The organism is Nocardia colli (genome assembly GCF_008704205.1).
In the GTDB taxonomy this organism is placed as follows: Bacteria; Actinomycetota; Actinomycetes; order Mycobacteriales; family Mycobacteriaceae; genus Nocardia; species Nocardia colli.
Genome location: NZ_VXLC01000003.1, coordinates 1 through 113,685 on the forward strand (window position 1 = coordinate 1; position 113,685 = coordinate 113,685).

General features: G+C 66.4%; 112 protein-coding genes and 2 pseudogenes (1 of these 114 only partly in view). 53 read left to right on the forward strand and 61 right to left on the reverse strand.

The genetic code is table 11. From position 1 onward, the window contains the following. Window positions 1–259: ABC transporter permease (locus F3087_RS07015; protein ID WP_150401038.1), on the forward strand; the 259-nt coding region annotated here is incomplete at its 5' end. A 4-nt stretch (window positions 260–263) separates the two neighbouring features. On the opposite strand, the gene F3087_RS07020 is transcribed toward F3087_RS07015, so the two are convergent. The 4 genes from F3087_RS07020 to F3087_RS07035 form a co-directional block, all read right to left on the reverse strand. After that, window positions 264–854 (reverse strand): hypothetical protein, encoded by a 591-nt coding sequence (locus F3087_RS07020; RefSeq protein WP_191093825.1) that lies wholly within the window; start codon window positions 852–854, stop codon window positions 264–266. A 304-nt stretch (window positions 855–1,158) separates the two neighbouring features. Beyond that, window positions 1,159–2,118: a glycoside hydrolase family 43 protein gene (locus F3087_RS07025; protein WP_150401040.1), complete on the reverse strand. Its 960-nt coding sequence runs from the start codon at window positions 2,116–2,118 to the stop codon at window positions 1,159–1,161. A gap of 107 nt (window positions 2,119–2,225) precedes the next feature. Continuing rightward, a complete protein-coding gene (locus F3087_RS07030) occupies window positions 2,226–3,098 on the reverse strand; it encodes a GNAT family N-acetyltransferase (RefSeq protein ID WP_223884892.1) in 873 nt (290 codons plus the stop codon). A gap of 42 nt (window positions 3,099–3,140) precedes the next feature. Further along, window positions 3,141–4,367 carry an NAD(P)/FAD-dependent oxidoreductase gene (locus F3087_RS07035; protein ID WP_150401041.1) on the reverse strand — a complete coding sequence of 409 codons (1,227 nt, stop codon included), beginning with the start codon at window positions 4,365–4,367 and terminating at the stop codon, window positions 3,141–3,143. A gap of 219 nt (window positions 4,368–4,586) precedes the next feature. Here F3087_RS07035 and F3087_RS07040 point away from each other — a divergent pair, with 219 nt between their 5' ends. The 4 genes and pseudogenes from F3087_RS07040 to F3087_RS07055 all read left to right on the forward strand — a co-directional run bounded on the left by F3087_RS07040 (window position 4,587) and on the right by F3087_RS07055 (window position 8,669). Continuing rightward, window positions 4,587–6,341, forward strand: coding sequence for a protein-arginine deiminase domain-containing protein (locus tag F3087_RS07040; RefSeq protein WP_150401042.1), 1,755 nt, complete (start codon window positions 4,587–4,589; stop codon window positions 6,339–6,341). A gap of 95 nt (window positions 6,342–6,436) precedes the next feature. Continuing rightward, window positions 6,437–6,739: pseudogene (locus F3087_RS07045) on the forward strand (MerR family transcriptional regulator); the annotation flags it as partial. Window positions 6,740–6,921: 182 nt separating this feature from the next. Next, complete coding sequence (locus tag F3087_RS07050) at window positions 6,922–7,572, forward strand: response regulator (RefSeq protein ID WP_150401044.1); 651 nt, start codon at window positions 6,922–6,924, stop codon at window positions 7,570–7,572. Next, window positions 7,569–8,669: a sensor histidine kinase gene (locus tag F3087_RS07055; RefSeq protein ID WP_150401045.1), complete on the forward strand. Its 1,101-nt coding sequence runs from the start codon at window positions 7,569–7,571 to the stop codon at window positions 8,667–8,669. Before F3087_RS07050 ends, F3087_RS07055 begins: the two co-directional genes overlap by 4 nt. Window positions 8,670–9,252: 583 nt before the next feature. Here F3087_RS07055 and F3087_RS07065 read toward each other — a convergent pair. Further along, entirely contained in the window at window positions 9,253–10,374 is a 1,122-nt protein-coding gene (locus F3087_RS07065; RefSeq protein ID WP_150401046.1) for a glycoside hydrolase family 3 N-terminal domain-containing protein, read from the reverse strand. Window positions 10,375–10,587: 213 nt separating this feature from the next. Between F3087_RS07065 and F3087_RS07070 the strand changes: the two genes are divergently transcribed. Continuing rightward, complete coding sequence (locus F3087_RS07070) at window positions 10,588–11,610, forward strand: RNA polymerase subunit sigma-70 (protein WP_223884893.1); 1,023 nt, start codon at window positions 10,588–10,590, stop codon at window positions 11,608–11,610. A 42-nt stretch (window positions 11,611–11,652) separates the two neighbouring features. Here F3087_RS07070 and F3087_RS07075 read toward each other — a convergent pair whose 3' ends face one another. The 4 genes from F3087_RS07075 to F3087_RS07095 form a co-directional block, all read right to left on the reverse strand. Further along, the gene (locus F3087_RS07075; RefSeq protein WP_223884894.1) at window positions 11,653–12,639 is read right to left on the reverse strand and encodes an NADPH:quinone oxidoreductase family protein; all 987 of its coding nucleotides are present in this window, start codon (window positions 12,637–12,639) and stop codon (window positions 11,653–11,655) included. Between the two features lie 348 nt (window positions 12,640–12,987). Next, the gene (locus F3087_RS07085; protein WP_150401049.1) at window positions 12,988–14,220 is read right to left on the reverse strand and encodes a dipeptidase; all 1,233 of its coding nucleotides are present in this window, start codon (window positions 14,218–14,220) and stop codon (window positions 12,988–12,990) included. A 41-nt stretch (window positions 14,221–14,261) separates the two neighbouring features. Then, window positions 14,262–15,608, reverse strand: coding sequence for an FAD-binding oxidoreductase (locus tag F3087_RS07090; protein ID WP_150401050.1), 1,347 nt, complete (start codon window positions 15,606–15,608; stop codon window positions 14,262–14,264). 95 nt (window positions 15,609–15,703) lie between these two features. Then, a complete protein-coding gene (locus tag F3087_RS07095) occupies window positions 15,704–16,087 on the reverse strand; it encodes a hypothetical protein (protein ID WP_150401051.1) in 384 nt (127 codons plus the stop codon). A 193-nt stretch (window positions 16,088–16,280) separates the two neighbouring features. Here F3087_RS07095 and F3087_RS07100 point away from each other — a divergent pair, with 193 nt between their 5' ends. After that, the gene (locus F3087_RS07100) at window positions 16,281–16,724 is read left to right on the forward strand and encodes a pyridoxamine 5'-phosphate oxidase family protein (RefSeq protein WP_150401052.1); all 444 of its coding nucleotides are present in this window, start codon (window positions 16,281–16,283) and stop codon (window positions 16,722–16,724) included. Between the two features lie 363 nt (window positions 16,725–17,087). Next, on the forward strand, window positions 17,088–18,191 hold the full coding sequence (locus tag F3087_RS07105) for an MCE family protein (RefSeq protein WP_223884895.1): 1,104 nt from the start codon (window positions 17,088–17,090) through the stop codon (window positions 18,189–18,191). Window positions 18,192–18,254: 63 nt separating this feature from the next. Here F3087_RS07105 and F3087_RS07110 read toward each other — a convergent pair whose 3' ends face one another. Both F3087_RS07110 and F3087_RS07115 read right to left on the reverse strand, forming a co-directional pair. Then, a complete protein-coding gene (locus F3087_RS07110; RefSeq protein ID WP_150401054.1) occupies window positions 18,255–18,854 on the reverse strand; it encodes an ABC transporter permease in 600 nt (199 codons plus the stop codon). Window positions 18,855–18,918: 64 nt separating this feature from the next. After that, complete coding sequence (locus tag F3087_RS07115; protein ID WP_150401055.1) at window positions 18,919–19,950, reverse strand: medium chain dehydrogenase/reductase family protein; 1,032 nt, start codon at window positions 19,948–19,950, stop codon at window positions 18,919–18,921. A 105-nt stretch (window positions 19,951–20,055) separates the two neighbouring features. On the opposite strand from F3087_RS07115, the gene F3087_RS07120 reads away from it, so the two are divergent. Both F3087_RS07120 and F3087_RS07125 read left to right on the forward strand, forming a co-directional pair. Further along, a complete protein-coding gene (locus F3087_RS07120) occupies window positions 20,056–20,700 on the forward strand; it encodes a TetR/AcrR family transcriptional regulator (protein WP_150401056.1) in 645 nt (214 codons plus the stop codon). Window positions 20,701–20,838: 138 nt separating this feature from the next. Then, window positions 20,839–21,075: a hypothetical protein gene (locus tag F3087_RS07125; RefSeq protein ID WP_150401057.1), complete on the forward strand. Its 237-nt coding sequence runs from the start codon at window positions 20,839–20,841 to the stop codon at window positions 21,073–21,075. A gap of 68 nt (window positions 21,076–21,143) precedes the next feature. Here F3087_RS07125 and F3087_RS07130 read toward each other — a convergent pair whose 3' ends face one another. The 5 genes from F3087_RS07130 to F3087_RS07150 form a co-directional block, all read right to left on the reverse strand. Next, window positions 21,144–22,157, reverse strand: a complete 1,014-nt coding sequence (locus tag F3087_RS07130) for an alpha/beta hydrolase (RefSeq protein WP_396897536.1) — start codon at window positions 22,155–22,157, stop codon at window positions 21,144–21,146. Then, window positions 22,157–23,095 carry a glucosyl-3-phosphoglycerate synthase gene (locus F3087_RS07135; RefSeq protein ID WP_150401058.1) on the reverse strand — a complete coding sequence of 313 codons (939 nt, stop codon included), beginning with the start codon at window positions 23,093–23,095 and terminating at the stop codon, window positions 22,157–22,159. Before F3087_RS07135 ends, F3087_RS07130 begins: the two co-directional genes overlap by 1 nt. Window positions 23,096–23,118: 23 nt before the next feature. Continuing rightward, window positions 23,119–24,579, reverse strand: coding sequence for a glycosyltransferase family 39 protein (locus F3087_RS07140; protein WP_191093826.1), 1,461 nt, complete (start codon window positions 24,577–24,579; stop codon window positions 23,119–23,121). A gap of 206 nt (window positions 24,580–24,785) precedes the next feature. Beyond that, a complete protein-coding gene (locus F3087_RS07145; RefSeq protein WP_150401060.1) occupies window positions 24,786–26,447 on the reverse strand; it encodes an MFS transporter in 1,662 nt (553 codons plus the stop codon). Further along, window positions 26,444–27,856: a condensation domain-containing protein gene (locus F3087_RS07150; RefSeq protein ID WP_150401061.1), complete on the reverse strand. Its 1,413-nt coding sequence runs from the start codon at window positions 27,854–27,856 to the stop codon at window positions 26,444–26,446. Before F3087_RS07150 ends, F3087_RS07145 begins: the two co-directional genes overlap by 4 nt. A gap of 273 nt (window positions 27,857–28,129) precedes the next feature. Here F3087_RS07150 and F3087_RS07155 point away from each other — a divergent pair, with 273 nt between their 5' ends. Then, complete coding sequence (locus F3087_RS07155; RefSeq protein WP_150401869.1) at window positions 28,130–29,149, forward strand: alpha/beta hydrolase; 1,020 nt, start codon at window positions 28,130–28,132, stop codon at window positions 29,147–29,149. 175 nt (window positions 29,150–29,324) lie between these two features. Then, complete coding sequence (locus F3087_RS07160) at window positions 29,325–30,731, forward strand: M14 family zinc carboxypeptidase (RefSeq protein WP_150401062.1); 1,407 nt, start codon at window positions 29,325–29,327, stop codon at window positions 30,729–30,731. Window positions 30,732–30,815: 84 nt separating this feature from the next. On the opposite strand, the gene F3087_RS07165 is transcribed toward F3087_RS07160, so the two are convergent. The 5 genes from F3087_RS07165 to F3087_RS07185 all read right to left on the reverse strand — a co-directional run bounded on the left by F3087_RS07165 (window position 30,816) and on the right by F3087_RS07185 (window position 34,953). Next, a complete protein-coding gene (locus tag F3087_RS07165; RefSeq protein ID WP_150401063.1) occupies window positions 30,816–31,517 on the reverse strand; it encodes a hypothetical protein in 702 nt (233 codons plus the stop codon). A gap of 144 nt (window positions 31,518–31,661) precedes the next feature. Further along, entirely contained in the window at window positions 31,662–32,225 is a 564-nt protein-coding gene (locus tag F3087_RS07170; protein ID WP_150401064.1) for a hypothetical protein, read from the reverse strand. A gap of 267 nt (window positions 32,226–32,492) precedes the next feature. Next, entirely contained in the window at window positions 32,493–33,236 is a 744-nt protein-coding gene (locus F3087_RS07175) for a hypothetical protein (RefSeq protein ID WP_150401065.1), read from the reverse strand. Window positions 33,237–33,247: 11 nt separating this feature from the next. Beyond that, window positions 33,248–34,006 carry a hypothetical protein gene (locus tag F3087_RS07180; protein WP_150401066.1) on the reverse strand — a complete coding sequence of 253 codons (759 nt, stop codon included), beginning with the start codon at window positions 34,004–34,006 and terminating at the stop codon, window positions 33,248–33,250. A gap of 14 nt (window positions 34,007–34,020) precedes the next feature. Beyond that, window positions 34,021–34,953, reverse strand: coding sequence for a hypothetical protein (locus F3087_RS07185; RefSeq protein WP_150401067.1), 933 nt, complete (start codon window positions 34,951–34,953; stop codon window positions 34,021–34,023). A gap of 132 nt (window positions 34,954–35,085) precedes the next feature. Between F3087_RS07185 and F3087_RS07190 the strand changes: the two genes are divergently transcribed. The 7 genes from F3087_RS07190 to F3087_RS07220 all read left to right on the forward strand — a co-directional run bounded on the left by F3087_RS07190 (window position 35,086) and on the right by F3087_RS07220 (window position 43,160). Further along, window positions 35,086–36,579 (forward strand): sensor histidine kinase, encoded by a 1,494-nt coding sequence (locus F3087_RS07190; RefSeq protein ID WP_150401068.1) that lies wholly within the window; start codon window positions 35,086–35,088, stop codon window positions 36,577–36,579. A 103-nt stretch (window positions 36,580–36,682) separates the two neighbouring features. Further along, a complete protein-coding gene (locus F3087_RS07195; protein ID WP_223884897.1) occupies window positions 36,683–38,020 on the forward strand; it encodes a hypothetical protein in 1,338 nt (445 codons plus the stop codon). Between the two features lie 53 nt (window positions 38,021–38,073). Then, window positions 38,074–39,315 carry an AAA family ATPase gene (locus F3087_RS07200; RefSeq protein WP_150401069.1) on the forward strand — a complete coding sequence of 414 codons (1,242 nt, stop codon included), beginning with the start codon at window positions 38,074–38,076 and terminating at the stop codon, window positions 39,313–39,315. Further along, window positions 39,312–40,541, forward strand: a complete 1,230-nt coding sequence (locus F3087_RS07205) for a vWA domain-containing protein (RefSeq protein ID WP_150401070.1) — start codon at window positions 39,312–39,314, stop codon at window positions 40,539–40,541. Before F3087_RS07200 ends, F3087_RS07205 begins: the two co-directional genes overlap by 4 nt. 118 nt (window positions 40,542–40,659) lie before the next feature. Beyond that, the gene (locus tag F3087_RS07210) at window positions 40,660–41,880 is read left to right on the forward strand and encodes a Tm-1-like ATP-binding domain-containing protein (protein WP_150401870.1); all 1,221 of its coding nucleotides are present in this window, start codon (window positions 40,660–40,662) and stop codon (window positions 41,878–41,880) included. Further along, window positions 41,877–42,707: a phosphoenolpyruvate hydrolase family protein gene (locus F3087_RS07215; RefSeq protein ID WP_150401071.1), complete on the forward strand. Its 831-nt coding sequence runs from the start codon at window positions 41,877–41,879 to the stop codon at window positions 42,705–42,707. Before F3087_RS07210 ends, F3087_RS07215 begins: the two co-directional genes overlap by 4 nt. Before the next feature lie 42 nt (window positions 42,708–42,749). Next, on the forward strand, window positions 42,750–43,160 hold the full coding sequence (locus tag F3087_RS07220) for a cupin domain-containing protein (RefSeq protein ID WP_150401072.1): 411 nt from the start codon (window positions 42,750–42,752) through the stop codon (window positions 43,158–43,160). 38 nt (window positions 43,161–43,198) lie between these two features. Here the strand turns inward: F3087_RS07220 and F3087_RS07225 are convergent, their stop codons facing one another. After that, window positions 43,199–44,344 carry an acyl-CoA dehydrogenase family protein gene (locus F3087_RS07225; protein ID WP_150401073.1) on the reverse strand — a complete coding sequence of 382 codons (1,146 nt, stop codon included), beginning with the start codon at window positions 44,342–44,344 and terminating at the stop codon, window positions 43,199–43,201. Window positions 44,345–44,500: 156 nt separating this feature from the next. Here F3087_RS07225 and F3087_RS07230 point away from each other — a divergent pair, with 156 nt between their 5' ends. Then, window positions 44,501–45,175, forward strand: coding sequence for a TetR/AcrR family transcriptional regulator (locus F3087_RS07230; RefSeq protein ID WP_150401074.1), 675 nt, complete (start codon window positions 44,501–44,503; stop codon window positions 45,173–45,175). Between the two features lie 11 nt (window positions 45,176–45,186). Here the strand turns inward: F3087_RS07230 and F3087_RS45845 are convergent, their stop codons facing one another. The 4 genes from F3087_RS45845 to F3087_RS07245 all read right to left on the reverse strand — a co-directional run bounded on the left by F3087_RS45845 (window position 45,187) and on the right by F3087_RS07245 (window position 48,540). Next, a complete protein-coding gene (locus F3087_RS45845) occupies window positions 45,187–45,333 on the reverse strand; it encodes a hypothetical protein (protein WP_191093827.1) in 147 nt (48 codons plus the stop codon). After that, window positions 45,330–46,157 (reverse strand): hypothetical protein, encoded by an 828-nt coding sequence (locus tag F3087_RS07235; protein WP_150401075.1) that lies wholly within the window; start codon window positions 46,155–46,157, stop codon window positions 45,330–45,332. Before F3087_RS07235 ends, F3087_RS45845 begins: the two co-directional genes overlap by 4 nt. 242 nt (window positions 46,158–46,399) lie before the next feature. Then, the gene (locus tag F3087_RS07240; protein WP_150401076.1) at window positions 46,400–47,734 is read right to left on the reverse strand and encodes a matrixin family metalloprotease; all 1,335 of its coding nucleotides are present in this window, start codon (window positions 47,732–47,734) and stop codon (window positions 46,400–46,402) included. 161 nt (window positions 47,735–47,895) lie between these two features. Continuing rightward, entirely contained in the window at window positions 47,896–48,540 is a 645-nt protein-coding gene (locus F3087_RS07245; RefSeq protein ID WP_191093828.1) for a MerR family transcriptional regulator, read from the reverse strand. A 114-nt stretch (window positions 48,541–48,654) separates the two neighbouring features. Between F3087_RS07245 and F3087_RS07250 the strand changes: the two genes are divergently transcribed. After that, window positions 48,655–50,454 carry an ABC transporter ATP-binding protein gene (locus F3087_RS07250; protein ID WP_223884898.1) on the forward strand — a complete coding sequence of 600 codons (1,800 nt, stop codon included), beginning with the start codon at window positions 48,655–48,657 and terminating at the stop codon, window positions 50,452–50,454. Continuing rightward, window positions 50,451–52,193, forward strand: a complete 1,743-nt coding sequence (locus tag F3087_RS07255) for an ABC transporter ATP-binding protein (protein ID WP_150401078.1) — start codon at window positions 50,451–50,453, stop codon at window positions 52,191–52,193. The genes F3087_RS07250 and F3087_RS07255 overlap by 4 nt, the downstream gene beginning before the upstream one ends. Here the strand turns inward: F3087_RS07255 and F3087_RS07260 are convergent. Next, window positions 52,188–53,159, reverse strand: coding sequence for an ABC transporter substrate-binding protein (locus tag F3087_RS07260; protein ID WP_150401079.1), 972 nt, complete (start codon window positions 53,157–53,159; stop codon window positions 52,188–52,190). The genes F3087_RS07255 and F3087_RS07260 overlap by 6 nt on opposite strands. Before the next feature lie 293 nt (window positions 53,160–53,452). On the opposite strand from F3087_RS07260, the gene F3087_RS07265 reads away from it, so the two are divergent. Then, the gene (locus F3087_RS07265) at window positions 53,453–53,821 is read left to right on the forward strand and encodes a hypothetical protein (RefSeq protein WP_150401080.1); all 369 of its coding nucleotides are present in this window, start codon (window positions 53,453–53,455) and stop codon (window positions 53,819–53,821) included. 214 nt (window positions 53,822–54,035) lie between these two features. Here the strand turns inward: F3087_RS07265 and F3087_RS07270 are convergent, their stop codons facing one another. Further along, window positions 54,036–54,473: a MarR family winged helix-turn-helix transcriptional regulator gene (locus F3087_RS07270; protein ID WP_150401081.1), complete on the reverse strand. Its 438-nt coding sequence runs from the start codon at window positions 54,471–54,473 to the stop codon at window positions 54,036–54,038. A 75-nt stretch (window positions 54,474–54,548) separates the two neighbouring features. On the opposite strand from F3087_RS07270, the gene F3087_RS07275 reads away from it, so the two are divergent. The 5 genes from F3087_RS07275 to F3087_RS07295 all read left to right on the forward strand — a co-directional run bounded on the left by F3087_RS07275 (window position 54,549) and on the right by F3087_RS07295 (window position 58,996). Further along, complete coding sequence (locus F3087_RS07275; protein WP_150401082.1) at window positions 54,549–55,355, forward strand: alpha/beta fold hydrolase; 807 nt, start codon at window positions 54,549–54,551, stop codon at window positions 55,353–55,355. 417 nt (window positions 55,356–55,772) lie between these two features. After that, window positions 55,773–56,450 carry an alpha/beta hydrolase gene (locus F3087_RS07280; RefSeq protein ID WP_191093829.1) on the forward strand — a complete coding sequence of 226 codons (678 nt, stop codon included), beginning with the start codon at window positions 55,773–55,775 and terminating at the stop codon, window positions 56,448–56,450. 118 nt (window positions 56,451–56,568) lie between these two features. After that, a complete protein-coding gene (locus F3087_RS07285; protein WP_150401084.1) occupies window positions 56,569–56,796 on the forward strand; it encodes a hypothetical protein in 228 nt (75 codons plus the stop codon). Window positions 56,797–56,880: 84 nt separating this feature from the next. Further along, window positions 56,881–58,323, forward strand: coding sequence for an FAD-dependent monooxygenase (locus F3087_RS07290; RefSeq protein WP_150401085.1), 1,443 nt, complete (start codon window positions 56,881–56,883; stop codon window positions 58,321–58,323). A 16-nt stretch (window positions 58,324–58,339) separates the two neighbouring features. Further along, window positions 58,340–58,996 (forward strand): TetR/AcrR family transcriptional regulator C-terminal domain-containing protein, encoded by a 657-nt coding sequence (locus tag F3087_RS07295; protein WP_223884899.1) that lies wholly within the window; start codon window positions 58,340–58,342, stop codon window positions 58,994–58,996. Between the two features lie 9 nt (window positions 58,997–59,005). On the opposite strand, the gene F3087_RS07300 is transcribed toward F3087_RS07295, so the two are convergent. Next, window positions 59,006–59,542: a hypothetical protein gene (locus F3087_RS07300; protein ID WP_150401086.1), complete on the reverse strand. Its 537-nt coding sequence runs from the start codon at window positions 59,540–59,542 to the stop codon at window positions 59,006–59,008. A gap of 67 nt (window positions 59,543–59,609) precedes the next feature. Between F3087_RS07300 and F3087_RS07305 the strand changes: the two genes are divergently transcribed. Next, entirely contained in the window at window positions 59,610–60,050 is a 441-nt protein-coding gene (locus F3087_RS07305) for a nuclear transport factor 2 family protein (RefSeq protein WP_191093830.1), read from the forward strand. Window positions 60,051–60,059: 9 nt separating this feature from the next. Here the strand turns inward: F3087_RS07305 and paaK are convergent, their stop codons facing one another. From paaK to F3087_RS07345, 8 genes are read right to left on the reverse strand one after another with little or no spacing between them, the layout of a single operon-like run. Further along, window positions 60,060–61,367, reverse strand: coding sequence for a phenylacetate--CoA ligase PaaK (paaK, locus tag F3087_RS07310; RefSeq protein ID WP_150401088.1), 1,308 nt, complete (start codon window positions 61,365–61,367; stop codon window positions 60,060–60,062). Window positions 61,368–61,382: 15 nt separating this feature from the next. Next, window positions 61,383–62,453, reverse strand: coding sequence for a 1,2-phenylacetyl-CoA epoxidase subunit PaaE (gene paaE / locus F3087_RS07315; RefSeq protein WP_150401089.1), 1,071 nt, complete (start codon window positions 62,451–62,453; stop codon window positions 61,383–61,385). A 2-nt stretch (window positions 62,454–62,455) separates the two neighbouring features. Then, window positions 62,456–62,962, reverse strand: a complete 507-nt coding sequence (paaD, locus tag F3087_RS07320) for a 1,2-phenylacetyl-CoA epoxidase subunit PaaD (RefSeq protein WP_223884900.1) — start codon at window positions 62,960–62,962, stop codon at window positions 62,456–62,458. Beyond that, window positions 62,959–63,882 carry a 1,2-phenylacetyl-CoA epoxidase subunit PaaC gene (gene paaC / locus F3087_RS07325; RefSeq protein WP_150401090.1) on the reverse strand — a complete coding sequence of 308 codons (924 nt, stop codon included), beginning with the start codon at window positions 63,880–63,882 and terminating at the stop codon, window positions 62,959–62,961. The genes paaD and paaC overlap by 4 nt, the downstream gene beginning before the upstream one ends. A gap of 11 nt (window positions 63,883–63,893) precedes the next feature. Continuing rightward, entirely contained in the window at window positions 63,894–64,196 is a 303-nt protein-coding gene (gene paaB, locus F3087_RS07330) for a 1,2-phenylacetyl-CoA epoxidase subunit PaaB (RefSeq protein ID WP_396897537.1), read from the reverse strand. Continuing rightward, the gene (gene paaA / locus F3087_RS07335) at window positions 64,193–65,143 is read right to left on the reverse strand and encodes a 1,2-phenylacetyl-CoA epoxidase subunit PaaA (protein WP_150401091.1); all 951 of its coding nucleotides are present in this window, start codon (window positions 65,141–65,143) and stop codon (window positions 64,193–64,195) included. The genes paaB and paaA overlap by 4 nt, the downstream gene beginning before the upstream one ends. Before the next feature lie 22 nt (window positions 65,144–65,165). Beyond that, window positions 65,166–65,945: an enoyl-CoA hydratase/isomerase family protein gene (locus F3087_RS07340; protein WP_150401092.1), complete on the reverse strand. Its 780-nt coding sequence runs from the start codon at window positions 65,943–65,945 to the stop codon at window positions 65,166–65,168. After that, entirely contained in the window at window positions 65,942–66,661 is a 720-nt protein-coding gene (locus tag F3087_RS07345) for an enoyl-CoA hydratase/isomerase family protein (RefSeq protein WP_150401093.1), read from the reverse strand. Before F3087_RS07345 ends, F3087_RS07340 begins: the two co-directional genes overlap by 4 nt. A 111-nt stretch (window positions 66,662–66,772) precedes the next feature. On the opposite strand from F3087_RS07345, the gene F3087_RS07350 reads away from it, so the two are divergent. From F3087_RS07350 to F3087_RS07365, 4 genes and pseudogenes are all read left to right on the forward strand, one after another. After that, window positions 66,773–67,384: a TetR/AcrR family transcriptional regulator gene (locus F3087_RS07350; protein WP_150401094.1), complete on the forward strand. Its 612-nt coding sequence runs from the start codon at window positions 66,773–66,775 to the stop codon at window positions 67,382–67,384. A 104-nt stretch (window positions 67,385–67,488) separates the two neighbouring features. Beyond that, complete coding sequence (gene paaZ / locus F3087_RS07355; protein WP_150401095.1) at window positions 67,489–69,528, forward strand: phenylacetic acid degradation bifunctional protein PaaZ; 2,040 nt, start codon at window positions 67,489–67,491, stop codon at window positions 69,526–69,528. Continuing rightward, window positions 69,525–69,836: an EthD family reductase gene (locus F3087_RS07360; protein ID WP_150401096.1), complete on the forward strand. Its 312-nt coding sequence runs from the start codon at window positions 69,525–69,527 to the stop codon at window positions 69,834–69,836. The genes paaZ and F3087_RS07360 overlap by 4 nt, the downstream gene beginning before the upstream one ends. 41 nt (window positions 69,837–69,877) lie before the next feature. After that, window positions 69,878–70,129 (forward strand): annotated as a pseudogene (locus tag F3087_RS07365) (hotdog fold thioesterase); the annotation flags it as partial. Between the two features lie 20 nt (window positions 70,130–70,149). On the opposite strand, the gene F3087_RS07370 reads toward F3087_RS07365, so the two are convergent. The 6 genes from F3087_RS07370 to F3087_RS07395 all read right to left on the reverse strand — a co-directional run bounded on the left by F3087_RS07370 (window position 70,150) and on the right by F3087_RS07395 (window position 74,107). Further along, window positions 70,150–70,680 (reverse strand): hypothetical protein, encoded by a 531-nt coding sequence (locus tag F3087_RS07370; protein ID WP_150401097.1) that lies wholly within the window; start codon window positions 70,678–70,680, stop codon window positions 70,150–70,152. A 56-nt stretch (window positions 70,681–70,736) separates the two neighbouring features. Then, entirely contained in the window at window positions 70,737–71,111 is a 375-nt protein-coding gene (locus F3087_RS07375) for a hypothetical protein (protein WP_150401098.1), read from the reverse strand. 4 nt (window positions 71,112–71,115) lie between these two features. Further along, window positions 71,116–71,364 (reverse strand): hypothetical protein, encoded by a 249-nt coding sequence (locus tag F3087_RS07380; RefSeq protein WP_150401099.1) that lies wholly within the window; start codon window positions 71,362–71,364, stop codon window positions 71,116–71,118. 18 nt (window positions 71,365–71,382) lie between these two features. After that, window positions 71,383–72,675 (reverse strand): hypothetical protein, encoded by a 1,293-nt coding sequence (locus F3087_RS07385; protein WP_191093831.1) that lies wholly within the window; start codon window positions 72,673–72,675, stop codon window positions 71,383–71,385. Window positions 72,676–73,157: 482 nt separating this feature from the next. Continuing rightward, on the reverse strand, window positions 73,158–73,415 hold the full coding sequence (locus F3087_RS07390; RefSeq protein WP_150401101.1) for a hypothetical protein: 258 nt from the start codon (window positions 73,413–73,415) through the stop codon (window positions 73,158–73,160). Window positions 73,416–73,486: 71 nt separating this feature from the next. After that, window positions 73,487–74,107, reverse strand: coding sequence for an MspA family porin (locus F3087_RS07395; RefSeq protein ID WP_263407199.1), 621 nt, complete (start codon window positions 74,105–74,107; stop codon window positions 73,487–73,489). Between the two features lie 353 nt (window positions 74,108–74,460). On the opposite strand from F3087_RS07395, the gene F3087_RS07400 reads away from it, so the two are divergent. Further along, entirely contained in the window at window positions 74,461–75,408 is a 948-nt protein-coding gene (locus F3087_RS07400) for a GNAT family N-acetyltransferase (protein WP_150401102.1), read from the forward strand. A gap of 33 nt (window positions 75,409–75,441) precedes the next feature. Here the strand turns inward: F3087_RS07400 and F3087_RS07405 are convergent, their stop codons facing one another. Genes F3087_RS07405 through F3087_RS07415 form a run of 3 tightly spaced genes read right to left on the reverse strand, consistent with a single transcriptional unit; the run spans window position 75,442 to window position 80,202 of the window. Further along, the gene (locus F3087_RS07405) at window positions 75,442–76,839 is read right to left on the reverse strand and encodes a pyridoxal phosphate-dependent decarboxylase family protein (RefSeq protein WP_150401103.1); all 1,398 of its coding nucleotides are present in this window, start codon (window positions 76,837–76,839) and stop codon (window positions 75,442–75,444) included. Window positions 76,840–76,866: 27 nt separating this feature from the next. Beyond that, on the reverse strand, window positions 76,867–78,852 hold the full coding sequence (gene asnB / locus F3087_RS07410) for an asparagine synthase (glutamine-hydrolyzing) (protein WP_191093832.1): 1,986 nt from the start codon (window positions 78,850–78,852) through the stop codon (window positions 76,867–76,869). 42 nt (window positions 78,853–78,894) lie between these two features. Continuing rightward, window positions 78,895–80,202 carry a glutamine synthetase family protein gene (locus F3087_RS07415; protein WP_150401105.1) on the reverse strand — a complete coding sequence of 436 codons (1,308 nt, stop codon included), beginning with the start codon at window positions 80,200–80,202 and terminating at the stop codon, window positions 78,895–78,897. 429 nt (window positions 80,203–80,631) lie between these two features. Here F3087_RS07415 and F3087_RS07420 point away from each other — a divergent pair, with 429 nt between their 5' ends. Continuing rightward, window positions 80,632–81,987, forward strand: a complete 1,356-nt coding sequence (locus F3087_RS07420) for a cytochrome P450 (protein ID WP_191093833.1) — start codon at window positions 80,632–80,634, stop codon at window positions 81,985–81,987. 21 nt (window positions 81,988–82,008) lie between these two features. Here the strand turns inward: F3087_RS07420 and F3087_RS07425 are convergent, their stop codons facing one another. Continuing rightward, window positions 82,009–83,742, reverse strand: coding sequence for a BCCT family transporter (locus F3087_RS07425; protein ID WP_150401107.1), 1,734 nt, complete (start codon window positions 83,740–83,742; stop codon window positions 82,009–82,011). A gap of 120 nt (window positions 83,743–83,862) precedes the next feature. Between F3087_RS07425 and F3087_RS07430 the strand changes: the two genes are divergently transcribed. The 3 genes from F3087_RS07430 (at window position 83,863) to F3087_RS07440 (ending at window position 86,535) form a co-directional block, all read left to right on the forward strand. Next, window positions 83,863–85,125, forward strand: a complete 1,263-nt coding sequence (locus tag F3087_RS07430; protein ID WP_223884901.1) for a family 1 glycosylhydrolase — start codon at window positions 83,863–83,865, stop codon at window positions 85,123–85,125. Window positions 85,126–85,233: 108 nt separating this feature from the next. After that, window positions 85,234–86,184, forward strand: a complete 951-nt coding sequence (locus tag F3087_RS46465; protein ID WP_223884902.1) for a hypothetical protein — start codon at window positions 85,234–85,236, stop codon at window positions 86,182–86,184. A 15-nt stretch (window positions 86,185–86,199) separates the two neighbouring features. Next, the gene (locus F3087_RS07440; protein ID WP_150401109.1) at window positions 86,200–86,535 is read left to right on the forward strand and encodes a hypothetical protein; all 336 of its coding nucleotides are present in this window, start codon (window positions 86,200–86,202) and stop codon (window positions 86,533–86,535) included. A 3-nt stretch (window positions 86,536–86,538) separates the two neighbouring features. Here F3087_RS07440 and F3087_RS07445 read toward each other — a convergent pair whose 3' ends face one another. Continuing rightward, entirely contained in the window at window positions 86,539–87,093 is a 555-nt protein-coding gene (locus tag F3087_RS07445; RefSeq protein ID WP_191093834.1) for a TetR/AcrR family transcriptional regulator, read from the reverse strand. A 112-nt stretch (window positions 87,094–87,205) separates the two neighbouring features. Here F3087_RS07445 and F3087_RS07450 point away from each other — a divergent pair, with 112 nt between their 5' ends. Continuing rightward, window positions 87,206–88,087, forward strand: a complete 882-nt coding sequence (locus tag F3087_RS07450; protein ID WP_150401111.1) for an oxidoreductase — start codon at window positions 87,206–87,208, stop codon at window positions 88,085–88,087. Window positions 88,088–88,098: 11 nt separating this feature from the next. Here F3087_RS07450 and F3087_RS07455 read toward each other — a convergent pair whose 3' ends face one another. From F3087_RS07455 to F3087_RS07485, 7 genes are all read right to left on the reverse strand, one after another. Beyond that, window positions 88,099–88,695, reverse strand: coding sequence for a TetR/AcrR family transcriptional regulator (locus F3087_RS07455; protein ID WP_150401112.1), 597 nt, complete (start codon window positions 88,693–88,695; stop codon window positions 88,099–88,101). A gap of 75 nt (window positions 88,696–88,770) precedes the next feature. Continuing rightward, window positions 88,771–89,928, reverse strand: a complete 1,158-nt coding sequence (locus F3087_RS07460; protein ID WP_150401113.1) for an alanine racemase — start codon at window positions 89,926–89,928, stop codon at window positions 88,771–88,773. Between the two features lie 60 nt (window positions 89,929–89,988). Next, window positions 89,989–90,912: an SMP-30/gluconolactonase/LRE family protein gene (locus F3087_RS07465; RefSeq protein ID WP_150401114.1), complete on the reverse strand. Its 924-nt coding sequence runs from the start codon at window positions 90,910–90,912 to the stop codon at window positions 89,989–89,991. Next, window positions 90,801–91,292, reverse strand: a complete 492-nt coding sequence (locus F3087_RS07470; RefSeq protein ID WP_223884903.1) for a cupin domain-containing protein — start codon at window positions 91,290–91,292, stop codon at window positions 90,801–90,803. Before F3087_RS07470 ends, F3087_RS07465 begins: the two co-directional genes overlap by 112 nt. Window positions 91,293–91,347: 55 nt before the next feature. Then, window positions 91,348–92,280, reverse strand: a complete 933-nt coding sequence (locus tag F3087_RS07475; RefSeq protein ID WP_150401116.1) for a ketopantoate reductase family protein — start codon at window positions 92,278–92,280, stop codon at window positions 91,348–91,350. 12 nt (window positions 92,281–92,292) lie between these two features. Next, window positions 92,293–93,543 (reverse strand): glutamate synthase-related protein, encoded by a 1,251-nt coding sequence (locus tag F3087_RS07480; protein WP_150401117.1) that lies wholly within the window; start codon window positions 93,541–93,543, stop codon window positions 92,293–92,295. Beyond that, window positions 93,540–94,526 (reverse strand): asparagine synthetase A, encoded by a 987-nt coding sequence (locus F3087_RS07485; protein WP_223884904.1) that lies wholly within the window; start codon window positions 94,524–94,526, stop codon window positions 93,540–93,542. Before F3087_RS07485 ends, F3087_RS07480 begins: the two co-directional genes overlap by 4 nt. Before the next feature lie 657 nt (window positions 94,527–95,183). Here F3087_RS07485 and F3087_RS07490 point away from each other — a divergent pair. Genes F3087_RS07490 through F3087_RS47395 form a run of 9 tightly spaced genes read left to right on the forward strand, consistent with a single transcriptional unit; the run spans window position 95,184 to window position 104,762 of the window. Next, window positions 95,184–96,296 (forward strand): LLM class flavin-dependent oxidoreductase, encoded by a 1,113-nt coding sequence (locus F3087_RS07490; protein ID WP_150401118.1) that lies wholly within the window; start codon window positions 95,184–95,186, stop codon window positions 96,294–96,296. A gap of 11 nt (window positions 96,297–96,307) precedes the next feature. Next, window positions 96,308–97,540 carry an MFS transporter gene (locus F3087_RS07495; protein WP_223884905.1) on the forward strand — a complete coding sequence of 411 codons (1,233 nt, stop codon included), beginning with the start codon at window positions 96,308–96,310 and terminating at the stop codon, window positions 97,538–97,540. Beyond that, a complete protein-coding gene (locus F3087_RS07500; RefSeq protein WP_150401120.1) occupies window positions 97,537–98,022 on the forward strand; it encodes a cobalamin B12-binding domain-containing protein in 486 nt (161 codons plus the stop codon). Before F3087_RS07495 ends, F3087_RS07500 begins: the two co-directional genes overlap by 4 nt. Beyond that, window positions 98,022–99,260 carry an ATP-grasp domain-containing protein gene (locus F3087_RS07505; protein ID WP_150401121.1) on the forward strand — a complete coding sequence of 413 codons (1,239 nt, stop codon included), beginning with the start codon at window positions 98,022–98,024 and terminating at the stop codon, window positions 99,258–99,260. Before F3087_RS07500 ends, F3087_RS07505 begins: the two co-directional genes overlap by 1 nt. Continuing rightward, a complete protein-coding gene (locus F3087_RS07510; RefSeq protein ID WP_150401122.1) occupies window positions 99,257–100,738 on the forward strand; it encodes a hypothetical protein in 1,482 nt (493 codons plus the stop codon). The genes F3087_RS07505 and F3087_RS07510 overlap by 4 nt, the downstream gene beginning before the upstream one ends. A gap of 1 nt (window position 100,739) precedes the next feature. Beyond that, on the forward strand, window positions 100,740–102,005 hold the full coding sequence (locus tag F3087_RS07515) for a methylaspartate mutase (RefSeq protein ID WP_150401123.1): 1,266 nt from the start codon (window positions 100,740–100,742) through the stop codon (window positions 102,003–102,005). Continuing rightward, window positions 101,992–103,233, forward strand: coding sequence for an ATP-grasp domain-containing protein (locus tag F3087_RS07520; RefSeq protein WP_191093836.1), 1,242 nt, complete (start codon window positions 101,992–101,994; stop codon window positions 103,231–103,233). Before F3087_RS07515 ends, F3087_RS07520 begins: the two co-directional genes overlap by 14 nt. Before the next feature lie 36 nt (window positions 103,234–103,269). Beyond that, complete coding sequence (locus tag F3087_RS07525; protein ID WP_150401125.1) at window positions 103,270–104,610, forward strand: cation:proton antiporter; 1,341 nt, start codon at window positions 103,270–103,272, stop codon at window positions 104,608–104,610. Further along, the gene (locus F3087_RS47395; RefSeq protein ID WP_223884906.1) at window positions 104,607–104,762 is read left to right on the forward strand and encodes a BBE domain-containing protein; all 156 of its coding nucleotides are present in this window, start codon (window positions 104,607–104,609) and stop codon (window positions 104,760–104,762) included. The genes F3087_RS07525 and F3087_RS47395 overlap by 4 nt, the downstream gene beginning before the upstream one ends. A gap of 4 nt (window positions 104,763–104,766) precedes the next feature. Here F3087_RS47395 and F3087_RS07535 read toward each other — a convergent pair whose 3' ends face one another. The 3 genes from F3087_RS07535 to F3087_RS07545 all read right to left on the reverse strand — a co-directional run bounded on the left by F3087_RS07535 (window position 104,767) and on the right by F3087_RS07545 (window position 107,622). Next, window positions 104,767–106,218 carry an alpha/beta hydrolase gene (locus F3087_RS07535; RefSeq protein ID WP_150401126.1) on the reverse strand — a complete coding sequence of 484 codons (1,452 nt, stop codon included), beginning with the start codon at window positions 106,216–106,218 and terminating at the stop codon, window positions 104,767–104,769. A gap of 32 nt (window positions 106,219–106,250) precedes the next feature. Continuing rightward, window positions 106,251–107,168, reverse strand: a complete 918-nt coding sequence (locus F3087_RS07540; protein WP_150401127.1) for a cyclase family protein — start codon at window positions 107,166–107,168, stop codon at window positions 106,251–106,253. A 265-nt stretch (window positions 107,169–107,433) separates the two neighbouring features. Continuing rightward, window positions 107,434–107,622, reverse strand: a complete 189-nt coding sequence (locus F3087_RS07545) for a hypothetical protein (RefSeq protein WP_150401128.1) — start codon at window positions 107,620–107,622, stop codon at window positions 107,434–107,436. Window positions 107,623–107,771: 149 nt separating this feature from the next. Here F3087_RS07545 and F3087_RS07550 point away from each other — a divergent pair, with 149 nt between their 5' ends. The 4 genes from F3087_RS07550 to F3087_RS07565 are packed head-to-tail and all read left to right on the forward strand — an operon-like array spanning window position 107,772 to window position 111,326. Then, window positions 107,772–108,758, forward strand: coding sequence for an ABC transporter ATP-binding protein (locus F3087_RS07550; RefSeq protein WP_191093837.1), 987 nt, complete (start codon window positions 107,772–107,774; stop codon window positions 108,756–108,758). After that, window positions 108,755–109,570, forward strand: a complete 816-nt coding sequence (locus F3087_RS07555; RefSeq protein WP_150401129.1) for an ABC transporter permease — start codon at window positions 108,755–108,757, stop codon at window positions 109,568–109,570. Before F3087_RS07550 ends, F3087_RS07555 begins: the two co-directional genes overlap by 4 nt. After that, window positions 109,567–110,709, forward strand: coding sequence for a sensor histidine kinase (locus F3087_RS07560; RefSeq protein WP_223884907.1), 1,143 nt, complete (start codon window positions 109,567–109,569; stop codon window positions 110,707–110,709). Before F3087_RS07555 ends, F3087_RS07560 begins: the two co-directional genes overlap by 4 nt. Beyond that, window positions 110,706–111,326, forward strand: coding sequence for a response regulator transcription factor (locus F3087_RS07565; RefSeq protein WP_150401130.1), 621 nt, complete (start codon window positions 110,706–110,708; stop codon window positions 111,324–111,326). Before F3087_RS07560 ends, F3087_RS07565 begins: the two co-directional genes overlap by 4 nt. 4 nt (window positions 111,327–111,330) lie before the next feature. Here the strand turns inward: F3087_RS07565 and F3087_RS07570 are convergent, their stop codons facing one another. Both F3087_RS07570 and F3087_RS07575 read right to left on the reverse strand, forming a co-directional pair. Then, a complete protein-coding gene (locus F3087_RS07570) occupies window positions 111,331–112,125 on the reverse strand; it encodes an alpha/beta fold hydrolase (protein WP_150401131.1) in 795 nt (264 codons plus the stop codon). Beyond that, window positions 112,122–112,499, reverse strand: a complete 378-nt coding sequence (locus tag F3087_RS07575) for a DUF1048 domain-containing protein (protein WP_223884908.1) — start codon at window positions 112,497–112,499, stop codon at window positions 112,122–112,124. The genes F3087_RS07570 and F3087_RS07575 overlap by 4 nt, the downstream gene beginning before the upstream one ends. Before the next feature lie 192 nt (window positions 112,500–112,691). On the opposite strand from F3087_RS07575, the gene F3087_RS07580 reads away from it, so the two are divergent. Next, on the forward strand, window positions 112,692–113,636 hold the full coding sequence (locus F3087_RS07580; RefSeq protein WP_191093839.1) for an NAD(P)-dependent oxidoreductase: 945 nt from the start codon (window positions 112,692–112,694) through the stop codon (window positions 113,634–113,636). Here the strand turns inward: F3087_RS07580 and F3087_RS07585 are convergent. Continuing rightward, window positions 113,619–113,685: the 3' end of a metallophosphoesterase gene (locus F3087_RS07585; RefSeq protein ID WP_150401133.1), read on the reverse strand. It continues 1,358 nt past the right edge of the window; the window shows 67 of its 1,425 coding nt (coding positions 1,359–1,425); its start codon lies beyond the right edge, outside the window; the stop codon is at window positions 113,619–113,621. The genes F3087_RS07580 and F3087_RS07585 overlap by 18 nt on opposite strands.

Here is a 113,685-nt window from a genome sequence, read left to right on the forward strand (position 1 = left end):
CGGCGCCAGCGCCTTCTCCTACCCCCTGATCTTCCTGCCATTCATCAGCTCGGCCTTCGTCCCCACCGGCTCCATGCCCGCCCCCGTACGCGCGTTCGCCGAAAACCAGCCGGTCACCTACATCGTCAACGCCGTCCGCAACCTCTTCTCCCAACAACCAGTAGGCGGCGACATCTGGATCGCCCTAGCCTGGTGCCTCGGTATCCTCGCCGTCGCCTACTTCTTCGCCATGCTCACCTACCGCCGCAAAATCTCCTGACACATCAGGCCTTCAGCGCACGGATCATGTTTACCAGTGCCTGCGCACCTGTCTGTACGAGACGATCATCCCGCGATGTTTGGTCTTCAGTTGCCCTGAAGTGGAGCTCGCCCTTCCAGCCGTCGATCGTGGCAACGAGTTCGACGTCAAGCCGTGTGCTGGCAGGATCGCCTCCCTTGGGGAGCGGCTCGGTAGCCGCTTTGACCGGCACACCGTCCGTGGTGAGAACCTTGGTCGGGTAATTCGTTGTAGGAGACGGCGGCCCGATCAAGGTACTACCCTCGAATGCGACCCCGAACAAGGACACATATCCGAGCGAAGAAGGCGATGTGGATCCGTCGTTCTTCTCGTAGGTACACCCGTTACCGCTACCGATCTTGTCGGTCAGCGCTTTTCCGCCGACGCCAACGCTGGTCTTCAGATCATCGGTACCGGATTGGATTGCGAAAAACTGTCTCGTAGAATCGCACAATGCCTGGATAGTGTGATTGTTGTCCGGATACTCATACTTCTCGGGTTGTGGACGCGGAAATAGTCCACAACCAGAAACCAGGACAATGATCGCCGAAATGCCCAGCAGGCTCCGCACATTCATGTCGCCTGCCACGCGGCGCCGGGGGATGTGATGTTGAAATCATTGGAATCGCAGCCTTCGTCGAGAGTCATTGCGAACAGGTCGATTCCGATCAAGTCAGTGGCCACTTTTCCCCCTGATCAGTCCCCACACGATCAGCCATGGTGCATCAGCAATCCGGCTGCTGCCGGACAGACCCTACCGTTCTGCTCATCGCGCCTGCAAGGCCGATGTAGGCATGTGGTCGAGTTGCCATCGCCTGCCGTCCTGTTGGGCGGCGCCACAATCTATTTACGTCGCATCGGCTTGGAGCCCGGTTCGCCGCTCATACCCGATCGTCGGCGGTATTCGACGTTGCGGGATCGCCGGAGGGGAGTGGGATGTCGGTGTCGAGGGAGAGGGGGAGGCCGAGGGCTGGGGTGTTGTCGGGGGTCCAGGTGAATTTTTGGGCTCGGGTGGTTCGGCGGTCGTAGGTGTATTCGCTGGTGTCTTTGGCGTGGTAGACGATCCAGTCCTCGGTGCCGTCGGGGCTTTGGAAGAAGCCGTTGGAGCCGGGGCCGAAGACGCCGGCCGGGTCGTTGCGGGTGAAGAGTGCGGTTGGGTGTTGGCGCCAGTTGGCGGGGACGAGGGGGTCGGCGCCGGGTGGGAGGGAATGCATCCATAGCTGGTAGTCCGGTTTGCCGGTGTCGCAGGTGGAGTAGACCAGATAGGTGGTGCCGTTGCGTTGGATTGTTGTCGGGGCTTCGCGGACCTCGTCGCATCCGCCCGCGGACGGCAGATACACGGCTCGGCCGGACACGGTGACGGGGTCGCTCATCGGGGCGATGTGCAGGAGGTTGTTCGGGCCGCTCCACAGCAGGTAGAGCTGATCGCCGAGCTGGAGCAGTTCCGGATCGATCGACCATACTTCCGGAGCGCCGAGCTGCCCCGCGAAGGTGTACGGGCCCAACGGATCTGAACCCTCGGACTGCAAGACGTAGAGGCGGTGACCGTCGCGGCTGCCGTCGCCGGCGCTGTAGTAGAAGTACCAATGTCGGTCGAGCAGACGGAAAGACGGCGCCCACATGTCCTGATTGCGGGTGGGATCCGGGTCGCACCAGACCGTATTCGGTTGTGCGGCAGCCAGATCGGCAAGCGAAGATGCCTTCCAGATCCGCAAGGCGGTGTTCTGGCTGGTCGAAAGGTAGTAGTTCCCTGCGTAATAGGTCAGGAACGGATCGGCCGCCGGATTCAACGCATTGCGAAACGTCCCGCCGGTTCCCGCACTGTGTGGATGCTCGACCATCGAACGTCACCCCATCGTCGCGGATCTCGTAACGTGCGCTCGCCCAGAACTCTAGGCCATCCCTCGGCGCCGACCACCCGGAAACCGCTGGATCATGGCGCTGTGATTCACAGGAATTGCCCGCTGGCCAGGTAGGGCGCTGGAGTCGGCATCCCACGCACAGCGATATAGCCTTCCTGGCCGATCCGGAGTCCGGCGGCCAATCCGACGTCGATCGCCCACTCGTTCGCGGTGGTGATGCAGTTGACGAGCGTGTCGGCGTCCGCGGCGGCGAGCGCCTCCCACAGCAGGTTTTCCGCGGTCCGCTGATCAGCGGCGGCAAGCAGAATCGGCCGTCCTCGGCCATCGAGGTAAACGTAGCCCGGCGCGGCCCGGGACACGACCAGGCGATGACCGGCCAGCAGATACTGGTGATCAGCCCCGTGACCGCCCCCGCGGAGCCGCTGGTCCAGCCGGTCCATCCACTCGAAATCGTCAGCCGACCCCTCGGACAGTCCGGTCACCGCCGCAAGTTCGGTGCGATCGACCGTGCCGATCATGCGCATCTGCGGATGCAGCGAGAACCCGGCCAGTCGGTAGCGTCGAGTGGCGCCGGGATGCACGGACGAGGAGAACATTCCTTGACGACCATCGGCGTGAGTCAAAACCGCGTCGAGTAACCGTTTCCCGATGCCCTGCCCTTGGCGGCTCGACAACACCCCGTAGGTTGCCAAGTACCACAGGCGATCTCGATTCTGCGCGACCGCGAATCCGACGATCTGCGCACCGTCGGCCGCAACCCAGCAACCTTGCGGGTCGACCCCGAGGAAGTAGCGCATGCGATCGATCCAGCGCTCGGCGGCGAGTTCCGATCGAGGCTCGGGTTCGGGTTCACCGACCCGCCGATCACGTCGATCACTGTCGAGAAAGACCGCAGCGGAGGTGCGTTCCGCACCGGGCAAGTCGCCCGCGTGCATCGGCCTGACCTCTACACAATCCATCCGCTCACGGTACGAACTACGCCGGTGGAGGGGAAATGATTTTCAGGATCGGTTGGGGAACTCCCGTTGGGCGGCTGGCGTGCCTGCGGCGTCGTAGAGAACTTGCAGGTTGTCGCGGCCGAAGAATTCGGTGGCGTCGAGTCCGCCGCCGATCAGCGTGAAGTATTGCGCCCGTCCGAGTTCGCTGCCGGCGGCGGCGCCGAACGCGGCTCGGTACAGCGGCGGAAGCGCCAGTTCGGCGAGGGTGTGGGTGAATTCGTAGTACGGGGCGGAACGCTTGTCGCGCAGCCGTTCGTAGTCGCGCACCGCCTCGTCGATGGGTTGCGCACCGGACAGGCCCGCGTGCAGGTGATCTGCGAGCAATTCGGCGTAGACCAGCGCGTCGGAGATGCCCGCCCCGGTGTACGGGTCCTTGTGGTAGCCGGCATCGCCGACCAGCGCCCAGCCGGGGCCCGCGGAACGGCGGTAATAGTTCTCCGAATAGCGCATGACCCGGAATCGTTCGGCGCGGCTGCCGCAATCACGGAGTCGGGCACCGAAATCCGGCGCGATCTGATCGAACACCTGGTGAAAGTTGCCCTCGACATCCGCACGGAAGTCCGCGAACCGATCCAGCCTGCGCATCACGGCGACCACATGCTGGTTGTCGTTGGTCGGCCAGGCGCCGAACCACTGCCGATCGCTGCTGGCCCGGATCTGCCAACCCCAGTCGAGCCCGTCGTAGTAGTTGTAGGCGAAGAACCCGGACGGCGGCACCACGTGGTGATACTCGGCATCCACCAGATTGCCGACAGTGGAATTGCGTCCGTCCGCCCCCACGACGAAATCGGCGCGGAATTCCTGCTCGCGCCCGCCCGCGGAACTACCCCGCACCCCGGCGACCCGCCCCTCCCGCCACACCAGATCGGTGACGGTGAACTTCTCCAGCACGTCGGCGCCGGCCGCCCGCGCGGCGTCGACCAGCAGCGCGTCGAGCACGGTCCGGCGCGGGGCGTAGGTCGCGATGACGCCATCGATCTCGGCGAATCCGGAGAGCGTGGACGAGAAATTCAGGCGGCGTATCGGAGTGGCGCCCGACGCAGCCAGCTTGTCCAGCAGCCCCCAATCGCGCAGCCGCGCGATGCCCAGCTGAAGGATGTAATGCGTGGAAACCGTATCGCTCGGAAAGCTGTTCCGGTCGACCACGAGCACCCGATGCCCCTGGCGGGCCAGCAGCATGGCCAATGGCGAGCCGGCGCAGCGCGCACCGACGACGATGACGTCGTACATGAGAAAATGACTCCTTTATCGCCCGTCAGCAATTCTGACCCGTTTCGAACCATAGAATGCGTTGCCGCGCAAGGGAACCGGCCATTCGGACGAATAATTCCGCCGAGCGGCCGGGCTGCGGCGGTAGCCGATCGGCGGTGCTCGAAAGGCTTGTCGGCCCCTCTGTTTCAGCCATTCGGCGGGGCGTAATGCGTCTCGCCCGTGGGTAGCGTCGACCTGGTGAATCAGGAAACGATATTTGACCTGGCATATCGTAAGATCTGGTTAGTCGTCGGCGCCGCCGCTTTGGTCCTGACCGCCTGTTCGGCAACGACCGAGGAGCGACTCGTCGCGGATATCCGGGCCGATACGAATCGAGACGGCATCGTCGACGGAAAGGATGTCGGCGACGGCATCGAAAAAGGCAAATGGACAGCCGAATACGGCGCGATCGTGCTGCCGAACATCGGGGATGTGGCGCGCCGCTGCCCGACGAGCCGAAGCCCGGTGTCCGACGCCGAACTCGCCGGATGTCACGACGCGGCCGATGACGTCGCGCGCGCACCGGACTACCTGGCGCCCATGATGACCATGCCGGTCGGGCGCGGCGTCGCCGGAATGACCGGGCGGGTGGAACCGATGGGCGTCGGCGCCGACAAGATCCGCATCTTCGTCAAGCGGCAAGATTCCTGGATCAGGTTGCGGCCCGATGAGAATCTGACCGACGCCGAATTACGTGACGGTGCCACCCTGGGCATCGACTCCCGAGATGTCGTGCGTGACCGGGCCGTGTGGGATGGCTCCGTCACCGTTCGTTTCACCGTCCGAACCGGCGGCCGAACGGTCACCGACGATATCGCCCTGCGAGTAGCTCCGCTCCTCCTGCACAGCCACAACCAGAACGCCGAGGCGCTGGTGATCCCGTCGAGCGCCGACGACCCGGCGTATGACCGATTCGTCGGTGATTTGACCGCCGCCGCGCAGGCCAGCGGCGTGACCGCACCGCTGATCACCATGAATACCACCGACACCTGGGCACAGGATTTCGTCGAATTCGGCTACGTCTCGATGCCCGGCGCGGGCGGAAAGACCATTTCGCTGCGCGTCGCGATCCGCTCGCCGCAACCGGAGCGGGAAGGCGGCCGGTCCGTCTTCGACCTCAGAGGACCCGGTATGGGCGCGATCCAGCTCGGCGGCGCCGGTGATCGCCACGTGGACTCGTTCGGCAATGTCGAGACGATCCCGCCGTACACGCACAACGGAAACGAGTTTCCGCAGGGCCGCGTGATCATCGGCACCGGCAACCGGAACGATGCCACCGTCGGCAGCCCGGAGCTACAGAAATTCTTTGCCGCCCAGCAGATTCAGCCGCCGCTGACCCTGGACACCACCTGGCTGGTGGTCGGCCACGTCGACGAGTTCATCCAGTTCCTGCCGACTCCGTCCGGTCGAGGGTGGCGGCCCGCGGTCTCCGATCCGCGGCGCGGGCTCGAATTACTGCGCGAACAGCAACGAGCCGGTCACGGCGCCGAACCGGCGTTCTCCAAACCGGGCGCACCCGACCGGACCATCGACAACGTCCTGGCGGACCAGCGCTTCGTCGCCGACAACGAATTCGCGGCCCGCAAAATCGACGAGAACGTCGAGCGCGTGTTCCAGGAGACCGGTACGAAACCCGAAGACTTCGTACGCATTCCAGGTCTCTACGAGCTGTCGGCCGGCATCGACGACGAACCGGACGCACTGGTCAGCTTCTACCCGGGTGCCATCAACGGAGTCCTGATCAACGCGTCGAACTACATCGCGCCGCGGCAATGGGGCCCGGTCGTCAACGGGCGCGACGTGTTCGAGGCCGCGGTCACCGACGCCTACCGGTCCGCCGGAGTCTCGGTGCACTATGTCGACGACTGGGAGACGCTGCACGTGGCGGGCGGCGAAATACATTGCGGCACAAATGTGCTCCGGCAGACCGGAATTCTGCCGATCGCCCGGTGAACACCGGGCGGGTATAGGCGAAAACTACCGATGCGACCGCTCAGCTCCATGGCGAGGCTGGTGGCAACGCATTCGAGGACCGAGGAGTGGATAACGTGGCTTGGAGCACTCGCCAGCTCGCCGAACTCGCCGGCACCAGCATCCGGACCGTGCGGCACTATCACGACGTCGGCCTGCTGGCCGAACCCGAACGAATGCCCAACGGCTACAAGAGTTACGACGAGACCCATCTGGCCCGCCTGCTGCGGGTCAAACACCTTGCCGATCTGGGCTTCTCGTTGGCCCAGATCGCCAGGATGGGCGAGACCGGACCGTCCGAGCAATCCGTGCGCGCCTTGGACGCCGACCTCGCCGCGGCCATCGAACGGCTGCAACGGATGCGCGCCGAACTGGCCCAGACCCTGCACCCGGTCGACATCCCCGCGAGACCGGCACCGGCCGGCCTCCAGCCGATCGGATGACGATCCCCGCCAACCGGCTGGAACATCCGCGCCGGACGGCCGCTATCGGTGATCCGCGCTATCCAGCCGGCTATTGCCGAGGCACCCTTGGCGGACATTTCGTTGATGAAAGTGTGTTCATGATTCGCGTGGCAATAGTGGACGACGAGGCGCTCGTGCGATCGGGTTTCACGCTGATCCTCGGCGCCGCCGACGATATCGAGGTCGTCGTCACCAGCGATGGAATGGGCGCGGTCGGCGCGATCCGGGCGGCGGATCCGCAGGTCGTGCTGCTCGATATCCGGATGCCGAACGTCGACGGCCTGCACATCCTGTCGAAGCTGCTCGAAGCGCCGCAGCCGCCGATCGTGGCCATGCTGACGACCTTCGCCGCGGACGAGTACATCGCCGACGCATTGCGCAGGGGCGCTTCCGGTTTCATCCTCAAGGACACTGAGCCGCAGCATCTCGGCGCGATGGTCCGGGCGTTGGCGGGCGGCGCGGTGGTGCTGTCGCCGAAGGTCACCAAGGCGGTGGTCGAAAGCTATCTCGACACGGTCGACACCGGGGCGCCCGAACTGGTGCGGCGGCTGACGAATCGGGAGCGGGACATCGTCGTGCTCATCGCGGACGGCTTGTCCAACGCGGACATCGGCGTGCGTCTGCATCTGAGCATGGGGACCGTAAAAGACTCCGTCAGTGCGATTTTCGCCAAGCTGAACATCAGCACCCGGGTGCAGGCCGCGCTGATCGCCGAGCGGGCCGGCATCCTCCGCGCCGACCTACCGTGAGCGGACGCAAACCGGGCTGGCCGGTCGCCGTCGACCTGGTTCTGGCCGCGATCGGGGCCTTCGACGTCTGGTGCAATCGCGATGTGCCCCTTGCCATGTGGGAGATCGGCGTCGCGCTGCTCGCCGCGGCGGGGTTGCTCCTGCGCCGGTGCGCGCCGATCGTCGCGTTCGCATGCACGTTGCCGGCGACGATGCTGGTCGGGGCGCTGCTGGCGCCGATGGCGGCGATGTATTCGGTGGCGCGTAGTTCGACGCCGCGGTGGATCGTCGCGGTGTTCGCCGTCCTGCTCGGGGCGTCCTGCCTGTATACCTCGCCCGATGGCGATTTCCGGTTGACCGATCTCGAATTCCTGCTCCACCAAATAGTTTTCGCCACGCTGGTCGGCGCGGGACCGGCCGCGCTGGGGTGGCTGGTGGCGACGCGACAGCGGCTGGCCCGGCAGATGGACGAGATCGACCGCGTCTACGCCCACGAACGCGAGCTGCAAGTGGCGGCCGCGCGGGATCGCGAACGCGCCGAATTGGCCAGGGAGATGCACGATGTGGTCTCCCACCAGGTCAGTCTCATCGCGGTGCAGGCCGGAGCCCTGCAGATGGTGAGCACTGATCGCGATGCTCGCTCGGCCGCGGATGTCATTCGCAAACTCAGCGTCAAAACCCTCGACGAGCTGCGGCACATGGTGAAGGTCCTGCGCGCCCCGGCCGCGGCGGGCGAGATCGGCCCGCAACCGTCCATCGACCATCTTCCGGCGCTCCTGGCCAATAGCGCCCTACCGGTCGAACTGATCGGCCAGTGGCCGGAGAACCTGACGCCGGCCGGCGAACGCGCCATCTATCGGACGGTTCAGGAGGCGCTGACCAATGTGCACAAGCACGCGCCCGGCGCGGCGGTGACCATCGCCTCCGCGTACACCGATCGTGCTGTGACAGTGTCGATTACGAACACCAGGTCCGAGGAGCCGCCGGTGGAACTGCCCAGTGCGGGTTCCGGCATCGCCGGTCTACGTCAACGCGCGCAGCTGCTGGGCGGAACGGTTACGGCACAGGCACTTCCGGACGGCGGTTGGACCGTGCGTCTCCAATTGCCCCGAACCTGAGCACAAATGGCCTGCCGGTCCTGAACCAGGGAACAGGGGAGAGCCCCGGTGCGGACCGGCAGGCCGCCTGGTGATCGAACCGGCGGCGCGCGACCGAGCGAAGACGACGGACTCTCGGATCCCGTGGCCGGTGGCTCAAACGATCACCCCTTCGACGCTAGTCGTGCAGCCGCGCAGGCGGATCCCCCCGATCAGCTGAATCCACCCGCCACTCGGCTGGCGCGGATACCGTCAGCGAGGTGGTCCGAGGACAGCAACCCGTGGCGTGAAGTTCGTGGGGAATCCGGCCCCGTCGAGTACAACCGACCGGGCGGCCGTCGCGCATCTCCCACAGCGGATGCAGGATCCGGGATCTCGGACGGCCGTCGCCGCTCACCGAAGTGATTGTGCACCAGACGATCTCCTGGGTGAATCGAAAGAAGTCGGCTTGGATCGCTTCGAATGTCGCCGCCATGCGGCACCTCCTGAACTTGTTTCACGATGTCCGGCACGGACTGCTATCGCGTTTGCCGCCGCGCGCACAGCGGTCGACGTCAGCCGCGGTGGACCGCGCCCCGAATACACCAACCGGTCTCGCGTTCCTTCACCGCAGCCCGGTGCGCAGGGCATCGACGCGGCCGACGGCCGCGCGGAACGCCGCGGGATCGAGCCCGCCGTTGGTGTAGGCATCGGCCAAAGCTGTTGTGGCGTCGCGTCCTTGGTCGAGGTCGCGGGCCGAGCACAGGATCAGATCCATCCCGGCGGCAGCGGCGGTTACCGCGCGTTGGCCGGTGTCGCCGAAGGCGCTCAGCGCGCCGGCCTCCAGCGCATCGGTGATGGTCACACCGCGAAAGCCGTTGTGGCCGCGCAGTTCCTGGTTGATGATGGTGGGGGAGAGTCCCGCCGGGCGGTCCGCGTCGAGGGCGGGATAGGTGGCCCAGGACATCATCACCAGTTTCACTCCCGCGACCACGGCCACGGAGTACGGGACCTCGTCGCGCGACCACAGCGTGGACCGGCTCACTGGAAGCGTCACGGGGCCGAGATCGGTGTTTTCTCCGGCCGGAGCGGAGCCGAGGCCCGGAAAGTGCTTGGCCGTCGCGGCAATACCCGTCGACTGTTGGGCCGCGATGAACGCCGAGCCGAGCGCGGCGACAACCAGCGGATTGTCACTGTAGGAGCGCTGATAACGGTCGATGAAGTTGCCGGGCGTGTCGTAGACATCCAGCACCGGCGCGAGATTCACGTTCATCCCCACGCCACGCAGATTGTTCCCCGCCCCGAACCCCGTGCTGACCGCGGCTCCCAGCGAATTCGCGGACTGACCGACCTGCTTCGCCGACAGCACCGGCTCACCAGGCAGCCGCCGCACCAGCCCGCCCTCCTGATCCGTCATCAACAACAACGGCGCCGAGATAGGACTCTGCGCTTGGGCCTGCCGCAACCGAGCAACCACCCCGGCGATCTGGTCGGTACTCGAAATGTTCTCCCCGAAGAAGATCACCCCGGCCGCCCGTCCGCCCCGAATGTCCTCGAACAGCGACTCCGGCGGAACCAGCCCCGGATACGAGTAGATCACCCGCTGCCCGGCCAGCTGCTGCGGAGTCAACCCGGGATCCGCCCCGGCCGTTGCCCCCACGAACCCCGCGGACACCAACAGCAACGCCAAGACGGCCGCGAAGAGCCCCCGAAAACGACTCCTGCCCCAGCTAATCGGTTGCGCCATAACGGAACTCCCTGTTCACCCGACTCCCCCAATGATCCCTCACCCGTCGGCCCGCCGTGCCGACTTCACGTCCTTTGCCGCCAAATATGTTCGTGTGCGTCGCACTGCCGTAGTCCTCCGATATAGGGTCTGAACTGGGGTTCGATTCCTTTCTCATCGCGTGCTGGTCGTAACGGATGACGGGTCCGACCAGCGGGGCCGGTGCAGAGGAGCGTGTATGGCGAGAACGCAGTTACTTCGGCTCAGGCTCGGCGCATGATGCCGGAGCGGGAGCAGTTCGCTGCCGAGACCGCGGGGTTTCGGCGGGAGTTGCTGGCGCACTGTTATCGGATGGTCGGGTCGGCGCAGGACGCCGAGGATCTGGTGCAGGAGACCTACCTTCGGGCGTGGCGGTCGTATGCCGGGTTCGAGGGGCGGGCGTCGGTTCGGGCCTGGCTTTATCGGATCGCCACCAACGTTTGTTTGACGGCGTTGCGGCGGCGGCAGGTTCGGGTGTTGCCGTCGGGTCTGTCGGGTGCGTATGAGGGCCCTGATCGAGCGCCGAGTCTGGTTGCGTCGGCGGATGTTTCGTGGTTTGAACCATTACCTGACGAGTGGGTCATTCCGGCCGGGGACGATCCGGCCGAGGTTGTGGTCGCTCGTGAGTCGCTGCGGTTGGCGCTGATCGCGAGCCTTCAGCATCTGCCTGCGCGGCAACGCGCGATCCTCCTCCTGCGGGAGGTGCTGGCGTTCTCGGCGGCCGAGACCGCGGCGATTCTCGGTACCACCACCGCGGCGGTCAAAAGCGGTTTGCAGCGGGCTCGGGCACGGCTCGATGAACTCGATCCGAAGCCGGCGGAATTGCTCGAACCGGCCGATCGGCGGGCACGTGCGCTGCTGGATGGGTACATCGCGGCGTTCGAGCAGTCCGATGCGAAGCTGTTGGAACAGGTGTTGCGCACGGATGCCACGCTCGAGGCGACACCGTTCCGCGATTGGTCGGCGGGGCGGACGATGTGTATCCGCATGCTCGGCAACTACGTGCTGGGGGCGCCCGGTGACTGGCGGATGTTCGCGACCACCGCGAACGGGCAGCCTGCCGCAGTGGTCTATCACCGGGATGTGGATGGCGTGCTGCGGGCATACGGTGCCGTTGTGCTGGAAGCGACCTCCGGCGGGGTGTCGCGGGTGGTCGCGTTTCACCATTCCGCTTTGGTCACAACGACGTTCGGCTTCCCGGACGTGCTCACGGACTGACCTGGGCTGGTGCCTGCCGTGTGTGGGCAGGCACCAGCACGCTCAGGGCAGCAAGGCGAGTTTGCCTACGGTCGCTCTGTTTTCGAGTTCCGCGAGCGCCTTCGGGCCGTCGGCCAGTGCGTATGTGGTGGGTTGTCCGGGGGTGAGCACGCCCGCGGCGATGAGCTCGAACAGCTCGCCCATGAGTTCACCGAAGAGCTGCGGTGTGCGCTGGACGAGTATGCCGACATTGAGGCCGATGAGGTGGATCTGGTGTCTGTACACCAGGTCCCAATTGGTGACCGAGGCCTCGCTTTCTGCCAACCCTGAGACGATGACCCGGCCGGTAACACGTTTGGCCACAGCAAGACTCGTATCGAAAGTCGCTCCGCCCACCGACTCCAGCACCACATCGACGCCCGCGCCGTCGGTCAACTCCAGTACCTCGGCAGCGAGGTCCGCACCGCGGGAGTTGAGCACATGGTCGGCGCCCAGTGCCCGCACTGTGTCGTGTTTGCCCGGCGAGGCGGCGGCGATGACCGTCGCGCCGTAGTGCTTGGCCAGCCGCACCGCGGCCTGCCCGGTCGCACCGGCCGCGGCATGGATCAGCACGGTCTGCCCGGCGGCGACGTCGCCGAGGGGTTTGAGCGCGGCCAATGCCGTCGGCCAGTTCACGATCAGGCCCAGCGATTGCTCGGCGGTCCGGCCGGCGGGCACCGGCGCCGCTGCGGGCAGCACCATGTATTCGGCGAAAGCGCCTGAGCCGACTCCGACTACGCACGTCCCGATGCTCAGATCGGTCACCGCCTCGCCCACGGCGACGATCTCACCCGCCGCCTCGAAACCGGGTACGTACGGCGGCTGCGGGTTGTCGGAAGTGGCGCCGTGCGTCTGCGAGATATCGCGGAAGTTCACGCCGGCCGCGGTGACCCGAATCAGGATGTCGTTCCGGCCGGGGACCGGTACCGGTGCGTCGGTGATCAGTCGCATGTCCTGCGGGCCGTTCAGTGACGTCTGCTGAAGTGCGCGCATGGTGACGGGGAGGCGCAAGGCAATCAGCCCTTCTACTCGGTGAGTGGGATCGAGCCCGGGCCGGGCCCCTCACCATGTAGACCTCCGTCGTCACCGAAAGGAATCGTCAAAGGCGTTGATCGAGATCCGCTTCGACGGCAAACCGGCGAGCCGCAAGCCGAGCCGCGTAGCGGTCCTTGCGGTTGCGAAGTGCCGTAACGATGACCATGGACGGGTCGGGGGTTGTGCTCCGCGAAGCGCACCCACAACGGCTTCGTCCGGTCTGTACGGGACATCTCGTTCCTCTCGGAACCCGCCGCCCGATCCCCGGACTCTCCGGGATGGGGCGGCTAGGTTTGCCATTTCATGGCGACACCTTCCTTTGGATTATGTATCCGCCTGGCCGGCAGACTCGGTACGACGCACCGCGGCGCCGTCGAGCTGGTCGATCGTGACGATGGACGGTTTACGCTCGCGTTGCAGGTCTTTCGCGACATCTTCCGCGTCGCGAAGGACGCGAACAGCGTTGTGCCAGGTCAATTTTCCGATGTCGGATTCGGACCAGCCGCGCCCGAGGAGTTCGGCGATCAGACCCGGGTACCCGGAGACGTCGCCCAGATCCGCAGGCAGGTAGTCGGTACCGTCGAAGTCGCCGCCGAGACCGATATGGTCGACGCCGACGATGTCGCGCACGTGCTCGAGATGATCGGCCACCGCCGCCGACGTCACCTGCGGGCGTGGGTGAGTGGCCTCGAACGTCCGGCGGCATTCCATCGCCTCCGGCGACCAGTCCATCCGGTGGAACCCTTGGGTCAGCACGTATTCGTCGGCCGCCGCCGCCCAGTCCTTGGCGGCGGGTGCCAGGAAATACGCGACGAACGCGGTCATCGCCACGCCGCCGTTGGCGGGCAGCGTCGCCAGGACATCGTCGGGGATATTGCGCGGGTGGTCGCAGATCGCGCGGGCGCAGGAGTGCGAGAAGATCACGGGCGCTTCGGAAACCGCGATCGCCGCCCGCATGGTGTCGGGCGCGACGTGGGAGAGGTCGACCAGCATGCCGACGCGGTTCATCTCCCGCACCACCTCTTCGCCGAAGGCGGTCAGCCCACCGGCCTTCGGCTCGTCGGTGGCCGAATCCGCCCACGGCACATTGTCGTTGTGCGTGAGGGTCATGTACCGCACGCCCAGTTGATGCAGCGTGCGCAGCGTCGCGAGCGAGCTGTTGATGCTGTGCCCGCCCTCGGCGCCGATCAACGACGCGATCCGGCCCGCGGCGCGGGCGGCCTCCATGTCGTCGGCGGTGGCGGCCGATTGCAGCCGATCGGGGAACCGGTCGATCAGCGCCCGGACGAAGTCGATCTGTTCGAGGGTGGCGCTGACGGCGGAGTCCCCGGTCAAGCTGCTGGGTACGTACACCGACCAGAACTGCGCGCCGACACCACCGGCGCGGAGCCGGTCGAGATCGGTATGCAGTCGTCCGGTCTGATCGGCCGCCAGGTCGATGGCGTCGAGATCGTAACCGGCCTCGGTGCGCATGGCCCAAGGAAGATCGTTGTGGCCGTCCACCACCGGGGTGTCGCGGAGGATGGCGTGTGCTCGATCGAGATGAGGAGAAGTCACGCCTCCGTTCTATACGCGCGACGCATGGGCGTCGACTGCGTTTACGCGTCGAGCACCTTCCCCGGATTGAACAGGCCGAGGGGGTCCAGGGTGCGCTTGATCGCGATCATGAGATCGACGGCCGCGCCGTGTTCCTCGCGCAGGTACTTCTTCTTGGCGAGGCCGATCCCGTGCTCGCCGGTCGCGGTTCCGCCGACGGCTAGTGCGTGGTGGACCAGGCGGGCGGAGAACTCTTGCACCGCAGCGTGATTGAGGTCGGTGTAGGGGACGATGGTGTGCACGTTGCCGTCGCCGATGTGCCCGGCGACGCTGACGTCCAAGCCGAGTTCTTCCCCGGTCCGAGTCGCGGTATCGACCGCGGTGGCGAGTTGTGCGTAGGGGACGGCGGTGTCGGTCACCATGAATTGGCTGCCTGGGTGGCGTGCCTTGAGCGCGAAGTAGAGGTTGTGCCGGTCTTCCCAGAGCGCGTGCCGCTCGGTGTGGGTGCGTGCGGCCGAGATATCGATGGCCTTGTGGGCCTGCACGATCCGCCGGATCTCCTGCTCCTCGGCGACGCCCGCCGGTTCCGACGACGATTCGATGTCGATGAACAAGGCCGGTGACTCGGCATAGCCCGCGCCACGAAACTCGTTGAGCGCGATCATGCCCGGGGCGTCCACCAGCTCCAGCCTGCTCACCGGCAGCGCCGCGCCGATCATGTCGAGCGCGGCATCGACTGCGGCGGACACGGTGGGGAACGAGATGCGCAGCGAGCGTATCCATTCCGGAATCGGATGCAGGCGGACGGTCAGTTCGGTGATGATGCCGAGTGTTCCGGCGGAGCCGATGAGCAGGTCCTTGAGGTCGTAGCCGCTCGACGATTTGCGGACTGCGCGGCCGAGCCGCACGACGGTCGCGTCCGGGAGAACAGCTTGCAGGGCAAGGACATTCGCGTGCATTCCACCGTAGCGGACGGTGGTGGTGCCGCTGGCATTGGTCGCGGCCATTCCGCCAAGCGAAGCGTCGGCGCCGGGGTCGACTGTGAATTGCAGACCGAATTCTGCTGTCGCGGCGTTGAGTTGGGTGCGGGTGACGCCCGGTTGCACCGTGGCGGTGAAATCTACGGGGGAGATATCCAGGATCGAATTCGCCTGAGACAGGTCGACGATCAGCTCGTTGCCCTGGGCGAGCAGATGCCCTTCCAAACTCGTTCCGGCGCCGCGGGAGATGAGCGGGGTTCGGGTCGCCTGCGCCCAGTGGACCAGCGCGGCAACCTCGTCCGCGTCGGCCGGGTAGGCGACTCCGGACGGTCGTTGCCCGGCCTGCCCGGTCTCATCGACCGTGAACTGGTCGAGAACCGCGGGGCGAGTGTCGATCTCGATGGGCGGACCGTCGAACGAGATGGTCATCGTGCTCCTCCATCCGGGCTGGGCTCGAAGCCGGTGCCCGCATGGTAGGTCTCGTGTGTCGGCCCTCGCCAGCGATCGAGGTCAGTCGATCGGGGTCAGGGGGTGTCCAGTGCGGTCGCGGGGACACCGTAGGGCAGGAAGCGGACGCGACGCCGTTCGTCGGTGTTGTCGCGATGCGCGCGCAGGGCCTCGAGCTCGCTCGGGAACACCTGCTCGATCCTGGCCTCGCCGTCGTCGACGATGCTGTAGATGACCCACACCCCGCTGCCGGTCTCGCCGGTGGTCTCGTCCTCCGGTTTCGTCGTCCGCGGCCGCTCCGGCTGCACGAACTGACCGAACAGCGACGCCAGCGTATTCACGCCGCTGCGATCGACATACTCGCCGGCCTTTCCGATGAGGTCGCGGATTTCGATCCCCGCCTCCCGCAACGCGCGTTCGAATTCTTCCGGACCGATCCCAAAAGGTCTATCGGATGCCATCACATTGCTCCTGGAGGTGAATTCAGCGCTTCCCCCCAGTGTCCTCGCGCCACCCCGATTCCGCCACGACCGGGCCAGGACGCCGGGTCAGAGCCCTATTCGATGCCCTCGTACCCCACCCCGCTAACGAGTCGGACATCTGAGTGCCGCTGTACCGGCAGGCCCGGACGACTCGGTCCGTAGACTTTCATCCGTGACCGATATCGCGGACTTTGCTCGGCTGATCGATGGTGATCATGGCCTTTGTGTGGTGTCTACCTCGAGGGCGGATGGGACCGTTCAGTCCTCGCTGGTGAATGCGGGGGTGCTGGCGCATCCGCAGACGGGGGAGCGGGTGGTGGGGATGGTGATTCGTGGGGGCACACGGAAATTGGAGAATCTGCGGGTTCGGGCGCGGATGACGGTGGTTGCTCGGGTCGGGTGGGCCTGGGCGGCGGTTGAGGGGGCGGTGTGGATCGTGGGGCCTGATGACGAGGTGCCGGGGATCGACGGCGAACGGCTGCGGGTGTTGTTGCGGGAGGTGTTCACCGCGGCGGGTGGGACGCACGACGACTGGGACGAGTACGACCGGGTGATGGCTGCGGATCGGCGCGCAGTCGTTCTCGTCGTCCCGGAGCGCGTGTACGGGAACGGCTGAGACGACGAGAAGTCGACTGCGGCAAGCGGTTTCGGTTATCCGCTGCCGCCGCGGTAGATGGTCGGCATGGAACCAGGGGGCTGCGGGGACCTGCCGTAACAGCTGAACGGCGGATTCTGCGATTGGACCGCGCAGAGACTCGCGCCCTGCGGTGTAGCTCAACCACATCGGCATGTTGTCGGACTGCATCGCGGGTCCGCCGATCGGCGCCTGCAGCCACTCGCGTCGATCCTGATAGTCCGTTGTTCGACGAGGCCGGCCACCTCTTGCCGTCTTGGGCATCGGTCCAGTTGCCTCGTCAATTTTGCCGCGTCGGCCGCCCTCCCGCTGGTAATGTCCGAGCGGTGGCGAGGGGAGTTGACGGTGATCGCAAAACCCGAAACACTCGACATACGAAGGGCTTTCATCGCCGTAGCGACAGCGGTCGTTGTCGCGATTGCGGCCGGATGTGGTCTCACGGTCGAACAGCTCCCGCTGCCCATGCCCGGCGTCAGCGGCGAGACTTACACGATCCACGCGGTGTTCGAGAACGTGCTGAACCTGCCGAACCGGGCGAAGGTCAAGATCGGTGGTTCCGACGTCGGCGTGGTCTCCAGTATCAAGACCAAGAACTTCCAGGCGGTCGTCGACCTGACCATCCGCAAGGACATCGAGCTGCCTGAGGGCAGCACGGCCGAGCTCCGGCAGGCCGCGCCGCTCGAAGATGTGTTCGTCGCGGTGTCGAGACCGCGGACCGAACCGGGCGCGAGAATGCTCAGCGACGGTGACACGATCGGCCTGAACCGGACCTCGGCCGGTGCGACGGTCGAACAACTGCTGATCACGGTCTCGCTGTTGTTCGACGGTGGTGGCCTCGTGCGCCTCGGCCAGCTGACCTCGGAGCTGGATTCGATCGTCGGCGGTCGCGGTGGCGAGCTGTCCCGCCTGATCGCCGAAATGACCGGTGTGGTCGGCAGTTTGAACGCGAACAGCGCGAAAGTCGATGGCGTCCTGAAAGAATTCAGCACACTGGCGAATACCATCGAGGCCCGCCGCGGCGAGATCGGCCAGGTGGCCGACACACTGCCGCAGATGATCGGCACCATCGCCGAAAGCAACCGGGCCATCGGCGATTTGCTGACCAAGGTATCCAACACGACCGCCGCACTCGGCGACTACGCAGACACGACCGGCCAGCAGCTCGGCACCCTCCTCGTCAACACCCGCCAGTTGATGAGCGCACTCGCCGCCACCGGCGACAATTTCGAAGTCCTCTTCGATCGGCTGCACACGATCACCCCCAAACTCGATGCGGCCGTGCGCGGCAAGAGCTACGCGTTCTTCTTCACCGCGACCAACCTCGACCTCAGCGCACTGACCGACCCGCACGGCGGATTGCCGGACCTGCGCGACCTCCAAAACTTCGCGGGCAGCCTGATCCAGGTGTTGCAGATCGTGCAGGGCCGAGTGCAGGGCGGACCCCGGTGACGGCGAAATGTCCGGAGCCGCTGGGACTCCGGACATTCGGGTTCGGTCGGGTGGCGCGATGTTTCAGCGCAGGGCGGCGAGCCGGCGACGTTCGAGGACGGTCGCGATGGCGTACCCGCCACCGCCGCCGAGGGTGAGCACCCAGAACAGGTTGGGGGTGCCGAGCAGGAGCGCGCCGGTCGAGACCAGGGCGAGCCACGTGCCGAGGCAGTAGTGCAGGACATTGCGGCGCGCGGCGCCTTCGCCGAGATAGAGCAGGCCGACGATGAGACCGGAGCCGACCGGCCAGAGCACGCCTTGGAGATCGGGCCGGTCCAGCAGCGAGGTGATGCCGGTGATGATGAGGAACAGGGCGGCGAACGCGCTGCCCCAGGAAACTCCGAGCAGCTTGCCGGACAACACATCCGGGCCGTCGGCAGCGCGCTGAGCGCGCAGCGCGGCCAGCGTCGCGAACACGGTGCCGGCGGCGAGCCCGGCGCCGAGCAGCGCCATCGGCAGCCAGCCGGGCAGGGTGAGCACCGGCTCGGAACCCTTGGAGAGGGCCGCGGCACCGTGTCCGAACACGTACGCGAGGGCGAAGCTGAGATAGGTGGCGCGGTTGTCGACGTTGCCCGAGTGATTGATGACGGACGTGGCAGGAGCGGAGAGGGTCATGGTGGCCATCGCTGAATTCCTTTGATTATGAACAGGGTTGAGCAGTCGGTGCGAGTGATGTGACGGTGATCGGTCAGGCGGTGATGACGACCTTGCCTGCGACGGTGCGCGATTCGGCGAGCGCGAGCGCCTGTGCGGCGTCGGCCAGCGGGAACTGCGCCGCGATCTGCGGCGTCAGCACGCCGTCGGCCAGCAGCCGCAGCACCTCGACGAGGTCCTCGTGCAGCCGATTGCGGAACGCGCCGAGCCGGCGCTTGCCCGCCCAGAAGTTGTAGAAGTAGGCGCTCTTGCCATTGGGCAGGTAGTTCCATGCGGCCAGCCGCGCGAACGACTTCAGCACCGGCAGTTGGGAATTGCCGTCCTCGTCCTTCGTCGCCGCGGTGCCGTAGGACACCAGCGTGCCGCCCTTGCGCAGCAGCGACCAGGACTCGGCCAAGCCGGCGCCGCCGACATGATCGAACACAGCGTCGACACCGTTGGGCGCGATCTGCCGAATGCGCTGGTACATCTCCGGGTCCCGGTAGTCGACCGGGATCGCGCCCAGCTCGCGGATCATCTCGTGATGCCGGGGCGAGGCGGTGCCGATCACCCGGATGCCGGCGTGCCTGGCCAGCTGCACGAGGGTGGAACCGACGCCGCCGTTGGCGCCGAGCACCACGATCGTCGCGCCGCTCGGCACCGCGGCCATCCGGTGCAGCATCTGCCAGGCGGTGATCCCGTTGACCACGACCGTCTCCGCGGCGGCCGAGGTGACGCTGTCCGGGACCGGCACCAGGTCGGCGGCGTCGATCAGCAGGTGACTGGCCCAGCCGCCGACCTTGACGACCGCGGCGTACCGGCGGCCGACCATCGCGGCATCGACCTCGGGGCCGACGGCGGTGACGGTGCCGACCACGTCGTAGCCGGGAACGAAGGGGAACGGGGGCTGGTCGTAGTACTTGCCGCGGCGCATCTGCTGCTCGGCGAAGGACACGCCGGTCGCGTCCATCCGCAGGACGACCTGGCCCGTGCGGGGCGCGGACAGATCGCGGGTGCGGAGCAGCAGGCCGGTCGCCTCGACCTTGCCTGGCAGCACTACCTCGGTGGTCACAGTGGTGGTGTTCATGTCGTTCTCCGCGCTCAGTGGGTGATTACGACTGTAAACATACACACGTTAGCTTTGCGGAATCAAGGGGTAACGCAGATAAGTTTTCGGGTGTAAGTTAACGGTATGGCAGACAACATGACCGAGTCTCCTGCTCGCGTACGCAACCGCCGAGGGGAAGGCGCCCGCCTGCGCGACGAGATCGTGGCCGCGGCCGTCGAGGTGCTCGATGAGACGGGCGATGAAAAGGCCGTCACGCTGCGTTCCGTCGCACGCCGCGTGGGCATCGCCGCGCCATCGATCTACCGGCACTTTCCCGATCAGCCCACCATCATGCTGGCGGTGGTGCAGCAGGCGTTCGCCGAACTCGAGGAACATCTGCGGGCTGCGCTGGCCGCGGCCGGTGACGATCCGCGCGCCCGGCTGTTCGCCCTCGGTCACGCGTACCTGGAGTTCTCCGACCAGTATCCGCAGCGCTATCGCACCATGTTCGGCGGCCTGTGGATGCCCGCACTGGACGACACGACGCTGACCGAGTCCGACGTCGTCTCACTCGGCGACGTGACCCTGCACCTGCTCACCGGACTGCTGCAAGACTGCGTCGACGCCGGTCAGGCGACCAGTGACGATCTGTCCGCCGACACCATCGGGCTGTGGCTCGGCCTGCATGGCCTCGCCCATCAGCGGGCGGCCACTGTCGCTTTCCCGTGGCCGCCGGATATCGCCGAGCGCATGATCACGGCACTGGCACATCTGAAGCCCACGCCCTAGTGCCTAGTGCGGACTGCCGTGGTGGCAGGGCACTGCCAAGATCGTTGCCGATGGTGGAATCGGTCGGCAACGTCGCGTTACGCTCGCCTGGCGGCCGTCGAAAATGAGTTTCCGACAAGGTATTCCGAGGTGGGGTAAATGAAAACGCTGTTTCGCGTGGGGGTTATGGCTGTCGTGGCCGGCGCAGGCTGTGCGGTGATCGCCGGACCGGCGCAGGCCGATGTGTGGCAGGACGCGGTGTGCGGCCACGGATATCACTACGGCAAGCACGTCAATATCGGCGGACAGGACTGGAAGATCACCGCCGAAAACAGCAACGGAAGCGAGTACATCCTGCGCGATAGCAACGATCGGCAGGTCAGCGTTCGCTGCTGAGAAGGCAGGTTCGAGCCGCGAATCGGTAGATGGGGCGGCACCTTCGGCACATCGCCGAAGGTGCCGCCCTATCGCTTGTTGAGGGCTGCTTCGAACTGAGGCCAGGAGTTGTGCAGGTCTTGTTCCCAGTAGCCCCAGGAGTGGGTGCCGATCGGGCGGAAGTCGAAGGTGGCTGGAATGCCCAACTGCTGGAAGCGGTCTCGTAGCTGGTGGGTGCACAGGTTCATGACGGCCTCGAGGGGGGAGCCGAACAGGAGCTGCCAGGTCGACTGGATCAGATCGCCGTGCAGGGCCGCCGGGGTGTCGAGTGGTCCGGGTTGTCCGGTGCCGGTGCTGATGTAGAGGGTGGTGTTGCGGAGTTGGTCTGCGTGGAGGTAGGGGTCGTTGGCGGCCCAGGTGGGGTCTTGGGGTCCTCCCCACATGTTGAGGGGGTTGCCTTTCCAGCGTCCGACGACTGCGGCGACCATGGCTTGGCCTTGAGGGTCGGAGGTACGCACGCAGCCGCTGTAGGAGCCCAGAGCCTGGTAGAGCCCGGGTGCGGCCAGGGCGAGCTGGAATACCGAGGTCGCGGCCATGGAGATACCGGCGATCGCGTTGGCCCCGCTGCCGTGGAAGGTGGTCTCGATCAGGGGCGGGAGTTCCCTGGTCAAGAAGGTGGTCCATTGCTGGCGTCCGAGGATGGGGTCGTCGGTGTGCCAGTCGGTGAAGTAGCTACCCGATCCGCCGATGGGGATGACAATGTTGACTTGCTTGTCGGCGAAAAACGTTGCCACATCAGTCTCGTCGAGCCAGCTGCCGTCGACGCCGCCGTTCGCGCCGTTCAGTAGATACAGCGTGGGGGCGGGGGAGTCCGGGTCGGCCGCCCGGAGGACTCGCACGCGGACAACAGAGTTCATCGCCGCCGAGTAGACCCCGGCATCGATGAGTCGCGGCTGTTCGAAGCGCAGATGGTCGATGTGTGACGCGGAGACTGGATCTGCCGAAGCTCCAACGGGATTCATCACAGCTAGCAGTAGGCCTACGATCAGCGTCACCATCCGAACGCTGCCGCGGCGAGTACGTGCTGAATTCGTCGGTGCCATCAGCGAACTCCGATCTCGGGCGCGACCAGGAGATCGGTATCGATCAGCTCGGCCATCGGTGGCCGATCGAGCAGCGAGAGCTCCGTCTCGGCGGTCCGCCAGCTCGACCCGTGCGGAAGGTATTGCCGCAGCGCGACTCCCGAATCCGGGATGCCGATGCGGGCGAGCAGGGTCGCGACGACCTGGCGGCTCATCACGGCGAGTTCGTGCGTCGGGCGATTGCGGTGCGCGCGGATGCCGAGATCGACCTGCCCGATCGCGCGGGCGCCATGCCGTTTCCAGGCGTCCAGCAGGATCCCGATTTCGACGCCGTAGCCGGGTGCGAACGGGATCGCGGTCAAGAACGCGCGGGTGGCGGCGTATTCGCCGCCGAGCGGTTGGATCAGCGCGGCGAGGTCGGGGACCAGCGCGGTCAGCAGCGGGCGAGCCAGCAGTTCGGTGACCCGTCCGCCGCCGAAATCGGCCGGGCCGATGCTGGACAGCGGACGTCGATAAAAGCCCTTCACCAGATGTAACTCATCGTCGAGCAGGAGCGGCGCGAGCAGGGACGGCACGAACAGCGGGCTCGGCGCGATCAGGTCGGAGTCGACGAACACGATCAGGTCGCCTTTCGCCACCGCCAGCGAGCGCCACAGGACTTCGCCCTTGCCCGGCCGCGGTTCGACCGCGGGGAGGGCCTGTTCGCGGGTGTAGACGGTGGCCCCGGCGGCGCGGGCGTCGGCGACGGTGTGATCGGTGGAGCCGGAGTCGATCACGATCAGCTCATCGACCAGGGTGCCGAGCAGGCCGTGCATCGAGGCGATGACGCCGGCGATGGTGTCCTGCTCGTTCAACGCGGGCAGCACGACCGAAATGGTGCGGCTGCCTTTGCGTTCGAGTAACTCTTCCTGGGACCAGGTGGGGTGGAACACGGTTGCGCCGAGAGGCGAGGCGGCCATGCGATGGTCCTTTCGGTGCTCGGTCAGAGGCCGGAGTCGAGGGTGCGTGTGCGGAGGTGGGGCCAGGTTTCGGACCAGGGGCGGGTCGGGCCGTCGCCGCGCCATACCGTGACGCCGCGTGAGATTCCGGGGAAGCCGAGCGGGTCGTCGGCTCGGGTCAGGGCATGCAGTTGCGAGAACAGTGGGCGCAGTGTGGGTTCCGCGTCGCCGACCGTGACGTAGAGGATCGTGGTCGCGGAGTCCGGTGGGGCGCCGAAGTAGGCGAAGCCTCGGTTCGGGCTGTAGGCCGGTGGGAGGCTGCCGAGTTGGTCGATCGCGGCTGCCTGCCAATAAGTCTGGGTGATGATCGCTGTCCGGCCGCGTTCCGCCGGATCGATCTGGGTGTAGGCGTCGGTGACGGCGGTGATCAGCTCTGGCCAGCCGGTTGTGCCGTAAAACCTTAGTCGCGTAGATAGTTCGCGCTGATCGGCGGTCGGTTCGGACAGTCGCGAAACCTGTTGCGGCAGTGCCAGGACCACGACCGCCGCGATCGTCACCGTCACCGCCGTCAATGCGATCGCACTGCCGCGCCACCATCGCGGTGGCACGGTGTCCTGTGTCGTCACCGCTCCCGCGGCGAACAGCACCGGCAACAGTGCCGCCAGATAGTACGGTCTCCCACCGCTGACCAGCACGAACCCGACTTGGATGAGTGCTACGACGGTGAGGAAGCGGTACTGAGCCAGCGCTGGACGGTGCGGTAGACCCCAGAACCCGTACAGCGCAAGCAAAGTCCCGAGCAGTCCCGCGAGGGTGGCGAATTGAACTGGCAGACCGAATGATCCACCGGTGGCGGCAAGCTGCTCGGCACGGATGACCGCGCCCATCTCCAGCTGCGGCCAGCTACGCGCAGACTGCCACAGCAGACCGGGCGTCAGGGCTACCGCGACAACAAATGCCGCAATCCACACCGCTGGTCGCCGCACCACTTCGCGCGGACCGAACATCGCGACGCCGAGCACTATGCCCACCAACAACACTGGCAGCAGCAACTTGACCTGAACATCGATCGCAGCGACCAAGGCGGCAGCGAGCACCAGGCGGTCGCGCTGAAGCCGGACCCACGCCACGACAAGCCAAAGCATCATCGCCGAGAGCGTCGCGTCGAAAGCAAAGGTGGACAACGTCGCCGACTGGGTGATCGCGAACGGGCATGCCGCGTAAGCAATGCACGCGAGCAGCTGAGCGCCGACTCGACCACCGAATTCGCGAGCCAGCGCCGCCGCCACGAAGATTCCGCCCACGGCCATCAATATCGAGGGAAGACGCAGCACAACAAGGGAATCCGGAGCAAGGACATCCGCGACCCTGGCCACGAGCGGAATCAACGGCCCCTGATCGACATACCCGACCGCGAGCCGACGCCCTGCCGCGAGGAAATACAGCTCGTCACCGAAATAGCCATATCGACTCGCCCTGGCGATCAGGATCGCCGCAGTCGCCACCGCCACCACAATGACCGGTACGGCCGCGAACCCCGGAACCTGCTCGCCAGGCGGTTGCACACCTCGGCGATCGAAACCGACAAGGACTGACGCTCTATCCATCGCGGCGGTCGCGCCTTCAGGGACTGGCTTCGATGACAGGACAGCCGGTTTCGCTGCCTGGCGACCGAGCCCGAGTGCCCTCGACGCACCACTCACGCCGGTATTCACCGGTCGATCCGAGCGGGGTGGCGGGGCATGGCGAGGGTGACCGCGGTCAGCGCGAGGGCGGTGGCGGCGACCACCCACAGCACCGTCGTGTAGGCGGTGAGATAGGCGTGGGCCGTGGCGATGTCGGTTGCGGAGTTCAGTGCTGGGCCGAAGAGGTCGCGACCGGTTGTGCAGGTGTGTCTGCCGAGGGCCGGGGTGGGGGAGGTCAGTACGCGTTCCGTGCAGTCGGCGAAGCCCGTGAGGATCGGCTGCTGGCGGTCGGCACGGACGCCGGCGGCCGTGAGTTGTTCCGCGAGAGCCGCTTCCGATTGGGCTGTCGCGGCCGACGCGGTGCCGCTGACCCGGTGCAGGAACAGTCCGCCCAGCGCGACCACACCGGCGGAGGTACCGAGTTGTTGCAGTGTGGGGACGGTCCCGGAGGCGGAACCGGTGATGCGGTCGGCGACGCCGGCCAGCATGAGGGCGGGCAGGGGAGCGGCGAAGCAGCCCATCCCGGCACCCGCGAGAAACACCGGTCCGCTCAGCAGCAGGGTGTCGACGCCGGTCCGGTTCGGGTCGATCACCACCGCGATACCGACGACGGCGATCGCGAACACCAGCATGCCGACCGTCAGTGCGCGCGCCCCGCAGCGGGCCACCAGCAGCGGTGATGCGAGAGCGCCGAGTGCACCGCCGAGCGCGAACGGCACCATCAGCCATGCGGTCTGCATCGCGGACATACCGAGCCCGGATTGGGCCGCGACCGACACGCTGAACAGGAATCCGCCGAACACCCCGAAGAACCCCACCGTCAGCACCGCGCCCAGGGCGAAACCGCGATCGGCGAACAGCTCACCGCGCACCAGCGGGCTGCCGCCGCGGCGGGTCAGCCGGTACTGGCGTAGTGCAAAGAGCGCCAGTGTCACGCACCCACTCAGGACGAGCACGAGCAGCCCAGGCGGCCAGCCGCGTTCACGCCCGATCGTCGCGGGACAGATCACCAGGAACAGCCCGAGCGTGGACAGCAACGCCCCCGGCAGATCCAGTCGTTCCTCGACTTCCGAAAAGTCCTGCCGCAGATACCGATACGCCAGCGCGAGTCCGACCAGGCCGAGCGGAACGTTGATCAGGAAGATGGCATGCCAGCCGGCCCCGAACGGATCGAGCGCCACCAGGACACCGCCCGCCAGCGGCCCGGCGATCGCGGCGAGACCCGCTGCGGCACCATAGATTCCGAACGCGAGCGCTCGCCGGGCCGGCGGGAAAGACGCCGTGATGATCGCGATCGTTTGCGCCGACATCGCCGCCGCCGCCAGCCCTTGCACACCCCGCGCCACGATCAATTCTTCGCTGTACTGCGACAACCCGCACCACAGCGACGCCGCCACGAACACGGTGAGCGCCGACAAGAACACCCGCCGCCGCCCGAAGATCGCACCGACCCTGGCGGCGGTGAGCAAGGTGCAGGCGAAGGTCAGGCTATAGATCGAGACCACGAGCACCTGGGCCGCGCCCGAGGCGGTGAGGTCGTCGGCGATCTCCGGCAGCGCGGTGTTCACGATTGTCAGATCCAGCATCTGCAGGAACACGGCGAGCAGGCACGCGCCCAGCGAGCCCCACGCGGCCGAGGTGATTGCGGTGCGCTCCGCCTCGACCGGCAGCGAAGTAGACGCCGTCACGACAACGCGTCGACGCGCGGCGCGTAGTCGCCGTCGGTGACGACGGCCGCGAAAACCGTTCTGGTCGCGGCGATGTAGCGATCGATCGCGGCGTGCGCCGCCGGCGTATCCGGGAAGAGCAGGCTGAGCTGCGTGACGTCGTTGAATCGGTTGATCCAGATGTAGACGTCACGCGACCGGCCGCGGCTGGCGTACATGCCGCCGTTGATCTGATCGAACATCTCGACACCGGGGATCTTGCGCACGTCGACGTAGGACAGCATCCGCGCGGTCCAGCCGAGTTTCGTGCGAATACCCAGCTCGGGCGGTGCCAGCTCGAGCGCACGATGCAGCGACACATCGGTCAGTTCCTTGCCGCGGTCGTACGCCTCCTGCGCCCGCGACACGATCGTCGCGAAGGTGCCGGCGCGATCGACCTCGAACTCCACCGGGATCAGGCTGGTGTACCAACCGATCGAACTAGTCTCGCCCGCGGTGCTGCGGGTGTTGACCGGGGTGAGCCCGAAATACCAGTCGCCGCCTGACATTTCGGCCTCTACCAAGGCAGCCGCGGCGAACAGTCCACCGGTGAAGCGGCCTCCGTTGGCCTGGCAGATCTCCTCGAAACGAAGCGCATCGGCCTCATCGATCAGGTGCACCGTGCGTTGCGCGCCGCGCTCGGTTCCGTCCGACAGTTCCGCCGGAAAATGCGGCACGTCACCGTCATTGCGCCGCAGCAGGTCCAGCCAGGTGCGGATGTGCGGTGACTGTGCGGTCAATTCGGCGCTGCCGAAGCGTTCGCGCTCACAATAGGTGAGGTGCCCGTCCACAGGTTGCGGTTCGAGTTTGCCGCCGGACAATTCATTGCCGTAGAGCAGCAACAGATCGACGCAGGTCAATGCCTGCGCAACCCCGTCGGTGTGCAAATGGTCCACGCCCGCGTACACGGTGAACGAATCGGCATGCTGGATTACGCCGAAGCTGAAGCAATCCCACCACAGCGCGCTCGGCGTCTGCATTTCCACGTGTGCGCGAATTGCCGCGCTGTCGGCGAGATCGCCGTGCTCGGTCGGCTTGAAGTCGATGTCGGACGGGGACATCACGTGGCGCTGAACGTTGCCGTCGTCCGCGACGGAGAACCAGCTGCGAAAGGTGTCGTGACGTCGCAGGAACGCGGTGAAGGCGCTGGTCCAGGCGGCGTGGTCGGGCGATCCCGGTATCGTGAACGAGATCATGCAGAGGCGGGATCCGCCGAATCCGGCCTCCGCGTCGCGGTGTAAGACGCGCAGATATTGCTCTTGCTGGTGCGAGGGCGGTATCGGATGGATCGGCGCGCGCCGCGCCGCGTCCAGCGATTGTGGCGTGGCGGTCCAACTGGTGAGCCGTCCCGGCGCTGGAACCCATTCCTCGATGAACCCGAAACCAACCACAGGTACCCTCAATTCGTGCCGATGGGGAAACCCCAGAAAAGGCGGTGCAACCGCCGTCACAGTTACCGAGTTAACGATATGAACCACAGCGTGGTCCATGAAGATCGGCCGATTCTGTGAAGTGCACCAGCCGCGAGGCCGTGCGACTGGTCCGCTGTCCAAACAACCCGCGGATGCCTTGTCGGTGCTCACCAGAGCGTCTTACGTTCGGTGCCACACCAGCACAACCATCGATCGGCCGGGAGGTACCAGGTGGCGACCTTCGCTGCGAATATGCCGGTGCGGCAACGCATTCGCTGTGTCACCTGCCGTCTGGTCGCCGCTCTCGTGTTGTCGATCGCCGGGGCGGCACCCGTCGCGGTCGCCGGTCCGGCGGCCATTGCGCCCGAATCGGACGGATCACATATCGTCTCGGTACGTCCGGGTGTGGGCCGGCAGTTGTTGGTGACGGTGTATTCCACCGCGATGGCGGCGCCGATCGATCTGGAAGTCTATACAGCGCAGGATGTTTCGCGTCCCGCTCCCGCCTTGTATCTGCTCAACGGAGCGAGCGGCGGCAGTGAAGGCAGCAACTGGACGAATCAGACTGATGTGGCAATGTTTTTCGCCGACAAGCAAGTCAACATTGTCATCCCCATCGGCGGATCGGGTAGCTACTTCACCGACTGGCACACCGACGACCCCATCCTCGGACGCCAGCAATGGACCACCTTCTTGACCAGGGAACTCCCGCCCCTGATCGAGACCACCTTCCACGGCAGCGGGGCCAACGCGATCGCCGGTATCTCCATGGCCGCGACCTCGGTATTCCAGCTCGCCCTGGCCGCACCCGGGCTCTACCAGGCTCTGGGCTCCTACAGCGGCTGCGTGCGCACCTCCGACCCTCGAGGCCAAGCCATGGTCGCCGCGGTCGTCGGACGCTGGAAAGGCAACCCCCTCAACATGTGGGGAGGACCCCAAGACCCCACCTGGGCCGCCAACGACCCCTACCTCCACGCAGACCGACTCCGCAACACCACCCTCTACATCAGCACCGGCACCGGACAACCCGGACCACTCGACACGCTCGACCAAACCCGCGGTGACGCAGGCAAACTCGTCGGTCAGCTCACCAGCGGCGCGCTCCTGGAAGCGATCACCAGCGCGTGCACGCTCGAGCTCCGCGACCGGCTCCGCGAGCTGAACATTCCGGCGACCTTCGACCTGCGCCCATCCGGCACCCACTCCTGGGGCTACTGGCAACAGGATCTACACAACTCCTGGCCGCTGTTCGAAGCGGCACTGAACAAGTAAACACGGACAACCCTTTCCCCACTTCGACTGGGGTTTCACCGGGCCGACATAGAGGCTTAATCTCCGCCCATAGGGAATTCACCCGTCCCTTTGGAGGAGCCGACATGGCCCGATCGAACAACGCCACGCCGCGAAATATGTTGCCGGACAGTGGCGCGAGAGACAAGGGAAGTCTATGAGCAGATCTCGGAAATTGCTCGCCTGTATCAGCGCAGTCGTTGTCGGTGGTTTCTCGACGGTTGCGCTGCAACCGATGCTGGCGCAGGCCGCCGATGACGCCCCCTACTACTGGGATGTCTCGGTGCCGTCGAAGGCGCAGCGCGACATCATCGAAAATGCCGGAATCGAGATGGTTCCCGCAGGTCCGGGCAAGGTGACCATCGCGGTCGACGAGGCGGGCGCGCAGGCGCTACGGGACAAGGGCCTGAAGCCGTCGAAGCGGGAGCCGGTATACAAGTCGACGCCGGGGGAGTTGCGCGCTCCGGAGGCGAACAAGTCGTACTACGGCGGATACCACACCTCGGCGGAATTGCTGAAACATACCCGCGACGTCGCCGCCAAGTATCCCGGAATCGCGCAGGTGCACGATATCGGCAAAACCTGGCTGGCCGGACGAGGTTCCGGCGGCAGCACCATGAACGTCATCTGCTTGACCGGAATCGCGAAGCAGGCGACCGATCAGGAAAAGGCCTCGGCGAAAACGACGCTCGCACCGAACGGCTGCGCCTTGTCGCCCACGTCGACCAAGCCGCGTTTCCTGCTGACCGCGCAGATTCACGCCCGCGAACTGGCGACCGGTGAAATCGCGTGGCGCTGGATCGACTATCTCGCCAACGGATACGGCACCGACAGCACGGCGACCTCGATCCTGGACAACACCGAGGTCTGGGTGGTCCCGGTGACCAACCCGGACGGTGTTGACGTGGTGTCCAGCGGCGGGAACCGGCCGAAGATGCAGCGTAAGAACGTCGACAACAGTCAGACGCCGTCGTCCTGCTCGGTCGTCGACGGGTCCGGCAACGGGCCGGGCGTCGATCTGAACCGCAACTTCACCGTCCGCTGGGGTGGCGACTCGCGCAACCCCTGCTCGCAGACCTTCCAGGGTCCGCGTGCCGCCTCGGAGCCGGAAACCCAAGCGATCCAGGGGCTTTACGCGAAGCTGTTCACCAATCAGCGCCCGGCCGGCAGTGCTGATGTCCCGGATACCGCGAAGGGTGTGGTGATCGATCTGCACTCCTACGGGAATTACGGGATCATCCCGACCGCGGCGACGCCGAAGAACCGGGAACAGTTGCGCGCCTTGATCAAGAAGGTCGTGCCCGCCGGATTCACGGTCGGCACCGATGAGGAGACCGTCGGCTACTCGACCTGGGGCACCACGGACGATCAGGCGCACGGAGCCCTCGGATTGGCCAGCTTCACCATTGAGATCGGCCCGAACGGCGGGACGTGCGGTGGCTTCATGCCGCGCTACACCTGCGTGGACAGCACCCTCTGGCCGCAGATGAAGAAGTCGTTCACCACCGCCGCCCAGTTGTCCGGCGCGCCCTACAAGCAGTCGCAGACCAGCCCGGTTCGCTGATTGCCCGCACGACACGTTCACCGGCCCGGTCCATTGTGACCGGGCCGGTGAACTCATGACTGAAGAGTTGCTCGGCGGTATCGCCTAGTGGCAGTTGATCGAATGGTTGATGCTGTCGCAGTCGTTCCACGGGTCGCGCTTGGGGAAGGGCTCCGGATCCGGTTTCCGGTCGTCGGGCTTCGGGTCCGGCACGTAGTCCCAGCGGTCCGGGATATCCGAATTGGGCACGGCCGCACCGAGTCCGGCGCCGATGGCGCCACCGAGCAAGGCGCCGCCGAGGAAGCCGACCGGGAGGGTGATGAGGGCGAGCACGCCCGCGCCCGCGATACCGATGGCGAGGCCGAGGATGCCGCCGGCCAGTGCGCCGGTGAACGCGCCGATGGCCATTCCGGTTTGGATGCTGCGTTCCCGGGGCGAGGTCTGGCGCCAGTAGCCGACGGGTTCGGCGGTGAGATGGGTGCCGGCCGCGTCGAGTCGCGGACGCAGTTCGACGGTGCCCTGGTCGAGTTCGACGGTCAGGGGCAGGCTGGCGATCACGGTGCCCGTCGCATCGGTGACCTGTACCGCGTCCTCGGTCATCGAGAATGTGCCGCCGAACAGGTCGGCGGACAGGCTCTTGCCGTCGGCCGACCTCGATACGGCGAAGGCGACGTCCTGTTCCGTGCCGGTCAGCGTGCTCGGATAGGCGCTGATCGCCGGTGCGGGCTCGGCCTGCGCGACGTTCCCGACGATTCCCGTGGCGGCGAGGGTGAACGTGGCCGCCACCGCGATCTTCTTGATCCCCATGATCTTCCTTTGGCTCTGCGGCGCGCAGCTGTACGCGAAGCGACCGATCTATCCCCAAGGGACAGAAGCAGTTCCGAGCCTACCGACACCCGTTACGTGTTCCACCGCCCCAATTCCACTGGCACCGGAACCACTGCCGGATGTTCAGCGGTCCTGCTTGTCCCAGGCGGTCTCCAGCACGCCAGGGTAGGTGCCGAGCAGCGCGACGAGCGCGAACACCAGCCGCGGATCCCGCCGCCCGTCAGCCACTTCCAGCAGATCGTCCTGATAGTCGAGCACTACTTCACCGGTGGCGTTGTCCCGCCACCGAATTCGACGCGGCGGACGAGCGAGATCGCCGTCGCCACCGCCGAGAACGACCGCGGCAATCATCACCAAGCCGAGAACCAGCTGAATCGGAAACAACAACCACCACACGATCCACCAGCCGAGCTGTCCCTTGTACCCGACCAGAGGTTGCGCACCGGCCGGCGTCACGGTCCATCGAGTCCGCATCCGCCCACCCCGAGGCCCCGGCTCCCGAACCACCGTCCCCACCAATTCCCCTGCCGCACCGCGTACTTCGTAAACCGCGGCACCCCGCCGCGCCGCACTCTGCGTCACCACCCGCGCAACCACCCGCCGCCGATCAGGATCACCCCACACGACAAACGCCCGCCCACCCTCCTTCCGCGCCGCCCGATACTCCGCGAACCCGTCCGGCGCCATCTCCCGCTCCACATAAACGGCACCGACACCAACTGCCGGCTTCTCGCTATGCCGTCCCCGCCGCCCGACATCAGCGATCCTCCAAACCTCCCCCCGCCGAGTCGACCGCACCCCAACCGCCCTGTTCAACGCAAGCCGCATCGCAATCCTCCCCGTAACAGTCGGTCCCACCGGCGGTGAAGACCCTACCGCCACGGTTCGTATGATCCACGGGGCATCGGAAACATCGGCGGACGGAGGGGACGGCACCCGCGCGGGGTAGCGCTCTTAATGCATGAGATGGCGGAGAGTGAGGGGTTCGCCGGGTGTGAGCGAGCGTAATCCGGGGGCGAGGGTGAGGTTGTTCTCGCGGAGGAAGTTTCGCAGGCTCGGACCGTTGGCCCGGCTGCGGGTTATCGACCAGGTGACGGTGTAGTCGGAATTGCTGCCGCAGCCGGCGCGCGAATCGTAGCCGGGGTAGCGGATGGTTTGACGGTAGGTGGTCCCGCCTGCGACGTCGATTGCTCGGTCCCAGGCCGTCTTGTTCTTCCCGACGGTTCCGGCGGCGACGAAGCCGTCGCAATTGGGAAACAGGAATTGACCTAGACGGTAGATGTCTTTGATCACGTTGAGCCAAGAGAAATCGAGGAAGCCGATTCCGCTGCCATCGAGCCCGCTGCCCGCGGGGTATTCGACTGCGCCATCGGGCTCGGCGGCGGATCGGCGCATGGCGTCGATTGCCGCGGTGATCGACTGATCGTTGGTGGCGGCCAGGTCTTTCGGCAGTTCGTCGAGTTCGCCGTTGTAGATCTGATAGCTGAACGCGACGGGTGTCGCCGGGTCGGCGATGACGGTGGTGAACGTCAGCCCGACGCCGTGGTCACCGTTGTTGACGTCGCCCGCGTCGAACGATCGCGATCCGAACGACCGATCCCCGGCCCGGAGGCCGAACTGCACCGTGTCAGTGTCTTCGTGGCGTGAGCGGGTGTTGTCGATATGGAACTGCTCCAGCGTGCATCGATAAACCCCCATTGCAGTCCCCCTTAAGTCATCAGTTGTCGGACGCTCATTCGCGCATCGGGACCCAGCGCGCGTAAGCCCGCGGGCGCGCCGAGGCCGTGCTCGCGCAGGAACCCGCGCAGGCTCGGCCCGTTCGCGCGTTGCCTGGTCACCGACCAGGTGACGGTGTAGTCGGAGTTGCTGCCGCAGCCGGCATTCGAATCCGAACCTGGGTAGCGGATCGTTTTCCGGAAGGTCGCGCCGCCCGCGGCGTCGATCGCACGGTCCCAGCCCAGTTTGTTCATGCCGACGGTGCCGACCGCGACAAAACCGTCGCAGTCGGGGAAGAAGAAGCTGCCGATGCGGATCAGCCGGACGAAGTCGAACCAGGACGCATCGTTGAAGTCCGCGGCGTCGAAGTTGTCCGGCGTGGTCTGGCCGACATCGAGATAGTTGAGTTCGGTGACTTGGTTTCCGGGCTGCGCCGCGTCGACGAAGAAGTCGAGCGCCTTGCCGGAGAGCCGATCACTGATCGCCGCCAGGCCGCCCTCGAAATGTCCGGTGTTGCCGTTGTATATCTGGTAGTTGATGACCGCGGGTGTGGCCGCGTCGGCCAGCACGACCGACGAAAAGCTCAGACCGACAACGTGATCGCCGTTGTCGACATCGCCCGCGTCATGGGACTGTGAGCCGAACGACCGCCGCCCGGCGGCGAAACCGAACTGCACGGTATCGGTGTCGTCGTTGCGCGAACGCGTGTTGTCGATATGGAACTGTTCCAGCGTGAACGTGTAGATACCCATGGCCGCAACGGGTTTCAGCGTGTACTGACGAGAACGCGGACAAAGCCGCGGCCGCCGGTGAGTGGCGTCAGCGCCTTGCCGATCACCGCACCGAAGGCGCGTTCCGGCTCGGTGACGCGACGGCAGTGGCCGGTGGTCGCCGAGGTCGTCAGTAGGTCGCCGGGGCGGATGGGCGCCGCGTCCGCATCGGCGGCGCACCACACCTTGCCCATCAGCGCGACATGCGCGCTGTTGTCGTGGCGGTCGAGCACGATGGCCGGCCGCACGCCACCCGCCCCGGACACAATGCCGGCCACCGCGGTGTCGTATTCACGGTCGCACGGGTGAATTTCGCCGTCCTCGCCGACGACGACGACCACTCCCGGTTCGACTGCGGGGTCGGTGGTGGTCAAGGCCTCGGCGTAGTCGGCGCCGGTGAGGAAGATGTCGCCGCGGACGGTGAGGTTTCCAGTGACGTTCACGTGTCCGTCGAAGTAGCCCGCGTCGCCGCCGCCGCTGTTCACGCCGACGACACCGCCATGATTCGGGTTCTTGGACCAGCCTCGAACACCTTCGCCCCCAGCGCTTTCGAACCAGCCGCCGTTGCCGCCGGGCGACGAATTGTTGAGCCCTACGACTCCGGCGCCCGCACCCTGACTTTCGCCGACGATGCTGTTCGCGTTGTCGCTGAGGCCGTAGACGGCGTTGCCGCCGCCGATATTGGTGCCGACGACCGCGCCGTGGTTGGGGTTCTTGGATATCCCTCGAACCGCTTCGCCGTCAGCGCTTTCGAAGTATCCGCCGTTGCCGCCGCCGGTGTTGACGCCCACCACGCCGCCGTGGTTCGGGTTCTTCGACCAGCCCCGGACCCCTTCGCCCTCGGCGCTTTCGAACCAGCCGCCGTTGCCGCCCGGGGCGGGTGAATTGTTCACTCCGACCACCGTGGTGTCGCCGTTGGGATTGCTCATGTCCGCCCCTCTGTCGCGTTGCTGTCGCCGAGCCTGACACGGGCAACGAGGCGGCGTCGATCGTCCGGTTCGCTGACCGAACTGCGGTGCGCTCTCAGTCGCCTCTCAGTCGGTGCGGTCAGATTTGTAGGCATGCGCATTCAGGTGGTTCGTGGGGGGAACGGGTCGGCGGGGTCGCGGCGGGCGGTGGTTGCGGGGGTTTCGCCGGGGGTGGGTGCGCGGGAACTGCGGCAGGTGGCGGGGACGAGTTCGGTGACGTTGCGGTGGCGGGTGACGTTGCTGGCGGCGTCGGTGGTGGCGGTCGCGGTCGCGTTGGCGGCGATCGCGGCGTACGCGATGGTGTCGCGGGCCTTGTATGCGGACGTGGACAAGCAGTTGCAGGCGCGGGCCACGGGGATGATCGATAGTGATCTGGATGCGTTGGACTTTCGGTTCGTGCTGACCTTGGGGAGCTTGTACTCGAGTGATGTGTCGATCGCGCTGCAATACCCGGGGACTGACGAATGGGTCGCGTTGCCGCGGGAGGTGCGGGTGCCGATCGGTGAGGTGGAGTCGGCGGTGGCGCACGGTGCGGCCGAGTTCTCGTTGCGCACCAGCGACAATCGGCGGGTTCTGGCCCAGCGCATGAAAACGGGTACGACGCTGGTGATCTGGCAGTCGTTGCGGCCGACTCAGGGCGTGCTCGATCGGCTGGCGCTGCTGATGTTCGTAATCGGCGGCAGCGGTGTGGTTTTGGCTGCCGCCGCCGGAGCTGCCGTCGGCCGGACCGGGCTGCGTCCGGTCGCGCGATTGACCTCCGCGACCGAGCGGATCGCGCGGACCGGCGAGCTGAAACCGATCCCGGTCACCGGTGACGACGAACTCGGCAGGCTGACCGAGAGTTTCAACACCATGCTGCTGGCGTTGGCGGAATCGCGTGCGCGCCAACGCCGTCTGGTCGCCGACGCCGGGCATGAACTACGTACACCGCTGACCTCGTTGCGCACGAACATGGAACTGCTGATCGCCTCGTATCATCCCGGCGCCCCCGCGATTCCGGAGGAGGACATGGTCGAGTTGCGCACGGACGTGCTGGCGCAGATCGAGGAAATGTCCACGCTGGTCAGCGATTTGGTGGATCTGGCGCGGGAGGACGTCGCCGCGGAGGCCTACGAGCAGGTCGATATCAGCGACGTCGCCGAGCGTGCCCTGGAACGCGCACGCCGACGCCGCACGGGCATCAAGTTCGTCGCGGAGCTCCGTCCGTGGTTCCTCTACGGGCACGAGGCAGACATGGAGCGGGCGATACTGAATGTGCTCGACAACGCCGCCAAGTGGAGTCCCGAAGGCGCGGAGGTGGCCGTATCGATGCGCGAAACCGGCACCGGCTTAATGGAACTCGCGGTGCACGACGCCGGGCCCGGAATCCCGCCCGCCGAGCGCGAGCTGGTGTTCGAGCGCTTCTATCGGAGCACTGCCGCACGGTCCATGCCCGGATCGGGGCTCGGACTGGCGATCGTCAAACAAGTCGTGGCCCGACACGGCGGCACCATCACGGTCGAAACCTCCGATCGCGGTGGCGCACTGATGCGCGTCATGCTGCCGGGCACGAATGTGCTGCCCCAGAGCGACTGTCAGCTGACCTGACCTGCCCCGGTTGGCCGCGATCCGGGAGTGCCTCTATGATCGAAACGATGACTACTCATTCTGTTCAAAGATTGGGGGTCCCATTCGTGCAAGGTGAGTGCTGATGCGCACTGACTGCACGAATGGAGATCACTCCCGCTTTTCCTTCTGGCCGCGCGTGCGCGAATTCGCCGTGCCGCCCGACATGATCCGGACCGCTACCGCCCGCCGTCGCGTGGGGGACTGGGCAGGCGCCTGCGCCGCAGCAGGTTTCGATGTGGATTTCGATCTGCGATCCGTGGCGCGCAAACACGGGTCCGAGCTCGCCTCCCGAATCCGGTCCGACCTTCGCTATCTAGCCCCTGACCTGCTGCGCTGGCATATGCCGCGGGTCGCGCCGGACGGACTGCTGCGGCCAGGGCTGACCATCACCCTGGCGAGATACGGCGGCCCGCGGCCGATGCATCTGGTGGTGCGTACCGCGCCGGCCTGGGCGGATGCCGGTCAACGGATCAGCCTCGCGCTGTGGGACGGATCCGCGAACGGCCTGCATCCACACCCTCGACCCGACCGGCGCTTCCGCCTGGATCTGCATCGCCACCTGTGGGATGCGCGCAGGACGGATGAACTGCGGGTACGGTCCGGGGCCGCGGATCATCGACCGCTACTTGACCCCGGGTTGCTCGCCGTGGCGCCGGCGGTCTGTGCCATCGAGCGCTGGGCGGATGAGGGCGAGATCCTCTGCCGCGCTGAGGGATTGCCGACCAGCACGTTCGTCGTGCGGTTCCGGGCCAGGCAACGGTTGGTTCTGGACCGTGACGGCCCCGGGCTGCGGATCGCTTCGGAATACCCGGCCGGTCGTGTCACCGCCCTACCGGTCCTGCCCGATGCGGCGACGTGGGTGCTGCCTGATCTGGAATTGCTCCGTTCCGGGGCGATGGCGGCCGACCAATTGCATCCGCTGGTCGCGTCGGCCTTGGTACCCGGCCACTCGCCGGGCGATGCACCCCGGATCCAGGACCCGCCAGGGCGGCCGCGCATCGTCGAGTGCAGAGGCGAACAACACCGAATCGCCCTCGTAGACGGTGTTTTGGCCGCGCTCGATCACGACCGGGACGAACTCCGCCGGGAGGAACTGCTGGTCGCGCTGACCGGCGCGCCGCTGCCCTGCTTACAGGCCATCGACGCCATACACCGTCGCCCGGACGATCTCACCGGCGTCCGGGAACGACTGGACCACGGTGATACCGCGGGCGCGCTGGCCGTCGTGACCGGGCTGCTCGGCTCTGACGCGTCCCTCCGTCATGGACCGTTGCTCGACGAACTAGAGGCCGCCGTGCACCGCCGCATCACGTACGGGCTGTTCAAAGCGGGTCTTTCGGTTGCAGGCGCGAAGTGCCCTTCCCAGCCGAGTCAGGTCCGTCCCGGCCACTACCGCGCACACCCGCGCACCGCGCACTGACCCGACGACTCTTCGTCTACTCGAACTCTGTCGACCCCCAAAGGTGATCACACATGCTTACTGCTGTCCGCGCGCCCGCTGACCCCGCTCCGCTCGCGCAACTCGATGTCGCCGGCCAACTGCTGACCATGCTGCGCGAGGTAACCACCGAACCACGCCCCAACAACCAACTGGAGGCCCTCGCGCTGGCCGTCGCCGCCGACCTACCCGTTCTCCTGTGGGGCGAGCCCGGCATCGGAAAGACCGCCGCCCTCACCCAACTCGCGGCCGACCTGGACCTCCCGCTGACCACTGTGATCGCGAGTGTCCATGAGCCATCAGACTTTTCCGGCCTGCCCATCATCGGCGACGATCCGGCGGTACAGGGCGTCCCGATGGCGCCGCCGGACTGGGCCGTGCAACTCGTCCGTGTCGGTCGCGGACTGCTGTTCCTGGACGAACTCTCCACCGCACCGCCCGCTGTGCAGGCCGCGCTGCTCCGTCTGGTCCTCGAACGCCGAATCGGCACCCTGCAACTGCCGCCCGACGTACGGATCGTCGCGGCGGCCAACCCGCGCTCCTCGGCGGCCGACGGCTGGGAACTGAGCCCGCCGCTGGCCAACCGGTTCGTGCACCTCCAGTGGACGCACGAGCACGATGTCGTCGTGCGCGGACTCGGCGGAACCTGGCCGCACGCGACGCTGCCTCGGCTGGCGCCGGAAAGGCTCACTGAGGCAGTGGCTTTCGCGCGGCGCGCGGTGTGCGTCCTGCTCGCCGCTCGACCCGTTCTCGTGCATCAGATCCCGACCAGCGAAGCGCGCCGGGGTGGTCCGTGGCCGTCGCCCCGAAGCTGGGAGATGACGTTGTGGCTCGTCGCTTTCGCCACGGCGGCTGGCTCTTCGCGCGACGTGCTTTCCCTGCTGATTCGGGGAACCGTGGGTGACGGGCCGGGCTTCGAACTGCTGGCGAGCCTGGACCGGATGGACCTGCCGGACCCGGAGGAACTGCTCGCCGACCCGGCCGGCGCCGTCCTGCCCGAACGCGGCGATCTGCGCCAGGCGGTGCTCGACGGAGTCGTGGCGGCAGTCCGGAAACGCCCGGAGCGGCCGCGCTGGGACGCGGCCTGGGCACTCCTCGTCAAAGCGCTCGAATCCGGCGCTCCGGATCTGATCGTCGTTCCCGCAACGACTCTCGCGACGCTGCGGCAAGGCGACTGGGATGTTCCCGCGGTCATTGAGGAACTCGCCGGGGTGGTATCGGTGTCCCGCGAGGCGGATCAGGCCGCCACCCGCGTCAGCGTGCAGGCGGGCCGATGACTACGCCGGGAACGCTGGACCGCGACAAGCTCTTCGCGGCCCGGCTGCTCGCCGCCCGCGCCCGGCCCTATCTGGCGACGGCCCTGTTCGCCCTGGCCGTCGTCGAGTCGCGCCGCGTGCCGACGATGGCCGTCGATCGCTACTGGCGGTGCTACGTCTCACCGGCCTTCGTGGACCGGATGCCAGTGGAGGACCTGGCCTCGGTGTGGGTGCACGAGGTGTCGCACCTGCTGCGCGACCATCACGGTCGCAGCGACCGATTCGCCAAACAGCACGAACTGACCGGCCCGGCGGAACGTCTGCGGATGAACATCGCCGCGGACTGCGAAATCAACGACGACGCGTTCGGACACGGACTGGTCCGGCCCGAAGGCGCTGTCCTGCCATCGACCTTGGGCTTGGACGCGGGCGAACTCATGGAGGACTACCTGCGCCAGTTCCGGCTCGGTCCGCGCACGGACGCCATGGCCTGGCTCGACTGTGGCAGCGGCGCAGACGGGTTGGACCGCGAGTGGGATCTGGGGCCGGACGGTGCGGACGGTCTCAGCGAGCAGGAACGCGACGCGGTCCGATTCCTGGTGGCGCAGGGCATCATCGGGCGTCCGGGGAACGCGTCGCAAGGCTGGAAGCGCTGGGCGAAGGAGACCTTCCATCCGCCACAGCCGTGGCGTGATCTGCTGGGCGCGGCCCTGCGGTCGGCGGTCGCCAGCCCCGGCGTCGGCGAGGACTACACCTATGGGCGTCCGGCTCGGCGCTCGGCCGGGGTGCCCGGTGTCGTGTTGCCGAGCCTGCGGCGCACGCCACCGCGGGTCACGGTGCTCATCGATACCTCCGGGTCGGTCAGTGACACCGAACTTGGCTCCGCGTTGCTCGAAGTGGCCGCGATCAGTCGTGCGGTCGGCGGGCGGCGCGACCTGGTCAGCGTGCTGTCGTGCGACGCGGCGGCCGGGGTGGTGTATCCGCTGTGCCGGGCCGAGGGGATATCGCTGATGGGCGGCGGCGGCACGGATCTGCGCGCCGGGTTCGCGAAGGCGCTGCGGACTCGGCCCGGCCCGGATGTGCTCGTCGTGCTCACCGATGGCCAGACACCATGGCCCGTCCGGCAGCCCGCCTGCCGGACGGTGGTGGGTCTGTTCCGTCGGTCGGACGACTCGTGGAGCGAAGACAATCCGGATTACGTGCCGGACTCGCCGCCGGAATGGGCCAGGGTGGTCGAGATCGGGTAGTGGGAACACCTTGTCGGCCAACGCTTATCCCGCAATCGGCCCGCGCGGACGGGTGATCTGGGACAGATTAGGAGGGGACGTCGGAAGCGGATCGATAGGAGGACGTCGCGTGGCCGTCATGTTGCTGGGAACCCTCGACACCAAAGCAGAGGAGTACGCGTACGTCCGTGACTTGATCATCGAGGGTGGCGTGGACGTCGTTCTCGTCGACGTCGGTGTGCTGGGCAGCCCGTCCCTCACCGCGGACGTCGACGCGTCGACTGTTGCTGCCGCGGCGGGTGCGGATCTCGCCGAGCTCAGACAGCGGCGTGACCGCGGCGCGGCCCTCGACGCGATGGCGGCCGGTGCGCGCGCCGTCGCGTTGGATCTGCACGCGCGGGGACGGCTCAGCGGGGTGCTCGCGCTCGGCGGGAGCGGGGGTTCCTCGATCGCCGCGAAGGTCATGCAGGCGTTGCCCGTCGGCCTGCCGAAGCTGCTGGTCTCGACCATGGCGGGCGGGGACGTCTCGCCTTACGTCGGGACTGCGGACGTGACGCTGATGTACAGCGTTGTCGATGTGGCGGGGATCAATTCGATCTCTCGTCAGGTTCTGGGTAACGCCGCCGCCGCGATAGCGGGGATGGCCGGCGGGTACGAGCGGAGACGGTCGAGTCATGATGCGGCCCAGGACAAGCCGCTTGTCGCCGCATCGATGTTCGGCGTGACCACACCCGCGGTGGACGCGGCTCGAAGCCGATTGACGGAACTGGGGTACGAGGTTCTGGTATTCCACGCCACCGGTTCCGGCGGCCGCAGCATGGAAAACCTGGTCGCCGACGGACATTTCGCCGGCGTCCTCGACCTCACCACCACCGAGCTCGCCGACGAGATCGTCGGTGGCGTGTTGTCCGCCGGGCCGGATCGACTGACCGCGGCCGCGAAGGCGGGCATCCCGCAGGTCGTCAGCCTCGGCGCGTTGGACATGGTGAACTTCGGGCCGCGCGATACCGTGCCGGAGCGGTTCGGCGAACGACAGTTGCTCGTGCACAACGAGACAGTCACGTTGATGCGGACGAATGCCGTGGAAGCGGCCAGGATCGGCGCGGTGCTCGGCCAAAAGCTCGCAGCGGCAACGGGACCCACCGCACTGTTCGTTCCGCGCGGCGGACTGTCCGCGGTGGACGTAGACGGCGGACCGTTCTGGGACCGTGCGGCGGACACGGCATGCATCGACGCGGTGCTCGCTGCGGTGGACAGAACCCACGTCGAGGTGATCGACAGCGATCAGGACATAAACAACACGGCGTTCGCGACGGCGGCCGCCGAGCATTTGCACCGACTCATCAGGAGCGCAACGTGAATCGTGTACAGGCTCTGGCCGGGTTTCGTGGTCAGCTCGAGGCCGGTCGTCCCATCATCGGCGCCGGCGCGGGGACCGGACTGTCGGCCAAGTCCGCGGAGGCGGGCGGGGCCGACCTCATCATCATCTACAACTCGGGGCGATTCCGGATGGCCGGGCGCGGCTCGCTCGCCGGCCTGCTGCCCTACGGCGACGCCAACGCGATCGTGGTCGAGATGGCCGCCGAGGTGCTGCCCGTCGTCAAGCAGACTCCGGTGCTCGCCGGTGTGTGCGGCACCGACCCGTTCCGGCAGATGCCGCGGTTTCTCGACGAGATCCGCGCGATCGGGTTCGCCGGCGTGCAGAACTTTCCCACCGTCGGGCTGATCGACGGTGTGTTCCGCGCGAATCTCGAAGAGACCGGGATGGGGTTCGATCTGGAGATCGAGATGATCCAGCTGGCTTCGGAGCGCGAATTGCTCACCGCGCCCTACGTGTTCGACACGGAGCAGGCGACCGCGATGGCGCAGGCCGGTGCGGACATCATCGTGCCGCACATGGGGCTGACGACGAAGGGGAGCATCGGCGCGACCACGGCGATCACCCTCGACCAGGCGGTGCAGCGGGTGCAGGAGATGCGGGACGCGGCCGCGGCGGTCGATCCCGGCATCATCGTGCTGTGTCACGGCGGACCGATCGCCGAACCCGCCGACGTGCGCTACGTGCTCGAGCGCACGCACGGTGTCGCGGGGTTCTTCGGCGCCTCGTCGATGGAGCGGCTGCCCACCGAACGGGCCATCTCCGACCAGCTCCGGGCGTTCAAGGAGGTCCCGCCCAACCAGTCCTGAGTGGAACATCCCGCGCAGCTTCATCTTTCGAAGGAGAGTCCTATGTACCGCGATCCGAACACCGTTGCCACCATGGTTTTCGACTGGGGATCGATCAAATGGCACGTCTCGCCCGACACCATCGACGGTGCGTCGTCGACGCTCGGTGAGGTGGTGATCAACCCGAACAAGGGGCACGATCGCCACGAGCATCCCGAGTCCGACGAGATTCTCTACGTTGTCGACGGTGAGGGGCGTCAAACTGTCGGTGACAGTGGCGAATTCGCCATCAAGGCCGGTGACGCGGTGTGGATTCCGCGCGGCACTCTGCATTCCACCTTCAACACCGGCTGGCGGCCGCTGCGCCTGGTGGCGACGTACACGCCCGGCGGCGCCGAGGCCGCGCTGCGTGGGCTGCCGGACTTCGTCGAGCTGGCGCCGGGGGAGTTCCCGACGTGGAAACAAGACGGCTAGGCCTGCGCGGATAAGACTGCCGCGCAGGCCGGTATCCGTCAGAGGGTGCGGGCGATGATTTCCTTCATGATCTCGTTGGTGCCCGCGTAGATCATCTGCACCCGGTTGTCCACCCACAGGCGCGAGATCGGGTACTCGGTCATGTAGCCGTATCCGCCGTGCAGCTGCAGGCATTCGCTGGCCACCGACATCGCGCGGTCGGTGGTCCACCACTTGGCCATCGCGACCGTGGCGATATCCAGTTCGCCGACAATGTGTTTGGCGATGCAGTCGTCGGTGAAGACGCGGGCGATCTTCGCCTCGGTGGCCACCTCGGCCAGCTTGAACTTGGTGTTCTGGAACTGGAAGATGGTGCGGCCGAACGCCTCTCGCGCCTTGGTGTAGCGCAGCGTGTGCTCCAGCGCGGTCTCCATGCCCGCCACCGCGCCGACCGCGATGATCAGGCGCTCCTGCGGGAGCTGCTGCATCAGCTGGACGAAGCCCTGGCCCTCCTCGGTGCCGAGCAGGTTCGCCACCGGGACGCGGACGTCCTCGAAGAACAGCTCGGAGGTGTCCTGACCCTTCTGCCCGATCTTGTCCAGCACCCGGCCGCGCCGGAATCCGGCCCGATCGGCCTCGACCAGCACCAGGCTGACGCCGGCGGCGCCCTGCGTGGTGTCGGTCTTGACCACCACGATGATGAGGTCGGCCTGCGCGCCGTTGGTGATGAACGTCTTGGATCCGTTGACCACGTACTCGTCGCCGTCGCGGACCGCCTTGGTCTTGATGTTCTGCAGGTCGGAGCCGGTGCCCGGCTCGGTCATCGCGATCGCGCCGACCACCTCGCCGCTGGCCATCTTCGGCAGCCACTGCTGCTTCTGCTCCTCGGTGCCGTAGGCGAGCAGGTAGTGCGCGACGATGCCGTTGTGCAGGCTCGCGCCCCACGCCGTGTCCAGCGCCCTGGCCTGCTCCTCGATCAGCACCGCCTCGTGCGCGAACGTGCCGCCACCGCCGCCGTACTCCTCCGGGATGGACAGGCACAGCAGGCCGAGCTCGCCCGCCTTGTTCCACAGGTCGCGGTCGACGTGATGCTGGTCGATGAACTTGTCGATGTTCGGGGTGACCTCCTTCTGGAAGAAGGCGCGGGCCAGGTCACGCAGCGCGTCCAGATCGTCGTTCATCCAACTCGACCGGTAGGCGGCCATCGAAGCTCCTTTGGTTCGGCGCACCACTGGCAAATATATGTAACCAGGGTTCGCGGGTACAGCATGTACCCGGCGGGAACAGTGTGTACCAACTCGGCCGCGCGGACAAGACACGATTTGGTATGGGCTGGCTGAACGTCCGATAGCGTGAGCCCCGTGGAGCAACGACGCTGGACCGATACCGCCGCCGCGCGGCGCTCGACCAGTCGCGCCCCGGGCCGGGACGAGCGTCGCCGAACCATCGTGGACGCGGCCATCGCGGCCATCGAAGAGCACGGGCCCGAGGCGTTGACCGGTCAGATCGCGGATCGAGCCGGGTTGGCGCGCAGCCACGTCTACCGGCATTTCGCTAGCAAGGAAGAACTCGATCTGGCCGTCGCCCGCAGGGCGCACGACGACCTCACCCGGCAGATCCGGGCCGCGCTCGAGATCGAGGGTTCCCCGCACGCCATCATCCGGGCCCCGATCGCCGAACACGTCGGATGGGCCAGCGAACATCCGAACCTGTACATCTTCCTGCTCGGACGAAACTACCGCCGCGGCAACGACGAACCCAGAATCGGCGGCAGCGCCTTCGCCTCCGAGATCTCTGCCGCCGCAACAAGATACATCCCCGAGTTCGGCGCCGATCCACTGGCCGCCGACCGCCTCGTCGTCGCCCTGCTCGGCCTCATCGACGCCTCGGTCCGCTGGTGGCTCGTCCACCGCGAAATGAGCCAACCCGACCTGGTAGACCAACTGACCACCGAAGCCTGGCTACTCCTCGACCACCGCCTCCGCAGCCTCGGCATCCAACTGGACGTCCACGCAACCCTTCCTGACAACGGGTGATTGCGGACGTTCTACTTGCTGGTCTTCGGCTGACTGGGAGTGACCTTCGGCCGCGCAGGCATCTGCTTGGTCTGCCCGCCGGATTGAAAGACCGATCCGCGTGACTCCGTCGAGGCAGCCTGCTGCTCACCAGTGCCGCGCTTGAGGTGGATCGTCATGACGGCTCTCCTTGATTGAGCTCAGCGGTGAAGTAGTGCTTTCGGGCGATCCATCGAAAGCCTTCGTGCAGGTTGATGGAAGCTACCTCGACCGGTCCTCCCACTGTATCGGGCCCGAGCTTGAATCGAGCGAAGCCGGCCGTGATTTCCACCATGAACCGGGCCAGCGCAATCGCATCGGGCAGTGGCATTCCCGCTGGTACCGGGTCTACCGCCTGGGTAGAGAGGATCTTGGCGATCTCAGGATGCGAAGACTCGTCGATCTTGCTCTTCAAGGCGGCTTCGAGGCGAGCGTCGTAGCCGTTGAACAATCGTTCGACCGCGGCTGGTTTGGCGTAGGCGCGGAAGCCGGTCTCGTTGGTGTCCAGCTCGATTGTCGGTGTTGGATGCAGTGTTGTGCCATGGAACTTCAACAGCCACGCTTCGGCCTGATCCGAGCCTGCGGAGTAGCCCGCCACGAGATAGCCCATCTCGCCGGGTAGTTCCGACAGAGCGGCCTCGCCGGCAGCAGTCGCGAACAGCTCGGCTGCTTTGAGGGCGATCTGTTCGACTGTGTAGTCGTTGATGTCGATTTTCCAGGTGACGTAGCCAGGGTCTCGTCCCATGAGCCGCAGGCGAAGGGTTTTGGACAACGTCGAGATGCTTGCCGGCCCGATGTGGCCCAGACCCCAGGTCATGGCCGCGACGGGTAGAGCTCTGTGCAGGTTGAAGATCTTGTCGGCGTTGTTGTAGACCTGCTCGCCCACTGGGTGTGCGAGCGTTGTCGCCGAGTCGGTGGAGAGGACGATGCCGTCGAACACTTTGACCCACACTGCCACTGTCACCGGGACAGTTTAGGGGTGTGATGGTGTCGATAAAACGTTGTTGTGCAGGGAGTTTGAGTGGATCTGGGACGGCTTCGCACTGTGGCTGATCTGCACAGCGTGTCGTCGGCGCGCCTTTGGAATGGCTTGGGCTGCAAGTGTGCAAGGGATGCAATGTTGCACGGTGTGCCAAAACGGAGGGGTTTTGGGAGCGAACTCCCCTGGGGTGCAGGGGAGTTCGGCGTCTCCTTGTTGGTGGTGGGTTAGAACAGGGTGCCGCTGTCGAATCCGCCGCCTACGCTGGTGAGGTTGTTGAATATGTCGTCGGTGTTGGATTGGTTGGTGCCGGATTTGCCGAACCAGTTGAAATCTTCGTTGCCGCCGCCGCTGGTGAACAAGTCGCCGGTGTTGAACAGGTCGCCGGTGTCGCCGCCGAATTGGTTGCTGTCGCCGAACATGTCGTCGCCGAAGGGGTTTGTGTCGCCGAATGGGTCGTTTCCGCTGTCGCCGAGCCAGTCGAAGCCGTCGCCGCTGCTGGATGGGTCGCTGACGTCGCCGCCGAATAGGTCGCCGGAGTCGTCGGTGCGGTTGTCGCCGGACCAGTCGAACCCGTCGCCGTCACCGAACGGGTTGCCGCCGTCCTCGCTGAACATGCCGTCGTCTTCGGACGAGTCGCCGCCGAGCCAATCGAATTCGTCATTGGGATCGCTTGGTGAACTGTCGCTGGAGTCGTCTCCCAGCTGACTCTGCCAGTCGTCTCCGGAGTCCTGCCCCGGCTGGCTTTGCTCATCGTCGCCGCTGTCTTGTCCTGGCCCGCTTTGCGAATCGTCTCCGGAGTCCTGGCCGGGCCGAGGCTTCTGTGGGTTCGGTCGCGTGCCCGGATCTTTCGGGCCACCTGGCTGCGTCGTGCTGTCGGGTTTTGTGCCCGTCGGCTTGTTCGGATCCGCCTTTCCGCGCTGATACATGCTGTTCAGCTGGCCGATTTCATTCTTGCTCAACGGAGTCGGACCGCTGTTGCAGCGATTGACCGAGCTGGCCATGATGCTGCATCCGCTGTCATTGTGATCGAGGCCGATGGAGTGCAGCAGTTCGTGCGCGGCGATCTCGGTCCGGTCGTCCCGATCGAAGTTCTGATTCTTCGGATCGAGTTTGACGAACGGGCCGCCGTTATCCCATCCGCCGAGGCCGGCCACGCCGCCTTCGAAACGTTCGTTGCTGATGTTGATCGCGCCGTTGCCCGTTCCGGGTTTCAACACGAAATTCAGGCCCGGTGTCGAGTTCAAGTGTTTGACCGCGTTCTCGATGCCGGCGTCTTTGATCTTATTGTTGTAGTGAATGATCGCCCGGCCGTCCGAGTCGTAGCCCTGAACCTTCGCCCGGAAGCCGAAGCTCGGAGCTGCGGCCGATGCCGTGGCGGTGGTCGTCAGGCCGAGCCCGACGGGAGTGAGTAGGGTGCCGGCAACCAGCGCGGCGAATAGTCGGGGTGTGCCATTCATCGGCGACTTCGCGGCTCGATGCTTCCCGTGATAGTTGCGACGTCCGGCAACAGTCGGCATAACGTGGAGACCTCCGTGTGTATGAAAAGCGAGCTCCGCCACTCGCTGATCGGCACCGGCGACTGTACTGCTGAAACATCGAATAAGCACCCGATGTAAGCAAGGCCTTAACTGTTGAAAATACGCTTTTAAGTCTGGTCTGGAACTTTTGTTAGTTTGCTGAATCAGGGCTGGGCTGTGGATGTTTCGTCGTTATAGTGACGTTATTTGGCGGCATGTCGATAGCGCCGTTGCTGGCAGGCGCGGGAGCAGTACTTGCGGGGGCGGCCTTGGGGCGGTTGGGTCAAGGGTTTGGCGCAGACTGCGCAGCTGCTCGGTGGGTGGGTGGTTTCGTCACGCGGGACTTCGATTTCATCACGCGCTCGATCGTCCGTCGGGGGACGGGGGAGGGTTTGTGCTGCTGCGACGAAGCTCGGGGCCGGGACGCGGCCGCGTGGTGTGTGGCGCATCAGCTCGTCGTCGAGGTTCGGGCACTGCTCGATGATGTCGTCGTCTGGGCATTGTGACAGGTGGATCAGGTAGTCGCGGGCGCTTTGCAGCTGTTTGATCTTCTCTTCGATCAGCTCGGCCTGGTGTTCAACAGTCTTCTGCCAGAGCCTGTTCCGGCTTCCGGCGGTTACCACCGAGGCCTGTTCGAGTGGCATTGTGCCGGTGACGCAGCACAGGTAGGCGAGGCCGATGCGGCGGAGTTCGGTTTCGGTGTAGACCCGCCGGCCGCCGACCCGCGGTGGCTCCGGCAGTACCTGTTGCGACTCCCACCAGCGCAGCGTCGACGGGGCGAGGTCGTAGAGGGCGGCCGCCTGGCCGATCGAGACGCCGAAGGGTTCACCCATGGGTCTATTTGACATGAAGTCGGCTTCAAGTCACAAGATCTACGTGGAGTTAGGTATACCTCAGTCGTGCTGGTAGGAGGCGTGGCTGGGGATCGGCGGTAACGACATTCCCGTGGAGGAACTACAGACATGACGTCAATGGAGACACCAACGGCCGGGGGATCGGAGTCCTACGGGAACTTCGATCAGTCGACCGGACTCGCGAATGCCGGTGCGCTGGCTCGACTGCTGGCGCCGGTCCGGCGGTATCTGATCGTCTGCGGCATCTTGTCGTCGATCTCCGCGGCGGCCGGAATCGTGCCCTACATCGCCGTCGCCGAGATCGCACGGGTCATGCTCGACGACCCCACGGGGGCGGCCAGGACCGTCTGGACCTGGGTCGGCGTCGGTGCCGCCGGCGCCGCGGTATGGCTGCTGCTGCTCGTACAGTCCTCGCGCGTAGGGCATTTCGCGGACGCGGCGATACTGCACGACCTGCGCGTGCGGATCGTGCGCCGCCTCGGCTCGCTGCCACTGGGCTGGTTCCGCGCCGCGGGATCGGGACGGGTCAAGCGGGCGATGACGGGCGATCTGGAAGAGATGCACGAGGTCATCGCGCACGCGTTGGGCCAGCTGACCGGGGCGGTCACGGTGATGGTCGTCGCGGCGGGCTACCTGCTTCTCGTCGACGTCCGGATGGCGCTGATCGCGCTGGGCGTGCTCGCCGCGATGGCGATCTGCTACCGAATCTCGATGCGGTCCATGACATTCCACATAAACCGGTTGATCGCGGCCGACGCGCGGATCAGCATTGCCAGTGTCGAGTACGCCGACGGAATCCAGGTGGTCAAGACGTTCGGCACCGGCGGACGCGTGCTGCGCCGCTACGACGATGCCGTGGACGAGCACACCAACGCGTTCGCGGCATGGGTCGCCGAGGTGCGCTACAGCTCGGCGGCCTCGCGGCTGTTCGGCTCGGAGATGGCGGTGCTCGCCGTCGTGACGGCGGCCGGGCTGGCGTTCGTCGGCCATGGTTCGCTCGGGGCCGCGGATCTGGTGGCGTTCCTGGTGGTCGCGATCGGGCTGCCGAACTCGATCATTCCGGCGTTGACCGCGGCGCAGGGCGTGCGTAAGGGAAGGATGGGTGCGGCGAATATCGAACGGCTGCTTGCCCGTTCGCCGTTGCCCGAGCCGGAACGACCGGAATCGCCGCGTGGTCACGGCGTCGAGTTCGACCGGGTGTCGTTTTCTTATGGCGGAGTGACCAACGCGCTCGAGCAGGTCAGCGCAGTCTGTCCGCCGGGGCGCGTGACCGCGATCGTCGGGCCGTCGGGTGCCGGCAAGACGACCCTGGCCAGCCTGCTGCCGCGCTTCTACGACGTGTCGGACGGGGCGATCCGGATCGGCGGTGTGGACGTTCGCTCGATTCCGTCGCGGGAATTGCTGGCCTCGATGTCGTTGGTATTCCAGGACGTTGCGCTCCTTCGGGACAGCGTGGCGGAGAACATCCGCATCGGCCGCCCCGGCGCGAGCGATGCGGAGGTCCGGCAGGCGGCCGTCGCCGCGCACATCCACGACGTGATCGAGCGTCTGCCCGACGGGTACGACACGCTGCTCGACGCGGGCGGCGGCGGTCTGTCCGGCGGTGAGCGCCAACGGTTGACCATCGCGCGGGCGATCCTGTCCGGTGCGCCGATCGTCGTGCTGGACGAGGCCACCGCCGCCCTCGATCCCGACAGCGAGGCGGCGGTGCAGAACGCGCTGGCCACCTTGGCGGTCGGCAAGACGGTCATCGTGATCGCGCATCGCCTGCACACCATCGCTGGCGCGGACCAGATCCTCGTGCTCGACCACGGGCGTCTGGTCGAGCAAGGCGACCACGACCAGTTGCTCGCCCGCAATGGTCTCTACGCCCGGATGTGGGCCGCACAGGAAGGGGTCCTCGCATGATCCGCCGGTTGTACCGACTGTGGCCGGAGCCGAAACTCCTTGCCCAGCTATGGTTTTTGACCGCGGCACAGGCCGTTCTGCAAGGTCTGCTGCTCGGCTTGCTCGTCCCGATCCTGCACGCGGTCGTGCGACCCGAGCCCGATCTCGCCGCGGCCACGCCGTGGCTGGTGCTCGGCGCGATCGGCGCGGTGTTGTACGCGGTGCTGAGCATCATCGCGACCCCCGTCGGCTTCGCGGCGGCGGGCGCGCTCGCGGCGCAACTGCGGCGGAAGTTGATGCGCCACGTGAGCAGGCTGCCGCTCGGGTGGTTCACCGCCGAGCACAAGGCCCGGCTGGCGCGCGGGGTGACCGCGGATGTCGGCGACGCCGCGCACCTGGCCGTGACCATCGCCGGACCCGCGATCACCTCGACGCTGTTGCCCGCGACGATCGTTGCCGTGACGTTCGTGGTCGACTGGCGGATGGCATTGCTGTTGTGCGCCATCGCGATTGGCGCGTACTGGGCGCTGCGACGGGCCGCACGGATCGCCGAATTCGCCGAGATCGAGTTGGAGCGGGCGGCGGTCGGGGTCGCGGGCCGGGCGATCGAACTCGGTCAGGCGCAGCCGGTCTTGCGTGCCGCGGGGTACGCCGATGGCACGCCGCGGATGCACGCCGCGCTCGTCGACCACCGCGAGACCTACCGCGACGGCATGCGTCGCGCGCGGCAACCGTTCTTCGTCTACAGCGGAGTGGTCGCAGGTGGTTTCGTCGCGGTGCTCGCGCTCGCCGCCGAACTAGTGCTGAGCAAGCAGATCGAAGTGGCCGAGGCGATCGCGTTGCTGGTGCTGGCGGCCCGGTTCCTGGAGCCGCTGGGCAACCTCGTCGAGCTGATCGGGGCCTTGCGCGCGATGACGAACAAGATCGCGCGGATCGAGGAGTTCCTGGCTACTCCGGTGCTCCCGGTGCCGGTCGAGCCGGTGCGTGAGATCGCCGCTCCCCACGTCGAGCTCGTGGACGTGAGCTTCACCTATCCGGGTGGCGATTCCACTGCGTTGCAAGGTGTTTCGTTCCGGTGCCGACCGGGCACGACCACCGCGCTGGTCGGCCCGTCCGGCTCCGGTAAGACGACGGTGACCCGGCTCATCGCAAGGTTCTTCGACGTCGAAGCGGGACAGGTGCGCATCGGTGGGGTGGACGTTCGCGACGTGGATCCGAGCGTGCTGCTCGATGAGATCGCGATCGTCTTCCAGGATGTCTACCTGTTCGATGACACCATCGAGGACAACCTGCGCCTAGCCCGGCCGGACGCGACCTGGGACGAACTGGCGGAGGCGGCTCGTGCGGCGCGGATCGACGACATGATCGAACGCCTGCCCGAAGGCTGGCGGACCCGCGTGGGCGAAGCGGGTGCCCAGCTGTCGGGCGGTGAACGTCAGCGGGTCGCGATCGCGCGCGCGATCCTCAAGCGGGCGCGCATCGTCCTCGTAGACGAGGCCAGCTCGGCGCTCGATCCCGAGAACGAGGCCGCGATCACGCAGGCCATCGCCAACCTCGCCGACGATCCCGATCGCACGGTGATCGTGATCGCGCACCGGCCCGCCACGCTGGCCGCGGCGGACCGTGTCGTCTCGCTCGACGGCGGACGTGTGATCGAAACCGGAACGCCCGCAGAGCTATTGGTCACGGGAGGGGCGTTCGCGCGGATCAGCGGACAGTACGAACGGGCACGGCACTGGCGCATTGCGAGTACGTCATGAACCGGTGACCTCGGCCCAGAGGGCGGGAGCCTCCGCAGCTGTTGCGGGGGCTCCTCGGCCGAGCAACAGGGCTTCGAGATCGTGCAGGATCCACACGACACTCAGTGCGCCTGAGCCGTACCACGCACCGAAATCGACTGAGCCGGTGATCGATCCGGTGGTGTCGAGGATCGGATTGGTCAATAGCGGTGCGGCGCCCCGATTCACGGTGCCGGTCAGCGCGATGATGATCGGCGCGGACTGGCTGTCGAGACGCTCGGTGGACAGCGTGGTGTAACCCCAGCCACCGCCGGGACCGATTTGCAGGGCGGGGCGGTGGAAGCCGAGGGTGCTGAGGATGGTGCCGAACGTGCGGACACTGCCGTAAGCGCAGACTTGATCACCGCAGCCGGACAGTACGGAAACCGTTGTGCCGTTGTGTTTCGAGGCGGCCAATTCGGTTGCGGTGGTGGCGATCCGGTTGTTCAGATGGGAGATGAGCGCAGACGCCTGTTCGCTGTGGCCGGTCGCGGTGCCGAGGACATTCAACTGCTCGTCCCATGGTTTGTTGTCGTCCACGAGCAGTACCGGGGCGATCCGGGTCAACTTCGGCAGCAGGTCGCGATGGCCGGGAAAGTTGGTGCCGATGATCAGTGCCGGTTCGGCGGCGGAGATCGGCTCGATCTGCGTCGGCTCGGCCAATTCCACGCCCGCTCCGCGCAGTATTCGCTCGGTCGCCGTGACGATCTGGTCGCCTTGATAGACATTGCGCGCCGCGTGCTCGGCGACGACGCCGATGGCGAGGAGATGGAGGGCGGTGGAATCATCGAGCGCCCAGATGTTTTCGTCGGTGGCGGGGATGGTGACCGGTCCGTCGGCACCGGCGACCGTCACCACGGGGCCCTCGACCGGGGCCGGTTGTCCTGTGCCGCAAGCTATCGCGGCCAAGAGCACGGCGAGGGTGGGTATGACGGCAAATCTTCGCATCTCGTGAGTGTGGTTTTTGAAGTCGGCTTGATGTCAACCGGAAACGGCTTGATCGGCGCGGTACCTCGCGGTTGTCCGGTCGTTCTCACCGACAGCTGTTACGAAACGGGATCGCTGCGTGACGAAACTTTCGACCTAACGGATTCAGGGCGCTGGATCACCGGCCCGCCTCGACCAAGGTGAACTCGACGCCGCCGCGCGCCATCGTTGCGCCGTCGGCTGCGGTAGTTCTACTCACCGACACGCGTAGTTCCTCGGTGACCAGGGACAAGTCTGGTCCATATGCTCGGACTATGTCCTCTACCGAGAACGCGTTTGTCTGGAGAACGGCCGGCCTGGGAGCGGTTGCCGCGGTCGTACTGGCACCGTTGGCCGCGGCCCTGGTTGCGATCGTCTACCGATTCCCGGTGCCGATGGCGGAGGATTACGCCCGCGGGTTCGGCGGGGCCGGCGATGCCGCGTTGGGCAGCGTGTTCTATCTGATCCTCGGTGGTGCGCTGGTGCTTGCGATCCTCGGCGGCATAGGCGGTTTCGTCACAGCTCGGTTCGCTCAGCTCAACGCGCGCCGCGCTCAATTTCGCACGCTCGCGGTATCGGCAGGAATCTCGCTGCTTGCCGCGAGTGCCTTGGCTGTGCTCGAATTCTTCATCGGCGCTTGGTGAGTCGGCTACGTCGGTAGACCGGCCCGCCGCCGCGCGACCGAAGCGACTGCTGCCCAGTCCTTGTCGCCGTCGCCGTATGCGAACACGCCAATGTACGCACCATGTGCCGGCGGCGTGGGTGCCTCTCGATGCAATGACCTGTCGATCTGCCCCGAGAACAGTGCCCGATTCATGCAGGGCCACAACGGAATTGACGACGACACGGCAGAACGGGTCAGATCGTCGCGTCGGGCTCGTGTTCGAGCGGTGTGGACAGGATGACATCGAGAAGATCGCCGAGGGTGTCGATCTGTCCGGGGGAGAGGCCGGCGAACGATCGATGTTGCACGCCGTGCACCCGGCGCGCACCCTCGGCGCGGATCTCTTCGCCCTTGGCTGTGAGGCGGTGGCGGACTGCGCGACCGGGCCCTGGTATCCGCTCGATGAGTCCGCGCTCGACCATCCTCGCGGCCAGCGTCCCGAACGACTGGTCCGTCTGAAAGGTCAACTGCGCCAGATCATGTAGCGAGGCGTTGGGGTGCCGATCGAGATGACGCAGAGTATCCCACTGCACCAGCGAGACGCCGAGATCCGCGAGCTCGGCGGTGAGGGCGCGGTGGTGGCGGTGCTGTACTCGCTTGATCGACAGGGCTACTTCTCCGATCGAGGTCATGAAGTCAGCATAACTCAGGTTGTTTATATCAATATCCTTGTATAAGGTTACTGATATAGATCTCAGGAGGTTTTCATGAGCACAACCCACACGGTCGACGTGACTCTGCCCGAACTCGGCACCATCGCGGTCCGCATCAGCGAACGAGGGGAGGGCCACCCGATCCTGCTGCTGCACGGCGGGGCCGGCTCCGTTTCGGTCACCGGCTTCGCCGACCGCCTCGCCGCCGAACGGAACGCTCACGTGTACACCCCCACCCACCCCGGTTTCGACGGCACCGAGCGCCCCGAACTGCTCACCACCGTCCGCGGTCTCGCCGCCCTCTACGCCGCGCTGCTGGACACCCTCGACCTCACCGGCGTCACCGTCGTCGGCAACTCCGTCGGCGGCTGGATCGCCGCCGAACTCGCTCTCCTGCATCCGAATCGGGTCTCCGGCCTGGTCCTCGTCGACGCGGTCGGCATCGAGGTCCCCGACCACCCGGTCATCGATTTCTTCGCCCTCGACCTGGCCCAGATCGCGGACTACAGCTACGCCGACCCCGACGCCTACCGGATCGACCCCACCCAGCTCAGCCCCGCCGTCTTGCAGGCGATGGCCGGAAACCGCGCCACCCTCCAGATCTACGGCGGCTCGATGACCGACCCGGCCCTGCTCACCCGCCTACCCGAAATCACCCTGCCCACCCTCGTCATCTGGGGCGACGCCGACCGCATCGTCGACCCGGACAACGGCCGCGCCTACGCCGCCGCCATCCCCGGCGCCGAACTAGTCATCATGCCGAACACCGGCCACCTCCCCCAGATCGAATCCCCCGCCGCACTCATCCCGCTGATCTGGAACTTCGCCGACACCCACGCCACCAGCAAGCCCGCTGCCTGAGTCGCCTGCCCGCACGGATATCGAACAGCGACTGCGTAATCCGGCGTACGTCATCTGACGGATTCGTGCACCGCCAGTGCCCAACTAGCGTCATCGAGGTGGGTACAAACAGCGTTGTCATGGTCGTCGCCGCTCTCACGATCGCCCTGTCCGTTGCCGCGTGCGGTGACGCCACGTCGCCGGCACCGGTCGCGAACGACTGTCCGAGTAGCCCGATTCCGCCGGATTCGGCCCGCGGACCAGTTGCCCAGGCGGCAACTCCTCGGATCGTCGTGCCCGTCGACGCCAGCACCAGTACTGTCCTGAACCCGGGCACGGCTCCGCAGATTCAATGCGGACGCACACCCATCGATGCTCATACCGACGTGGCTTACGCGCCCAGTGCCGCTTCCCGGCGGACAGACCAAGCAACTCGCCATGGACATCCAGGTCCCGCAGACCGCCGGCCGGAAGCCACTGGTCGTCTACGTCCCCGGCGGCGGTTTCATGATGGCGGACAAGGGCGGAAACCTCGCGTTGCGAACGTTCGTCGCCGAGGCGGGATACGTGGTAGCGAGCATTCAGTACCGGGTCCAACCCGACGGCGCGACCTACGTCGACAGCGTCTCCGATGTGAAGGCCGCGATCCGCTACCTGCGCGCCCACGCCGCCGACTACGACATCAATCCCGGCGCGGTAGGCGTCTGGGGCGACTCGGCCGGCGGCCACCTGTCCGCGATGACCGGAGTCACCAACGGCGACAAACGTTTCGACGTAGGCGCCGACCTGGACGAGAGCAGTGACGTGCAAGCGGTGATCGACAAGTTCGGCGCCTCGGACCTGTCCCGCCTCCAGTCCGAATTCGACCCCGAGACCCAGCAGGCCATGGCACCGCTGCTCGCCGCTACAGCCAGGTATGTCAACGGCCCCACCAGCGCAACGTCACTCGCCGAGGATCCCGCCGCCGTCGCCCGGGCAAACCCCATCACCTACATCCAAGCGACCGACCCGCCATTCGCGATCTTCCACGGCAGCCAAGACACCACGATTTCCCCGAGTCAGACTCTCCTCCTGCACAACGCGTTGGTTGCCGCGGGCGTCGACAGCACCCGCTAAGCAACGCCCACTGCGGGTTCCGGCCGCCATTCGTTCCGCATCCATGAATCATGGGTGACAATTGTGTGTACAAAAGGCGAACGATGCACGGGCTGGCCCGTGTAGAGGTAGGTGTCCCGTGCACGACGAATCCGACCTGGCGCAGGCGCGGGTGTTCTATGAACTGCTCAGCGCCGAGGCCGCGACCCTGAGTTCGGCGATTCAGGCCACCGCGACCCTGCGCGGCACCCCGCGTTCGACCACGGAGGGGCGGCGGCTCGAACGGGATCTGCGGGAGGTCCGCCGCTGCCTGGATCGTCTGCGCAACAACTTTCCCGAGGTGGGTGATCAGTCGAAGGCCGGGTGAACCGGCTTCTGATGAACGCACGCTCTTGCCGGTTGTTGGTCACTGACCTAGTGTTATTGGTCAGTGACCAACAAGGAGGTAGTTGTGGCTGATTACGAGGTCGCCATCGTCGGGGCGGGTCCGGTCGGGCTGTGGCTCGCGGCGGAGTTGCGGCTCGCGGATGTGTCCGTGGTGGTGTTGGAGGCGCGGGCGGAGCGCGATCCGAATTCGAAGGCGCTCACCATCCATCCGCGGACCATCGAACTGCTTGCCTCGCGCGGATTGCTCGACTCGTTCCTGACGGAGGGCACGCGAATTCCGAGCGGGCACTTCGGTTTACTGGAAAATCGGATGGATTTCGGGCTGCTCGATACGCCCTATCAGTTCACGCTGGCGGTGCCGCAGGCCCGCACCGAGGAGCTGTTCGAGGACCGCGCCCGTGCGGCCGGTGCGGATATTCGGCGGGGGCAACGGGTTTCGGGCCTGACCCAACAGGACGACGGGGTGGTGGTGCACCTCGAAGGGCTGCCCGATCTCACCGCCGACTGGGTCGTGGGCTGCGACGGTGTGCGCAGCACGGTCCGGCAGGCGGCCGGAATCGCCTACCCGGGCACACCCGCCACCGTCTTCGGCTGGCTGGCCGACGTGAAACTGGCTGCGCCGCCGGAGAGTTCGGTATCGGCCAAGTGGAGCGAGGCGGGGCAGATCATGGGTGTCCCGCTGCCCGGCGGGTTGTACCGGCTGGTGGGGCTCAACCCGGAGGACGTGCGCACCGATCGGCCCGGCGAACTCACCCTCGACGATGTCCGCCGCCGCGCCATCGCGATCACCGGAACCGACTGGGGAATGCACGACCCGGTCTGGTTGTCCCACTTCGGCAATGCGTCGCGCCAGGCCGAGCGATACCGCGCCGGGCGTGTGCTGCTCGCGGGCGACGCCGCCCATCAACACATGCCCGCGGGTGGCGTCGGGATGAATGTCGGCATCCAAGATGCGATGAATTTGGGTTGGAAGCTGGCTGCCACGGTGCGCGGGCGCGCACCCGAAGGGCTGTTGGACAGCTATCACCGCGAACGCCACCCGGTCGGCGCCGCGCTCCTGCGCAGCACCCAGGCGCAGACCGCGCTGATGAGCACCTTCACACCAGAGAACCGGCAATTGCGCGCGTTGCTTTCCGAATTCGTCGGCACCCAACCGGGATTCGCGCGCCCACTGGCCGAACAGATGTCCGGTCTCGCCGTCGCGTATCCGGCCGAGCCGGGAGCGCATCCGCTGACCGGCACTCGCGCACCGGATTTCGCGCTCGCCGACGGCTCGTCGGTATTCGCCGCGCTACGCGGTGGCGGCCATCTGATCCTCGACTTCACCGGCGCACTTGCTGCGAATCCGCTTGTCGCAAGGGCGCTTCCGGAACGTGATCGGCAACCGTGGGCGGGCGTCGCGGCGGCCCTGGTCCGTCCTGACGGACACTTGGCCTGGGTGGGCGAGGACGCCGCCGGCCTACCCGCCGCGCTCGACGCCGCTGGTTTCGAGCCGCTCCCGGCCTGAGCTCTAGACTGGGTCAGTGACCAACAAGCAACCGGTACGCACCGCTCGCGCGGGCCTGGCCCAGTCCTCGGTGGTCGAGGCGGCACTGGTGATCCTGAACGAGAAGGGCCACGACGCCGTATCGATCCGGGCGATCGCCGACCGCCTCGGCGTCCGGATGAACACCGTGCTCTGGCACGCCAAGACCAGGGCGCGGTTACAGGAGCTGATGGCCGACGCCATCGTGGGCGCCACCGCGACCACGGATCTGCCGGCGGACTGGGACCAGCGGGTCCGCGTGCTCACCCACCGCTACCGGCAGTCGCTGCTGGCGCATCGAGACGGCGCGGCCGTCGTCGCGGGCACCTACGCTTCGGAGCCGGCCACCCTGCGCGTCGCCGACGCGATCGTGCAGGCCCTGCTCGACGGCGGACTCGAACCGAAGCAGGCCTCCTGGACCTGTTGGACCATCGTGTATTTCGTGCTCGGGATCGTCCAAGAGCAGCAGGGCTACCCGTCAGCGGACATCGAAGCGATGGCCGCCCTCGTCGCCTCGGACGCCTATCCCGCGCTCGCGCAAGCCGGCGAGTTCGCGGGCGACAACGCCTTCGACGACCGCTTCGATTTCGGCCTCGACCTCATCCTGTCCACCCTGCCCGCGCGCATCGCTGCTGCCCGCGAGTCCGGCCGATAGTCAGGCTTGCTAGTAGGGCCAGTACTCCATGCGGAGATTCGTCTCCTTGATCGCCGTGACCAGGGATTCCGATGCGACGAACACGCGCGTGAACTCCCTGTCGCGAGCGACGAGGAAATCACCGGCCGATGGATCGAACGAAGGTTTCGTGAGGATCCGAATGCCGCGGATGTTCGAGAACTTCGACGCGTCGACGTCGACCAGTCGCAGGTACTTGGTGGTTCTCGCGGCGAGGTAGGTACTGCGCCCACCGCGCAAATGCAGCTCCGCCGGAATGGTTTCGATGTCGTCGCGCAACTGCGCAGGAGCGCTGTCGAAGAAGTTCTTCGAGAACAGCGGAATGCCCCAGGTCGTCTGCAAGTAGTCCGGCCGGATCCTCTCGAACTTCCGGAAGTCGATGTCGACATCGACCTCGATACCCGCTGGTGTCGGTGTCACCTCCTCGCCGTGTACGAAGAACCTGGTGCCGAACTCGTCCTCGCCGCGCATGACGATGGAGAATTCACCGAGCGACGTCGGTGACAGCAAGCGATAAAGGACACTCATGTCCGACAGCATTGTGGGACCGACGCCGCGAGGACAAGCGAAGGCGGCGCGACCGAGGAGGTTTCCGTTGGATTTCGCTGATTTTCAGGCGATCAATGCATTGGTGCTGCGCTATGCCGCCGCCGTCGATGCGGGCGACTTCGACCAGGTCGGCGAACTATTCGCCGACGCGGAGCTCACCATGCCGAGCGCCGATCAGCCGATCCGATCGAATTCCGCCGTCGTGACCGCGGTGTTCCGGCGAGCCGTCCGGATCTATCCCGACACCGGAACGCCGAAGACCCGGCATCTGGTCACCAACTTCGCCTGCACGCCGATCGGGTCCGATTGGGCGCAAGCCACCTCCGCGATCCTGGTGTCGCAGTCGACCGAGGATTTTCCGTTGCAGGTGATCGCCTGTGCCAGTTACGAAGATAGTTTTGTCCGGGTCGAGGGCCAGTGGCGGTTCGCCCGGCGGCGAATCTCGCTGGACCAGGTCGGCGACACCTCTCATCACCTGAATCCATAGTGCAGGACGTCAGGTCCGAGGGCGGTTGTCGATCAGCCTGCGCGCCTTGCCGATCGAGCGTTCGAGGGTAGCGGGCGGGACTACATCGACGGCGACGGTGATGCCGATGCGGTTCTTGATCGATTCGCGCAGGGTCGCGGAGGAGGTCCAGCGTTGATCGTCGAGAACTCCGGGGCGGGCTTCGACTCGGATGGTGAGGGTGTCCATTCGGCCGGTGCGTTCGAGTACGCACAAGAACTGCGGGGCCAAGGCGGGGACGGCCAGGATGAGTTCTTCGATCTGGGTGGGGAACAGGTTGACGCCGCGCAGGATGATCATGTCGTCGGTCCGGCCGGTGACCTTCTGCATTCGACGCATCGTGCGGGCGGTTCCGGGGAGTAGCCGGGTCAGGTCGCGCGTGCGATAACGAATGATCGGTGTCGCTTCCTTCGACAGTGAGGTGAACACCAATTCGCCCTCCGCGCCGTCGGGCAGCACTTCGCCGGTCTCCGGATCGATGATCTCCGGATAGAAGTGGTCCTCCCAAATGTGCGGGCCGTCCTTGGTTTCCACGCATTCCATGGCGACGCCGGGGCCCATGACCTCGGAGAGCCCGTAGATGTCGACGGCGTCCATGTCGAGCGTCTGCTCGATTTCCCGCCGCATCTGTTCGGTCCATGGTTCGGCGCCGAATACACCGACGCGCAGCGACGTTTCGGCGGGGTCGAGCCCCTTGGCGATCATCGCGTCGGCGATGGTGAGCATGTAGGACGGGGTGACCAGGATGGCGTCCGGCGCGAAGTCGGTGATGAGCTGGATCTGGCGATCGGTCATGCCGCCGGACATCGGAATCACCGTGCAGCCCAGCCGTTCCGCGCCATAGTGCGCCCCGAGCCCGCCGGTGAAGAGACCGTATCCGTAGGCGACGTGCACCTTGTCGGTCGGCTTGACCCCGCCCGCACGCAGGCTGCGCGCGACCAGTTCCGCCCAATTGCCGATGTCGTTCGCGGTGTAGCCGACCACCGTCGGCCACCCGGTGGTGCCCGAGGACGCGTGGATCCGCGCGATCTGATGCTGCGGCACCGCGAACATCCCGAACGGGTAGTTCTCGCGCAGCTCCTTCTTGGTCGTGAATGGGAATTTCGCCAGATCGCCGAGTTCATGCACGTCGCTCGGGTGGACTCCGGCGTCGTCGAATGCCTTCCGGTAGTGCGGCACATTGGCGTAGGCGTGCTCCAGGGACCAGCGCAATCGTTCGAGTTGCAGCGCCGAAATGCGGTCGCGCGTGGCGAATTCGATATCGGGGGTGTCGGTGGGAGTGGGCAGGACGCCGGTCATCGCGGAACTCCAGGTTCAGCCGTCGAAATCGACGGTCAGGGTGTCGCTGAGGGGATAGGTCTGGCAGGTGAGCACGAAGCCGGCGGCGACTTCGGATTCCTCGAGTGCGTAATTGCGACGCATGTCGACGTCGCCGCGGGTGATCTTGGCGCGGCAGGTGCCGCAGACGCCGCCCTTGCAGGCGAACGGGAGATCCGACCGCAACCGCGCGCCCGAATCGAGCAGCGGCTGGTCCCGGGGGAGCGCGCCGGTCACCGAGCGACCGTCGAGCGCGATGGTGACTTCGCTTGTCGGACCGGTCATTCCGGGTTCGCGATGGATCACCGGCGGCGGCGGGATGTCGTCGACGTAGAACAGTTCGTGGTGGATTCGGCGCTTGCCGACGCCGAGTGCGGCGAGCACTTCCTGCGCGTCGGTGATCATGCCGTACGGGCCGCACAGCCAGAAGTGGTCGATGTCGTCGGTCGGCACGACACTGCCGAGGATCGCGCGCAGGCGCTGCGCGTCCAATCTGCCACTGAACAACTTCACTTCACGCGGTTCCCGTGACAGTACGTGGATGAGGTCGAGACGCGGGCCGAATCGATCCTTGAGATCGGCGATCTCCTCGGCGAACATCACCGAGCGGGTGCGCCGATTGCCGTACAGCAGAACGACTTCCGCCTTCGGATTGGCGAGCATCGACCCGGCGATCGAGAGCATCGGGGTGATACCGGAACCCGCCGCGATCAGGACATGCCTGCCGCCCTGCGCCGGGTCGGCGGTGAATGTTCCGGTCGGTCCCTGCACGTCGATGGTGTCGCCCGCCTCGACCTGATGGACCAGCCAGGACGAGAACACGCCGTCGGGCACCTCGCGAACGCCGACCCGCGGCGGTGCGCCGGCCGGCGCGCAGATCGAGTAGGAGCGGCGATGCTCGACGCCGTCGACCGTGCGCCGCAGCATGAGCGATTGGCCTGGGCGGAAGGCGAATTCGTCGGCCAGCCGGTCGGGCACCGTGAAGCGGATGGCGACCGCGTCGTCGCAGAGTGGTTCGACCTCGGCGACGGTCAGCGGGTGGAAGGGCTTGGTTCGCGGGGAGGTCATGCTCAGATCTCCTTCACGTGATCGAACGGTTCCAGGCAGTCCGAGCAGCGGTACTGGGCTTTGCACAGTGTTGCGCCGAATTCGGAGTGCAGGACCGTGTTCGGTGATCCGCATTGTGGGCAGTTGATGGTGCGTGGCCTCGGCGTGAGGGTCAGCGGGACAGGTCCCGCTGTGCGCTGCGGGGCCGGACCTGGCACGGAATAGCCTGCTGCGCTGAGCTTTCGACGACCCTCCGTGGAGATCCAGTCCGAGCTCCATGCGGGCGACAGGCGAGTTCTGATGTGTACGTGGTCATATCCATGTTCGAGGAGCTTGTGTTCGAGATCGTCGCGCATGGTGGCCATGGCAGGACAGCCCGAGTACGTCGGAGTGATGATGACGAGCACACTGCCGTCGGCGGATACCGTCACCTCCCGCAGCACCCCGAGATCGTCGAGGGTCAAGGGCGGCATCTCCGGGTCGGTCACCGACGCGGCAACGGCGCGGGCGCGGAATTCCTCGGTGCTCACCAGAGTCCCTCCGGGTGCGCGCGGGCGACGCTCTGCAGGTCGGCGAGCAACGCGCCCATCGCCTCGGTGTGGATGCCGTGCCGGCCCGCGCGTCCGCCGACGGTGCCGGCCTTGCCGCTCGGGGGCGTCAGTTCGGCGGCATGCAGGACTTGGTCGAGCACCGCGTCGAATTCCGCACGGACGTCCCGGGGATCGACGCCGACCGCGACCTTCGACAGGGTGATCTCTTCATCGGTGGGGACGAACAGTTCGTCGGTATAGGGCCATACGCGCGCCAGTGCCTCGCTTGCGCGTCGCGCGGATTCGGTTGTGCCGCAACCGAGAGTGACCGTCCACCGCGCCGCGTAGTCGCGGTGGTAAGTCAGCTCCTTGACGCCCTTGTGTGCGACGGCGGCCAGTACCGGATCGCGAGAGGTGCGGAGCCGGTCGAAGATCGCGAGGCGCCAGGTCGAGAAGATCAACAACCGGATCATCGACTTGGCGAAATCGCCGTTGTCGAGTTCGCACAGACGGGCGTTGCGAAACTCGTTCTCCGGCCGGAAGAATGCCAGCGCGTCTTCGGCGGGTGCCGGCGAGGTGCTGGAAATGAACGGCACCACCGAACCATCGGCCGCGGCGGCGCGGGCAAGCAACAGACGCGCCTGCCCGAGCAGGTCGAGACCGACGTTCGCCAGCGCGACCTCTTCTTCGAGTTCCGGTGCACGCGTTGACCATTGAGCGATCCGCTGGGCACTGATCAGTGCGTCGTCACCCAGCATGAGGCAGTACGCGGCGAGTGCGGGGAGATCGACATCGTCGGGCACTGTGGTATCCACACCGGCCAGCGGATCGTCGAAACTGGTCCCGAATGCCCACTGCCCGTGGGAGTCCGCGTCGACCAGGCCTTCGTAGGCGTTGTCGCTCCGCGATGCTTCGTTCATCTGCGCCCGCCTCACATGTGTGGCACGTCGTCGGGGATCTCGTAGAACGTCGGGTGCCGATACACCTTGTCGCCGCTGGGCGCGAAGAACGGATCCTTCTCCGCGGGGCTCGACGCGATGATCGAGGCAGACCGGACCACCCAGATGCTGACGCCTTCGTTGCGGCGGGTGTAGACGTCGCGCGCGTGCCGCAAGGCCATCTGGTCGTCGGCGGCGTGCAGTGACCCGACGTGTACGTGGTTGAGGCCGCGCTTGCCGCGAAGAAATACCTCGTACAGAGGCCAATCGGCCTTCACCGCAGCGGGTTCGGTCACGATGCGGCCTTCTCGCGGGCCGCAAATGCCGTCGCGGCCTCGCGTACCCAGGCGCCGTCCTCGTGGGCCGCGCGGCGATTGGCGATGCGCTCGACGTTGCACGCGCCGTTGCCTTTGAGCACCGCCATGAACTCGGCCCAGTCCGGCTCGCCGAAGTCGTGTGCCTCGCGCCGTGGACACCACTTCAGTTCCGGATCGGGGAACGTCACGCCCAACGCCTCTGCCTGTGGCACGGACATGTCGACGAACCGTTGGCGCAGTTCGTCGTTCGTGTGCCGCTTGATGCCCCACTTCATCGACTGCTCGGTGTTCGGCGACTCGTCGTCGGGCGGACCGAACATCATCAGTGCGGGCCACCACCATCGGTTCACCGACTCCTGCACCATCGCGCGCTGCTCGTCGGTGCCGCGCATCATCGTCATGAGCAGCTCGTAACCCTGGCGTTGATGGAACGACTCCTCTTTGCACACGCGGATCATCGCGCGGGCATACGGTCCGAAAGAGCTGCGGCACAAAGGAACCTGGTTGCAAATCGCGGCGCCGTCGACCAGCCAGCCGATGGTTCCGACATCGGCGTATGTGAGCGTCGGGTAGTTGAAGATCGAGGAGTACTTCTGTTTGCCCTCGATGAGCTGGACGGTCAGATCGCCGCGATCGGCGCCGAGGGTTTCGGCCGCGGAGTACAGATAGAGACCGTGGCCCGCCTCGTCCTGCACCTTGGCCATGAGAATCGCCTTGCGCCGCAATGACGGTGCGCGCGTGAGCCAATTCCCTTCGGGCTGCATCCCGATGATCTCGGAGTGCGCGTGCTGAGCGATCTGGCGGATCAGTGAGCGGCGGTAACCGTCGGGCATCCAGTCCCGGGGTTCGATGCGCTGCTCGTTGGCGATCGTCTCGTCGAAAAGGGTCTGTAGCGGGCCCATTTCGGAAGTGTGTGCGGTGGGCATGTGGTCTCCTTGCCGAATCTGCCTAGGTGCCGGTGAAAGCCGGTTTCTCCTTGGCCAGGAAGGCTTTTACGGCCGCCTGATGGTCGGCGGTGCGGCCCAGGTGCTGTTGCGCGGCGAGTTCGCGGTCCAAGGCGGCGGACAGTCCGGACGCCGACGCGGCGACGAGCGACTTCACCCGGCGGTAGGCCGCTGTCGGACCTGTTGCGAGTTGTTCGGCGAGATCCGTTGCGGTCTCGAGCAATTCGTCATCCGCGACCACGCGATGAACCAGTCCCCAATCGAGTGCCTGCTCGGCGGTCACGCGGTCGCCCAGCAGCATCAGCCCGGTGGCCCGGCTGCTGCCAAGGGCCTCGACGAGCGCGTAGCTCAGGCCGGAGTCGCTGGCCAGGGCGATGCCGGTGAACGCTGTCGCAAACGTCGTCCGGGTTCCGGCGACCCGGAGGTCGGCGGCCAGTGCGATGCCGAATCCGGCGCCGACGCAGGCGCCCGGAATCGCTGCGACAATCGGGACTTCCAGCGATTTCAGCGCCCGAATGAGCGGGTTGTAGTGCTCACTGACGGTGTCCATCGCGGTGGTCGGATCGGTCTCCAGCGCCACGGCGTGCTCGCCCAGATCCTGGCCGACACAGAAGTTCCGGCCCTCGGCGGTGATCAATACCGCGCGCACGTCCGGATTCTCGGCGGTCGCGGTCACCGCCTCGAAGAACGCCAGCTTCGTCGGGTTGTCGAGTGCGTTGTGCGCCGACGGCCTGGCCAGGGTGATGGTGGCGAGTCCGTGCGCGGTCTTCAGGCGAACTGTCATCGTTTCTCCAGAAAGGCGGTCATCCGTTGGTGTTTGTCCTCGGTGTCGAACAGCACGGCTTGCGCGATGTCGTCGGCCCACGGGTGCGAGCCGGGTGCGTCGACGACCGTCTTGGTCAACCGCAGTGCGAGGCGCGACTGGCGGGCGATGCGATCGAGGAGCTGATGCGCCGCCGCGACATGGTCTTCGGCGATGTCCAGGATCAAGCCGGTGCGCAGCGCGGTCTCTGCGTCGATGTTGCGCCCGCCCAGCAGGATCTGTTTCGCGATCGACATGCCGACCAGCGACGGCAAGCGGTAGCTGGCGCCGGCGGCGGCCATGATGCCGAGTCCCGGTTCCGGGTTGCCGAATACCGCTGTCGGAGTGGCGATTCGGAGATCGCACGCGTAGGCGAGTTCCGCGCCGCCGCCGAGCGCGTAGCCGTTGACCGCCGCCACCGTGGGGAGCGGTAGTTTCGCGACGCGATCGAACAGGTTCCGGTTGATGCCGGTGAGCGCGTCGTCGCGGGTGCGCATCCGCAGCTCGTCGATGTCGGCGCCGGCCGCGAAGTCGTCGCCGCGGCCGGTGAGCAACAGCAGCTTGGGGTTTCGCTCGATGGTCGCGCAGACGTCGTGCAATGCGCCGATCATCCGCGCATTGATGGCATTTCGCTGGGCGGGCCGGTCGAGGGTGACCACGAACCGGTCCGGCAGTTCGGTGACGGCGACGCTACGCACAGTGCTCCTCACCCGTTGTGTCCTTCATTAATAACCGAACATTCGGTAGGTTGGCAAGGGTTGATCGGTGCATTGCGCTGGCAGATTTCGGGAACTGGGAGGATGTGAGGCATGACGAACGCACGCGTGACGCGCCGGACCGGGCTGCCCGGGCGTCCGGGATATGACCTGGATTCGCTTCTGGCCGTCGCGGTGAAGGTGTTCAACGACAAGGGCTACGACGGCACCAGCATGGACGCGCTGGCGCGCGGGCTCGGCATCACCAAGTCGTCCATCTATCACCACGTGTCGGGCAAGTCCGAGCTGCTCGAACTCGCGCTGAACCGGGCGCTCAACGCGCTGTTCGCGGTCACGACGGAGGAGCGGGCGGTTACCGGACCGTACATCGACCGGCTCGAGTACCTGGTCCGGCGCAGCGTCGAGATCCTGTGTGCCGAATTGCCGTACGTCACGCTGTTGCTGCGAGTGCGCGGGAACACCCCGGTGGAACGGCGCGCGCTGGCCAGGCGGCGGGAGTTCGACGATTTCGTCAGCGGGCTGGTGATCGAGGCCGCGGCCGAGGGGGATCTGCGGCCGGGGATCGATCCGGCGCTCACCGCGCGGCTCGTCTTCGGCACGGTCAACTCGCTCGTCGAGTGGTACCGGCCGCGCGCGGGCGGGTCCGCGACGGATCTCGCCGATGCTGTCGTGGCGCTCGTGTTCGACGGTCTGCGCCGCGCCTGAGCGACATCCCGGCGGGGCGTCCCCGGAGTTCGTTTTGCTTGACAAGGCTCGCTGTCCGAGGGGATCGTAATTACCGACCGAACGTACGGTGGGACGGAGACCTCGTGAGCCGATTGTTGGAGAGCTATGTCCAGGGGCGCTGGTTTGCCGCGGCGGACGAGGGCACGCCGCTGCTCAGTGCGATCGACAGTGTCGAGGTGGCCCGGATCTCGTCAACCGGACTGGATCTCGCCGGCGCGGTCGATTACGCGCGCACCGTGGGTGGGCCCGCACTGGCGCGGCTGACCTTTCACGAGCGGGCGGCCGGGCTGAAGCAACTCGGTCAAGCGCTGCTGGCGGGCAAGGACGAGTTCTACGCGGTTTCCCGGCTGACCGGCGCGACCAAACGCGACTCGGGCATCGACATCGACGGCGGTATCGGCACCGTGCTCAGTTACGCGAGCAAGGCGCGGCGCGAATTGCCCAACGACACTGTGTATCTCGACGGTGCGATCGAGCCGCTCGGTAAGCACGGCACGTTCTTCGGTCAGCACATCTACACCTCGCGGCGCGGGGTCGCGGTGCAGATCAACGCATTCAACTTCCCGGTGTGGGGGTTCCTGGAGAAGCTCGCGCCCGCGTTCATCGCCGGTGTGCCTTCGATCATCAAGCCCGCCAGTCAAACTGCGTATCTGACCGAGCTGGTGTTCCGGCGCATCATCGAATCCGGTGTGCTGCCCGAAGGTTCGGTGCAGCTGCTGTGCGGCGGCGCTCGCGGGTTGCTCGATCATCTCGGTGGGCAGGACTCGGTCGCGTTCACCGGATCCGCGGACACCGCGGCCACGCTGCGCGCGCATCCGAACGTTGTCGGCGAGGGGGTGCACTTCACCGCCGAGGCGGATTCGCTCAACGCGTCGGTCCTCGGAGCGGACGTGACGACCGGCGATGCCGAATTCGAGCTCTACATCAAGCAACTCGTCACCGAGATGACCGCCAAGGCGGGGCAGAAGTGCACCGCGATTCGGCGCGCGTTCGTGCCGGCGGCGATGGTCGACGACGTGATCGATGCGACGAAGGCGCGGTTGGCGAAGGTTGTCGTCGGCGATCCGGATACCGAGGGTGTCACGATGGGGGCGCTGGCCAGCGTCGAGCAGCGGGACGAGGTCGTGAAATCTATTCGGGGACTGACCAAATCGGCGACCATCGTGTTCGGTGACCCCGAATTGGTGGAAGTGGTCGGGGCTTCCGCGGCGGCGGGGGCGTTCATGTCGCCGATCCTGCTGCGCGGCGGGGACAAAGCGGCGACCGAGCCGCACGAGATCGAGGCGTTCGGGCCGGTGTCGACGGTGCTCGGGTATGACGGCACCGACGATCTGATCGAACTGGTCGCCCGGGGGAAGGGGAGTCTGGTCGCCTCGGTGGTGACCAAGGATTCCACCATCGCCCGGGAGATCGTGCTCGGGCTCGCTCCGTACCACGGGCGAATTCTGGTGCTCAACAGCGAAGATGCCCGGGAATCGACGGGTCACGGGTCGCCGCTCGCCGTGCTCGTGCACGGCGGTCCCGGTCGAGCGGGTGGTGGTGAAGAGCTCGGCGGCATCCGCGGGGTGCTGCACCACATGCAGCGCACCGCGGTACAGGGGACGCCGAATGTGCTTACCGCAGTGGGGAACAGGTGGGTGGTGGGCGCAGACCGCGTCCCCGGCGAGGTGCATCCGTTCCGGAAGGACCTGGGCGAGCTGCGGCTCGGCGACACCATCGTCGGCGGTCCGCGGCTGGTGAGTCGCGCCGATATCCAGCACTTCGCCGAGTTCACCGGTGACACGTTCTACGCGCACACCGACCCGGAAGCGGCCGCGGCGAATCCCTTGTTCGGTGGGATCGTGGCGCACGGGTACCTCGTTGTCTCCCTTGCCGCAGGGCTGTTCGTCGACCCGGCGCCCGGCCCGGTGCTGGCGAATTTCGGCGTCGACAATCTGCGGTTCCTGACACCGGTGAAGGCCGACGATTCGCTCACCGTGACCCTGACCGCGAAGCAGATCACCCCGCGCCAGAGCGCCGCCTATGGCGAAGTCCGTTGGGACGCAGTGGTTGTCAATCAGAACGACGAAGCCGTCGCGACCTACGACGTGCTGACCCTAGTGGCGAAACCGGAGGAATCATGACCTATCGCATTGCTGTCTGCTACGGCAAGCCCGAGAACCCGGCGCAATTCGACGAGCACTACACCGCCGTGCACATCCCGCTCGCCCGCGCGGTTCCCGGGCTGACCGAATTCACCTGGGGCAAAGTAGCTTCGGTGGATAACGGCGAGCCGCCCTGCTATGCGGTGGCCAGCCTGTACTTCGCCGACGAGCAAGCACTCAAAACCGGCATGTCCTCACCCGAAATGGTCGCCGCGGCCAGGGATCTGCGCAACTTCGCCACCGGCGGGGTCACCATGTTCACCCAGGAAGAACAATCCGTCAGGTGAGTGCGCCCGGCCTGCACACCGCCAAGGCGATGTTCGAAGCCGGCGGCTACGTCTTCACCCTCGCCGACACCACCTTCGCCCTGGCCTGCAACACCCACGCCACCGCCGCGGTAGCCGCCCGAGCCGACATCCGCTTCCTCCGCCCCACCAAAGCCGGCGACATCCTCATCGCCGACGCCGTCGAACGAGCCCGCTACGGCCGCAACGGAATCTACGACGTAACCGTCACCACCGGCGACCAGGTAATCGCCGAATTCCGCGGCGACAGCCGAACAATCCCTGCCCCGCAGTGAGCTTCGATGCCCGCGGGCGTCTAGTCGGTCGGCAGCTCTCCGCGGGCTTTCAGTGCGGCGAGGAGGTGGGGTGGTGCGAGGTCTTGGAGTACCGCTAGTGCGCCCAGGCTTTCGAAATGGGCTGCCGATGTGCTGAATTCGGGGTCGAGTGGTATTCCGGCGGCGCGCAGTTCGTCGGGGAGGCGGCGGATTACCTCGAAAATGGCGGGGGAGGGGCGGTAGTCGTCGTGATCGCGTTCCGGCGGGTCGGCTCGGTAGATGGCTTCGAGGGCTTCGCCTGCCTGCTGCACCCTGGGATGCTCCTCCACCCGGATACCTCGATCTGTTTCGTCGTCGAGGTTCTCCCACTCGAGCGGACACCAGGCATCCTCCGGCGGGATCTCCGCTCGCTCGTCCGCGCCGAGTGCATGAACCGTGAAGTACGACGGCCGGGCTTCCTCGAACCAGCGCACTACGACGCGAACGAGCGCACCCGCGCGCGGATATGCACGTAGGTCTTCGGCGATCGCCCGAGCCATAGCGGCCGCGAACTCGTCTTCCTGCGAAGTCACCGGCGCAGCCTATCCACCGCGAGTCGCGTTGCCGAGACGGTGATCGTGGGGGCTGCTCAGCCGCTCTGGTCTTCGGCGGGCCGTTGTTCGCGGGCCCGTTTGTCGTAGCGGTTCACTCGGGGGATCGGGCGACCGGGGAGGCGGGGTGGCCAGTTGAGGTCGTTGTGGCCGACTTTGCGGGTGCCGTCCGGGCGGCGGCGGGAGAGGAAGGGGGTGGAGCGGAGGGCGAGGACGATGGTGGCGAAGGTGATGCCGAAGGTGGCGGCCAGGGCTCTGGGCAAAGTTCCCATCATGGGGGCCGCGAGGAGCGCCGCGCATGCTGCCGAGTTCCAGTACAGGCGGGCGTTGTAGGGGCGTTCGTCGCCGCCGTTGACCGCGAACAGCACGACGAGGGCCATCAAGACCGCCCCCGCGATCAGGACCGCATGCATGGCGCTAGCCGCGCTCGACGCGGTAAGGCGATGTGGCGGGCGCAAGTTGGATCGCCAGCATCACCAGAGTGCCTGCCACGATGCCTACTCGAATGCCGCCCGGAGCCAGCACACACAGCGCGGTCGTGCCGATCGCCAGCCCGATGATCAACGTGGTGGTGGCCCGGCGCGGGTGGCCTCGCTCGGCGTCGACGGCAGAGAACACCGCGATCCCGAGAGCGATCACCGCGGTGAGGGCCGCGAGGATTTCCATGATCGATCACTCACCTTCCTAGTCGAAGAGACTTCCGAGCCATTTGCCTGCCTTCGCGCCATACGTAGAGCCTGCGAAGGCGCCGATTCCGCCACCGATCAGCGCGCCGACCGGTCCGCCGACGGCGCCGCCGATCGCTGCACCAGCGTATGCGCCGGCCCAGCCGCCACCGATCGCGCCGCTGCTTTTGCCGACCGTTTCACCAGCCGGTTTACCGTCTGCCAGGTCGATGCCCATGGAGAAGAGCTCCATCGCGTTGGCCGCGCCGGACAGGCGCCCGGCCAGTTTGCCCGCGCGGGCCGCTTCCTCAGGTGTGAAGACGGGCCCGCTGCCCGGCGCCCAATGACTACCCTGCGGTGTCTTGGTGGCTGCGCCCTGCGCTGCTCCACCGACGCCGCCGATCGCCGTGCTGCCGTTGCTCAATGCGGACGCGGTCCCGTCGTCGCCGCCCCCGGAGCGACCCGGCGGGGGTGCGACGGGAACGTGGCCGGTGAACCCATCGGGGACATCGCCATGCGCCCTCGCCAATTGGTCGGCGGCCTGCTGCTCACTGGGTGTCGGCTGATACCCCGATCCCTGCGCGGAGGTTGTCGGCGACGATTGCGGGTTCGGTTTCGCGGGCACGGGGACGTGCCCGGAGTAGTCGTCGGGAACGTCGCCGTGTGCCCTGGCGAGTTGATCGGCGGCTTGCTGTTCGGGGCTCACCCCTGTCGAGTTGGTACCGCTGGTGGTGGTGTTCCGGCTGGTGTTGCCCTTGCCGTCCTCGGCGATGGTTGTGGTGCTGCCGTCGGGATTGTCGATGGAGATCTTCGTCTGACCATTCCCGTAGTCGGTGATCGAACAGGACGGCGAGCTATCGGGGTCGGCCAGGATGGGGAAGACGTTGTCGGCGTCGGGTTCGATGTGCTGGACGATGGTGTCGCCGTCGGTGTCGTACCAGGTGCGCACTGGGCGGCCCGGAGCGTCGTAGGCCCAAGGCGGATTCGTATGGGACACGATGTTGCCGTCGACGGCGAGGACATCGATGGAGCCGTCGGGGTTTGTACGCAGGTGCCCACCGGGTGGAACTTGTTGCGGGAAGCGATATTCCCGGGGCGCGGCCGGGTCGGTCATGAGGACGAATGTCTGTTCGCCGCCGTCCCACGGCTTGGCGATCGTCAGTTGCTGCGATGAGGCCCCGCGACGGAATCGTACCGCCGGAGCGAGGAAGGCCGCTGTGCCGGCCAGCAACAGCAAGGGGATCCGGCCGGAGCCGCCATCTTTCACCGGTTCGGAGCGATCGTTGTCCGGCGCGGTCGGGTTCGGATTCACCAAAGGCATTGGGGGAGAAGCATGTTCGGTAGCTATGGGAGACGGGATGACCGCAATCGTGGTCGGCGGCGTTGCGCTCGAGGGTATTTCAGCAGTGGGCTGCGGAAGCGGTGGTTGCGGCGACTGGTTGCCCGGCAGTACGGGGTTGTCCGCGCCGGGGACCGGAACGATCGGTGTCCCGTTGCCGAGACCCACCGGTGGCGGAATGAGCGCGCCGGCCTGGCTTCCCCCGCCGCTGGTGCTCGGCGGCTGGCCGGGAAGCGCGGGCGTCGGCAACGCCGGGGGTGTGGTCGGCGGGCCTGGTGGAGGCGCCGGCGGGATCGAGGGGGTGTCGACGCACGGCCACCCCGGATGCATCTGCTGCCATTCGGCACAGGGGACTGCGGAAGCGGAAGGCGTTGCGAAGGAAGCGAATCCGATGCTGATACCGACTGCGCCAGCGGCTGTCGCGGCGGCGGCGAGCCGGACGGTTCTCGGGCGGCTCATCGGCTGCCCCGGCGGGCCTTCACCAGCGCGGCGAGGGTATCGATGCCCCACCAGGTGAGGCGGCCGGCGATGGACATGTAGAGGAAGAAGGCGAGGTAGACCAGGATCGCGCCGTAGTCGTCGGCCCAGCCCGGCATCCGGTCCAGGTGGGCGAATGCGGCGATGAGCAGGAACAGTCCGGCCAGCAGGGCGATCGGCGCCAGTGCGACCTTGTTCGGTTCCGGTGCGGAGTTGGCGGCGTGGTCGGTGGTCATGGCTGTCGGATCTCCTTCTGGAATCCTGCTACCGGTTGGCTCCGCGTTGGAAGGTGTTGTGTGAGTTGATGTCAGAGCCAGATGGGGTCGCCGTAGGCGGTGGTGGTGTTGTCCGCGGTGGGGGTGGACATGGTGGCGGTGGCGAAGGAGCGCAGCGAGACTGGTCCCATGCAGGCGTCGACTTTCACTTCGACTTGGTCCATGGCGATCGATGCGCGTCCGGAGGCGAGGGCTTTCTTGCCGAATTCGACGGTGGCGATCGAGCCGGGTTTCAGGGTGGTTGAAACATTGGGTGAGACTGAGGCGTTGACGCCGAGGCTGACGCTGGGTGGGTAGGAGATGTTGAGGGATGCGTTGGGGCCGAAGGATGCTCCGAGGCTGGTGGTCAGTCCGCTGGAAACGTCGATCTGGCAGCCGATTTGGTAGCCGAAGCTGACGACGGCGGCGTTGACGGGTTTGTTGCCTTTGCCGGAGATTTCGGCGATGGCTTTGAGTGAGACGAATCCTTCGCGGGTGAACATGGTCGCGGCGAGGTTCGGATACCGGTCGAGGGTTTCGGCGGTCTTGGTGACCGTCAGTGTCCAGCCGTCGTCGGTGTCGACCACGCGTGCTTTGTCCGCGACGGTGTCCGCTGATGCGGTCCCCTGTCCGGCGGACAGCAATCCTGCTGTTATCGCGCTGGTGCACAGCATTGCAGCGGTTCCGCTGCGTCGAAACGCAACCCTCATTATCGAATCCATCCTTTACCGGGTCGAGTCTCTGTGCGGAGTTGCCTGCTGGGGTTCTCCGTTGCGTACAGGAAAACGCATCAGCTAACTATTAGCAAACGGTAGTTTGCGGCTCGTGTCTGCCGTGATCGTTCGTTCACCGTTTGGACACCTGAGGTCCGCTGGCCGGAGTCGGTGGTCGAGGTTTCAACTACGGATTCGTGGCGTGCGTCACGCGATATTCGTTATCTGGCGGACGAGATCCCCGCGGAGGCGACTGCTACCGCAGGTCGGAAATGGTTCGACGGCTTTGCCTGGGCGTGCCACAGTGGGGGACTGTGACGATCGGCGAGCCGGTGAGTGCGGCGGACGTGAGGTTGATGCAGGGTCTGGCGCAGCGGATTACCGCCTGTCGTCCGGAGTTGGTGAACGATGACGCGTCGTTCGGGGAGCTGGCGTGGATCTGGGGTAAGGGGCAGGCCGCCGAGGGCGCGAGCTGGTGGCGGCGATTGTGGTTCTCGGATGGGGATCTGGTGGCCTGGGGGTGGGCTCAGCTTCCGCATCAGGTGCGGCGCAGTGATGGGTCGGTGAAGGACGTCACCGGCGCCTACCTGATGTATCAGGTCCATCCGGACCACGCCGAGCTGGTCGGCGAGGTGATCGACTGGTACGACGTGGTGGCCGCGGGATTGGAGCGCACGGTGATACCGAGCGCTGCCGACGAGTTCGGCTTGAAACAGTGGGCGGCGCACGGATACGTGACCGATCCGGCCTCGGTCGGTGACAGCGGATCCTGGACTCAACTCAACGAGCGGGACCTCGTGGACGTGGAACAGCCGGTGCTGCCGAGGGGATTTCGGTTCCGCACGGCGGCAGAGGTCGAGGCGGCGGCGGTCGTCCAGGCGCACGTAGACGCCTGGGCCCCTTCGACTTACACGGCGGAGAGCTATCAGGGCATCCGGCAGACGGCAGGGTATCGGGACGATCTGCACCTGCTGGTGGAAGCGCCGGACTCGACGATGGCGTCTTCGACGATCATGTGGCTCGATGACGTGAAGAAGACAGTCGAGTTCGAGCCGGTCGGGACGCACCCGGCATACCGACGGCAGGGATTGGCGCGGGCGATGCTGCTGCACGGCATGCGGCTGGCCCAGGCGGCCGGGGCCACTCATGCGACGGTCGCCTGCCTGGGTGCGCCGGGCTATCCCGCCGCGCGTGAGCTGTACTACGGCGTCGGATTCCGGGAGTTCACCCGCGACGCGCCACTCATCAAGACCGTGAATTGACGGCCCCTCCGGGCCAACGGTTTCGGGTGATCGTCAGGCCTCGGCGACCTCCGCGATCACCTCCAACAGCTCGGTCAAGATCTGCTGGTCGGTGTTCGGTGACATCAGAGACGCACGTAAGTAGGGACGCCCGCCCAGCTGGAAGGACGACAGATAGAAGCGCCCGTCCTGGATGAGCCGAGCGCGCAGCTCGAGCTGCCGGTCACCCCACGGCTCGTAACGGAAACAGAGGATGTTGCTGTGCGGCTGATAGGGCGCGCTGAAATCGGGACGCTCCTGGATGAGCGCCCACAGATCCTTGGCGAGGTCGTACTGCCGCTCGACGTACGAGCGCAAGGAAGCTTCGCCGCGGTAGGCGAGGGTGAGCAGAATCTTCAGGCCCAGCGGCGATTTGGACGTTTCGAAGGTGAACTGCCCGGGATCCACCTCTTCGGCCTCCGGCCGGTAGAGGTAACTCGCGTCCTGCTTGAACATCGTGTTGAGATAGTGCTTTTCGCGAAACAACACGCCCGTGCACAACGCCGACGTCCGCAGCATCTTGTGCCCGTCCCATACTGTCGAGTCAGCTCGCTCGATGCCGGCGAGCAGGGCCCGCAGGCGCGGCGAGATCAGTGCGGAGGCGCCGTGCGCACCGTCGACGTGGAACCACAGATCGTTGCTCTCGCAGAACTCCGCGACGTCGGCGATCGGATCGTATAAGCCTGTCCCAGTGGCACATCCGTTGGCCACGACGGCCACCGGACGCCGCCCCTGGGCGCGCACCTCGGCGAGCGCGGGCGCGAGCCCGGCCGGATCGATGCGGCCCAGTTCGTCGGTCGCGAGCGTATAGACCCCGCGTTCACCCAACCCCATCACCGCGGCGGCCTTCCGCACCGAATAGTGACTGGTCGCCGGCGCGAACACCACGAGATCGCCGGAATTCCCCTCCCGCCACGCGGTAGCGTCGGCGTGCGAACGAGCCGCGAGCAGCGCGGTCAGGTTCCCGAGCGATCCGCCGTTCGTCATTGCGCCGATACCGGTTTCGGCCCAGCCGACATTGTCCAGCATCCACCGGCACACCGCCCGGTCCACCGCGGCGGCCGCCGGGGCGAGTTCGTATACCAGCGGAATGTTGTTGGTCACCGCCTGCAAGATATCGGCGACCACGCCGGGCGTATCCGACGGCGCGATCTGATGCGCCATGTACCCGGGGTGGTGATGACTGGCCGAGATATCGCTGTATGTGGTGACGAAGGAGAGCAATTCGGGCAGCGTCATCCCGCCCTCCTCGACCCACCGGCTCAGCTCGAGCCGCTTGGCCACGGTATCGATGTCGGCGGAGGAGACGACCTCACCGGCACCGGTCCGCACGGATTCGACATGGGCCGCGAGGGTTTCGAGAACCGCCGTCCCGACCTCTCGCACATCGTCGACCAAATCGACAGGGAGCATGATGATCCTCTCGGGGCTAGCAGTCGATCAGCGCGCGGCCGAACCGACGGGGTCGAGATCACCGTCGATGTTGCGCATCATGATTCGGTCGATATCGACATCGGGTACCTGGAAATCGTGGATCAGGAACTCCTCCATCAGCAGCACGCTGAGCAGATGCACGTAGGCGTCGCCGAACGGATACAGGATCCGCGAGGTCGCCGATTTCGCCTTCTCCACCAGCTGATCCACCGCTTCCGGCACCAGGAAGCCGACCCGGCGAATGGTGGACGGAGCCAACACGTCCGACACCCAGTCGTCGCCGTCCGGCAGCAATGCTCCGGAACCGGGCACCCGCATGCCGAACTTGGGCCGGTCGACGATCTCGCGCGGCAGCCGATCGGCGTAAGCCTCACGCAGGATGTGCTTTTCGCGCGCCCCGTTCAGCTTCCACTCGGTCGGGAGCGACGCGGCATACTCGACGACGTTGAAATCCATGAAGGGATAACGACCTTCGACGCCGAAGCCTGTTCCGGCACGGTCGCCCAGGCAGGTCATCCCGTAGCCGATCAGGAAGGTGTGCATGTCGAGCAGCATCGATCGATCGACGGCGGATCGCTGATCGAAGTCGGGGAAGTCGGCGCGCAACCGGCGCAGCAGCACGGCGTGATCGTCGAAAACGTCGCCGGGGGCGTCGATGAGCTGGTCGACGGGTTCGGTTTCGAACCGCCGAAGATGCGCCCCGAGGATGAAATCGCGATTCGCGCGGTCGGCGTAGAACTGGAAGATCGCGGTGGTCTTCGTGGCGTCGCTGTAGCGCATGTCGTTCAGCGTGGGTGCGAGTTCCTCGGCCGCGCCCGCGAAAGACCCTTGCCGCAAACAACGTTCGAGAATCGTCGCCTCTTTGGCGATGTCGTAGCCGGCCAGCAGCTCGTCCGCGCCTTCGCCGCCGAGGATGACGCGCACGCCGGCCAGCCCCACCTGTTCGGCCAGCACGCCGTAGGCCACCGGGGCGGTGAAGTGCAGCGGCTGCTCGCACTGTCGCACGACGTGCGGGAACCGCTCGCGCACCTGCGCGCGCGTGACCGGGATCCGGACGTGCCTGCTACCCAGCTGGTCCACCATGGCCTTCTGATACGGCCACTCGTCCACCGGACTGTCCGCGGCGTCGATGGAGAACGTGGTGAGCGGCTCGTCGATCAGCTCGTTCATCACCGAGGAGACGACCGCTGAATCGATGCCGCCGCTGATGTAGGTGCCCAGCTTGTAGTCCGTGCGCAGGCGCAGCCGGATCGATTCCCGAATGACATCCCGCAGACCGCTTTTCGCCTCCTCGAAGGACTTCGGCGCCGGCCCGGCGGGCTGCCGGGCGATGCCGTGGTAGTACTTCGACAGCTCGGCTTTGCCGTCGCGGACCGTCAGGACATGACCGGGCGGGATGGCGTCGATGCCGGTGAAGCAGGTTTCGCCGGGGACCGGGCTCCAGTACCGCATCGCGCGCCGCACCTTGTCCGCGGCGAGTTCGCGCGGCACGCGGGGGAACGCGAACAGTCCTTTGATCTCGGAGGCGAAGTACAGGGTGCCGTCCTGCTCGGTGTAGAAGAGCGGGCGCTCGCCGAAACGGTCGCGGCCCAGGATCAGCTGCCCTTCCCATTTGTCGTAGAAGACGAAACCGAACTGGCCGTTCAGGCGCAGCAGCGCGTCGTGTCCCCAGTACGCGAGCGAATGCAACAGCACCTCGGTATCGGAGTTCGTCTTGAACCGGATCCCGTAGGTTTCCAGTTCGCTGCGCAGTTCGAGGTAGTTGAAGATCTCGCCGTTGAAGCCGGCGATGTATCGATTGTCCGGCGTCACCATGGGTTGCTGGCCGAGCCTCGGGTCGATGACCGAGAGGCGGACCGTGCCGAGGGTGAACGCCGCGCTGTCGTAGAGGCCTACCTCGTCGGGGCCGCGATGGGCGATCGCCCGGATTCCCCGCCGAACCAGATCCAGTCGCTGATCTTTCCGTAATCCGCTGTCAATGAATCCGACCACGCCACACACGAATGTCTCCTATCCCTGCCGACTACAGATCAACTACACCGAATCCAGATACCTGTTGCGCTCCCATTCGGTCACTTCTCGCTGGCCGGCCGCGGCCTCGTTCGCCGCCACCTGGCACAGGTTCTCCACGGTCGCCGCGCCGAGTGCGCGCCTGGCGAATTCGCTCTCGCCGAAGCGGGTCGCCGCCTCCCAGATGTTCGTGGGCAGGGGCGAATACTCCGCTGAGATATAGGAATTCGCGGCAGGTGGGGCCGGTTTCAGCTCTTCGGTGATGCCGGCCAGGCCCGCCGTCAGCTGGCCTGCGGCGAGCAGATAGGGGTTGGCGTCGGCCGCGGCGATGCGCGTCTCCACGCGGGTGCCCTTGGCGTCGCGGACGAGGACACGCACTGCGGCACAACGGTTGTCGAGCCCCCACGAGAGATTCGTCGGCGCGAACGAATGGTCCGCGACGCGCTTGTAGCCGTTGGGGGTGGGGACCGCCACGAGTTGCAGGTCTGCCGCGTACTTCAGCAGGCCGGCGACGTAGTTCTCGCCGACGCTGCTCAGTGAGCCAGTGGCGTTGTCCCAGAACGCATTAGCTTTCGCCCGCCACATGCTCTGGTGGATGTGCAGGCCGCTGCCGGACAGATCGCCGAACGGCTTCGCCATGAAGGTCGCGCGATATCCGTGCCGCGGCGCCAGCTGCTTGACCGCATACCTGAAGAACAGCAGGCTGTCCGCCGCCGTGAGCGGATCCGATGGCGTCAGGTTGATCTCGACCTGCCCCGGCGCGTACTCGGCGCCACACGCCTCGACCTCGACGTCGGCGCTGAGCAGCATGGCGCAGACCTCATCGAGAAACGGCTCGAGATAGTAGTTGTCGTGCAGGCTGTACACCGGGTTGCGATCGCCGTGCGGGCGCAGCGTCTGCCCGTCGACGGCGTAGAACTCGGTCTCCATGGCGATATAGGGGGAGAGACCGGCCTGCTCGAGCTCGGTCACCGTCCGGCGCAACACATTCCGTGGCGAGATCGCCGCGAGGTTCCCGGCCGCGTCGACGATGTCACAAAAGACCAAGGCGGTCTTCGGTTTCCACGGCACGAGTCGTAACGTCGACACATCGGGGCGCAGGAAGATGTCGGGATATCCGTTGGACCAGCTGTACTCCGCGGTCTCGATAACGTCCATCTGATAGTCCCAGGCCAATACCGCCGAGGACAGGCCGACCGCATTCGACATCCCGTTGGCCGCGAACGATTCGACCGGAATTCGCTTCCCGCGGATAGCGCCGGTCATATCCGGCGTGGCGAGCTCGACCATGGTGATCGAGTGCTCTTTCAGGAATTGCTCAACCGCTTCCATCTGAATCCTCTCGCCCCCCGGCGGCTCGACTAGTTTCCGCGACTGGTTCGGGTGGGCGGCGGCTTGAACGCGCGGTCCGGGCGACGCGGCGGGCGATGCGCAACCGGCTTGGCGTGCAACGCATCCCACCTGCGTGGCAGGTCCCTACCGGCATCGTCGCACATGGGTTCAGTCTGGCAGGCCCGCCCGCGATCCGGCATGCCCCGGATGGGGGGTTGCAAATCGGATATCCACCGGTGATCTTGGTGAAAACGACGTAACATCCAAAACTCCTCACCAGTAACCCATTTCGTGCTAGACATATGGGAAGCGAAGACCGTGACTGACACCTCAACCATTGTCGATGCCGTAGCCGAGCCACGGCAAGCCCCTGGTCCGACGGGCAGGGATGCCTTCCGGGTAATGGCCGAAATGCGCCGGGACCCTTGTGTGGCGTTCCAGAATCTGATCGCGCGTTATGGCGACGTCGTCCGGTTGGAGGTCGCGGGACAAAAGCTGTTTCTCGTCAACGATCCTGAACTCGTCGAGGCCGTCTTCGTCGGGCGGCAGGGCAACTACGTCAAGACCCTGAACGCCAAGGTCGCGGCAATGGCGCTGGGCAACGGACTCCTGACCAACGGCGGCGACTCCTGGGCCCGGCAACGGCGAATCATGCAGCCGCTCTTCGCTCGACGGCAACTGGACCGGTTCGTCGAATACATGATCACCGCCGCCGACCGCACCCTGCTGCGCTGGGAAACCCGTTCCGACGGAGATCAACTCGACGTGTCCGTCGCGATGAACGCCTTGACGCTGGACGTGACCGGCCCCGCCCTGTTCGGCACCGATCTGTCCGACGACGCCGCGCACGTGCACGAGGCCCTCGTCGAAATCCTGCGCTGCGTAGGCAAAGCCATGACCTCGCCGCTCACCTGGCTGCCCGCCCGGCTCCCCGGCGTCTCCCCGGATCTGGCGCTGCGCCTGCAAGCGCCACGCTGGCGAAAGCTGGACGCGGCGGTCGGTGTGCTCGATGGTGTTGTCGCCCGGCTCATCCGGGAACGACAGGACACCCCGCAGGACGACCGGCACGACCTGCTCGGGCTGCTGCTCGCCGCCCGCGACGAGGCGGGCGCATCGGCAATGAGCCCGCGCCAAGTCCGCGACGAACTGGTCACCTTCCTGCTCGTCGGCCACGACACCACGGCCTACTCACTCGCGTGGACATTGCTGCTGCTGTCGAACCACCCCGAGGTTCGCGAGCGCCTCATCGCCGAGGTCGACACCGTCCTCGGCGGCCGCCGCCCCACCCCGGCCGACCTCGACGACCTGACCTGGACCTCGGCCGTCATCGAGGAGTCGATGCGGCTCTACCCGCCCTCCTGGCTGATCGAACGGCAGGCCGCCGCCGACGACGTGCTCGGCGGCTACACCATACCCGCCGGCGCGACCGTGTCCGTCGCGCCCTACCTGCTGCACCACGATCCGAAATCCTGGCCCAACCCCGAAGGTTTCGATCCCCGCCGATTCCTGCCCGAGAACCGGCCGTTCATCTACCCGGCCACCGGCGAGCAAACGAGCCGCCCGCGGTTCGCGTACCTGCCCTTCGGCGCGGGCCAACGCCAATGCATCGGACTGGGATTCGCGCGCGTGCAAGCCAAGCTCATCCTCGCCATGCTCACCCAGCGCTACACCTTCGATCTCGCGCCCGGCGCCCGCATCGTCCCCGAACCCACCCTGACCCTCCGCCCGCGCGACGGACTCCCGATGATCCTGCGGCGCAGAACGATTCCCCCGCAGGGCGAGTGAGCGCCTGGCCCGCAGACGATCTCACTCCGTGGCGGGCTGCTCCGCTGTCGTCGGTTGGGCGCCGTTCACTCGTTCGGTGACGAGTCCGAAGTCGCAGTCGTGCCGTTCCTCGTTCTCGACCACCGAGACGACCGCGCTTTCGATGAGTTCGGCGCCGCGTTCCTCGCGCAGGATCATCGGGTCCGAGCGGACGTCCTTGTACAGCGAGACGCACAGCAGGACCATGATCAGGACGAAAGGCAGTGATACGACGGTGGTCAGGGCCTGTAGGCCGGTCAATGCTCCGCCCAGGTTGCCCTTGTCGGCGATGACGAGCATGATCGCCGCCACGGCGCCGGTCGCGGCGCCCCAGAAGATCACCGTCGCCTTGGACGGTTCGAGGCTGCCCTTCTCTGACAACGTGCCCATCACGATGGAGGCGGCGTCGGCGCCGGAGACGAAGAAGATGGCGACCAGGATCATCACCAAGACGGCGGTCACCGACGCGATCGGGTAGTGATCGAGCAGGTGGAACAGGGTGAAGTTGGAGTCCACCGAGCCGTCCGCCTCGGTCAGGTCGCCGGTCTCGCGCTGCTGGAAAATGCCTGCGCCGCCGAAGACTACGAACCAGACCAGGCTGACCAGGCTCGGCACCAGCAGGACGCCGGTGACGAACTGCCGGATCGTGCGCCCGCGGCTGATCCGGGCGATGAACATGCCGACGAACGGGGTCCAGGAGATCCACCAGGCCCAGTAGAAGACGGTCCAGCTGGACAGCCACTTCTGCATCTCGTCGCCGCCGCTGACGCTGGTGCGCGAGGCCATCTTCGGCAGCATGTCGAGGTAGTCGCCCACCGAGGTGGGCAGCAGGTTGAGCATGAAAAGCGTTGGGCCGACCAGGAAGACGAAGACCGCGATGAGCAGCGCGAGCACCATGTTGATGTTCGACAGCCACTGGATGCCGCGGTCGATGCCGGAAATAGCGGAGACGATGAACGCGATGGTCAGGCCGGTGATGATGGCGACCAGGCCGATCTTGCCGATCGAGTCGACCCAGCCGTTGAACTCCATGCCCGCGCCGATCTGCAACGCGCCCAGGCCGAGCGAGGCCGCGGAACCGAACAGCGTGGCGAAGATGGCCATCATGTCGATCGCGCGCCCGCCGATGCCGTCGGCGTGCCGTCCGAGGATCGGCCGGCAGACCGCGGAGATCAGTTGGGAGCGGCCCTTGCGGAACGTGCCGTACGCGATGGCCAGGCCGACCACGGCGTAGATCGCCCACGGATGCAGCGTCCAGTGGAACAGCGTCGTCGCCATGGCGACCTCGGCGGCCTCGGAACTCCCGGGTGCGGCGGTAGCCGGCGGCGGGCTGGTGAAGTGCGTGACCGGTTCGGCGACGCCCCAGAACATCAGGCCGATGCCCATGCCCGCGCTGAACATCATGGCGATCCACGAGGTGGTGCGGAACTCCGGCTGCTCGTCGTCGGCGCCGAGCGGGATCTTGCCGTATCGGCTGGCCGCCAGCCAGATGACGAAGACGACGAACGTCGAGGCGATCAGCACGAACAGCCAACCGGTCTTGGTGATCACCCAGGACTGCGCGTCGGCGGATGCGGAGCCGAGGCCGGCGTGATCGACGATGCCCCAGGCGACGAACGCGAGCGCGCAGATCGCGGTGATGCCGAACACCAGCCAATCGATACCGTGTTTCACCGGTGACTTTCCGGTCGGGTGCGCAGCCGGTTCATCGGAGTTGTGGCCGGTATCGGTCGACATGAGTTTCTTTCTCCGATCGCTATCAGCGTACTTCCGGGAATCCCCTTGTTACACCTGGGCAACCGTACAACGTCGTTGCTACGTACGGCGGCACAATGGCATGCGTTTCGAATTCCGGCCGTGTGGTACACAGATGAGGTGGCGCGGGACGATGTTTCACCCCAGACGGTCACTCCGCTGGGCCCCGATTTCCTCTGGGGTGTGGCTACCTCGGGATTCCAATCCGAAGGGCATGCGCCGGACAGCAACTGGCTGCGCCGCATCGACGAGTCGAACTTCGAGCCCTACGGGAATTCGATCGATTTCTACTCCCGCTACACCTCCGACATTCCGCTCGCGGGTGCGTTGGGGGTGCAGGTGTTCCGGATCAGCGTCGAATGGGCGCGGGTGCAGCCGCGGCCGGGGGAGTGGGACGAGAACGCCTTGCGGTTCTACGACGCGGTGCTCGACACCATCGTCGCGGCGGGCATGCGGCCGATGATCACGCTGGACCACTGGGTGTATCCGGGCTGGGAGTCCGATCGCGGCGGCTGGAACAACCCGGGGATGGTCGACGACTGGCTGGCCAACATGCGCGTGGTGGTCGACCGGTATGCGCCGCGAAATCCGTTGTGGGTCACCGTCAACGAGCCAGTTGCCTACATCGTGTACGAGATGCGCTACACCGGCGTCGATGCGCAGACCATCGAGGAGCGGATCGCGGCCGTGCACAACGTGAGCTACGACTACATCCATCAGGTGCAGCCGGACGCGATGGTCACCTGCAACGTCGGGTACGTGTCCGGGCGGGAGACCGAGGTGAATCAGCCTATGGTCGACCGCATCTCGGGCAAGCTCGACTACTTCGGCGTCGACTATTACTTCGGCGCCGACGATCCGGACGAGCCCGCCCCGGAGGATCGCCAGATCTGGGAACTGCCGTTGCAGGCCGAGGGTGTCTACTACGCCCTGCGGCACTACGCGCGGCTGTATCCGGACAAGCCGCTCTACGTCGTCGAGAACGGAATGCCCACGGAGAACGGGCAATCCCGCCCCGACGGCTACGATCGCGCCGATTATCTGCGTGATCTCGTCTACTGGCTGCAACGCGCCCGGATGGACGGGATGAACGTGATCGGTTACTGCTACTGGAGTCTCACCGACAACTACGAATGGGGTTTCTACACACCGCGTTTCGGCCTCTACACGGTCGACGTCCGGACCGATCCCGACCTCGTGCGCAAGCCGACCGACGCCGTCGACGCCTATCGTGACATCGTCCGCACCGGCGGGGTTCCGGCCACGTATCGCCCGACTCGCCCGCCGCTGGCATGTTCCTACGTGGATCCGCCGAGCAGCTGCACCGATCCCGTCACCCTCCCCGATCCGAGCGCACGAACGTAACCTGAACCGAATTTCAGGCGGCTGTACCGTGGAGCGGATCACGGGCTTGTCGGGAGTCGCCGCGGAAGCGGAAAATTGGTTACCGACAACGCTTCAGTGGAGGCAATTATGGTCGATTCACTTTTCGCGGACGTGTCCGAATATCAGATACCGGTAGACGACTCGTATCCGTATCAGATCTTCTCGCTGCGTTCCAACGACGGCACCTACCGGGACCACAATTTCGCCCAGAACTACGCGTGGGCGGCCGATGCCGCGGACGCCGGCCGGATCTCCTGCTTCATCGTCTACATGTACTGGCGGCCGAATTGGCTCGACACCGTCGACACCCATCGGTCGATGGTCGGTCAAGCCGGTGGACCGCATCCGAAAATGATCGCGATGGTCGATGTGGAATCCGGCGGCAATCCCGGCGGGGATCAATCCGACGGCATCAACCGCGCCTACTGGCGGCTGGTCGATTGGCTCGGCTCGACCCAGCGGGTGATCGGGTACGCCAACCGGTCCGACTTCAACACCATGTGGCGGGTCCGCCCGGATGGGCTCCGGGTGATCGGCGCGGGCTACGGCAGCAACCCCAACCTGCCCGGCCAGATCGCCCACCAGTACACCGACGGCCGCGGCTACGGTGGCGGATTGCCCGAAGGCGCACCACCTTTCGGCAACTGCGACATGAACGCCGCGAACGGATACTCGCCGGAGACGTTCGCCGACGCCTGCGGGGTCGGCTCGGTCGCGCCGGATCCGGTCGGCGACATGTGGATCGACTTCATGGGCCTCGGCGGCAACGGCTGGCCGCAGCTGGCCGGGCACACGCTGGTCGACGGGGTCGCGCTGGTCGGTGAAACGCTCGGTATTCCGGGATTCGCCGTGCCGCCGGGCCCGACCCAGGTGCCGCTGCCGCGCGACACCGAGGCCCGCATTCGGGCCGAGTGGATCCAGCTGCGTGGCCCGCGGGGCGAGGGCTGGCCGCAATGCGGCGGGCTGTCACTGGTCGACGCCATCGCGGCGATCGGCGAGAAACTCGATATCCCCGGTTTCGAACGGCCCTCCCAGTAGTTCGATCGGAGCGACATGTCAATCATCTCGTGCACGAACGGTCACTTCTTCGTGGTCACCGACTGCGTGTCCCAGGCCGAGGCGGCCGCCGTCGCCGAGGCGTCCGGCGGCAACCTGGCCGGGCTCACCGGCGACAACGTAGCCGAGCTCAGCTTCGATGCGGACGCGCTCGCCGACGTAAAACCCTGTGACGCAAGCCAACCCGGGCTCATCGCCTGGTTCGGCAGCTTTGACGGCGGCGTCCCGGAAGGCACCGTCTATCTCGTCGCCCTCGACACCGGACAGGTGATGAACGTCGCCGCCCATCGCGCGGCGGCCTGGACCGGGCTCGTCCTCGCCGAATCGCGGTAAGCGTCAGCCGTTTTGGCGGATGCCGCGCAAGAAGATGGTGAGCAGCCGGCGGCAGGTCGCGTCCCAGTCGGGGTCGGTGGGGCGCGGCTGGGTGAGCAGGGCCCCGAAGGCGACGATGTCTTGATGGGTGGTGTCCGGGCGCAGCGTTCCGTCGGCGATGCCGCGGTCGATCACCCGCTGGACGAAGTCGTGGATTTCCGCGCGCAGCGTCTCGGTCTCGGGTGCGGTGACCGGTGGTCCGCCGTGCAGCGGCAGGACGAGCTCGTTGCGCTGACTGATCGCGGCCTCGATGAAGAGCTGGAGGCAATCGGCCGCGGTCGCGCTGTCCCGTTCGGCCGCTTGCGCATTGGCGAGTACCTGTTCGAACGAGCGGTGGGTGAGGTGGCTGAGTAGCTCCTCGCGCGTGGCGAAATGCCGGTACAGCGTGCCGATTCCGACGCCGGCCTCGGCGGCGATGGTCGCCATCGGAACCCGCAAGCCGTCGCGATAGAACGCGGCGGTCGCGGCGCGGAGCAGTTCCTGCTGGTTGCGCAGCGCGTCTCGGCGCAGATCGGTCATGCCCCTCATTGAACCCGCTGTCCTACGTGACCGCAGGAACTCCGGCCCATCAGCTGCCGCGACGGCAATGTAGGCGTTGACTACTATGTTGTCGACGCCTACATTGGCGGATATGACCGATAACAGATGGACCTCCAGCGATCTGCCCTCCTTCGTGGGACGTCGAGTCGTCGTCACCGGTGCCAACAGCGGGCTCGGCCTGGTGGTCACCCGGGAACTCGCGCGCGTGGGCGCACACGTCGTGCTCGCGGTTCGCGATGTCACGCGCGGGCGCGAGGTGGCCGGGCGGATCGACGGCAGCACCGAGGTGCGCGCCCTCGACCTGGCCGATCTGTCCTCGATCCGGCGTTTCGCCGACGAATGGACCGGCGAGATCGACGTGCTGGTGAACAACGCGGGCATCATGCTCGTCCCCGCGGGCAAAACCAAGGACGGGTTCGAAAGCCAAATCGGCACAAACCATTTGGGCCACTTCGCGCTGACGAATCTGCTGCTGCCGCACATCACCGACCGTGTGGTCACCGTGTCCTCGCACGCGCACCGCCGCGGCACCGTCGACCTGGACGACCTGAACTGGGAAACCCGGAAGTACAGTGCGGCAGGCGCTTACGCCCAATCCAAGCTGGCGAACCTGCTGTTCACCCTCGAACTGCAGCGCCGATTCACGGCCACCGGGTCGTTGCGGGCGCACAGCGCACACCCCGGCTGGGCCGCGACGAACTTGCAGAGCCACTCCGGCAGCAGGCTGGTCGACGGCGTGATGCAGATCGGCAACAAGCTGTTCGCGCAGGACGCGGCGGCCGGCGCGCTGCCCACCCTGTACGCGGCCAGCCAGGAACTACCGCCGGCCAGCTACATCGGCCCCGGCGGACCGTTCGAACTGCGCGGCAATCCGGTCATCGTCGGACGTTCCGCGGCGGCCGGTGACGCCGAAAAGGCAAGGCGGCTCTGGGAATTGTCCGAGCGGCTGACTCGCGTGCCGTCGCCGGTGTGAGTTCGGCTGCGTCAGTCGCGCGGGCGCAGCCCCCGCATGAGTTGCGCGATGGTGTCGGCCAGCAGTTCGTCGGAGTTCTCCGCGGTGACGAATCCGGTGCCGATGAACGTGGCCAGACCCTGCATCGCCGCGACGGCAGGCAGGCCGATCCGGATCGGGTCGCCGGCCGCGACCTCGCCGCGTGCCTGCCCCTCGGCGATGGTGGCCATCGGTACGGCGAACGCGCGCTCCGCGGCGGCGGCCATGTCCGGGCCGGAATCGGGACTGTGCTTGCGGGTGAACATGACCGCGAGCAGTTCCGAATTCTCGACGGCGAACTTCAGGTAGATCCGCGCGATCGCGAGCATGCGTTCCGGGAAGGTACCGTCGGTGCCGGCTTCCTGGTTCAGCTCGGCGAGCCGTTCGAAGCCGCTCAGGGCGAGCGCGTCCAGCAGCGCCTGCTTGTCCCGGAAATGGCGGCTGGGCGCGGCGTGGCTGACTCCGGCATCGCGCGCGAGTTGACGCAAGGACAGGCCGTCGACGCCGGACTCCCGCAGGGTGTCCTCGGCCCGCTGCAGCAGTTCCGCGCGCAGATCGCCGTGATGGTATGAGCGTTTACGGAAGCTCATAACGCACACGGAGTATTCGGCATACGACAGAGTGTAGTCGTTGACTACTTTGTAGCCGACGACTACATATTCGGGCTATTGGGATCGACCGCGGGCGTGTACGGGCCAAAGGTCGACGAGTATGTCGTCCTCGACGACGTGGATGACGTCGTAGCGGTCGACGGTCGGATCGCAGTGCGGGGGGAGCAGTTCGATATGCGTGCCGAGCCGCGGACGGTCGGGTGCGCCGGTCAGGATCAGGCCTTGTTCGTCGCCGTACCAGAGGTATTCACCGAGGTCGGTGCTCGGACGATCGGCATCGGTGGCGAACGCCTTCAGCCCGGCATCGATGGTCAGTGATGTGGGTTGCGCGGCGTTGATCACGGTGGCACTCACGAACAGCGCGTGTTCCAGGCTGTCGAGCCAATCGCTGCGCACGACGCGGTACTGCACGTCCAGCACCGTGTAGGAGCCGGGCTGTAGCTCGTTCAGTACGCCGATGGCGAGATCGGCGTCGAGGGTGCCGGTGCCGCCGCCGGTGCGAATTGTGGTGTCGTGGCCGTGCCGGTCGAGTAGCTCGATCGCGGCGCTGAGCTGCTCCATGCCTGCGGCCACCGCGGCGTGCCGTTCGGTCGCGTCGGGGATGTGCTGCCAGAGGCCGCCATAACCCTGCACGCCACGCAATCTGAGCCGGGGTGCCGCCTCGATCACCGCGGCTAGCTCCAGTGCGGCGGCGGGTGTCGGCACTCCGGTGCGGTGCATGCCGACGTCGACATCGATGAGGACATCGATGTCGGTACGGGCTGTGGCAGCGAGCGCGGTGGCGTTGTCGGGGTGATCGAGGGTGACCGCGACCGAGGCGCCCGCCGCCGCCAGATCGGCGACCCGGGCCGCCACTTGCGCGCCGACGATCGGTGAAGTGATCAGCAGATCCTGGATTCCCGCGGCGTAAAGCGCTTCGGCCTCACCGACTTTCGCCACGCAGATGCCGACGGCGCCGGCCGTGAGTTGGTGCCGGGCCAGATCCGCCGACTTGTGCGTTTTGGCGTGCGGCCGCAGCGCGACTCCGGCAGCGCGGCAGATCGTCGCGGCCCGAATCAGGTTGCGGTTCATGGCCGCCCGGTCGATCACCGCCGCCGGAGTCGGAATCGCCTGGCGCGAACCGGGACGGCCGATCAGCTCGAGCGCCTGGCGGATGACCGGGCGATCGGCGAGGGCGCCGAGCCTGGCGCGTGGATCAGCGACGGTACTCATGGCGCTACGTTACCCGAGGCCACGGTCGGATCCCCGTAATAGCCTCGGCTGCTGCGTGATTCATGGTGTGGGTATGCGAGCGGTGGGTACCGGCAGGCCTGCGTGCTCGACGGTGTGGCTGAGGAGCCGTCCGGCCGTGGTGATGTAGAGGGTGTTCTGATCGAAGGCCAGCGACGAGACGAAACCGTCAGGGAAGTCGATGACCGTGTCGAGGGTGCCGTCGGGGTCGAACCGTGCGATGGCGCTCGCGCTGCCGAGCGCGACCCACACGCCGCCGTCCGCGTCGACCGCCAATCCGTCACATTCACCGCGCGGCGCGGTGGCGAACACGCGGGTCTCGCCATCACACACCGCAAGCACCCTGCTCTCGGCGAATTCGCAGACGTAGAGCGTCTGCCCGTCGGGCGCGAACCCTAACCCGTTGGGCCATCGGATATCCGCCGCCGCAGTGCTGACCACACCGTCCGGATCGATCCGCAGAACCTCACTCGGCCCAGCGGGTTCACCGCGCTGCGGATTGTGCCGCAGCACACCGACATACAGCGAACCGTCTGCGCCGACCGTGACATCGTTGAACCCGGTCGCGCCCTCGACGGTCAGGATCGGCCGCAGTCCGTCACCCCCGGCATACGACACATCGCGTCCGGTCAGCAACAGACCGCCCTCCGCGTGCAAGGCCAGCCCGCCGATCCCTCGACGCGACTCGACCATAGTGTCAGCACGCCCATCGGCGTATCGGAACACCCCACCACCGGTGACATTCGAAAACAACACACTGCCATCCACTTCCAGCACCGGAGCTTCGAGAAGCCCTGGCGCGGAATACAGTTCGATCGGCATCCCACCACCACGACGGTCCTCCGGCGTCGACGTCATGGTTGCCGATGAATCGGATCGATCCAATGGACGGTGTCGGGCTGCTCGACCGGATCGATGTCGAGGTTGACGACGACGGCCTCGCTGTCGCTGCGTACCAGCACGCATTCGAGGGGTTCGTCGGTGCTCGCGTTGATTTCCTGGTGCGGGACGTAGGGCGGGACGAAGATGAAGTCGCCGGGGCCGGCCTCGGCGACGAACTCCAGTCGCTCGCCCCAGCGCATGCGGGCGCGTCCGCGCAGGACGTAGATGACGCTTTCCAGCGCGCCGTGATGATGCGCGCCGGTTTTGGCGTTCGGGTGGATCGTGACCGTGCCCGCCCAGATCTGCTGGGCGCCGACGCGGGCGGCGTTGATCGCCGCCGCGCGGTCCATTCCGGGTGTCTGGGCGGTGTTCGAGTCGAGCTGGTCCGCCTTGATGACCCGCACGCCGTTGTCCCGCCACGCACCGGCCGCCGATGAATTCGGCTGTGATTCCTCTGCTGTCACCAGTCGACCTCCTGATTCGAGCTCGAATTCTATCGACGGCGGTGCGGGCGAGCGGTCAGCTTCGCGATCCGGCCGAGACCGACCCCTTGCTCAGCGGCGTCAGGTCTGCGACCAGACGCTCGGTCAGCGGCACCGGCACGGCATGCCTCTGAGCGATGCGCAGCAGCGCACCGCCGATCGCGTCCAGTTCCAGCGGCAGTCCGGCCTCGGCGTCGCGGTGCATGGACGACTGCGCCTCCGGCGGGAATTCGTCGTAGAACCGCAGTGCCGCTTCCACATTCGCGGGTGCGCCATCCGCGTTACTCAGTTCGGCGAGCTCCGCGACGAGGTCGATCAGCTGCTTGCGATGAACGGTGCGCATGTCGCCGATCGCACACCGGTGGGCGGTGGTCAGCAAGGCGAAGGGAGCGAGGAAGAACAGCTTGCCCCACAGCATGGCGCTCTCGTCCGCGCGCGCCTTCGCCTGCACACCGGCACCCGCCAGCAGCGTCACCAGCTCATCGAGCCATTCGGACGGCGCACTGGCGCTTGCCAGATCGATCTCGACGAACGGACTCCCGTGCACGACAGACCCCGGCGCAATCCGCGACGATGCCACCCGAATCACGCCTGGCACAACCAGTTCCGGCCGATACCGCGCGCGCAGTGCCGCCGGATGCTCGATCCCGTTGAGCAGCGGCACCACCAGACCGTCGCCCAGCGCAGCGGGAGACACCCGTTCGACGGCATCGCCGAGCACGTTCTGCTTCACCGCCACCAAACACATATCGACGGGCGCACGTAATTCGCTAGCTGCGCCCGCCTGCACCGTGAACTCGCCGAACATCTCACTGCGCACCCGCATGCCGCGCTCTCGCACGGCACGCACCGAATCAGGTCCGCCGAGAAATACCACCTCATGTCCAGCCCGAGCGAGCAGCGCACCTATCAGTCCGCCGACACCTCCAGGGCCGAGTACTGCCACACGCCACGGTCGCTCCGAGTTCATCGCGTCCTTTCGTCAGCAGGGAAACCAGATGTCCTCGGCGGCCAGATCCGCGATCCGGTATTTGCCGAGCGCGCTGATCAGGAGCCGCAGCTCGAGTTCGAACGCCGACAGCAGGTTCGTCAGTCCATGATCAGTATTCTCGTCCGCGGCCACCAGCGCCGCTCGACCGAGTCCCACCGCGGACGCCCCGAGCGCCAGGCATTTGACGACTCGTGTTCCCTCCCAACATCTTCCGGATACCAGCAGACTGTGACCGTCCCGCTCGCGGCCGGCGACCCGGTGCAGGCACTCGGCCAGCGGCAGCCCGACGTGACCCAGGAAACCGTGCGGCGCCCAGCCGGTGCCCGCCTCGGCGCCGTCGATGGTCACCGCGTCGGCGCCGGCCGCCCACGCGACCGCCGCCGCGTCGCCCACATCCCGCGCGGGCGGCAGTTTCACCCAGATGCGGCAGCGCGGATAGTTGTTGCGCATCAACCGAATCTGCTGGCGCAGAATCTCCTCGGTGAACGTGCCGGGCGTCGCGCAGCGCAGCACCTGGGCCTCGGCGGGAGCGTAGATGTCCAGAATGTCGTACTGCGCCGACAGATCCGCGCCCCGTTCGCGGGGGATGAGGGTCATGCCGCCGACACCCGGCTTCGCACCCTGACCCACCTTCAACTCGAAGGCCAGCCGGCCCGACGTCAGCAGCGCCTCGCTCGCCGGGTCGCTGTACACCAGGTTCCAGACCTCGGCGTCGGCGTCCTCGGTGCTCTGCTGGACGATCACGCCGCCGGTGTCCTCGGCCGCCATCTTGGTGTACTCGGTGAGCCGCCGCAGCAGCGAGCTCTGCTGCTCGTCGGCCATCCGCCCGTACCCGGAGACCGGAACGATGTTCTCGCCGATCACCATCGGCACCCCGGCCGCACCGGCCTGCCCGGCCACCGCGACACCGAGGTCGCCGTCGGCCACCGCGGTGGACCCGAACGCGGACACATACACCGGCAGCGTCGACCGCAGACCGCCGATGGTCGTGGTCAGATCGACGTCACCGGCGAGCGGTTCCCGCCCGAGATCGAACATCTTCTCCGCCCGCAGCGGCACGAACACCGGCGGCACCAGCCGCGCCCGGTCGATCGCATCGGATTCCGGCCCCGCGGTAAGCGATTCCTGGCCGAACAGCGTCGAACCGTACTGCGCGTTGTCCGGGAAGACCGAACCCGCCGCCGTTCGTGCCCGCGCCCGCACCTCCCGCTCGGGGAAGCCGGGCGCCGACAGCACGCTCATGGACGCAGCTCCCCGGGAATCTTCGGATACGCGGTGGCCTGCCAGACCGCGGCCAGGCCGCCGAGGAACCGGGTGAACCGTTCGACGCCGAGGCCGAATCCCGCACTGGGCGAGAGTCCGTCGCGGGCCACGGTCAGGTACCACTCGTATTTGGCCGGGTTCTCCCCGGTTTCCCGTATGCGGGTCAGCAACGTGCGGTAATCCGACTCGCGCTCGCTGCCGCTCATCATCTCGCCGAACCCGCCGGGGAAGATGAGGTCGAAGTTGCGCAGCATGCCCGGCTCGTCCGGGTTCTCGCTGTCGTAGAAGCCGCGCGAACCCTTGGGGTAGTCGGTGATGAAGAACGGGCGAGTGGCGGCGGCGGAAATGATTTCCTCGCCCTGCCATTCGATCTCGGTGTGTTCGCCCTGGTCGAAGCCGAGTCCGCGCAGTTCGGTGACCGCGGTGGTGTGCCGCTTGCGGTCGTAGGGGCCGGCGAGCACCTGCTTGAGCTGTTCGAGGTCGCGGTCGAGCACCTCCAGCTCGCGCTGGGCGCTGCTCAGGACGTATTCCACCGCGTACTTCGTCAACCGTTCGGCGATGTCCATGGCGTCTTCGCGGGAGCCGTTCGCGATCTCGACGTCGAGCTGATGGAACTCCGCGAGGTGCCGGTGGGTCACCGCGGTCTCCAGCGGCTCGAGCCGCACGTTCGGGGCCACGTGGAAGATCTTGTCGAAGGCGAGCAGCGAGGCCTGCTTGTAGAGAATGCCGCTCGTCATCAGTTTGTAGCGGTGACCGTAATAGTCGATATCGACCTGTTTCGCGCCGCGCGCGCCCGGATCGGTCACCGGACCGATGATGGGCGGCAGCAGTTCGGTGAATCCCTCCGCGGTGAGGAATTCCCGCGCGGCGGCCAGGAATCGTGCCTGCACGGTCAACGCCGCGACGGTTCGCTTCGACGTGAGGTGCACGCGCGGTAGTGGCGGCGCGGTCGGTTCAGTCAATTCAGGCAAAGTCCGATCCGTTCAATAGTCGTGCGAGGGTTTCGGCGCTCCGTATCCGGTATTCGCCGTCTGTATGTGACAGGCGGATTAAATCACCTGATATCCGGCGATCCCTCGTATGCAATTGGTCCAATATCGGCTACCGTTTATATCCAAGTTCCCTATCCTTCGAGTCGTCGACTTGAATACTCGGTAACTGGCGGGAAACCATTATGTGACGGTTTTCGTCGAACCCCCCGATCCCGTTCCGATCTCCGGCATACGCACTGGTTGCGGGCCAATTCTCCCCGTCGCGAATGACACTGTCCACCCCCCGGATAGGGGGTCGCGTCTATCCCCCCGAATGGGGGGTTGCCGGGTTGAAGATCATTTAGAGAGTGTCGCGCGGGCCACCGTGGGCGGGTCGCCGAACAATTGCTGAAACCATGCCGCTGGGGCAGCTTATACCTCTTTGACAGCGACCGGAAGTCCATGTAACTTTGCTTTAACAGGGCCGGAAGCCGATACGGGGTGCGACTTCCGTCGGGAGCATCTGGGGGGTACAGCTTCGGGTGTGTGAATTCTGAGAGGGCGGTCTTGGAGTCAGCTATTGTCTGAATTGATGCCGAGCATCTGCTCATGCCTCCGTTGCGATACCGGAAGTGAATCTCGATAACAATGAACTACGACCGTACGAACTTCGCCCCGCTGTCTGCCGCCCGAAACGTCGACGAAGGACAGTTGAGGTTTCATTGGTGTGCGCCGCTGGACAGCGGGCAGCAAAAAGCGACCGAGAAGTACCGAGTCGGCGAACTCGACTTCGACGGAATGGTGGACTTCGTACAGGAGGCGGACGCGCTCGGCGTCGACTCCCTGCTGATGGGCATCGCCGACTACATGCCCGACCCGCTGCCGATGATCGGCGCGCTGGTCCGGGAGACCCAGAACGTCACCTTCATCCTCGCCTACCGCCCCGGCCTGCTCTCGCCGACGTTGTTCACCCAGGTCGTGAACACGATCTCGTGGATGTCCGACGGCCGGATCTCGCTGAACCTGGTGGCCGGCATCTCGCCCGCCGAACAGGCGGGCTACGGCGATTTCGTCGCGCACGACGGCCGCTACGCGCGCACCCAGGAGTTCCTGGAGATCTGTCACCGCTTCTGGCGCGGAGAGAAACCGCTGACCTACGAAGGTGACCACTATGTCCTGAAGGAGGCCGCACTCGGCCTCGGTTACAAAGGCGGCGGACGCCCCGAGATCTACCTGAGCGGCGCCTCGGACATCGCGCAGGAGACCGCCGCGATGTACGGCGACTGCTGGCTGCGCTACGGCGACACCCCAGAAGGCATGGGCGCCGCGGCACAACCGGTGCTGGACAAGGGAATTCGCGTCGGAACCCGCATGCACGTGCTGGCCAGGGAGACCCGCGAGCAGGCGCTCACCGAGCTGGCCGCCATGCAGGAAGACCCCGACGAAGCCCACCGCGCGTGGGTCGCGCAGGTCGTCGCCGCCTCGGATTCGGTGGCTGTGAAGACCTCCTTCCGCCTCGCCGAAGGCGCCGACGGCGACTGGCTCTCGCCGATGATCTACTCCGGTTTCGTGCCCTACCGCGGCGGACCCGCGCTGTGTGTAGTGGGCAGCTATCAGGAAGTCGCCGACTACCTCTACCAGTACAAAGCGGTCGGAGTGAGCGAGTTCATCTTCTCCGGCTGGCCCACCCGCGACGAGATGCGCATCTTCTACACCCATGTGCTGCCGCTAATTCGTGACCACGAGAGACGGCGGGGATGAAGACAAGGGCGGTGCCCAGGCACAGCGCGCTCTTCGCCACCGGTGTTCTGCTCGGACTGGTCGCCGAACAAGTAGTGCTGTTCGCGGTGCCGCTGTTGATCTTTCACGACACCAAGCAGGTGTCGACGCTCGGTTTCGCGTTCGCGCTGGAGTGGCTGCCGTCCCTGATCGCCTACCCGTTCGCCGGCCTGCTGGCCGACCGTGACGGTGGCGCAAGGCTTTTCACCCGAGTGGCGGTGATGCGCGCGGTGATCCTGGTTGTCGTCGTGCTGATCTGCCTGACCCGACCCGGCTGGATGGTGCCCGCGCTGATGACCGGCGGAGCCTGCTTGTCGGTCTGCGTGGCGCCCATCCGCATGTCGATCGAGCGGATGGTGCCGCAGATCGCCCGCGACTCGCAGATCGCCACCGTGCAGTCCCTGGTGCAGAACATGGAATTGCTCGCTATGGCACTGGGACCCGCCCTCGCGATCCTGGCCGCGGCGTTCCTCGGCAAGCTGTGGCTGTTGCTGGTCGCCGCCGCCGCGTTCGGCATCAGCGCGCTGACCTGGCTGCCGCTCCCGCGGCCGAAGGTGCGCGCCGCCGTCGGCTGGGCGGCCCGGCAGGTGTTGCCGGAGTTGGCGATCGGCTGGCAGCTCATGGTGCGCATCCGGCCGGTGCTGCTGCTCGGCATCCTCAACTTCACCATCAACCTGGTGGTCGGCGTGCTGATCGTCTCGAACGCAGCCCTGGTCACCGACGTTTTTCAGGCACCCGACTCGGCCTACGGCGCGCTCAACGCGGCCGTCGGCGTCACCGGGCTGCTGAACCTCTTGCTGATGCCTGCGCTGCTCCGCCGCGTCGGCGTCGGACCCATTGGGGTAACCGGCTTCTGGCTGATGAGTGCCGCACTGCTGATCGCGGCTCTCGCACCGTCCTACTGGGTCTACGCCCCTGCCTTTGTCCTGATGCTCGTCGGGGACGCGCTCTACAACATCTACAACCGCACCCAGCGGGTGAAGGTGATTCCCAGCGAGCATCTCGGCAAGGTCATGGGGCCGTTCTATTTGCTCAACCTGTTGTCCTATCCGATCGCGGGCCTGCTGATCGGTGGTCTCGGCGCCACTATCGGCCCCCAACGACTCGCGCTGTGGCTGGGCATCCTGCTCTGCCTGTTCGGCGCGGTATTTCTGCCGTTGACCATGGCCAGCTTCCGTAAAGCCTTGCAGGCCCGCGAGATCGCTAACGTTGAGGTCGTGACATGAACGTTCGTTTCCGGTGCGTGCTGTGCACCGTGGAGTCCGATTCCCATCTCTGGAACCTGGTCTACCTGCAAAAGCTGCTCGAGGAGCACGGTGCGTCGGTACACAACCTCGGCACCTGCACGCCCGTGGAGAACGTGGCCACCGCCATTCGCGAGGACCGCCCCGACCTGCTGGTGGTGTCGAGCGTCAACGGCCACGGTTTCCACGGCGCGCAGGTCCTGCTGACCCACCTGAAGGAGAGCGGGCTCGAAGTGGCGTGCGCCATCGGCGGCAAACTGACCACCGCCGTCTCCGACGACGACCGGGTACGCAGCGAACTGCTCGAGCTCGGCTTCACCGACGTGTTCCTCGGCGACGACGCCATCGATCGTTTCCAGGACTTCCTGAAATTCGGCCTGGCGCAAGGCTTCTCCGCCTGGCGCGCGGACCCGGCGCTGATCACCCCGTGGGATCAGGACGCCGCGACCCGAGAGGTGTTCTGATGCACATCGTCATCGTCAATCGATGGCCACGCTTCGACGACGGGATCCGCTGGGACAACGAACTCACCCGCTACGAGGAATTCATCGACCACGACGCGAATCAGGTGAGCTACGTCGTCGACGGTCCCGGCGCGCAGGGCGTGCTCGCGGACCCGGCGAAGATCGCCTGTCAGGTGCAGGTCGGCGACGTCAACGACGTGGACGCCCTGCGCGCGGCCGTCGAGGTGATCATCGACCGGGTCGGCCCGATCGATGAACTGCTCGCGCTGTCGGAATTCACCTTGGAGATCGCGGCCAAGGTCCGCGAGGATCTCGGTATCCCCGGACCCGATCGCGACGAGGTCGCCGTCTACCGGGACAAGGTCCGGATGAAAGAGGTGCTGGACGAGGCGGGCATCCGGGTGCCGCGCTTCGCGAGCTGTACGAGCGCGGAACAGGTGCGGGCCTTCGCGGCCGCCAACGGTTATCCGCTGATCCTCAAACCGGTCGCCGCTGCCGCCAGCATCGGCGTGCGCCGGGTGGACAACGACGCGGAATTGGCCGACGCGCTGAGCAATCTGGAGCTCGACGGTTACGAGGTCGAGGAGTTCATCGCGGGGGAGATCTACCACGTCGACGGTTTCGTCGACGACGATTCCCACGTCGCGTTCCAGGCGGTCTCCCGCTACATCAACGACTGCCTGTCCTTCACCCACGGCGCTCCGCTCGGCTCGGTGCTGATGAGCCCGTCGCCGCGCCGGAAACTGATCGAGGACTTCTCCCAGCAGATCGCCACGACACTCGGCTTGCGCCGCTTACCTTTTCACCTCGAGGTGTTCGTCACCCCGGCCGGCGATCCGGTATTCCTGGAGGTCGGCGGCCGGGTGGGCGGCGCGGAGGTACCGCACCTGCTCTATCGGGTGTTCGGCGTGAACCTGTACGAGATGTTCCTGCGGGTGCTCTCGGGTGGTCCGGTGCCGCCGATCCCCGAGGTGGTCGACTCCTCCGGCGGATGGCTGATCATGCCGAAGTCCGCGGCGAAGTCGGAGCGCGTGGTGCGGGTCGCGTCCATGCGCGACCAGGTGCCGATCGTCTGGCGGGAACTGCTGCCCGCACAGGGCCAGGTGCTGGCACCCGGCGGGGCGTACGACGCGCTGCATCGAGGGCGCTTCATTTTGCTGCACGAGGATGAACACGTCGTCGAGGCCGGCATCCGAAAGATTATCGAGAACTTCGACTTCGAGGCGGAATCGCTGTGAACCATGATGCCAAGGACGACCAGAAACGCTACGACCAGCTGATCGGCTTCCTCACCGAGGAGGAGCGACTAGGCGTCGCCGCCGTCGGCGACAAGTTGATCGAGGACGCGGGCGGTCTCGACGACCTCGCCGACTACAAGGTCATGGTGGCCTACGGCGGCGGCAAGGACAGCACCTACGTGGTCGCGTTCGTGCGCGCTGTGCAACTGCACCTGCAACTCACCCACGACCGCACCTTCCTGATGCGGGTGGCGAACATGCGGCACGCCGGCGTGGTCGGCGCGGTGATGGAGAACATCGATCGGGTGTACTCGGCGCTCGGCCTGCTCGACGACGACCGGGCCGAACTGCTCACCATCGACCACACCGAGATCCGCCGTTTCCGCGTCGATCTGCCGCTGCCGGACAAGCTGGTGGCGATCAACCGGCTCGACGTGCTGATGAACGGACACCGATCGGCCGGCGACGGCCGCCCCACATTCTGCAACAGCTGCAATCTTGCGGTCGCTGATTTCTACGGCCGCGCCGCCTGGTGGCGCGGCGGCGTCGACGCCATCATGACCGGCGACTCCCGCCGCGAACAGGCCCTCTACGCCGCGTGGATTCTGCGGCTGGCCAAGGGAATCGGCATCGATGTGCAACGCAAGGGGATGACGTTCCAGGACCTCTTGTCCGCGTTGCGCGGCGTCGGCGACGCGTACTTCCGCGAGCTGTTCGGCGACGATCAGCACGAGCCCGCCGAACGCGAGGTCGCGGTGGGCGACCGGTCGGTGCAGCCCACCTTCGTCTCCATCTACGACCTGGTCAGCTATCGCGTGCACGACCATTGGGATCTGATCGTGGATTTCCTCGGCTTCCGTTTCGACGACCTGGCGTTCAGCTTCACCGAATCCGATTGCGCCAACCCGACTCTCATGGCGCATCTGCGTGGACTGCGGGTCGAGTACGTCGAAGGCCGGACTTACGAAGCGGGCATCACCGAGTACCTCGAGTTCGCCGAGACGATGATGCGACGCAAGGAAATGCCGGACAACCTCATCGATCTCGCTCTCGGCCGGTACGCGTCGCCGGACAAGATCGTCGAACGGCGCGAAGTGGCGGCCGCGTACGCGGAGAGCGCGTTCGGGCTGGAAGAGGACGCGCTCGTCGCAATGGTGTTCTCCCCGTTCACCGATCAGGGTGCGCGGCTTGCGGAATTCGTCGAACGACGGCACCCCGAGCGGGTCGCCGAGCTCCCGGCATTGCACGCCGCGCTGCGCGGGGAGCCGGGCAGCGACAGCGCCGCCGGGTGGCTGGCCGAGGTGTCCGGGCTGTCCATCTCGCACCTGCGCACGCTCTACGGCAGTTCGCTGGTGGACTTCGCGTCCGGCGACACCGTGATGGCCAGGGTGCGTGCCGGTGACCCGCACAAGTCCGAGGTGCACACGGTCGACGCGCAGTCGGGCCGGCCGACCCTCGAGCTGATTTCGGGTAGGTGACGTGGCCGGGTTCTTCGACAGTTTCGTGGCGGACCGCGCCGCCGCGGGGCAGTTGGTCGTCCAGCCGCGCATGGGCTTCGGCAGCCTGAAAGGCATGCGGGACGGGCTTTCCCGGGTCGCGCACCTGGATTTCCCGGTGATCGGCACGCTCACGCTGGACAGCTACACCCGCGTCGGCGACTACCGGACGCCGCTGGAACGGCTGGCCGCGGGGGAGGAGCTGAACGGGTATCCGATCGTCTCCCACTCGGTCGAGGAAACCCGAAAGTTGTTGTCCGGGTTGTACAAGCCCACGTTTCCGGTTCAGGTGCGACACGGTACCGCCCTGCCGCTGCGGGTCTTTCAGCGGTCGGTCGAGGTCGGGCTGGACGCGACCGAAGGCGGTCCGGTCTCGTACTGCCTGCCCTACAGCAGGCTGCCGCTACGCGACGCGGTCGAGGCGTGGGCGGAAAGTACCCGGTATCTCGCGGACGCCGCCGAATTCGGCCACATCGAGAGTTTCGGCGGGTGCATGCTCGGGCAGCTGTGCCCCCCATCGCTGTTGGTGGCGATGGGGGTGCTCGAGGGGTTGTTCTTCCGGCAGCACGGCTTGCGATACATGTCGTTCAGTTACGCGCAAGGCACACTGGCAGAACAGGATCGAGGTGCGCTGCGTGCGTTGCGGACCCTCGCCGCCGACTATCTGGGCGATGTCACTTGGCACGTAGTGCTTTACACGTACATGGGTCTGTTCCCGCGTACGCCCGACGGCGCGACCCGGCTGATCCGCGACAGCGCCCGGCTGGCCGCGGCGACCGGGTGCGAACGGATGATCGTGAAGACGGTGTCGGAGGCCTGGCAGATCCCGTCCATCGCGGAAAACGTTGCGGCGCTGCGGATGGCGTCGGAGGAGGCGGCCGGGCCGCTCGACCCGGCATCACCGAGCGAGGGGCAATACTTCACCGAGGTCCTCGACGAGTCCCGGACCCTGATCGACACCGTGCTGAATCTCGACCCGGACGTAGGGAAGGCGCTGCTGGCCGCGTTCTCCGCCGGGCTGCTCGACGTCCCCTTCTGCCTGCACACCGACAACCTCGGCGCGACCACCTCGGTCATCGACGAGCAGGGTGCGCTGCGCTGGGGGAAGCTGGGCCGACTTCCCTTGCCCGCCAGCGCCGGTCGCGACGATCTCGCCCGACTCGGCTCCGCAGCCCTCTACGGGATGCTCGACCACGTGGCCAACAGTTATGACAGCCACCCCGATGGGATGCTCGATGTCCGAAGGTAATCCGTCCGTTGTCGTCCTGGTGGACGCGTTCTCCACCGGCGCGTTGCTGGCCCGGCACGCGCGGCGCGAGCACCGGTTGATCCATGTCCGATCCAGGGCGCACCTGCCCGCGACCTTCGCGGCGAGTCTGCCCGCCGAGTTGTTCGACGAGGACCTGTCCTACGCCGATCAGGCCGACGACGTGCTGCATCGGCTCGCCGAACTGTCGCCGGTCGCGGTGATCGCGGCGAGCGAGTTCGGCGTCGAGGTGGCCGACGAGATCGCCGCGAAGCTGGGGTTGCGCGGCAACGATCCGGCGCTGTCGTACGTGCGGCGGGACAAGTTCTACATGCTGGAGGCGGTCGCCGCGGCGGGATTGCGCACGGCGCGGCAGCGGCGCGGTCATGATGTTGCGGGACTGCTGGATTGGCGCCGGGCCGCCGGTCTCGGGCGGACGGTGATCAAGCCGCTGGACAGCGCGGGATCCGAGGACGTGTTCATCAGCGATTCCGATGCGGAGATCCGCGCCGCGGTCGGGACGATCCTGGGTAAGACGAATCTGATGTTGCGGACCAACGCGGATGTGCTGGCGCAGGAATATCTCGCCGGTGACGAGTACATCGTCAACTCGGTGAGCCGCGACGGTGTGCACTGGTTCACCGATGTGTGGATCAGCCACAAGGTGACCGTGCGCGACAACCGCCGAATCTACGACTGCGAGGACCTGCTGTCCGAGGCGGACCCGCGATTCGGCGAGATTCTCGACTACGTGTCGGGGGTGCTCGACGCGCTCGGCATCGCCAACGGGCCCGCGCACACCGAATTGATCTATACCGCAACGGGTCCGGTGCTGCTGGAGACCGGAGCGCGGCTGTCCGGGCTGGCCAATCCCGGTGCGCTCGATCGGGGCACCGGGGTGAACCAGGTCGATCTGACGATGGACTGTTACGCCGGCGAGGGGCGTGCGCTGGCGGCCCAGCCGCTGGTGTACGCGCGACGAGAGCAGGCGCGCTGCGTGAATCTCATTGCGCACCGGCAGGTTCCGTTGCCCGCCCAGGCGTTGCGCGAGCAGCTCGAACGACTGCCCGCCATCGAGAGTGTGCGTTTCCGCATCGCCGACCAGATGATGACCAGGCCGACAGTCGATCTCAACTCCTCGCCCGGTGTGGTGTTCCTGGTCCATCAGGACCCCGCCGAAATCGAGCGGTCGTATCGGACCCTGCGCCGGATCGAGCACGAGTTGCTGTAGCGGGGGCAGGTGCCGCCAGAAAGGCAGAGAGCTTCGATGACGAATCCGCAACTGGGACAGATCCTGCTCGCCATCCTGGTGCTGCTGCTGGCGGCCAACCTCCTCGGTCAGCTGTTCCGGAAACTCCGCCAGCCCAAGGTGGTCGGCGAGATCCTCGCCGGAATCCTGCTCGGCCCCACCGTTCTCGGGAAGATCGTGCCCGGCTTCGCCGCCGACCTGTTCGGCACCGGCAACCCGGAAGCCAAGGCGGTGGTCTTCGGATTTCTGTACAACCTCGGCCTGCTCATGCTGATGTTCGTCTCCGGCTGTGCGGCGAAACACCTGCTGGGAAAGGACAATCGCAAGGCCACCGCCTGGATCCTCGGCATCGGCACGCCACTGCCGTTCTTCATCGCTCTCTTCGCCGCGCCGCTGCTGCCGCTTGAGGAGTTCACCGGTTCCGCGGGCAGCGAGCAGGCCGTCGTGCTCGTCTTCGCCGCCGCCACCGCGGTCACCTCGATTCCGGTCATCACCAAGATCTTCTACGACCTCGGCATCCTGCACACCCGGTTCGCCAGCCTCCAATTGGGTTCGGCGGTACTGGAAGACATCGCCCTGTGGGGTGTGCTGTCCGTCGCCACCGCGATCGCTGCCGCCACCCTGAATGCCGACAGTGACGCGTTGACCGCGACCATCGGCAGTCACATGGCGGTCAACGCCGCGTACGTGGTGATCGCGCTCGCCGTCATGCCCGCTGTGCTGCGCAAACTTTCGCGGGCGAGCTGGAATGTGGTGGCGCGCAACTCGCCCATCGCGTGGATGCTCACTGTGTTCCTGGGCTACGTGTCCCTGGCCGCCGCGCTCGACGTAACCCTCGCCTTCGCCGCCTTACTGGCCGGTTTCGGTGTCATGGGCGGCATGCGCGGCACCGAGCAGGAACGCTTCCGCGACCCCATGCAATCGCTCAGCGACATCTCCGGCCACTTCTTCGTCCCCCTCTATTTCGCGATAGTCGGCTACCGCCTGGACCTTTCGAAGACCTTCAACCCGCTCATGCTCATCGGCTTCCTCCTCGGCACCTCACTGGTCGTCTTCCTGTCCGTAGGCCTCGGCGCGAAACTCGCCGGCATGAACCGCCTCGACATCGTCAACCTCGCCGTCACCCAGAACGCCCGCGGCGGCCCCGGCATCGTCATGGCCTCCGTCGCCTTCGACACCGGCATCATCAACGCCACCTTCTACACCACCCTCGTCCTCACCGCCGTCCTCACCTCTCAGGCCTGCGGCTTCTGGCTGGACCACGTCCTCCGCAAAGGCTGGCCCCTCCTCTCCGGCGCCGACCTCCGCCGCCGCGGCGTCGACTCACTCCCCGACGAAATCCCTTCGCGCACAGCGTGACTGCGGCGCTGACCCGGACCCCGACCTGCGAGACCCGCACTGGAACACCTCCGGCACACCCTCTACTACCGCGGCTACCGCGGATCAAAGCAAAGTGGGACCCGTGCAACATCTTTCGTCATCTACTGTCGATAGCGCCGCCCGGTTCGTAGCGTCTCAACCACCGGCCGGTGCGGCTACTGCCGCGCACGCCACGTCTTGCTGCGGGCGTTGTCCGGTAGCCAGGAAGGTCGTCACCGAGTCGTTCAGGCAGGTGTTGTCTTTGAACAGATAGGCGAGATGCCCGCCCTGATCGGCGGTGACCATTCGAGCGCGGTCACCGAATGCACGTTGCAGTTCGCGCGCTCCGGACAGCGGAGTCGCCGGGTCGCGCAGGTTCTGCACGATGAGGATGTTCGACGGACCACGGTCGTTGATCTGGACCGAGGGTTCTACCGGGTCCGGCCAATCGGCGCACGGCCAGATATTCGCCGCCGCCGCGCCGAACATGGGGTAGCGGACCCGGTCGACTGCGACGTTGCCCTGGTATACCAGTTCCGATTTCGGCCACGCGGAGTCGTTGCAGACCACGTACAGCTGACTGGACAGGTAGTTGTCCTGGTCCGGCGGCGCCGGCGGGGTGTCGCCGGCCTGTCCGGTGTCGGCCGCGCGCCAGACCTCGGCCAGCGTCGGCAGCGTCTTGTCGAAGTAGAGCATGCCGAAGTTGGCCTGGCGGAACAGTGCGCCGTATCCGCCGCCGGCCGGGTTCGGTATCGCGTCGAGCTCGGCGGCGAGTTCGTAGTACTTCGCGGTGACCTGCTCGAGCGTGCCGCCCAGGCCGTACTCGGGGTGGGCGGCCAGGAACGCCGCGAAGTCGGGGAATCGCTCCTGGAAGCCCTCCGCCAGCCTGCGCGAGTGAGTGCTGTCGAAGCCGCCGGGGCCGGTCGCGCTGTCGAGCACCACACGGTCGGTGCGGTCGGGGAACAGCGACGCGTACACCGCACCGAGGTAGGTACCGTAAGAAATGCCGTGGTAGGACAGCTTCTCCTCGCCGAGCGCCGCCCGGATCCGGTCCATGTCGCGTGCGGTGTTCGCCGTGTTGATGAACGGCAGCATCGATCCTGTCGCGGATGTACCGCACTGGTGTGCAATGTTTTTTACCGCCGCACTGCGCTGCGCCACATCGATCGGGTCGCGGGCGTACGGCGGGATGTTGCTCGTCTGCTGTGCTGGGGTCAGCGCGCAGGTGACCGGCGTGCTGTGGCCGACGCCGCGCGGGTCGAAGCCGATCACGTCGTAGCTGTCGAGCACGTTCTGTGGCAGGCCGAGCCTGGCGAGATCGGCCGGGAAGTTCAGCCCGGCCCCGCCCGGACCGCCGGTGTTGGTCAGCAGAATGCCCCGGCGTTGGGCCGGGGCGCTGCTCTTCAGCCGAGAGACGGCGATCTGGATCTGCGGCCCGTCCGGGTTCCGATAGTCAAGCGGGACCTCGAGAGTCGTACATTGCAGACCGGGGCCGGTGACGTCCGCCGGACAGGCGCCCCACGACAGCGGATCTGTCGCCGTTGCCACCCCCGGAACCATCGAGGCCGCGACGATCGCGACGATGACGGACCACAATGTTCGGCGCATGCCGTTGTCTCCCAACAGAAGTCGAGGCAGTATCAGAAGATCGCGACCGGGTTGACCGGAACTCCTGTCATGCCGTGGATACGTGGTGGTGCGGCGACGAACAGAAAACTGTAGCGGTCGAGTTCCGCACAGACCGCGGCGAGTTCATCGGCGTCGACGCCGTCGATCAACGGCATGCCGAGTCGCGGCAGCGCCACCCTGTGCATGGCCGGGGGACCGCCTGGCTGCGGCGGGTAGGTATCGGAGAGGTCGCCGGCATACACCGAAACGCCGCGCTCGTGCATCCAGCGCAGCGCGTCGATGGTCATCCCTGGCATCGGGTTGCCGCGATATCGCGTTGCCACCCAATCGAATCGGGCGACGAGCGCGTCACCGGATTCGAGCCGCACACCCTGGCGTTGTTCCGCGGCGTCGAGATCCAGGGACGTGATCGCCCGGTCGGCGGGCACCGGACCGTCGATCGCGAGGTCGAGCAGGACGCCGCGGGTGACGATCCCGGCGGCGAACGCCGCGGTCGATCCGTGCTGGACGCCGCTCATGGTGACGCTCTCGTCCAATGGCCGCCCGGGATACACCTGACCGTCGACGACCATGTGCGACAGCGCATCCAGATGCGTGGACTTGATGTGGTGATTGGTGACGGTCATGACGTCCGCGTTCGCGAACACCGGGCTTCCGGTGTACTGCATGACCAGCTGAACCGGCGACGTCTCGGCCGGGTACGGCCCGAACGGACCGCTGATCACCGGCGCGGGCTGGATCGGCACAGCCAGCGACACCGAGCGCCCGATGCGGACCTCGCGCGCGCCCCGCTCGCGCGCCTCGTCGGTGATCAAGTTCAACGTGCCCAGTTCGTCGTCGTCGCCCCAGCGGCCCCAATTGCTCGGCGGCGCAAGGCTTCCGGCCTGTTCGGGACCGGCGGCCGGAGGTGTGGTGGTGTCAGCTGACACGGTTGTCTCCCTCGATAGCGATTGATCGGCGACGTCCGGCGGTGGGCCTGCTCGAGCGAACGGCGGCAGGCCTGTGCCGGGCACGCCGAACAGTCAAGACCATGCCGTAGCGGCACAGTCAAGCGGTCGGTCGCACACCAATGGGTTGGAGACACAACGGCCGGCACGGACTTTCGCGTCCGTACCGACCTTCGTGTGTTCGACGCTACGACCTGCACCGTCTTCGCATAATCGAGGCGTTCTGCCAGTGCCGATTTCGCTATGTCTACCGGCGGCCGCGGCGACGGAAGTTGAACGAGCGCGCCCCGGTGCCGACACCGGCCAGGTGCAGGGCCACGAGTAGCAGCCCGACGGTGGTGAGAGTGCCTGCGGTGATGGAATCCCCGAGGGTGGTCGTGGTCAGATCGAGCAGCAACGCGAGTGCGAATGCCACGGCGGCGGCGATGGCCAACATGTAGAACCTCCTGATAGTGACCAGGATGTACCCCAAGGTTCCGGGCGCAACCGTATGACTTTTGTCATCGGCAATCCATGCACAACCCACCGGGTTTCGGTGACTGCGCTTACTACTGCCGCCGGCCGCGGTCCGTGATCGTAGAAGTCATGAACAGCACTCATTTGCCGGACCGCGCACAGCATGCGCGACCGACCGACGACATCATCACCGCACGCGGACTACGCCGCACCTACGGCACCGGCAAGGCCGCGTTCGAGGCGGTGAAAGGCGTTGACCTCCAAGTCTTCGAGGGCGAAGTCTTCGCGCTGCTCGGCACCAACGGCGCGGGCAAGACCTCGACCCTCGACATGCTGGAGGGGCTCGCCGCGCCCTCGGCCGGGGTCGTCGAGGTCTTCGGCCTCGACCCGCGCCGGGACCGCGATCAGGTTCGCGCGCAGGTCGGCATCATGTTGCAGGCCGGTGGCCTGCCGGCCGAGCTGACCGTCCGCGAAACCCTGGAGATGTGGCGCGGGACGTGCAGCGACCCGACCACCTCCGACGTCGTTCTCGCCCAGGTCGACCTGGCCGATCGCGCCGACGTCCGGGTCGGTTCGCTCTCCGGCGGCGAGCAGCGCCGCGTCGACATGGCCTGCGCTCTGCTCGGCCAGCCCCGGTTGCTGTTCCTGGACGAGCCGACCACCGGGCTCGACCCGGAGAGCCGCCGCGCGACCTGGCAGTTGCTCGCGGGCCTCAAGGCCTCCGGCGTGACCATGGTGCTCACCACGCACTACCTGGACGAGGCCGAGGCGCTGGCCGACCGGATCGCGATCATGCACAAGGGCGCGGTCGCCCGGGCCGGCACGTTGCGTGAGATCGTCGACGGTCATCCGGCGCGGATCGTCTTCGATCATCCGGGACTGCCGTTGCCGCAGCTGCGCGCCGCACAGATCGACGCGCAGGCCCGGGTCACGGTCAGCACCTACGACCTGCAAGGTCACCTGTTCGAACTGCTCGGCTGGGCCCGCGAGCACGGACTGCAACTGCGCGGGCTCGAAGCCCATGCCGCCTCGCTGGAGGCGGTCTTCCTCGACATCGCCAACGAACCGGTCGCCCCGGCCGCGTCCACCCCCGAACTGATCGGAGCAGCCCGATGACCACCCTCGCCGCACCCACCACCGCGTTCCGCCGCCGCCCGCTGGTCGCGCTCGCGAAGGCCGAGTACTTGCAGTTCCGGCGCAACAAGACGCTGGTCTGGATGGCGACCCTCTTTCCGATCGGCATCCCGCTCGCCACCTACTTCATCGCGATCAAAGACGACGCACCGACGACGGCCACGGCGGCGATCGCGTTCGAGATGTTCACCTTGCTCGCTTTGCTTTTCGTGCAGTACTACTCGGTGCTGTCGATGGTCACCACGCGCCGCAGCGAAGGCGTGTTGAAGCGGTTGCGCACAGGTGAGGCCGCCGACTGGCAGATCCTGACCGCCCCGGCGGTTCCCGGTGTGGTGATGACCGCCTTCGGCACGGTCGTCGTCGCCGCGGTCATCTACGGTGCGGGCGCACCCGCACCGGTCAACCCGCTGGCGATCGTGCTCGCGCTGGTGGGCGGGATCGTGCTGTTCTCGCTACTCGCGCTCGCGACCAGTGCGGTGACGAAGAACGCCGAGGCCGCGCAGATGACCTCGCTGCCCATCATGGTGGTCGCGATGGTCGGCCTCGGGTCCATTCGCACGGTGCTGCCCGATCGGCTCGCCGCGCTGGCCGACTGGACGCCGTTCGCGGCCATTTCCGATCTGGCTTCCCTCGGTGCGTCCGGCAAGACCTCCACCGCCGCCGCATCCGACGTGGCCCTGGATTTCGCGGGCACCTTCGCCGAACTCGGCCGGCCGTTTGCCACACTGGCGATATGGACCGTCCTGGCGCTCGCGCTGACCCGCAAGAGTTTCCGCTGGGACGATCGCGGTTGAGCCGCTTGACCTCCTGGTGGGACGCGTTGTCAGGGCCGGACAAGTTCCGGCTCTACACGCGCGTCACCATCCAGGTCGCGGTGGTGTCGGCGATCGCGGGGATGTCGGTCAGTGCGCGCGGACCGTGGCTGACCGTCGGGGTGGTCGTCGCCGGTCTCGCGTCCGTCGTTGCGCTGGAAGTGGCACCCGACTTCGCCGGGCCGTCGGCCGCTCGGTGGCGTCGGTGGGCGCTACCGGCTTCGATCGTGGCGCTGGTGGGGGTGTGGCTGATCTTCGCGCTGGTCGCCAGGCTGGCCGACAGCGACTCGGTCGTCGGGCAAGGGAGTATCGCCAGTCTCTTCGCGGCGGTGCTCGGCATGATGTCCGTCGTCGCGTTCCTGCGGCACAAATGGTGGATCGTCCTCGGCATCAGCGTGGCGACCGGGCTGCTCATCGGTTCCTCACCGCTGATGGGTCTGGTCATGGCCGTGGTGACCTATATCGCCGGATGTTTTGTCGTCGCAACGACATTGCTGACCGCGTGGGGTGTGCGGGTGGTCGACGAGCTGGATCGGGCGAAGGGCGTCGAAGCCGAATTGCAAGTGGCCGAAGAGCGTTTGCGCTTCGCCCGGGACCTGCACGACATCGTCGGCCGCGGGTTCTCCGCGATCGCGGTGAAAAGCGAACTCGCGGCGGTGCTTTCGCGATCCGGTCAGAGCGACCGCGCGGCCGCCGAGATGGACGAGGTGAAGACGCTCGCGGTCGACTCGATGGGGCAGATGCGAAAACTGGTGCGCGGCTACCGGGGTATCGATCTGCGCGGGGAGGTGGGCGGCGCACGCTCGCTGCTGTCGGCGGTGGGCTGCCGGCTCGACGTCGAGGGCGATGCGGCCAAGGTGCCCGCGCGGTTCCACGAGGTGGCCGCGTGGGTGGTGCGCGAAGGAACGACGAACATCGTCGAACACTCGTCGGCGACCTCGGCGGTGCTCACGCTCGGCGACGCGGGCATGTCCCTGCGCAACGACCGTCCGGACGGCACGCCGGGCGAGCGATCCGGACTGCGCGGCCTCGGCGAGCGCCTCGCGACCGTCGGCGCGACCCTCGACGTGACCGCGACACCCGAGCAGTTCACCCTCCAAATCCATTGGGAGAACAAATGATTCCCGTGTTTCTCGCCGACGACGAAACGCTCATCCGGGCCGCGCTGGCGACCATGCTCGATCTGGAAGCCGACCTCGAGGTGATCGATCACGTCGGCTCGGGCGATGAACTGCTCGCGGCGTGGCGGCGTCGGACCGAGAGCGGCGAGCCGGTCGCGGTGGCGGTCATCGATCTGCAGATGCCCGGCATCGACGGCATCGAGACCGCCATCGAACTACAGCGGCTCACCCCGGGTGCGGGCACGCTGATCGTCACGAGTCACGGCCGCCCCGGGTATCTCAAACGTGCCCTCGCCGCGGGTGTGCGCGGCTTCCTGCCGAAGACGACCTCCGCGGCGACACTGGCCGAGGTGATCCGCACCGTGCACCGCGGCGGCCGATACGTCGACCCCGAACTGGCCGCCGAAGCCATCAGCGCGGGCGACACCGTGCTCACCGCCCGCGAGGCCGACGTCCTCGAGTACGCCATCGACGGCGCGTCCGTCGAGGACATCGCCCGCCGCGCTCACCTTTCCGCCGGCACCACCCGCAACTACCTGTCCTCGGCAATGGCGAAACTCGGCGTCTCCAACCGCTACGAGGCCGCCCTCAAAGCGCGGGAGAAGGGCTGGATCTGACTGCTCAGCGATCCGCGTGATCGAGGGCGCCGACCTCGCGGACGGCCGCGGCGACGGCGCGGAAATCCTTGCGCAGGATCGCGCCGTGGTTGCTGGCGACTTTCGCGCTGATCCGGATGTTCGGGTTACGCGCGGTGACCGCGTCGAGGCCGGCTCGGATCCGTTCCTGCTCATCGCCTTTGCTGCCGAGCGAGGACCCCGAGGCGTTCACGTATCGCGTCGGGACGGTGATGTTGTCCAGGACAGGGTCCAGTTCGCGTTTGCGGGCGATCATCCCGGCCTCGATGTTGCTGTCCGCCATCTGTTCCGCGGTCATCTTCGGGGTCAGGCCGGTCGGGCGCAGCGCAAGCATGAGCCAGCTCAGCCGCCGCCACAGCTTCCGCATCTGCTCGATGTCGATCTCATCGATCCAGTCGTAGGGTTGCGCGCCCTCGACCAAGACCGCGCCGACCGCGCGGCCGGGATTGCGGCTCGCCCAGTGCGCCGCGACGAACGCGCCGTAGGACCAGCCCACCAGTAGCGCGCGCGGTACCTCCCTGGCCGCGAGCACCGCGTCGACATCGTGGACGTTCGTTTTGAACGAATAGTCCGCCGAAGGCTTCGACTTGCCGCGGGCCCGCATGTCGTAGGTGATGTGCCGCCAACTCGGGCCCAGTTCGGCGATGACGCGTCGCCAGTTTCGCTGAGTTGCCATGTGGCCGTTGAGGTATAGCACCGGGATGCCTGGGCCGCCGGTATCGGTGACGGCCAGGGCGGTGTCGTCGACCGGCACCATGCCGGTCCAGTTCGTGGTGGTCATCGGGGCTGGCCTTCCTCGGCGCGGGCGATGGCTTCGGTCAGTTGTCTGCGGGCACGGGCGGGGACGTAGCCGCCGTCGGAGTAGTTCTCGACGAACGTCTCGACGAAATGCACCGGGTCCGCGCCGACGATCGCGCGGATCGGCGTCGCGTCCGCCGCGGCCTGCTCGAACAGGTCGGCGAGGTCGTCGAACCGCGATGCGTCGTGCTCGCCGTCGATCGGGACGAAGTGCATCATGTGCTGTTCGATCGCTTCGACCGCCGCCCGGTAGTTGGGCGGAAGCCGGCGCATGCGCGTCTTGTACCGGCGCCAGCGTTGCTTGGGGCCGACCAGCTTTGCGATCAAGCCGGCGTTCGCGGTGTCGGACATGGTCATCGGTCTCCTTCGTGGAGCCGTTCGAGTCGTTCCGGGAGGAAGCTCCTTGTCCTCCAGTGCTTTTCGCGATGTCCTCGATTGCTACTTGGTGTTACTTACTACTAGTAGATAGTAACGATGAGTACCGGTACTTAGCAATAGCGAATAGTTGAGGGACTGCGCGCGCGGCGCGATTCGGGCAGGATTGCCGGGGTGATCATCGGACTGTGCGGGGCCGAGTTTCCTGAGGTTCGGCGGCATCTGCGGGTGGCGTTGCCGGAGGCGGAGCTGGTCGAGCTGGTGGTGGGTGCGCGTGAATTGCGGGCCGTGGATGTGCTGGTTCCGTTGGGGGCCAGTATCGATGCGGGGTTGATGGAGGCCGTGCGGCCTCGGTTGATTCAGCAGTTCGGGGTGGGGTTGCAAGGGGTGGATCTGGTCGCCGCGCGGGAGCGGGGGATTCCGGTGGCGTTTGTGCCTGCCGCCGATACCGGGAATGCGGTGGCGGTCGCGGAGATCGCGATGCTGCATCTGCTGATGTTGTTGCGGCGGTTCGGCGAAACGCAGGTGAGTGTCGCCGAGCGTCGAGTCGGGAGTCCGAGTGGGAGCATGCTGGCCGGTAAGGCGGTGACCGTGCTCGGCACTGGTGCGATCGGTACTGCGTTGCTGGCTCGGCTTTCCGCGTTCGATGTGGTGACGACGGCGGTCGGGCGGCGGGGTTATCGGGACTATCCGGCGCTGAGCGGTCTGGTTCCGGCCGAGCGGTACTACTCGATCGATGTGTTCCGAAAAGCCTTGGCGGGCACCGAAGTTCTGATCGTTTGTTGTCCGCTGACCGAGCGAACGCGGGGCCTGGTCGGTGCCGACGAGTTCGCGGCGATGCCGCCGGGCGGGTGGCTGATCAATGTGGGTCGCGGACCGATCGTGGAGTATCGGTCACTGCTCGACGCGTTGCGATCCGGTCGTTTGGCCGGTGCCGGGTTGGACGTCACTTGGGCAGAACCCATCGATCCCGGCGATCCGCTGTTGAGTGAGAATGTTTGCGTCACACCGCATATCGGTGGTGTCACCGAAGAGTCGTACGCTGCGATGGCGGCTACGTTCGCCGTGAATGCGCGCAGAGTGCTTGCCGGGGAACCGCTTTCACATCTCGCGGAGTGAACTCACGCCGGAGAAATCGCGCAGGCTGACGTGGTTGCGATCAGTGCAA

Excerpts from the sequence above, each read along its gene's own strand:
- F3087_RS07020 (WP_191093825.1), bottom strand. The coding sequence starts at position 854 with ATGAATGTGCGGAGCCTGCTGGGCATTTCGGCGATCATTGTCCTGGTT.
- F3087_RS07025 (WP_150401040.1), bottom strand. The coding sequence starts at position 2,118 with ATGGTCGAGCATCCACACAGTGCGGGAACCGGCGGGACGTTTCGCAAT.
- F3087_RS07030 (WP_223884892.1), bottom strand. The coding sequence starts at position 3,098 with ATGGATTGTGTAGAGGTCAGGCCGATGCACGCGGGCGACTTGCCCGGT.
- F3087_RS07035 (WP_150401041.1), bottom strand. The coding sequence starts at position 4,367 with ATGTACGACGTCATCGTCGTCGGTGCGCGCTGCGCCGGCTCGCCATTG.
- F3087_RS07050 (WP_150401044.1), top strand. The coding sequence starts at position 6,922 with ATGATTCGCGTGGCAATAGTGGACGACGAGGCGCTCGTGCGATCGGGT.
- F3087_RS07065 (WP_150401046.1), bottom strand. The coding sequence starts at position 10,374 with ATGGCGCAACCGATTAGCTGGGGCAGGAGTCGTTTTCGGGGGCTCTTC.
- F3087_RS07090 (WP_150401050.1), bottom strand. The coding sequence starts at position 15,608 with ATGACCATCTCGTTCGACGGTCCGCCCATCGAGATCGACACTCGCCCC.
- F3087_RS07095 (WP_150401051.1), bottom strand. The coding sequence starts at position 16,087 with ATGGCATCCGATAGACCTTTTGGGATCGGTCCGGAAGAATTCGAACGC.
- F3087_RS07110 (WP_150401054.1), bottom strand. The coding sequence starts at position 18,854 with ATGGCCACCATGACCCTCTCCGCTCCTGCCACGTCCGTCATCAATCAC.
- F3087_RS07115 (WP_150401055.1), bottom strand. The coding sequence starts at position 19,950 with ATGAACACCACCACTGTGACCACCGAGGTAGTGCTGCCAGGCAAGGTC.
- F3087_RS07120 (WP_150401056.1), top strand. The coding sequence starts at position 20,056 with ATGGCAGACAACATGACCGAGTCTCCTGCTCGCGTACGCAACCGCCGA.
- F3087_RS07125 (WP_150401057.1), top strand. The coding sequence starts at position 20,839 with ATGAAAACGCTGTTTCGCGTGGGGGTTATGGCTGTCGTGGCCGGCGCA.
- F3087_RS07130 (WP_396897536.1), bottom strand. The coding sequence starts at position 22,157 with ATGGCACCGACGAATTCAGCACGTACTCGCCGCGGCAGCGTTCGGATG.
- F3087_RS07135 (WP_150401058.1), bottom strand. The coding sequence starts at position 23,095 with ATGGCCGCCTCGCCTCTCGGCGCAACCGTGTTCCACCCCACCTGGTCC.
- F3087_RS07155 (WP_150401869.1), top strand. The coding sequence starts at position 28,130 with ATGCCGGTGCGGCAACGCATTCGCTGTGTCACCTGCCGTCTGGTCGCC.
- F3087_RS07160 (WP_150401062.1), top strand. The coding sequence starts at position 29,325 with ATGAGCAGATCTCGGAAATTGCTCGCCTGTATCAGCGCAGTCGTTGTC.
- F3087_RS07165 (WP_150401063.1), bottom strand. The coding sequence starts at position 31,517 with ATGGGGATCAAGAAGATCGCGGTGGCGGCCACGTTCACCCTCGCCGCC.
- F3087_RS07170 (WP_150401064.1), bottom strand. The coding sequence starts at position 32,225 with ATGGCGCCGGACGGGTTCGCGGAGTATCGGGCGGCGCGGAAGGAGGGT.
- F3087_RS07175 (WP_150401065.1), bottom strand. The coding sequence starts at position 33,236 with ATGGGGGTTTATCGATGCACGCTGGAGCAGTTCCATATCGACAACACC.
- F3087_RS07180 (WP_150401066.1), bottom strand. The coding sequence starts at position 34,006 with ATGGGTATCTACACGTTCACGCTGGAACAGTTCCATATCGACAACACG.
- F3087_RS07185 (WP_150401067.1), bottom strand. The coding sequence starts at position 34,953 with ATGAGCAATCCCAACGGCGACACCACGGTGGTCGGAGTGAACAATTCA.
- F3087_RS07190 (WP_150401068.1), top strand. The coding sequence starts at position 35,086 with ATGCGCATTCAGGTGGTTCGTGGGGGGAACGGGTCGGCGGGGTCGCGG.
- F3087_RS07195 (WP_223884897.1), top strand. The coding sequence starts at position 36,683 with ATGCGCACTGACTGCACGAATGGAGATCACTCCCGCTTTTCCTTCTGG.
- F3087_RS07200 (WP_150401069.1), top strand. The coding sequence starts at position 38,074 with ATGCTTACTGCTGTCCGCGCGCCCGCTGACCCCGCTCCGCTCGCGCAA.
- F3087_RS07205 (WP_150401070.1), top strand. The coding sequence starts at position 39,312 with ATGACTACGCCGGGAACGCTGGACCGCGACAAGCTCTTCGCGGCCCGG.
- F3087_RS07210 (WP_150401870.1), top strand. The coding sequence starts at position 40,660 with ATGTTGCTGGGAACCCTCGACACCAAAGCAGAGGAGTACGCGTACGTC.
- F3087_RS07220 (WP_150401072.1), top strand. The coding sequence starts at position 42,750 with ATGTACCGCGATCCGAACACCGTTGCCACCATGGTTTTCGACTGGGGA.
- F3087_RS07225 (WP_150401073.1), bottom strand. The coding sequence starts at position 44,344 with ATGGCCGCCTACCGGTCGAGTTGGATGAACGACGATCTGGACGCGCTG.
- F3087_RS45845 (WP_191093827.1), bottom strand. The coding sequence starts at position 45,333 with ATGACGATCCACCTCAAGCGCGGCACTGGTGAGCAGCAGGCTGCCTCG.
- F3087_RS07245 (WP_191093828.1), bottom strand. The coding sequence starts at position 48,540 with ATGTCAAATAGACCCATGGGTGAACCCTTCGGCGTCTCGATCGGCCAG.
- F3087_RS07250 (WP_223884898.1), top strand. The coding sequence starts at position 48,655 with ATGACGTCAATGGAGACACCAACGGCCGGGGGATCGGAGTCCTACGGG.
- F3087_RS07255 (WP_150401078.1), top strand. The coding sequence starts at position 50,451 with ATGATCCGCCGGTTGTACCGACTGTGGCCGGAGCCGAAACTCCTTGCC.
- F3087_RS07260 (WP_150401079.1), bottom strand. The coding sequence starts at position 53,159 with ATGCGAAGATTTGCCGTCATACCCACCCTCGCCGTGCTCTTGGCCGCG.
- F3087_RS07265 (WP_150401080.1), top strand. The coding sequence starts at position 53,453 with ATGTCCTCTACCGAGAACGCGTTTGTCTGGAGAACGGCCGGCCTGGGA.
- F3087_RS07270 (WP_150401081.1), bottom strand. The coding sequence starts at position 54,473 with ATGACCTCGATCGGAGAAGTAGCCCTGTCGATCAAGCGAGTACAGCAC.
- F3087_RS07275 (WP_150401082.1), top strand. The coding sequence starts at position 54,549 with ATGAGCACAACCCACACGGTCGACGTGACTCTGCCCGAACTCGGCACC.
- F3087_RS07280 (WP_191093829.1), top strand. The coding sequence starts at position 55,773 with ATGGACATCCAGGTCCCGCAGACCGCCGGCCGGAAGCCACTGGTCGTC.
- F3087_RS07300 (WP_150401086.1), bottom strand. The coding sequence starts at position 59,542 with ATGAGTGTCCTTTATCGCTTGCTGTCACCGACGTCGCTCGGTGAATTC.
- paaK (WP_150401088.1), bottom strand. The coding sequence starts at position 61,367 with ATGACCGGCGTCCTGCCCACTCCCACCGACACCCCCGATATCGAATTC.
- paaE (WP_150401089.1), bottom strand. The coding sequence starts at position 62,453 with ATGACCTCCCCGCGAACCAAGCCCTTCCACCCGCTGACCGTCGCCGAG.
- paaC (WP_150401090.1), bottom strand. The coding sequence starts at position 63,882 with ATGAACGAAGCATCGCGGAGCGACAACGCCTACGAAGGCCTGGTCGAC.
- paaA (WP_150401091.1), bottom strand. The coding sequence starts at position 65,143 with ATGCCCACCGCACACACTTCCGAAATGGGCCCGCTACAGACCCTTTTC.
- F3087_RS07340 (WP_150401092.1), bottom strand. The coding sequence starts at position 65,945 with ATGACAGTTCGCCTGAAGACCGCGCACGGACTCGCCACCATCACCCTG.
- F3087_RS07350 (WP_150401094.1), top strand. The coding sequence starts at position 66,773 with ATGACGAACGCACGCGTGACGCGCCGGACCGGGCTGCCCGGGCGTCCG.
- F3087_RS07360 (WP_150401096.1), top strand. The coding sequence starts at position 69,525 with ATGACCTATCGCATTGCTGTCTGCTACGGCAAGCCCGAGAACCCGGCG.
- F3087_RS07375 (WP_150401098.1), bottom strand. The coding sequence starts at position 71,111 with ATGCATGCGGTCCTGATCGCGGGGGCGGTCTTGATGGCCCTCGTCGTG.
- F3087_RS07380 (WP_150401099.1), bottom strand. The coding sequence starts at position 71,364 with ATGGAAATCCTCGCGGCCCTCACCGCGGTGATCGCTCTCGGGATCGCG.
- F3087_RS07390 (WP_150401101.1), bottom strand. The coding sequence starts at position 73,415 with ATGACCACCGACCACGCCGCCAACTCCGCACCGGAACCGAACAAGGTC.
- F3087_RS07395 (WP_263407199.1), bottom strand. The coding sequence starts at position 74,107 with ATGCTGTGCACCAGCGCGATAACAGCAGGATTGCTGTCCGCCGGACAG.
- F3087_RS07405 (WP_150401103.1), bottom strand. The coding sequence starts at position 76,839 with ATGCTCCCTGTCGATTTGGTCGACGATGTGCGAGAGGTCGGGACGGCG.
- F3087_RS07415 (WP_150401105.1), bottom strand. The coding sequence starts at position 80,202 with ATGGAAGCGGTTGAGCAATTCCTGAAAGAGCACTCGATCACCATGGTC.
- F3087_RS07425 (WP_150401107.1), bottom strand. The coding sequence starts at position 83,742 with ATGTCGACCGATACCGGCCACAACTCCGATGAACCGGCTGCGCACCCG.
- F3087_RS46465 (WP_223884902.1), top strand. The coding sequence starts at position 85,234 with ATGGTCGATTCACTTTTCGCGGACGTGTCCGAATATCAGATACCGGTA.
- F3087_RS07440 (WP_150401109.1), top strand. The coding sequence starts at position 86,200 with ATGTCAATCATCTCGTGCACGAACGGTCACTTCTTCGTGGTCACCGAC.
- F3087_RS07445 (WP_191093834.1), bottom strand. The coding sequence starts at position 87,093 with ATGACCGATCTGCGCCGAGACGCGCTGCGCAACCAGCAGGAACTGCTC.
- F3087_RS07450 (WP_150401111.1), top strand. The coding sequence starts at position 87,206 with ATGACCGATAACAGATGGACCTCCAGCGATCTGCCCTCCTTCGTGGGA.
- F3087_RS07455 (WP_150401112.1), bottom strand. The coding sequence starts at position 88,695 with ATGAGCTTCCGTAAACGCTCATACCATCACGGCGATCTGCGCGCGGAA.
- F3087_RS07460 (WP_150401113.1), bottom strand. The coding sequence starts at position 89,928 with ATGAGTACCGTCGCTGATCCACGCGCCAGGCTCGGCGCCCTCGCCGAT.
- F3087_RS07465 (WP_150401114.1), bottom strand. The coding sequence starts at position 90,912 with ATGCGTGCTGGTACGCAGCGACAGCGAGGCCGTCGTCGTCAACCTCGA.
- F3087_RS07475 (WP_150401116.1), bottom strand. The coding sequence starts at position 92,280 with ATGAACTCGGAGCGACCGTGGCGTGTGGCAGTACTCGGCCCTGGAGGT.
- F3087_RS07480 (WP_150401117.1), bottom strand. The coding sequence starts at position 93,543 with ATGAGCGTGCTGTCGGCGCCCGGCTTCCCCGAGCGGGAGGTGCGGGCG.
- F3087_RS07490 (WP_150401118.1), top strand. The coding sequence starts at position 95,184 with ATGAACTACGACCGTACGAACTTCGCCCCGCTGTCTGCCGCCCGAAAC.
- F3087_RS07500 (WP_150401120.1), top strand. The coding sequence starts at position 97,537 with ATGAACGTTCGTTTCCGGTGCGTGCTGTGCACCGTGGAGTCCGATTCC.
- F3087_RS07505 (WP_150401121.1), top strand. The coding sequence starts at position 98,022 with ATGCACATCGTCATCGTCAATCGATGGCCACGCTTCGACGACGGGATC.
- F3087_RS07520 (WP_191093836.1), top strand. The coding sequence starts at position 101,992 with ATGTCCGAAGGTAATCCGTCCGTTGTCGTCCTGGTGGACGCGTTCTCC.
- F3087_RS07525 (WP_150401125.1), top strand. The coding sequence starts at position 103,270 with ATGACGAATCCGCAACTGGGACAGATCCTGCTCGCCATCCTGGTGCTG.
- F3087_RS07535 (WP_150401126.1), bottom strand. The coding sequence starts at position 106,218 with ATGCGCCGAACATTGTGGTCCGTCATCGTCGCGATCGTCGCGGCCTCG.
- F3087_RS07545 (WP_150401128.1), bottom strand. The coding sequence starts at position 107,622 with ATGTTGGCCATCGCCGCCGCCGTGGCATTCGCACTCGCGTTGCTGCTC.
- F3087_RS07550 (WP_191093837.1), top strand. The coding sequence starts at position 107,772 with ATGAACAGCACTCATTTGCCGGACCGCGCACAGCATGCGCGACCGACC.
- F3087_RS07555 (WP_150401129.1), top strand. The coding sequence starts at position 108,755 with ATGACCACCCTCGCCGCACCCACCACCGCGTTCCGCCGCCGCCCGCTG.
- F3087_RS07565 (WP_150401130.1), top strand. The coding sequence starts at position 110,706 with ATGATTCCCGTGTTTCTCGCCGACGACGAAACGCTCATCCGGGCCGCG.
- F3087_RS07570 (WP_150401131.1), bottom strand. The coding sequence starts at position 112,125 with ATGACCACCACGAACTGGACCGGCATGGTGCCGGTCGACGACACCGCC.
- F3087_RS07575 (WP_223884908.1), bottom strand. The coding sequence starts at position 112,499 with ATGACCATGTCCGACACCGCGAACGCCGGCTTGATCGCAAAGCTGGTC.